We start from the raw sequence: 115,343 nt of genomic DNA, 5'->3' as shown, positions 1-115,343 counted from the left end.
AAGGTCGGCGATGTTATTGATGCCCAGGGTTTTCTGGGCTCGGTGCGGGAAATTACCATCCTCTACACCATTGTCGACACCTTCGACAATCGCCGGATCGTGATCCCCAACGGCCAGCTTTCCAACGCCAGCCTGACCAACCTGAGCGCCTACGAAACCCGCCGCTGCGACATGAGCTTCGGCATTGGCTATGGCGATGACATCGACAAGGCCAAGGCCATCTGCAAACGCCTGATCGAAGAGGATGAGCGCGCCCTGAAAGACCCGGCGCCGCTGATTGTTGTTGGCGCCCTCGGCGAAAGCTCGGTAGACCTGACGGTACGCGCCTGGACCAAGGGCGCCGATCTGTGGCCGTTCTACTGGGATATGCAGGAGCGGGTGAAAAAGGCCTTCGACGCCGAGGGCATTTCGATACCTTTCCCGCAACGGGACGTGCACATGTACAAGGCTGATTAAACGGAACCGTTTCACATGGAAACATCCGGTAACTCGCAAAGTGCGTATCCTGAACTAAGCTGACGACAAGGCGGGGTAAAAACCCCGCCTGCCATCGGGGCCCGGCCCGGGAAAGGCGGATGGCTCCACAACACTGTCGATGCTGTCAGGAGGTTGTGAACATGCCGGCAAAGCAGCTGAAAACATTTCTGGATGAGGCAGGTGTGGACTACATGTGCCTCTCTCACCCCCCAGCCTTCACCGCCCAGGAACTTGCCCATCACGTCAAGATCGCCGGAGATCGGGTAGTCAAAACCGTCATTATCGAACTCGATGGCAAAATGGCCATGCTGGTGATGCCGGCCACCTGGCGTATTCGCTGGGACAGACTGAGCAAGATTCTGGACACCGATTTTGTCGACCTGGCCGACGAACAGGCCTTTCAGGATCGCTTCCCCGATTGCGAAGTGGGCGCCATGCCGCCGTTTGGCAACCTCTTTGGCATGAGCGTTTACTGCGCCGAGGCTTTAACCGAGCAACCGGAACTGGCCTTTGCCGCCGGCAGCCACAGCGAATCCATTCACATGAACACCCGGGACTTCCTGAGCCTGGTACAACCCATGGTTATCAACCAGGGCTTCACCCGTCCGGGCGCCCGCAAACCGGCCTGGCTGGTCCGCAACCCCCGCCGCTCCGGCAATCGGGAGGAGACACCGGCTACCTCCATGGCCGGCTACTGATCCACCCGGGATTGACCCCGGTCGCTTGTCTGCAGCACGGCATCGCGTAAACTGAGGCCAGCAGACAGGAACCGGATATGACACAGACCTTTGACACCATCATCGTAGGCGCCGGCATGGTCGGCGCCGCACTTGCGACCGGGCTGGGCCAGCAGGGCATCCGCGTGGCCCTGATCGACCAGGCTTCCCCCGCCCCCTATCAGCCAGACAGCCACCCGGATATCCGGGTATCTGCCCTCAGTGCCGGCAGCGAGCGCTATCTGGCCAGCCTGGGTGCCTGGCCACGAATACTGGCCATGCGCGCTACCCCATATTGCCGCCTGGCGGTCTGGGACGAGACACCAAATCCGCTCAAACGACTGGTGCCCCGAAGCCTCACTGAGGTGGAATTCGACGCCAACAGCCTGGGCGCGCCGCATCTTGGCCATATCGTTGAGAACAGCATTACCCAACTGGCTCTGTGGAAAACCGCCGAAACGGAAACTGACGTCACCCTGATCACAGGCCACAGCGTTCGGGACCTGGTCCAGAGCGCAGAGTACGCCACGGTGACCCTGGATGATGGCAGCCAGTTGCAGGCCCAGCTGGTGGTCGGCGCCGATGGCGCTATGTCCCGGGTGCGGGAGTTAGCGGGTATCGGTGTTACCCGGGATCAGTACGAACAGCAGGCCCTGGTGATCTCGGTGCGCTATCGGGGCAATGTGGAAGACATTACCTGGCAGGGCTTTTACCCCAGCGGCCCCAGGGCCTTCCTGCCCCTGCACAGCGCTGGCGAGCAGCACCCTGGAGAGAGCTGGGCCTCCCTCGTGTGGTACGACCACCCGGCCCGACTGGACGAACTCAAGGCCATGGACGAACAGCAACTGATGGCTGAGATCCAGCAGCATTTCCCCGAACGACTACCGGAACTGACCCACATTGACGCCAGGGCCAGCTTTCCCATCGCCCGCCAGCATGCCAAGCACTATTACCAGAACCGGGTGGTCCTGGCAGGCGACGCCGCCCACACCATCAATCCGCTGGCGGGCCAGGGCGTCAATCTGGGCTTCCAGGACGCCCAGTGCCTGCAGGGCGTGCTGAAAGAAGCCCGGCGCGGGGGCGAAGACCTGGCCAGTACGCACTGGCTCAAACTCTATGAACATCGCCGCCGGCCCGCCAACCAGCGGATGATGCTGACCATGGATCTGTTCTACCACCTGTTCAGCAATGCCATTCCGCCGGTGCACCTGGCCCGCAATCTCGGGCTTGGCGCGGCCCGGGTACTGCCGTTCGCACGCAATCGCGTCGCTCGCTACGCCATGGGCCTGGATGAACAGTTGCCCGCGCCGATTCAACAAATCGTTAATCGCCTGCCCGGCCTGGGTGGCCTATAGTGGCGTACGCGCATTTACTCGACACAAGGAGCCGTTATGTCTGAAACCATATTCACCAAGATCATCAACCGGGAAATTCCCGCCGACATCGTGTACGAAGACGACATCAGCCTGGCCTTCAAGGACATCAATCCACAGGCCCCGGTGCATCTGCTGATCATTCCGAAGAAAGCCATTGCCACCATCAATGACATTGAGGAAGACGACCGTGAGCTGGTCGGCCATCTTTACTGGGTGGCGGCAAAGCTGGCCAAAGACATGGGCTTTGCCGACGATGGCTACCGGGTAGTGATGAACTGCGGTGAGAATTCCGGCCAGACCGTGTTCCACATTCATCTGCATCTGCTCGCCGGCAAACCCCTGGGCTGGCCGCCGTACACCGACAAGATGAAACAGGCCTAAGCATCCTTCTCACAGACTTGTCGCACAGAATGACAAAGGGCAGCACTGAGGCTGCCCTTTTTGATTACTGCACGGCCGACCGCTTCAATCGTCGGCTCCAACGCTGTTTAGCATAGCGGCGCAGGTTGGAGACATTATCGGTCTCATCCATGATCTCCGTACCCAGCAGGGTTTCCAGAATATCCTCCAGAGTCACCACCCCGAGCCAGGTTCCCAGCTCGTCGTACACCACCGCAATGTGCTGGCGCTCCCGCAGCATTTCCGAAAACAGGAACTCGATGTTGGTGTTGGCCTTTACCTGTTTGATCTGGCGCAGCCGGCTTTGCAGGTCGTCATCGTCGCTCATGCTGATCAGGTCTGCCCGATGCACGTACCCCAGGGTCTCCCCGTCTTCATCAATCATCGGGTAGCGTGAAAACGGCGACTTCATCACCTTTTCCCGGAATTCCGGCACGGTGGTGTCCGGATCGATAAATTTGCACACCGTACGGGGGGTCATGACGGAACTGACCTTGATCTCGTGGAAACGAAGTACGTTGTGGATAATCCGGCGCTCTTCCTCATCCAGAGCCTGCTGATCACGGCCGATCTCTACCAGCGCACTGATTTCGGCGCGAATATCGGTATCGCCGTCACCCGGGGCAATCCTGCGCGTAACCTGCTTCGACAGCCAGACAAAAGGTAGCAGGGCTTTCATCATGAATCCCAGCACCGCCGGCAGCGAAGGGGCGATCACACGCCAGTACTTGGCGCCGATGGTTTTCGGGATAATTTCCGAAAAGATCAGGATCGCCAGGGTCATCGCCGCTGATGCCGCACCCAGCCAGACCTCACCGAAGACAACCGCCACCTGGGCTCCAACGCCGGTAGCGCCGGCCGTATGGGCAATGGTATTGAGGGTCAGGATCGCGGAAAGCGGATCGTCGATTTCATCCTTGAGCCGGCGCAAGCGTGCAAACAGTTGCGGCCGATCATTTTTCAGGGACGCAATGTAACTGGGCGTGATAGACAGCAGGGCTGCTTCGAGAATAGAACAGAGAAATGAAAAGCCGATGGAGATAATCGCGAATGCGACAAGGAGAATCATAGGGCCTCAGAAATGGATTTGTCCCCGCCATGATAGCGCAACTGCTGGCCGGAACAAGGGGGAAACTGCCACCAATGGCAGCAGTTTCACAAGGTTACGGGTCAGCGGCTGACCACCCGCTCCGCTTCCTCCATCGGGGTATGGCGAACGTCTTCGCCCTTGACCATGAAGATCACGTTCTCGGCAATGTTACAGGCATGATCCCCCACTCTTTCCAGGGCACGAAGCACCCACATCACCGACATACAGCGGGAGATATTCCGGGTATCTTCCATCATGAAGGTCAGCAGGGTACGGGCCGCAGCCTGGTACTCTTCATCCACCCGTTTATCTTCTTTCATGATCCGCAGTGCCTGTTCGGAATCCAGCCGGGCAAAGGCATCTAGTGCATCATGCAGCATGGTCAGCACGTGGGTACTGATGTGGCGAATTTCCACATATCCCCTCGGCGCCTGACCTTCTTCCGTCAGCTTGATCGCCATTTTGGCAATCTTCTTGGCTTCGTCACCGACCCGTTCCAGGTCAGCCACCATCTTGATCACTGAAATCACCAGGCGCAGGTCCCGTGCCGTAGGCTGACGACGGGCGATGATCAGGGTCGCCTCTTCGTCCAGATCCACTTCCATCTTGTCGACTTTCTTGTCGTTGGCCCGCACTTCCTCGGCCAGATGGCCGTCACCGTCTACCAGGGCCTGCACCGCCCGTTCAACCTGGGTCTCCACCATTCCACCCATCTTGAGGAACTGGGTCTTCAGCTCCATCAGTTCATCATTGAACTTGTGGGAAATGTGATCCCCGTATACGTCGTCCTTTTTATTAGGCATAGTGTCTGTCTCCGTTATCCCCGAACATGCGTCAGCCGAAACGGCCGGTAATGTATGACTCCGTCAGCTCATGTTCCGGAGAGGTGAATACTTTGTCGGTTTCGTTCACTTCCACCAGGTGGCCAAGGTGGAAGTAGGCGGTGCGATGGGACACCCGGGCCGCCTGCTGCATCGAGTGGGTCACAATGACAATGGTATAGCTCTCGGACAGCTCCGCAATCAGCTCCTCCACCTTGGCCGTGGCAATCGGGTCGAGTGCGGAACAGGGCTCGTCCATCAACACCACCTCCGGGCTCACGGCAATCGCGCGGGCAATACACAGCCGCTGCTGCTGGCCACCGGACATCCCGGTGGCGGTGGCATCCAGACGGTCTTTCACTTCGTTCCAGAGCCCCGCCTTGCGCAGGCTGTTCTCTACAATGTCATCCAGATCGGACTTGCGATTGGCCAGGCCATGGATGCGTGGGCCATACGCCACGTTATCGTAGATCGACTTGGGAAACGGGTTCGGCTTCTGGAACACCATACCCACTCGGGCACGCAACTCCACCACATCCCGCTTGGAATCGTAGATGTCCTGCTCGTCCAGCTGCAGCGAGCCCCTGACCCGACAGATGTCGATGCTGTCGTTCATGCGGTTCAGGCAACGCAGGAAGGTGGACTTGCCACAGCCCGACGGCCCGATAAACGCAATCACCTCGTTACGGGCAATATCCAGGCTGATGTTCTTGATGGCCCGGTCTTCACCGTAGAAGACCTCGACGTTGCGCAACTTGAACTTGGGATCGTCGGCAAACGGCGTTCCGACCGTTTTACCCTCTTCAATCACTGTCTCTGCCGGTCGTTCGTCCTGCACCGGAATGGCCTTCTCTTCGGGCACATCAGCCTCACTGGTTACCGTTGTATTCAGGGTATTCATAAAACTCCTCCTCACCACCGGCGCTCAAGACGCTTACGAAGCCAGATGGCCAATGCATTCATTCCAATCAGGAAAGTCAGCAGCACCATGATGGCTGCAGACGCTCGTTCGATAAAGGCAAGCTCCGGGCTGCCGGCCCACAGGAACACCTGTACAGGCAATACCGTGGCGGAATCGAAGAAACCATCGGGCACATCCACGATAAAGGCCACCATGCCAATCAACAGCAAGGGTGCAGTTTCTCCCAGGGCCTGGGCCATGCCGATGATGGAACCGGTCAGCATGCCAGGCATGGCCAGCGGCAGCACATGGTGCAGCACCACCTGCATCTTGGAGGCACCGATGCCCTCGGCCGCCTCACGGATGGAAGGCGGCACACTCTTGATCGCCGCACGGCTGGAAATAATGATAGTGGGCAGGGTCATCAGGGTCAGTACCAGACCACCCACCACTGGCACCGAACGCGGCATGCCGAACAGGTTGATGAACACGGCCAGACCCAGCAGGCCGAAGATGATTGAGGGTACCGCCGCCAGGTTGTTGATGTTGACCTCAATGAAGTCGGTCAGTTTGTTCTGGGGCGCAAACTCCTCCAGATAGATGGCCGCAGCCACCCCGATCGGGAACGACAGCGCCAGAGTCACAACCATGGTCAGCAACGAGCCAACAATCGCCCCGAGAATGCCGGCACGGGACGGATCCCGGGAGTCGCCACGGCTGAAGAACACATCGTTGAAACCGGTATCCACCACGCCGCGCTCATACAGTGCATCCACCCAGCCGCGCTGCTTTTCATTCAGCTTGATGGAGTAGCTCTCATCCCCTGCATGTTTGACGTACACATCCACATCGGTATGGGACAGGAAAGTCATGGTCTGGGTGGTGTTGAGCAACTCGGGGTTTTCCCGGAGCGCATCCCGCAACTGATTCGAGGCATAGGGGTTGATCAGATCCCGGACGTCGTCCCTGTCCGACTCCCCGGCCTCCGGGATTTCTTTCATCAAGGCGCGGATCAAGGGCTCGACAAAGTCGGCCATTTTCATCTGGCGCTCATCGGACGCGTCGTCCAGGTACATGGCCTCACCGTCGATATCCACCTCCAGGGTTATGGTGGTTTTGATAAAGGCGGTGTGGCCCTTGCCAATAATATCGGCAAACAGGATCACCAGGGCTGACAGGGCAATAGCGATGGCAGCGATACCATAGGCACGGAAGCGGCGCTCCTTGCGGTAACGGCGCTTGAGTGACTGGCGGACAATTTCCGCCTGTGAACGTTGATCAGTCATACTGTTCCCGATATTTGCGGACAATTTTCAGAGCAATAACGTTAAGCAGGAGCGTGGCCAGGAACAGCATCGCGCCCAGGGCGAAGGCGGCCAGTGTTTTGGCACTGTCAAACTCCTGGTCACCGGTCAGCAGGGTCACAATCTGCACGGTTACGGTGGTCACCGATTCCAGCGGGTTGGCGGTCAGGTTTGCCGCCAGGCCCGCGGCCATCACCACAATCATGGTCTCGCCAATGGCCCGGGATACCGCCAGCAGTATCCCTCCCATGATCCCGGGCAGCGCCGCAGGGAAGATAACCTTTTTCATGGTCTCGGACTGGGTGGCGCCCAGTGCCAGTGAACCGTCCCTGAGCGTTTGCGGCACGGCGTTGATCACGTCGTCAGACAGGGAAGACACGAAAGGAATAATCATGATGCCCATCACCCCACCGGCTGCCAGAGCACTTTGGGAAGATGCATTGATACCGAGAGAAGCCGCGAAATCACTGATAAACGGCGCCACCGTCAAAGCAGCGAAAAAGCCGTAAACCACGGTCGGAATACCCGCCAGCATTTCCAGCAGCGGCTTGAAAATACCCCGTACCCGCTTGCTGGCGTACTCAGAAAGATAGATGGCCGACAATAGCCCTACCGGTACCGCAACAACCATGGCAATTGCAGAGATCAGCAGCGTGCCTGTGAACAGGGGCACCATTCCGAAGGCGCCTTCGGCCGCCACCTGATCGGCCCGCAACGCCGTCTGAGGGCTCCATTGGGTGCCGAAGAAAAATTCAAAGAAGGAAATCTTCTGGAAAAAACGGAAGGTTTCAAAAGCCACCGAAAAGACAATGCCAACCGTGGTCAGGATCGCCAGCGCAGCACAGGCAAAAAAGATCCACTTCAGGGTGATCTCAACCTGGCTCCGGGCGTTCAGCTTCGGGCTGATCCGGATCCAGCCCAGAAAACCGGCCAGCACCGCAACGGCCACCACCAGCACCGACATGTAGAGCCGACTTTGTGCACGCAACGCCTGCAGCCGTTCGGCCGCCTCGACAATCGGAGCCTCGACAAATCCCGGAGGCAGGGCACCACTGGCCACATTGCTGATTTTACTCAGCATCAGACTGGCTTGCCCTGCGCCTTCCGGTACCAGATCCGGTGGCAGGGAGCCGATCACCAGCAACTGAATGACTTTACCCTGAAATGCCGCCCACAATGCCAGCACAATCAATGCCGGAATGCCACACCAGAGCGCAGCACGGGCACCGTAATAGAACGGCAGGGATTTGAGATGCCGGATACCACCCATGGGCATGGCCAATGAGCGGGAGCGGGCATATCCAAGACCATAAGCCACCACCACGAAAGCGATGACCAATAGCATGAGGTTAGCCGGTTGCATGAAAATTCCTGTTTGACACGTTTAGCAGGTCACAAGTTTAAAGCGTTAAAAATCAATTCGCACTCTGAACTATCTTACGTGCGAAAGGGTGCGGCCCTTCAGAGCCGCACCCTTTCGCTCACTACTCGCGGTAGTCCGCGCTTACATCAGCTCGTCTTTGGTCAGGTTAGGCATCTTTTCAGCCTTCTCCTGCAGATCCATCAGCGCATCGCGCGGCGGAACGATCAGACCAACGCTTTTCAGGTAGCCATTCGGGCCCATGGCGCCCATGCCGGTGAACTCCTGAGCGTATTCCTGGATACCGGGAACCACGCCCACGTGGGCTTTCTTCACGTAGAAGAACAGTGAACGGGCAACCGGGTAGTCATCGGCAGCGATCGCTTCGGCAGTCGGAACCTTGCCGTTCAGAGTAGCGGCCTGCAGACGATCAGCATTCTCTTCCAGGAAGCTGTAACCGAAGACGCCGTACATGCCGGTATCACCAATCAGTTTCTGGACGATCAGGTTGTCATTCTCACCCGCTTCGATGAAAGCGCCGTCTTCGCGAATGCTCTGACACACACCTTCCATGTCATCTTCACTCATGTTGGCAACCGCAGGCAGGTCTTCACAGCCGCCCTGCAGAGCCAGCTCGTTGAAGGAGTCACGGGTACCGGAAGTCGGAGGCGGCCCCATCACACGGATCGGCTTGTTCGGCAGGCTGGAATCGATGTCGCTCCAGTTCTTGTACGGGTTGGCGATCAGCTCATTCTCGTTTTTCGGGTTGGGTACTTCTTTACCCAGCGCCAGGAACAGCTGCTCCAGGGTTACTTCAAGATTTTCGGCTTCTTTGGAGCTGGCGATCACGATGCCGTCAGAGCCAATGCGGAACTCGGTGATGTCCTTCACGCCGTTGCTCTGGCACAGATCAAACTCGGACGGCTTCATACGACGGGAAGCGTTGGTGATGTCCGGGTGCTGGGTGCCTACGCCCTGACAGAACAGCTTCAGGCCGCCACCGGAGCCAGTGGATTCCAGCTTGGGTGTCGGGAAATCGGTGTTGGCACCAAAACGCTCGGCTACCACAGTAGCGAACGGATACACGGTGGAAGAGCCCACGATGCTGATGGTGTCACGGGCCATGGCCGGTGCAGACAGGGCGGCAACAGAGCCGGCCAGCGCAACGGTTGCAAGTGCTTTGTTCAGTTTCATCACGTCGAGTCTCCATTATTTACTTTGGACGTTGTGTCGGATCTGCTTTACCGATGACTGCATCCTAGGGGCACTCTGTGACAACTTTGTTACAGCTTTTGAAATATAGCTGTCATTGTTCAAATTTTCTTGCAGCCCCGCGCCAGCCCGTTACCATGCACAGAAAACAACTCACAAGCTGTACAGGCGATCCTGATGACTGCGTACGATGATGACAAACCGGCCCCCCGGGGCGAGATGATGCTGCAGGTGGTGCCACTGCCGTCAGACACCAATGCCAACGGCGATGTCTTCGCCGGCTGGCTGGTCAAACAGATGGATATTGCGGCAGCGACCATGGCCGGTCGCATTTCCCAGGGCCGTAATGCCACCGTCGCGATGGACAGAATGGAGTTTCTGTCACCCTTGCGTGTGGGCTCCCAGGTGGGCTGCTACTGTGAATTGGTGGACATCGGCCGCAGCTCCATGAAAATCAACGTGGAAGTCTGGACACTGGACCGCGCCTCCAAGACACCCCGCAAGGTGACTGAAGGTCTGTTTGTGTACGTGGCGATTGATGAGCATGGGCGCATCCGGGAAGTCCCGGAGCAGAATCACTAAGCCCGCGCCATCAGGTGCTGAACCAGCGCCTGGTACTTCGGGGCCAGTTCTGAAGCACGCCAGGCTTGTGGCGGGTTAAGCTCGGGAGGTTGCTTTAACAGCAGCGCCAGCCGTTCAGCGGCCGCCAGGGCTTCGCCGCCGGGATCGGATTCCAGGCTCCGGTATCGGCAGTCTGCCGGCACATATTCCCGGTACGCCAGGCGGTCCGGTGCCAGCGGCAAGCATCCGGATGCCATCGCCTCCAGCATCGCCAGGCCCTGAAAATCGTGCAGGGCGGTCGACACCACGATATCGGCACTGCGCAACAGCTGGTCGTAATCTTGCCGGTGCTCCAGAAAGCCCCAGTGTTCAATGCGGCGGGCAAATTGCTGGTAAATCCGGTCAAAGGCTTGCGGGCGGCTGCGAAAACCTTCACCCACCACACTGATGCGATAGTCCAGCTTGCGCTGCTCCAGCTGTTCCAGCAGGCCGAACAACCGGTCGGGCCCCTTGTCGTATTCCCAGCGATGATTCCATAACAGATGCGGCCGTTCCCGGTTCACGGACCGTGGCTGCTCGATAAACAACCGGTCTTCAATCGGCACCGGCAGCACCGAAGACCTTTCCCTGAGTTTTTCCATCACACCGTCGGGCACCGCATCCGGCATCTTGTTCAGAAAGTCTTCGACGCCCTGCAGAAAGCTGTCCCGGTTCCAGGCACTGTTAAAGACCACTGCATCGGCGGCCAGAGCACTGTAGAGATTGACCATTTGCGGCTCTACCCGGCCCCGCTGCTGATCACTGACCGGAAAGGCGAACTGGTTTTCATGCATATAAAGCAGGCACGGCGTGTTTGCCAGCGAGGGGTGCAACCCGCGCAAGGTGGCCAGGTCAACCATGGAGGTGGCAATGACCAGGTCCCAGGATTCTTCCAGGCGGGGCTGATCCAGCCAGCTCACCGGATTACCTCGAATCCGCCACTGGAAGAATCTGGGCGGAAGTGCCAGCGTCTGCCAGTGATAACCGGGCAGCATGGTAACCAATTGCTCGCGCCAGCGCCGATGACTGGCGGCATCATAAGCGGACAATAAAAGAATGCGTTGGGTCATAGCGATCCATAACTGGAGGATGAAGGCGTCGGCAAGTGTATCAGGCCTGGGGCTTTCCTCGGCTCAGGGACCACAGGCCGAACACCGGCCCTGGCAACAACAGCAACGCCACCCAGACACCCCAGACGCTCCAGAACCCGCTGGTGAGCCATATTGCCGGCAGCGTCAGGCCAAAGCCGACCGCGTTCATGACCGCCAGGGATGAGCCAACAGTTTCTTTCGGGGCCGTTGCTGCGGCCAGCGCGGAAAATTGCGGGGAATCGGCCACCACAGCGACGCCCCAAACCAGCAGTAACGCCATCAACAACGCCGGTGGCAGCCCGTTCATCCAGGGATAGAGCAGGCACAATGCCCCGGACACCATCAACGCCCGCTGGGCAACCCACTCACTGCCCCGAGTCCGACTGATCCGGCCGCCGCCAATACATCCAGCCGCACCCATACCGATCACCGCAAACGACAACCAGGGGATCAAGGCATCACCCTGCCCCAGCCGTTGTAGCTCCCGCCCGATCAACAGCGGCACCAGCGTCCAGAAGGCGTAAAGCTCCCACATGTGGCCAAAATAACCACCGGCCACGGCCCGGAACCGGGGCATACGCAAAGCCGCCAGTCCCTGACTGAGCGGGAGCCGGCCGCTGGCTTTGGGCAGGTGTGGCCCATCGCCCAGAAGGAACACCAACAGCCCGCCCAGCAGTGCCAGGCATGAGGATGCAAACAGCGGCCACTCCCAGGGCAAACCGAGTGTTGCCCCTCGCATCAGATGTGGCAGCGCGGTGCCCAGGGTCAGCATTCCCACCAGCCAGGCCAGAGCCGCACCGGCGTACTTGGGTGTCCAGGCAATCACCAGTTTCATACCCAGGGGGTAGATGCCGGCCAGGCACAGGCCGGTAGCGAACCGGAGCAGGCTGTCCAGCGGGAACACCCCGGCCACCGCTACAAAGCCGGCGTTCGCCAGTGCGCCCAGCAGGCTCGAAATAAGGAAGATGCGGCTCGCGCCGAAGCGATCCGCCAGGCCGGTCACCGCCAGAGCAAGCGTACCGGCAATAAAGCCCGCCTGAACAGACAGCGTAAGGCGGCCCAGATCCGATTCCGCTAACCCGAGTTCGGCGGACAGGGATAGCCAGACCCCGTTGATACTGAACCAGAGGGAGGTGCCGAACAATTGTGCGAGCACAATGACTGGCAAAGGATAACGTTGCAGTAGGCTGGTCATATTATTGTCTTTGTGGTTACCGGAAAGCCAAGCCTAGCTCGAAACCCGACTGAGACCCCATGCGACTTTGGTGCCCGGTCACGGTTTGGTTAAACGATCCAGCCGCAGGCGCTCCCGGTCATCAAACAGCCGCCGGCCTCCCCAACTGACCGCCATCACCGCGCCAAACCCCGTGCCGACGGTAATAATCAGCATAACCAATATCTGGTACTTAACGGCGACCGCGGGCGGGCTGCCCGCCAGTATCTGACCGGTCATCATGCCGGGCAGGCTGACAATGCCGGCTGCTGCCATGGCGTTAATGGAGGGCATCATGCCACTGCGCATGGCTTCCCGACGGATGTCTTCCAGTGCCTGTTGCCAGGTCTGGCCCAGCATCAGCCGGTTCTCGATTACCGCCCGCTGGCGCCAGACCGAATCATTCAGACGATCTAGGGCCAGGCTGACCCCGGTCATGGTGTTGCCCAGCATCATACCCAGCAAAGGAATCGCGTACTGTGGGGTATACCAGGGCTCCGGACCAATCACCACCGCCAGTGCCAGCACGGTCACGGTAAACGACGACACGAACATCGCGCCGGTGCCGATGCCGAACGCCCACCCGCCTTTCAGGCGCCGGCCCTGGCGCGCCACCACTTCCCGGCCAGCCACCAGCAGCATGACCGCCGCCAGAAGCGCAATCCAGTAGAAGGCGGAAGAGGCAAACAGGGCTTCCAGTACCAGGCCAATCAATGCCAGCTGAATAACCGTTCGTATGGCCGCCACCAACAGGCTGCGGGTGATGCCCAGCCGCCCCAGGTAGGCTGTCGCTGCCAACGCCAGCACCAGCAAAGCCGCCAGGCCCAGTTTCCACCAGGCCAGGTCAATCACTTCCATGGACAGACTCCAGTGCGGTTCCACGAATCCGGTAGTGAGCGTTGGCTACCCGATGAATCTGTGCAGAATCATGGGCGACCCACAGGGTGGCAATCTGCCGCTGTTCAATCTCCTGCAACAGCCAGCGTTCGATCGCCTCTGTCGATTCGTTATCCAGATTGGCGGTCGGTTCATCCAGCAGCAGCGCGTCTGGTTCCTGAACCAGGGCCCGCCACAACGCGAGTCTTTGCCGCTCACCGGAGGACAACCGGCTGACCGACCAGTCCATAACCTCGGCAGTGAAACCCAGAGCGGCAGGCAAACGCTCACAAGCCCCCTCAGGAAAGTGTGCGCTTACCTCATCAAACCACCACTGGCTTTCCGCCGGAACCATTACCACCTGGCGCCGCCACTGGTGTGCCGGCACACTCTGTTGGTCGAGGTTATCCAGCGAAATCCGGCCGCGATGGGGTTCCAGATCGGCCACCGCGCGCAGCAGCCGGCTCTTGCCACTGCCAGAGGGGCCCGACAGGCACACCACCTGCCCGCGGGGAACAGTTAGCGATACCTCATTCAGCACGCCAATGCTGACACCTTGAAGCAACAACCCTGTCAAAGCAGGCTCACCAAGGCAGTTTCTCACCGTTGCTATGCCAGAACGACCCGGTATTCTCCAGGGTCAGATTGGCAATGCGCTCGGCCAGCCCCCTGGCAGACTCTTCCGGCGTGATCAGCCCGCCAAAGTTCACCATGCGCGTTTTCACATAGCCCGGATGCAACTGCGCCACGGCAATACCTTTAGGCTTGAGATCGACCGCCAGGGATTTGCCGAAAGCATTCAGCGCCGCCTTGGACGCCCGGTAGCCATACCGGCCGCCGGAATCGTTATCGGCAATGGAACCCATGCGGCTCGTGATGTTGGCAATCTTGCTGCCCTGCCCCATAAACGGCACCAGGGCCTCTGCCACCCGCAGCGGGGCGTAGGCGTTGATTTCCATCTGGGCACGGATGGAATCGAAGTCGATACTACCCAGCTGCTCATCCTGCAGCAGCCCGGCATTGTTGATCAGCAGGCTGATACGCTTGCCGGCCAGACCGGATTTCAGCTTATCGATGCCGGCATCGGTGGTGACATCCACGCCGTCGATCACCTGGGCCGCCACACTGGCCAGTTCGTCCGATGACTGCCGGCACACGCCAATCACTTCGCAGCCTTCAGCGGCATAGTGCCGGGCCAGTTCCAGACCAATACCACGATTGGCACCGGTAATGACCACCACATTGGAATCAGACATAGCCTTTTTCTCCTATTGGTTTCTCCGCTCGTTCCGGCAACCATACTGACAACGCTGCCGCTGTGGCTACCAGGGCAGCGGAAATCCACAAACAGGCTTCCAGCCCGTAGGCCTGGTACACCCAGCCAGAGAGAATAGTGCCCAGCAGCCGGCCGGCGGCGTTGGACATGTAATAGAAACCCACATCCAGCGATACGCCATCGCCCCGGGCATAGCTGACAATCAGGTAGCTGTGCAGCGAGGAGTTGATGGCAAACAGTACCCCGAACAGCAGCAAACCACCAATCACCACCACCTGTGCCGACCAGCCGGCCATCAAAGCCCCGGCAATCGCCGCCGGAACCAGCGCCAGCACCGCCGCCCAGAGCACGGCACCAGACTTACCATTGGCGTGGCCGGTGATTCTGGGCGCAATGGTCTGGATAAAACCGTAACCGATAATCCAGCTGGCCATAAAGCCACCCACCTGCCAGTGATCCCAGCCAAACACCGTGGCCATGTACACCGGCAACGCCACTACAAACCACACGTCCCGGGCGCCGAACAGGAACATTCGGGCCGCCGACAACACGTTGATGGCCCGGCTTTTGGACAGAATCTCACTGAACTTCGGCTTGGCTTTGCTCTTACCCAGATCCTGCCCCAGCAGGAACAGGCTGGCCAGCCACACCAGGCCCAGCGCCACTGCCATGAGGATTACCGCACCGGTAAAACCAGAGGCCATGAGCAGCACGCCGCCCAGAAAGAAACCCACTCCCTTCAGGGTGTTCTTGGAGCCGGTGAGAATCGCCACCCACTTGTACAGGGTGCCCTGCTGCTCATCCGGCACCAGTAACTTGATGCCGCTCTTGGCGGACATCTTGTTCAGATCCTTGGCAATGCCAGACAACGCCTGCGCCGCCATCACCCAGGGCACCGTGAGCATGGCCGCCGGCACCGCCAGCATGGCCAGCGCCACAATCTGCAGAAACAGCCCGATGTTCATGGTGCGGTTCAGGCCCATACGGGCGCCGAGATAGCCGCCCACCAGGTTGGTCACCACCCCGAAAAACTCGTAGAAGATGAACAACAGGGCGATTTCCAGCGGCGAGTAGCCCAGCTTGTGGAAGTGCAGCACCACCAGCATTCGCAGCGCGCCATCGGTCAGGGTGAAAGCCCAGTAGTTGCCGGTAATCACCAGGTACTGGCGGATGGCAGCGCTCATATCAGGCCAGCCCTACCTTGCGGACCAGTTCTGCGGTGCGGTTGGCGTAGCCCCATTCGTTGTCGTACCAGGCATAGATTTTCACGTGGGTGCCGTTGACCACCAGGGTGGACAGGGCATCGACAATGGAAGAACGGGGGTCGGTTTTGTAGTCGATGGATACGAGTGGGCGCTCTTCGTAGCCCAGGATGTCCTTCAGTTCGCCCTCGGCGGCCTCTTTCAACAGCTGGTTGACCGTATCCCGGTCGGTCGGCGTCTCCACTTCAAACACACAGTCGGTCAGCGACGCGTTGATCAGCGGAATCCGCACCGCGTGGCCATCCAGCCTGCCTTTCAGCTCCGGGAAGATTTCGATAATCGCGGTGGCGGAACCGGTACTGGTGGGAATCAGCGAACTGCCACAGGCCCGGGCCCGGCGCAGGTCCTTGTGGGGCGCATCGATGATGGTCTGGGTGTTGGTCAGGCTGTGGATCGTGGTCAGGGAACCGTGTTTGATGCCCAGTTTCTCGTGGACGACCTTCACTACCGGCGCCAGGCAGTTCGTGGTGCAGGAGGCCGCCGTGATGATGCGGTCATTGGCCGGCTCGAAGATGTGTTCGTTCACGCCCATGACAATGTTCTTCGCGCCCGGCTCTTTCACCGGGGCGGTCACCACCACCCGCTTCACACCCTGATCCAGATAGCCCTGCAGCACGGCAACTTTCTTGTTCACGCCACTGGCCTCGATCACCAGGTCACAGCCGGACCAGTCGGTCTCGGCAATGGCTTTGTTGTGGGTCACGCGGATGCGCTGGCCGTCAATCACCATGTCATCGCCATCGGCGGTGGCTTCGTGGCCCCAGGTGCCGTGCACACTGTCAAAATTCAAAAGGTGCGCCAGCGTATTGGTGTCTGCGCCCGGGTCATTAATGGCGACAAATTCCAGCTCCGGCCAGCCCCAGGCCGCCCGCAGAGCCAAACGGCCAATGCGACCAAATCCGTTAATACCTACCTTGATCTTACTCATGGTGTTCTCCTTGCGAGTTTCGCAATCCTTGTAAATTCGTGATCAGGGGCACTGCACTGCCGGGCGGTCTGCCATGGCCTGCAACCTCGCCAGGGGCTGCCCGATCAGTGCCGCATTGTTCCGGGCGGTTTCCTCCAGAACCCGCACTACCCAGTCTGGCAGATGCGGATGAAGGTAATAATAGACCCATTGGCCCCGGCGCTCTGTTTCCAGCAGGCCGGCATCCCGAAGTGAGGCCAGGTGCCGGCTGACTTTTGGCTGGGAGACTTCAAACGCCTCAGTCAGCTCGCACACGCACAGCTTGCCCTGATCCTTGATCAGCAGCAGGGCCGCCAGGCGCAGGTCGTCGGCCATGGCCTTGAACACAGCCACCGGGTTGTAGTCCGCCGGTTTCAGGCTAGTCTCTTTCTGATGCACCAGGGTGAACAGGCCGATACGCTCCCTGATCTCTTTCAGCGTCAAGGCAAAGGTGGCGTGCCGGTTGGCCTCGGCCGGGTCCGGAAAGTCCCAGGCAATCTGCTGGGCACCGGACGATACATTGGCGCACTCCCGGGCAGCCTTTTCACACAGGGTGATCACGTAATCCCAGTACTGGCCCTGCAACTCAGACAGCGACTTGCTGTAAAGCCCGGCCACCGGAATACCGGCTTCCTGCAGCACCTGTAATGCCAACGGGTGCGGTTCGGCAGGTTCGGTACCGGCGCTGGCCACCTCGAACCGGTCTCCCGCCATGTGCCGGAGCAAGGCTTCTGCCATCAGTGACCGGGCGCTGTTGGCGGTGCAGACAAACAGGACTCTTCTTCTCATGCGAGATTCCGTATATTCGAATTGCCATATATTCAGTTTTTGCGATAATAGCCGTCAACTGTGACAGAGTAAAGACAGCAAACTGGCCCCATGATGAACTTCGACGACCTACCGAACATTGACACCAACCTGATCCAAACACCCACCAATGCGGACCTGTTCGCCGCAACACATTCAAGCCACCGCCCGCGGATTCTGCTGCTGTACGGCTCCCTGCGCGAGCGCTCTTTCAGCCGCCTGGCGGTGGAAGAAGCCGCCCGCCTGCTGGAAGCGATGGGTGCGGAAACCCGCGTCTTTAATCCGAGGGGACTGCCCCTGGCCGATGCCGAAGATGCCAGCCACCCCAAGGTTCAGGAGCTGCGGGAACTGGTGCAGTGGAGCGAAGGCATGGTGTGGTGCTCCCCGGAGCGGCACGGCGCCATGACCGGCATCATGAAAACCCAGATCGACTGGATACCGCTGTCCATGGGCGCCGTTCGGCCGACCCAGGGCAAAACCCTGGCGGTGATGCAGGTGTGCGGCGGCTCCCAGTCATTCAACGCAGTCAACCAGTTGCGGGTGCTGGGCCGCTGGATGCGCATGGTGACCATCCCGAACCAGTCGTCCGTACCCAAGGCGTTCATGGAATTTGACGACAACGACCGGATGAAGCCTTCGGCCTACTACGACCGTATCGTGGATGTCATGGAGGAGCTGGTAAAGTTCACCCTGCTGGTGCGGGACCGCAGCGATTACCTGACCGACCGCTATTCCGAACGCAAGGAAAGCGCCGAAGAACTGTCGAAGCGTGTGAACCAACGCTCCATTTAAGGATGTGCAATGAGCAGTAACAGCGATGTGAACCCGGCTGAAGCCACCGAAGGCGGAATGGACCTGTTCGGGCGTTACCTTTCGGTGTGGGTGGCACTGGCTATTGTGGCCGGTGTAGCCCTCGGGCAGCTCGCCCCCTCAATCCCCGAGACCCTGTCCCGCTTCGAATACGCCCAGGTATCCATCCCCATCGCCATCCTGATCTGGGCGATGATTTTCCCGATGATGGCGCAGATTGATTTCAGCGCCGTGGTCGGGGTGCGCAAGGAGCCGAAAGGCCTCGCCATCACCACCATCGTGAACTGGCTGATCAAGCCCTTCACCATGTTCGCCATTGCCTGGTTCTTCCTGATGGTGGTATTCGAGCCATGGATCGCTCCGCAACTGGCCAGCGAATACCTGGCCGGCGCCATTCTGCTGGGCGCCGCCCCCTGCACGGCGATGGTGTTTGTCTGGAGCTATCTGACCAAAGGCGATGCCGCCTATACCCTTGTGCAGGTATCCCTGAACGACATCATCATGCTGTTCGCCTTCGCCCCGATTGTGGTGTTCCTGCTGGGCATTTCCGACATCCAGGTGCCCTGGGATACGGTGATCCTGTCGGTGGTGCTGTACATCGTCATTCCACTCACGGCTGGCTACCTGACCCGCCGCACCCTTATCGCGCGCCACGGCGAGCAGTGGTACGACGACGTGTTCATGAAGCGCCTCGGCCCGGTGACCCCGGCGGCGCTGATCGTCACCCTGGTGTTGCTGTTCGCCTTTCAGGGTGAAGTCATTCTGCAAAATCCGTTGCATATACTGCTGATTGCGGTGCCGCTGATTATCCAGACGGTGTTTATCTTCCTGCTCGCTTACGGCTGGGCCAGGCTGTGGAAGGTGCGCCATTGCATCGCCGCACCCGGTGCCATGATCGGTGCCAGCAACTTCTTTGAACTGGCGGTGGCCGCCGCCATCGCCCTGTTCGGCCTGCAATCCGGTGCGGCGCTGGCCACGGTGGTGGGCGTGCTGGTGGAAGTGCCGTTGATGCTGATGCTGGTGCGCATAGCCAATAACACCCGGGACAAGTTCCCGGCCTGATCACAGAGACTTTCAGGAGCAACCATGCCCTCCGGTTCGACAACAGGACGAATTCGCGAAATCTTCCTGGCCTTCCTGGCCCTGGGCCTGACCTCCTTTGGTGGCCCGGCAGCGCACCTGGGTTATTTCCGGAACGAATTTGTCGCCCGGCGTCGCTGGCTGTCCGAACAGGACTACGCCGACCTGGTCGCCCTGTGCCAGTTCCTGCCCGGGCCTGCCAGCAGTCAGGTAGGCTTTGCCATTGGCCTGCAGCGTGGTGGCGGCTGGGGTGCTGCTGCCGCCTGGACCGCATTCACCCTGCCCTCGGCCATCATCCTGGTGGCCTTTGCCCTGAGCGCCAGCCTGCTCGACGGCGCGGTCAGTCAGGGCATTATCCACGGCTTGAAAGTGGCAGCGGTAGCCGTGGTGGCCCACGCCGTGCTGGGTATGGCGCGCACCCTGTGCCCGGATCAGCAACGGGCCGGCATCGCGCTGGCAGCGGTTCTGCTGGTGGTGTTTGTGGGCGGCACAGCCGGGCAGGTTTCTGCGATTCTGGTCGGCGCCCTTGCGGGCCTGGTGCTGTGCCGTTCTGCCAACGACGGCGCCGCCGGACATTCCGGCATCTCAGTGTCGGCGGGAACCGGCCGGCTGACGGCTGTTTTGTATGTCTTCCTGCTGGCCGGCCTGCCCCTGCTGGCGTGGCTCGCGCCCTCGGCCCTGCTGGATATGCTTGATGGCTTCTACCGCGCCGGGGCCCTGGTCTTCGGCGGCGGTCACGTGATGCTGCCGCTGCTGGAAGCGGAAGTGGTACAGACCGGCCGGGTAACCGCCGATGAATTCCTCGCCGGCTACGGCGCCGCCCAGGCCATCCCCGGCCCGCTGTTCACCTTTGCCGCCTATCTGGGTGCCGTGATGGGGCCCTCTGCACCAATTATCTGGGCCGCGCTGGCCCTGCTGGCCATTTTCCTGCCCGGCATGCTGATCCTGATGGCGGTACTGCCACACTGGAACAACTTCCGTCGCTGGCACCGGGCCCAGGCCCTGATGCGCGGCGCCAACGCGGCTGTGGTGGGCATTCTCGGTGCCGCGCTGTACCAGCCGGTCTTCGCCAGCGCCATCGTCGGACCCGGCGAGTTTGCCCTTGGCCTGACGGGGTTTATGCTGCTAAGCGTATGGAAACTCCCGGCCTGGGGCGTGGTGATCGTGATGGCCGCCGGCGGCGTGCTGCTGGGAGCGTAACCTGCTGCGCCTGTTCAGCCGGCAGCCACCCTGCTAATATCGCGCTCGTTTTCTGAGCGCGCCAAACCCGTTAACCAGCACCACCGACCGGAATTAAAAGAATGGATGTTTACCAGGCCCTTTTCCTTGGCCTCCTCCAGGGACTGACCGAATTCCTGCCCATCTCCAGCTCCGCCCACCTGATTCTGACACCGGCTTTCTTTGGCTGGGAAGATCAGGGCGTGGGCTTTGACCTGTCGGTGCATGTGGGCACGCTGCTGGCCGTGGTGCTTTACTTCCGCCGGGATGTCTTTGGCGTTGCCCGGGACGGCCTGATCTCCATCCACCAGCGCAAAATCGTCGGCCAGGGCGCCCTGGCCTGGTACCTGGTCATCGGCACCATTCCCGCTGGCCTCGCTGGCCTGGCCCTGCTCGACATGATCGACAACGAACTGCGCGGCGCCTCGGTGATCTTCTTCACCACCCTGGTGTTTGGCATTCTGCTTGGCATTGCCGACTGGCTGCCGAAACGCCAGCGCACCATGGATACCCTGAACTGGAAAGACGCCGTCGTCGTCGGCATCGCCCAGGCCATGGCCCTGGTCCCCGGCACCTCCCGCTCCGGCGTCACCATCACCGCCGGCCTGTTCCTGGGCATGACCCGGGAAACCGCCTCGCGGTTTTCGTTCCTGCTGGCGATTCCGATTATCGTGCTGGCATCTGCGGTGAAGCTGCTGGAAGTGGCCTCATCCGATGTGATAGTAGACTGGAATGGCTTCCTGATTGGCGGCGTAACCTCGTTCCTGATGGCCATCACCGCCATCCACTTCTTCCTGAAGTGGCTCAACAAAGTGGGCATGTGGCCGTATGTTCTCTACCGGATTATTCTGGCCGGGGTAATTTACGCGGTTCTGATGTAAGGCGCTTATTCGGGAGTTTCGTTCTTCGGGTGCCGGCCTCGACCTTGGGGGGGGTGGCAGGCATCAGGAAGGGCTTTCCAAAAAGCGCTCGCGATTTCTGGCCTTGGAGGTAGGCTGGTATCGGGGTGGGCCTTCCAAAAACCGCTCCTTACGGCACATCCCTGTGGCGCTTCTGCTCCGCCATCCATGGCTCCGCACATTTTTGGAAGGCCCACCCCGATACCTGCCCCAAACCTCTCAGCTGGCTTTCAAAGAGATCCCTTAGCCTTGTATATGTAGCGCCTGTAAGCCGCTTGGGATTTCAGAAACGCCGAAGCATTGCGGTGGGACGGTCTTTCCAAAAATTTGTGGAGCCATGGATGGCGGAACACAAGCGCCCATGGACGGCTAGAGCGCTTTTTGGAAAGACCGTCCCACCGCCATGCCACCACCGAGACAAGAAGGCTAGGGGTAAAAAAGCACCGAGGTCTAACAGGCCTCCAAAGGCGCATAAGCCAACACCAGCCACTTGGCACCTTCGTCGAAGTTTACCTGCACGCGGGTGTGGTGCCCGGTGCCCTCGGAGTTCATTACGATACCCTCGCCAAACTTGGGATGACGCACCCGCTGTCCCAGACTGAAACCCGATTGCTGCGCCGAATCCTGGCTGAACATGCTTTCATTGGGACGAGACACCATCGCCGGCCGGGTCACCGTATTGCGTAACCGTACTTCCTGCAGGCAGTCACCCGGAATCTCCCGAACGAAGCGGGACAGCGCGTGGAATTTTTCCTGCCCGTACAAACGGCGGGATTCGGCGTAAGTGAGCACCAGCTTTTTCATGGCCCGGGTAATGCCGACATAGGCCAGCCGCCGCTCTTCCTCCATGCGCCCTGGCTCTTCCAGCGACATGCTGTGGGGAAACAAACCTTCCTCCACACCCGCCAGGAACACCAGCGGGAACTCCAGGCCCTTGGCCGAGTGCAAAGTCATTAACTGGACGCTGTCTTCATGGGCGTCGGCCTGGGCTTCACCGGCATCCAGGGCCGCCTGGGCGATGAATTCCGCCAATGGGTCGACACCGTCTTCCACCTCGAAATCCGACAACGCATTCACCAGTTCTTCCAGGTTCTCCACCCGGGCCTGGCCCTTCTCGCCCTTTTCGCTGGCGTGGTAGTCCTTCAGGCCACTGGCTTCGATGGCCTGTTTCATCAGGCCCTGTAAGGAAGCCTCGCCAACCATTTCAGACAGGCCGTTGATGATTGCCATAAACGACTGCAGCCCGGTTTTCGCCCGGCCTTTCACCTGCCCTGCTGCCAGCAGGCGCTCGGCCGACTCCCACAGGGAAATACCCTGCTCGGTGGCGTATTCCCGCAGTTCCGCCAGGCTTTTGGCACCGATGCCCCGGGTGGGAATATTCACCACCCGCTCAAAGGCGGCGTCGTCCCGGTGGTATTGCACCAGGCGCAGGTAAGCCAGGGCGTTGCGGATTTCCTGGCGGTCGTAGAACCGCAGGCCGCCATACACCCGGTAGGGAATGCCCTGGCGCATCAGGGCTTCTTCCAGCACCCGGGACTGGGCGTTGGAACGGTACAGGATGGCGGATTCGCTGCGCAGGTTGCCATCGTTGACCCAGGCGGTGATGGAGTCGGCGATGTAGTTGGCTTCGTCCTGTTCGTTAAAGGCCGCGTACAGACTGATCGGTTCGCCTTCGGGGCCGTCGGTCCACAGCTCTTTACCGAGGCGACCCTGGTTGTTGGCGATCACCGCGTTGGCTGCTTTCAGGATCATCTGGGTGGAGCGGTAGTTTTGCTCCAGCCGCACCAGGCGGGCGTTAGGGAAATCCCGCTGGTACTGCTGGATGTTTTCGATCTTGGCACCACGCCAGCCGTAGATGGACTGGTCGTCGTCACCCACCACGGTGAGCGGCACGCGGTTGCTGGCCAGCACCTGCAGCCAGGCGTATTGGATGGTGTTGGTGTCCTGGAACTCGTCCACCAGGATGTGCTGGAAGCGCTGCTGGTAGTGGCTCAGCAACTCCGGCCGGTGCAGCCAGAGCTCGTGGGAGCGCAGCAGCAGTTCGCCAAAGTCCACCAGGCCACCCTGCTGGCAGAGTTTTTCGTACTGGCGGTAGATTTTCAGCATGGTGCTGGTGAAGTGGTCACCGGGGTTTTCCTGGATATGGTCCGCCCGCAAGCCTTCGTCTTTCTGGCTGTTGATAAACCACTGGGCCTGTTTGGGCGGCCACTGGCTTTCATCAATCTGGAACTCGCGCATCACCCGCTTGACCATGCGCAGCTGGTCGTCGCTGTCGAGTACCTGGAAGTTCTCCGGCAGGCCGGCGTCTTTCCAGTGCGAGCGCAGCAGGCGGTGGGCGATGCCGTGGAAGGTGCCGAACCACAGTCCCCGGGAGGGGATGTTCATCATTTCTTCGATGCGGTAGCGCATTTCCTTGGCGGCTTTGTTGGTAAAGGTCACCGCCAGGATGCCGGTGGGCGGCACCCGGTCCACCGTCATCAACCAGGCAATCCGGTGCACCAGCACCCGCGTTTTGCCACTGCCGGCACCGGCCAGCACCAGCAGATGGTCGTTCTGGGCGGTAACCGCTTCACGCTGGGCGTCGTTCAGGGAATCGATAATATGAGAGACATCCATGGAGCAAGGCTTCACTACTGGTTAAATTTACAGGGCATTATATCAGCACAACGCAAAGACTTCCTTTCTGCCACCCGCCCGACTACCGGAAAAATTTGAGGCATTTAACATCCACCTTGGTTCAGATCTCCTGCCGCCAGCCGATACATGCCTTAACACACTGACACATGAATTCTGTGTCATACGTTCAAAAAACGACTTAGAATCGCCCCCGACTAAAGTCTTAGGCCGGGCGGACAAGGACTACAACATGCTTTCATCACTGAAGATTTCTCACAAACTGGCATTGCTGGTCATCGTTGCCATTATTGCCTTTGTGGTCAGCCAGGCCTTCTCCATTGTCACCGAGCGCAATAACTCCGAACGCCTCAGCGAAGTTCGCGACCAGCTCTACCCCTCCCTGGAACTGTCCACGATCAACCGCGGTTTGCTGCAACTGATTGAAAACTAGATCAACACTGCCGTCACCACCGGTGATGATCAACAGATTGCCGCCACCAGGGAACAGCTGGCAGAAATATCCGCCAATCTGGACCGCATCGCCACCCTGAACCCGGCTCTGCGTGATCAGGTGAAGGCCCTGAAATCCGAGCTGAACGGTTACTACAACACCGCCACCCGAATCGCCACCGCAATCATAGAAGGTACTGCGGATTTCAATCGCATCGGCCAGGAAGCCTCCGCCAACGCCGAGCGGCTGGCCGGCCTGCGCTCTGACCTGGACGAGATGCGCAACGCCATGGGAAGCCGCCTGACCCAGGCCATCGACGACACCACCGCTGCCAGCAGTGAAGCCGCCACCGTATCCGTGACGATTGTTGTGATCGCCTTGGTCGTCCTGATTGCGCTGAGCCTGATCATTGGCCGGTCGGTATCCGGCAGCCTGCAACAAATCATTACTTCCCTACGGGACATGGCTTCCGGTGAGGGTGATCTGACCTCCCGCATTGACTACACCGGCAAGGATGAACTTCGGGATCTGGTGGACCAGTTCAACCGATTTGTTGAAAAACTGCACAAGTCCTTTGCCACCATCCAGCAGGATATTGGCGAGCTGAACGGCGTCGCCTCACATCTGGGTAGCACCAGCCGCACCAATCTTGAACGCATCAGCCAGCAGGCCCAGGCCATCTCCTCCACCCGCAATTCCGTGGAAGAGCTGGTCAAGAGCGTTGAGGAAGTGGCGGGCTTTGCCTCCAGCGCCTCCGACCAGACCCAGGACGCATCCAAGTTTGCGACCACCGGGCAACAGAAGGTCGAGGACAACATACAGACCATCCAGCGACTGATGGCAGAAATCGAGAACACTGCCAGCCTGGTCAACCAGTTTGACGAGTTCTCCGTGAAAGTGGGCGGTCTGCTGGAAACCATCCAGACTGTCGCCGAACAAACCAATCTGCTGGCTCTGAACGCTGCCATTGAAGCCGCTCGTGCCGGCGAACACGGCCGCGGTTTTGCCGTGGTCGCCGATGAGGTTCGTGGCCTGGCGGTGCGCACCCACAAGGCCACGGAAGAAATCCAGCAGGTGATTTCCGAGTTGTCGAAAGCCTCCGGCGCCGCCGTGCATTCCATGCAAGGCAGCGTAGACATGGCCAGGCAGGGCGTGGATGCGACCACCGAGTCTGGCGAGGTCCTGCGCAAGATTCTCGAGAATGTTCAGCAGATCAGCGAACTGAACGAGCAGATTGCCGCGGCCACCTATGAACAAAGCACCACCTTCAGCGAAGTCACTGGCCATATGGGCGACATGCATCGCAACGCCGAGGCCGTGATGGAAAGCACCGATGAGCTGGATACGGTCAGTCGCAAGATCCAGGACGTCAGTAATGGCTTGCAGAGCGTGGCCGGGCAGTTCCGCGTTTAAGTAAAACCCGAGAAAAAGGAAACTCCTGATGAAAAAACTGTTTACTGCAGCGCCTCTGGCGCTCGCCATTGCCGCGCCCCCGGCTCTGGCACAGAGTACCGAGGACACCCTCGAGCGCATGCAGCAGCAGCTGAATGCCATGCAACAACAGCTGAACTCCGCGAAAGACACCGGCATTCGCTTCAACGGCTTTTTCAGCACCGGTTTCGCCCGGGCCAGCAACGATGCCGGTTACGCCGGAATCACCGACGAATCCGAAGTGGCGGATCTGAGCCTGTTCGCCCTGCAAGGCACCTTTGACGTCACACAGAAGAGCCAGATTGTGATGCAACTGGTCGGCCGGGGCGAAGATGACTGGGAACCCCAGGTGGAGTGGGCCTATCTGAGCCACCGCCCCACCAACAACCTGCAGATTCGGGCCGGCAAGATGCGGATTCCGTTCTTCATGTACTCCGACTCCCTGGAAGTCGGCTACGCCCAGCCGTGGGCACGCCCGCCCCAGAGCGTGTATGGCCCGATTGCCGTGACCAGCTATGTTGGTGCGGATGCCAGCTACAACCTGAACTTCGACAACTCCTCGCTGACCGCAACCGGCTTCACCGGCTTTACCGATGAAGATGGCAACTCCGGCGACGTACAGCTGCGCAACATCGCAGGCATGAACCTGACCTGGACCGACTACGTGTGGACCCTGCGTGGTGTGGCGGCGACCGCCGAGGCGGATATTGATGCGACCCGGCTTGCGGCACAGGCAGCAGCCGCTGGAGTAGTGGTCGACACCACACTCGCAGACGGAGACAGAGGTAATTTCTTTGGTCTGGGAGCGAGCTACGACGATGGTAGCTGGCAGATCATCGGCGAAGTGACCCGAGTCGAAGTTGACGGTCAATTTGCGGACACAGACTCAGCCTACCTGTCTGTGGGCCATCGATTTGGTGCTTGGACGCCTTACATCGCTACTGGCTGGACTGAGAGTAAAGACGACAATGAGCGCACTGGGCTGTTCATCAACGAACCAGCCCGACGCGTGGTTGTTCCCGAGTCCATCCTGAACTATCAACGCAACGAATACAGTATCGGTACGCGTTGGGACATCACGCCGGGCGTTGCTATCAAGGCTGACGTTACCCACGTTACCGGGTTACAAAAAGGGTTCGGCAACCTGAACACCCAACACATGCTGACCAGTGACACAGACAGCACCAACGTCTACACCCTCAAAATCGACTCGGCATTCTAAGGAGGCCCCATGAAAAAGCTTAGCCTGTTGTTTGCGGCCAGCTTGCTGGCAAGCCCCCTGGCCCTGGCTGAAGTCGTGGTGATCGGCAACCCGTCTGGCCCGGACAGCATCAGCGCCAACGAAGTACGGGATCTGTATCTGAACCGCAGCAAAGCCCTGCCGAATGGCCAGAGCGCGAAGCCGTTTGAACTCCCGGAAGGCAACGCCACCCGTGCCGAGTTCCACGACAAGGTGACCGGCCGTAACGATGCCCAACTGAAGGCCTTCTGGTCCCAACAGGTGTTCACCGGTCGTGGTCAACCTCCGGCGGAAGCCGGCAGTGCTTCGGGCATGAAGGCCCAGGTCGCCTCCACACCAGGCGCCATCGGCTACATCGATTCCGCGGATGTGGACGACAGTGTCAAGGTTATCCTGACGCCCTGATCTCTGCCGTGCAGAACGCAAATAGGCGAGCCGAAGCTCGCCTTTTTGCTGTTTGAAGACCGGCTGCCTAGAAACCTCTCGGCACAGTCTGGGCCTCCACAAATTCAAACAGCCCTTCCAGACCACCTTCCCGGCCAATACCCGAGGCTTTCATACCGCCAAATGGCGCCTCCGGCGTTGGTCCGGTACCGGTATTCCAGCCCACATGGCCAAACCTCAAACCGGCGGCTACCCGCTGGGCACGCTCGGCATCGGCGGTGAACACGTACGAGGCCAGACCAAACTCGGTATCGTTACCGGCTTCGATGACTTCTTCCTCGGTCCGGAACAGCGCCATGGGCACCAGCGGGCCGAAGGTTTCTTCCTGGTAACAGCGCATCTCCCGGTCCACGCCCTGCACCACCGTGGGCGGGAAGAACAGGCCATCACCCAGTTCCGCTGGCTGTTTGCCGGCCACCAGGCTGGCGCCCTTATCCAGGGCGTCCTGCAGGTGTCGTTTGACCTTATCAAAGCCTTGCTTGTTGATCAGCGGGCCAATGTCGATGCCATCGTTCATACCATCGCCCACGGTCATCTTGTTCACACGTTCCGCCAGCTTCTGACCAAAGGCATCCGCCACCTTCTCATGCACAAAGATACGGTTCGCGCAGACACAGGTCTGGCCGCCACCGCGGAACTTGTTGGCAATCAGGTTATCGGCGGCGGCCTCCAGGTCGGCATCGTCAAAGACGATGAACGGGGCATTGCCCCCCAACTCCAGTGCCAGCTTCTTCACCTGCTCGGCGGTGTCGACAATCAGTTTGCGGCCCACTTCTGTGGAGCCGGTGAAGCTGAGCATGGGTACGTCTTTGTGCTCACACAGCACCTTGCCGATCACGCTGGCCTTACCCATTACCAGGTTGACCATGCCATCCGGCAGGTCGAGTTTATCCATCACGCTGAAGAACGCGATCATGGTCAGCGGGGTTTCGCTGGCTGGCTTGATGACAGAAGGACAACCCGCTGCCAGGGCCGCCGAAAGCTTCTTGGCGATCATACCAATGGGGAAATTCCAGGGCACGATCAGGCCAGTCACGCCCACGGGCCGGTAGTGAACCGTCCAGGTGCAGTCCTTGGGCTTCTCCGGAATCGTGTGGGAATCAAGAGCGCTGATGTGCTTGGCACAGTAATCGAAGAAACCGGCGGCGTAATCCACCTCGCCCTGGGCTTCCTTCCAGGGCTTGCCATGCTCCATACACAGGATGCGGCCAATCTCTTCGCGGTTTTCTTTCAGGCCGTCACGAATATCCTCCAGCCACTTGCGGCGGGTTTCAATCGGCCAGGGATTGGTGAGCCGGAGCGCTGATTGTCCAGCCTCCACCGCTGCCACAACATCTTCCTCCGGCATCGACGGAACCTTGGCAATCACCGAGCCGGTGGCCGGGTTGTAAACGTCGAACGTGGCACCGCCGGCAGAGTCTTTCCAGCGCCCGCCAATGTAGCCTGTGAGGTTTTCCAGTAGTGGTGACTCGATCATCTCGGCTCCTCTTGCATGACTGGTGACGCCCCGGACCGGGGCGGAGTTCAAAAGCAACGCGTGCCTTTCATAGTGGATCCTGAGTGGCGGCCTGTAAAGTCAGGGGGAGATTTCCTGGCCGTCATTTTTGACCCGGGCGGGTGACTGCCTATACTCGAAGGAGAGTTTTTACAGGCTCTCCCTGACACCCCAAGGAGACGGATTCATGAAAGCATTTTTTCATCCGACGCAGGACCTGCACATCCCGAAAACCTATTTCACCCGTGGCCAGATGCGCCAGCCTCAGGAGGTGCCTGATCGCACCGGCCAGATGCTCGAAGGCCTGAAAGCCATGGGCATCCCGGTACTGCAGCCGGCCGACCAGGGCGCCGGCCCGATCTCCAAGGTGCACGACCTGGGTTACCTGCGATTCCTCGAATCCGCCCACCGGCGCTGGATGGAAATGGAAGACTGGGGCGACGAGGTAATGTCGAATATTTTCGTACGTTCCCCCAACGCCATGCGGGGCGTCCTGGCCGAAGCCGCCTGTTACCTGGCAGACGGCAGCTGCCCCATTGGCGAAAATACCTGGAAGGCGGCCTACTGGTCGGCCCAGACCGCCTTGGGTGCCGCCGACGCGCTGATCGCCGGAGAGCGCAACGCCTACGCTGTGTGCAGGCCACCAGGGCATCACGCCCGCAAGGATGCCGCCGGTGGATTCTGCTACCTGAACAACGCCGCCATCGCGGCCGAGCACTTGAAGAGCCGGTTCCCGCGAACGGTCATCCTGGACACCGACATGCATCATGGCCAGGGCATTCAGGAGATCTTCTACGACCGCAGCGACGTGCTGTACATCTCCATCCACGGCGACCCCACCAACTTTTATCCGGTGGTCAGCGGCTTCGAGGACGAACGTGGGGAAGGCGAAGGCTATGGCTACAACATCAACCTGCCCATGCCCCACGGCTCCAGCGAGGAGGATTTCTTCGCCAAACTGGATGAAGCCGTGGCCGCCATTCGCCTGTACCAGCCGGATGTGCTGATCCTGACCCTGGGTTTCGATATCTACAAGAACGACCCGCAGGCGAAAGTATCGGTGACTTCCGAAGGCTTCTGTCGGCTGAGCACGCACCTTCGTCAGCTGGGTTTACCCACGCTGGTGGTGCAGGAAGGCGGGTATGATCTGGACGCCCTCAGCGAGAACGTCCAGCAGTTTTTCAAGGGGTTGGAGGGCTGATCAGACCGCCGGGGCATACACCTTGATATTGCCATGCCCCTCAGCCTTCAGGTGGCCGGCGTGCATGCGGCTCATGGTGCCCCGGTCGCAGTACAGCAGGTACTGGCGGTTGCCCGGCAGTTCCGCCACCTGCTGATTCAGCTCGTAGAAAGGAATCTTGAGCACATCGTTGTTGGTCAGGGTCAGTGGCGAGCGCTCTTCTTCCGACGGGTGGCGAACGTCGATAATCACGTCGTCTACCGACGGCGTCTGGATCAACTCCACCTCTTCCGGCGTCTGGGTGCTGTCCAGGAGCTGGCTGACTATGGTGTCGGTACGGTTAGCGATGGCATCGGCCAGGGCGGCCGGGTCCATGTTCGCCTCTTCTTCCTCCACCCGATGCAGCCTGGCGCGAGTGACCGGCTTGCTGGAAATCACGCCGCAATACTCCGGCATGTTGCGGGCAAACGGCTCGGTACCGATGTCCTTGGCAATTCGGATGATTTCCTGCTTGTCCATGGCAATCAGCGGGCGCAGCACAACCTCGTCACTGGCACGGTCCACCACATTCAGGTTGGTCAGGGTCTGGCTGGAGACCTGAGCCACCGCATCGCCCATGACCAGCCCCGAGGCGTTGTAATCCCGGGCGATCTCAGCAGCGGCCTTGAGCATCATCCGTTTGAGCACCACGCCCCAGTGGCGATGGTTGACCGAGCGCATGATCTCGGCGACCACACCCTCAAACGGCACAGAAATAAACTTGACGTTGTGGGACGAACCATAACGCTCCCACAGGTAGTGAGCCACCTGGCGCACGCCCACTTCATGGGCCGCACCGCCCAGATTAAAGAACAGATAATGACTGCGAATACCACGGCGCATCATCAGGTAGGCAGCCACCGACGAGTCGTAGCCGCCGGAAATCAGCGTCATCACCGTTTCTACCGTCCCCAGCGGATAACCGCCAAGACCCTCGTGGCGACGATGGGCAATATGGTAGCTGTCGTCCTTTACCTCAATACGAACTTCCAAATCCGGTGATTTCAGATCTACGCCTTTGGCGTCGGAGCCCTGCAACAACGCCGCGCCCACTGAACGCTCCAGGTCAATGGAACGGAAATCATGATCGCCATGGCGGCGGGCGCGAACGGCAAACGTCTTGCCTTTCAGGCGTTCGGCGTAGGCCTGCACCGCCTTTTCGCCGACGTCTTCAAGATCGACAAAGGGAAACACCCCGATCTCCTGGATGGTCGAGATGCCGGGAATGCGCACCAGCTCATCAATCACCGGGCCGGCAAGGCTGCGGCCATCGGGCACATCCACATCCACCCGGTCCCAGCTGCCATCCACACGGATCTCCGGATCCAGCCGGGCCAGTAATTTACGGATATTCTGCCGCAACTGGCGCATCTGCTGCTGGCGAACGGGTTTACTCTTGATAGCCACTTCCGGGGCGGGACGAATCAGCAATTTCATAAAAAAAGACTTTGATCGGAATAACGTCGGGTGGCGTAAAAGCCGGAAAGGCCTTAGTGTACCCTTTCGCCAGACTGGCTCAAAATCCGTCATTGCCGAAACCATCAGGAGCTTCACCACCGATGACTGAAACCACCATGAATGCCCTGGTCTCCCCCGAGGGCAGCCTCGAGATTCTTTCCAATTACGAGGTAAGCCGGCTCAAGGACAAGAGCGAGGGTGGTCTGTATCGCCTGTTCCGCCAGTGTGCACTGGCCGTGCTCAATACCGGCGTCGAAACCGACGATTGTAAGGAGTTGATGGAAGCCCACGCCGATTTCGATGTGCGGCTGGTACCCCAGCCCCGGGGGCTGAAACTGGAGCTGATCAACGCACCCGGCCACGCCTTTGTGGACGGCGAAATGCTGCGCGCCATCCGGGAACATCTGTTTTCCGTGTTGCGCGATATCGTCTACAGCCACTCCCTGCCCAACAGCGTGGCTGGCTTCCGCAAGGACAACCCGGAAGACCTCACCAACCTGGTGTTCCACATCCTGCGCAACGCCCGGGTACTGGAAGCAGGCCGCCAGCCAGACCTGGTGGTGTGCTGGGGTGGCCATTCCATCAGCCACGATGAATACCAGTACAGCAAGGATGTTGGTCATCAGCTTGGGCTGCGCGGCCTGAGTATCTGTACCGGCTGCGGCCCGGGTGCCATGAAAGGCCCGATGAAAGGTGCCACCATCGGCCACGCCAAGCAACGGGTGAAGAACGGCCGTTACATCGGTATTACCGAGCCGGGCATTATCGGTGCCGAAGCCCCCAACCCGATTGTGAACGAACTGGTGATCATGCCGGATATCGAGAAGCGTCTTGAGGCCTTTGTCCGCTGCGGCCATGGCGTGATTGTGTTCCCGGGTGGCGTCGGTACCGCGGAGGAGATTCTGTACCTGCTCGGCATTCTGCTACACCCGGACAACGTCGACCTGCCATACCCGGTGGTATTTACCGGTCGCCAGGAAAATGCGGAATACTTTGAAATGATCGACAAGTTTATCCGCAACGCCCTGGGCGATGAGGCCGCCAGCAAATACGAGATCATCATCGATGATCCGATACGGGTCGCCCAGACCATGAAGCAGGGCATGAAAGACGTGGAGACTTTCCGCCGCGCCATGCAGGATGCCTACTACTTCAACTGGATGCTGAAAATCGACCCGGTATTCCAGCTACCGTTCGAGCCGAACCATGACAACATGCGGGCTCTGGAACTGCATCGCGATCAGCCGGTTCACCTGATTGCGGCGAACCTGCGCAAAGCGTTCAGCGGGATTGTGGCAGGTAACGTAAAGGAAAGCGGCATCCGGCAGGTGCAGGAGAAAGGGCCGTTTGAAATCGCCGGCGACCCCACTCTGATCAAGCCTCTGGAGGCCATGCTGGAGCAGTTCGTAGCGCAAAACCGGATGAAACTACCCGGTTCGTCGGCCTACCGGCCCAGCTATCGGATTGTCAGTGGTGCGGCCTGAGCCGCAGCACTGACAAACACAACGCTTTACTTGCCGCCGTCGGCCGGCAAGCTGGCGTAGTAAGCAGCCAGGTTGGCAATGTCAGCATCGCTCAGGGCTGTCGCCTGGCCCTGCATCACCGGAGCCTGACCACCTTTGCGGTCGCCATTCTTGTAGGCCTTAAGAGAAGCTACAAGGTACTGCTCTTTCTGGCCAGCCAGGTTCGGGTAGATGGGCACCTGGGAGATACCGTTCTGGCCGTGGCACGCAGCACAAACGGCGGCCTTGGCCTTGCCAGCCTCGATGTCACCAGCGGCCATGGAAGCGACCGGTACCATCGCGCCAGCTGCGAACAGGCCCGCTACTGCAAGATGCTTCAGATTCATTGTGTTCACCCTCTCATCGTTTTAACGTTCACATTCCGGCATAAGAACCGGTCAGTAACTCAGGTTTCACTTATAGCACACCCGCCCGTGAGCTCAAATGTGATAGATCAAGGACTTTCGTGCGACCATAGTCCTCTTTTACGCCTGAGCATTGTGAACGACAGTACGAACAAACCACAAATACCCAATCAGAGATACCACCGGAGAACCAAGCCATGCCAGTTGAGGTACAGGAGCTCCCCTGCCGGGAAGGACACATCGGCCTGCTCACCCTGAACGAGCCGGGCACACTCAATGCCCTGACCGAGGAGATGGTCCACCAGGCGCAGCAAGCGCTGGCGCAATGGGCGGAGGATTCCCGTATCTGCCTGGTGGTTCTGCAGGGGGCGGGAGACCGGGCGTTCTGTGCCGGAGGCAATATCCGGGCCCTGTACCCGGCACTGACAGGCGATGGCGACAAAGCCGCGCCCGCGCGGTTCTTTGCGGCGGAATACCGTCTCGACTTTACCCTGCACCGGTTCCCCAAGCCGGTGGTGGGCATGGCCGGCGGCATTGTCATGGGCGGGGGCCTGGGCTTGCTGGCAGCCTGCCGCTACCGGTTAATCTACCCGAATGTCTCCATGGCAATGCCCGAGATCAGCATCGGTCTGTTTCCCGATGTGGGCGCGAGCTGGTTCCTGAACCGTCTCCCGGGCCGGCTCGGATTGTTTATGGGTCTGACTGGCGCTCGACTGAATGTCGCCGACGCCTTGCGAGTGGGCCTGGCTGATATGGTGATCGAAGCAGACCAGAGCAGCGCCCTGCTTGAACGGCTGCAGGAGGAACGCTGGAGCGGTGAAACCGCCGCCGACGACAACCGCCTGTTCCGCCTGCTGAACCAGCTGGAAGCGCTGGATTACCGCACGCTGGCTCCGGGGCACCTGGAACAGCACGAACAGACCATCGCACGCTTGAGTGCAGGCGATGAGCTACCGGCCATCGTTGAAAAACTGGGGAATTCGGAGAGTACCGACCCCTGGTGGCAGGCGTGCATCCATACCCTGAAGACCGGCTGCCCGGTCACCGCCTGGCTGATCTGGCACCAGATACAGAAAGGCCAGCAGATGTCGTTGAAAGATGTATTCCGTATGGAACTGGCCATGGCCGAAGAATGCACCCGGAGACCCGATCTGGCCGAGGGCATTCGCGCCCTGCTGGTCGACAAGGACCGCTCCCCAGAGTGGTCTTACCCCTCGGTTGCCGAAGTGCCGCAAGAGGTGGTTGAACGGCATTTCCAGCCAGTGTGGGACGACACGACCGACCCAATGATGCTGGACAGCCTCTGAATCAGCGGGCGGCGCCCGCCTGCACCAGCAGCATTTCAAGATCCTGATTGTTGCTGGCGCGGGCGAGATCCAGAGCGGTGGTGCCATCCGCCCGGCGATAGTGCACATCGGCACCGGCCGCCAGCAGCATTTCGGCGGTCAGAAGATCACCGCTGGCCACCACTTTCATCAACAGGGATTCGCCACCCTGGCTGACGTTCACGTTGGCGCCCGCCGCCAGCAAGGCCCGGACCACCGCAAGATGACCATTTTCAGCAGCCTGGATAACCGCGGTATTGCCGTCGGCACTGCGTGCATTCACCTCTGCGCCCGCAGCCAGTAACAACCGGACAATGCGGCGGTTACCGTTGGTGGCAGCCACCATAAGCGGAGTTTGCTCCGCTCCGGCCTGGGCATCCGGCCTTACCCCCCTGGACAGCAGCTCAAGTACCGCCCGATCCTCATTGGCGCGCACCGCAGCCATCAGTTCCTCCGGGCCGGCACCGGCCTCTCCGGTTTCAGGTGCTGACCCGGTTGTACTGCATCCGGCCAGCAGCGTCAGTGCCAGGAAAAATACCAGGTGGAAATAGCTGCTCGCGTCCCTGCCCATGTCGGAAGTCTCTTGTTTGCGTTTTGCAGCTATTCTGCTCAGCCAGTCACCGGAATTAAATCGAACCGGTCACAACTCCGTCTCGTTTTGCAGAAGTTCTCGAGCCAGCAACCGCAGCCGCGCCTCTGCATCGCGCTGGCCCCGGCATAGGCCGGCCTCCTGCAACTGCACCCAGGACCAGCCCTGCAATACCGCACGACACCAGAGCTTTGCCTCCGGATGGCTTTGAATTCGCTGAGCCATACCCTTGCAGGCAGAGAGCTCCTGCAAAACCGGCAAGGTTAGTTCAAAGCCGCGAAAGCCATACGCGAAGTTAGTCAGATCCCGGCGATCATCGTCATCCAGCCACGCCGATGATGGCAGGGCGTCGCAGATGGCCAGCAATAGTTCATGGTCCAGTTGGTACCAATGGCGGGACACCAGATGTTGCCGGTGTCGGGCGAACCGGCTGCTCAGCTGTTGCTGAAGTTGCTGCCCCGGCTCAGAGGTGCCCATCAGCATTTGCAGGGGAAACTCTCCGGTGGACGCCTCCTGGCTCAGACCCATACGCACGATGCGCAGGCCACATCGGTGCCAGAACGCCAACAAACCCGGTTCGCCGCCAAAGCTGGTACCCAATGCATCCATTCCATCCTGAACACAGGCCTCATGGGCAGCCGCCACCAACCGTTGGCCGACCCCAAGCCTGCGTGCCGATTCCGCCACCGCTACGCGGACCACTCGAAGGGTTTTCAGGGTAGCAGCGGCGGGGGCGCCGCCATGATTGGCCAGTGACTGGGCCAGCATATGGCCCCTGAGCCGCCGTTTTCCAGCGACCACCTCTTCAGCCAGATCAGGAGCCAGGCCACCTTCAGTGGATGCCCAGAGCAAGCCAATGGTCCGCCCCTCTACGCTGGCCCGCCAGGTCATCGCGGCGGGGTCATCCAGCCATTGCCGAAGATCGGCGGGCGTGGTCCGGTAATGGGCATTGACCAGCAGACCAAAGGCCTCCGCCAGGGTCTGTTCGCTGGTCGCGGCAGGTTGCCAGCGTTCAATGCGCACGTCGCCGGCGACGAACGGTTGCGGCTCCGGCGCGTCTGCCGATAACAGATACAGCTGGAAAACCAGTCGCTCCAGCGGGTCACCCTGCGCCCAGCGAATGGGCTCGCGAACGCTGACGGCGCGCCAGTTCGGAGTTTCCTGTTCCAGAATCTGTCGAAAGCGCAAGGCAAAGCCCCGGCCGGTACCTTCATAGCCATGCACCGTACTGGCAAACACCACTCTCGGCCAGCCCAGCAACACGGCTTTCAACCACTGGGCCGGTAAACCCGCCGCTTCATCAACCAAGACCACTTCCGCCTCCGGCCGCTGCGACAGCAACTCCTGTGGCGGCAGAAAGCAAAGTTCATGACCGGACCGGGTGGTCAGATGGGTCGGCGTATCCAGTGCCAGAGCATCACCCAGTGCCTGCCGGGCGTGAGCGAACAGGGTAGCCACGTTATCAGCCGAAGGTGCCGTTACCAGCACCCGTTTCCGGCCGGTTTCGAGCAAGCGGGCAGCAGCCATGCCAAGGGCCGACGATTTGCCTCGGCCGCGATCGGCAGTAATCACCAGCGGCCGTCGGCGGCGGCCCTGGCCAGCGCGCACCACGTCCGCAACCAGCGTCTGCTGCTCGGCCGTCTGCCCGGGTTGAAAGTCCGCCCTGCCCGGCTCCGGCCGATTAAGAACAGGCACAGTGCCATTGTCCGCCGCAAGGCGAATGACATCGGGATCTTCCGCAAGTACCGTTGCCAACCGGGCGGCGAAGGGATGGCCGCTGGCCCGGTCCAGTCCGGTTCGTCTATAGTCCGGGTCATCAAAATCCGACCACTGCGCCAACGGCGGCATCAGCCAGAACAGCAACCCACCCGCCCGCAAGGTGCCGGACAGTGCCGCAAAGGCGTCTGGAGACGTTCCCTCCCAGCCATCCCAGACCAGAACTGGCAACTCCTGCCCCAGTACGCGCCGGTAATCTTTGACACGGATATGGCCAAGCCCGGCCATGATCGCATCCTGTTCACGACCGACCCATAGCCCCTGCGCGGCCGACAATTCCGGCAAGAGCCCGGCTACCCGGGCGATCGCAGCCTGCCGATCACCCTCAACCAATACCAGCCGGCGATGGCCGCGAGCTGCCAGGATTTGCTGGAACGCGCGCCAGCCTGAGGCGATTGTCTCGGTTTTATCATTCACGTCAATTCAGACCTGCTGGCCATAAGAAGGTATTTGCGCCTGAGCTATGCCGGGATTATGCGGCAGCGCTATCCGCACTACCAGTTGGCCAGTACAATAGCGACTATGCCGAGCGAAACCCAAGCCCCCGACCACCTGTCCTTACCGGATTACCTGACCGACGAGCAGCGCGCCATCATCACCTCCGGCTACGAGCACGCGGTGATAACCGCCGTCGCGGGCAGTGGCAAAACCTCCACGCTGGCCTGGCGCATCCGCTACCTGCTGGCCCAGGGCCACGATCCGGACCGGATGCTGGTGCTGATGTTCAACCGCAGCGCCAAGGTGGACTTTGAGCGCAAGTTACAGTCCGTCTGCAGTCAGAGCGGGCTGGCTCTGCCGGAAATCCGCACCTACCACGCCATGGGCCTTCGGCTGTATCGTCGGTTCGTCCGCGAAGGCTATCTGCCGGGCTTTTCGGAAAAGATCCTGACCGAACAGGAGATCGGCTTCCAGGCCTGGCTGCTGACCCGGCGGCTGGCACCGGAGGAACTGGCCGATGAAATCCGCCGCAACAAGAAGGATTTTGTCGAAACCGCCACCGGCTTTATCGACCGCGTCAAAACCGGGCTGGCACCCGCGGAGGTGGTATTCGAGGAGCTGGGCTACTCCGACAAACACCGCTACCTGATCGACCTGTTCCATTCCTTCGAGCAGTGGCGTAAAAGCGAAAGCCGTATCAGCTACGCCGACATGCTGTATGAGCCGGTGATGGCCATCCATCAGAACCCGCCATTGCAGCGCCTGGTGGGTAACAAAATGGATCTGATCCTGGTGGACGAGTACCAGGACACCAACGAGATCCAGCACCTGCTTCTGCGTTATGTGGCCGGTGACCGCGCCCGGGTAACCGTGGTCGGCGACCCGGACCAGACTATCTACGAATTCCGTGGTGCCCGGCCCGAGTTCATTCTGCGCAAGTTCAGTGATGAGTTTGAAAGCCCGCTTGAGCAGACCCTCAGCTACACCTTCCGTTACGGCCACCGGGTGGCACTGCTGGCCAACCATCTGATCTGCCACAACACCGGCCGCCGGGATGTGATGTGCCATTCCCACCCGGGCACCCCCGACACCGAAATCCATCTGCATCAGGCCGAAAACGATGGCAACCAGGTGCTTTCTATCCTGCAGGGACTCGCGCCGGAACAACAGAGCCAGAGCGCCATCCTGTTCCGGGTCTGGAGCCAGAGCGTGCCGATTGAACTGAAACTGCTGGCACGCCAGATCCCCTACCGGATCGACGCCGGTAAGGGCGCGCTGTTCAGCCGCGAGGTTCAGGCGGTGCAGGCCTTGCTGCTGGTGGTTACCCGTCGGCTCGACAAGCTCGCAGAAAATGACCGACTGGACATTGCCCGCCAGATTCTGAGGTTCCCCCATGTGGGCCTGAAAGAACCGGAACTGGAAAACCTGGCCCGGTTCCTGGCGGCGTTCGACACCGGCTGGCACGAACGGCTGCTCAGTCTGGATTTCGACGCCCTGGCGCCCATGGCGGCCAGAAAGCTGAAAAAACTCGGTGAAGTCCTGCAGCAACTCGACCGCTATCAGGGGCCGGTAGCTGGCCTGATCACAGTCTATGCCGAGCACATGGATCTCTATGAGGGTATTCGCAGTCTCGCACTGACCCATGACAGTGCCGAGGAGCGGATTGATACCATTCAGGGTTTTCGCGACTACCTGAAAAGCCTGGAAGTCAATGCCGACGGAGCCCTGGACCACCTGAGCCTGCTGAAACAACAGGCCAGCGAACATCGGGACGAGGGTGTCCTGCTGTCCACCATCCACCGAACCAAGGGACTGGAATGGCCCGTGGTAATCATTCCCGGCCTGCAGGAGAAATATCTGCCCTACAGCCCTCGTCCCCAGGACGATGCCCGGGCCCTGCTGGAAAGCGAGCGCAGGCTGCTTTACGTGGGCATGACCCGCACCCGCCACCATCTGCACCTGATTACCCGGCCCACCCCGGCCAGCCCGCATCTGTCGGGCGACCAAGGTCCCAGTCGATTTGTTTCCGAACTGTGCTTTGGATTAGCTCAGGAACTCGGCTCCGCGCTGGATACCGGTACTGCCCCGACAGACCAGCCCCTGAGGCTGGACCACCCGTTAACCCCCGTGAGTCTGCGATACGCTGAACGCGAGGGCGTTCAGCTGGAAAGCGAAGGAACAGTGAGCCAAAACACGGCGGAACCAGTGTGGCATCAGCAGCGTCTGACCCATGCCATCTTTGGCACAGGTGAGGTTATCTCAGAAGATGAAAGCTCGTTCGAGGTCCGGTTTGGCAATGGCGACACCCTGAATTTCAGTAAAAAAAGCGCGCACCTGTATTTCACGCCAGCGGGTGATTGATCTGTCGCCTGTGAAGGCTGCGTACAAATGCGAAGACGTCGAGAGATGCCAAATTTTGTGTTTTATGGCTTACTGGCCTAGATTTTCAGTAACGTGGTGTTTTACCGGAGTTTATCCGTCTTCAACGGAGACAGCTTCAGGACATAATAATCAGACAGGAGGTTCTGCATGAAACTCATGCGCCCGGTCGCTCTGGCCGCCCTTGCAACATCCCTTACGACGCCAGCCCTGGCGGAACGCCAGGAAACCATCTACATCAACCCGTTTGCCGGCTTCCAGCTCTTCGACGATAAACGGGACCTGAGTGAAACCGGCACCTTCGGTGTAGGTGTTGAGTACCGTTTCCGCCCTCACTGGTCAGTTGAAGCCGTGTACTCACGGGCCGATGCCGACCGCAAATATGTGGCTGGCGAATCCGATTTCGACGAAGTCCGGGTAGACGGCACCTATTACTTCGCCGGCCCGGAAGCTGCCTGGAACCCTTACGTTTCTCTTGGTGCAGGCCATGCCGACTTCGGGCTGGGAGACTCCATTTCCTACCGCTCGGCAGGTACTGATCACGATGAAACCCGTGTCAATGTGGGTACCGGCTTCCGCTACAACGTCAGTGATGGCATCTCCATTCGTGGCGATCTGCGGGAATTCCATGGCATTGATGAAAGCACCTTCGACACCATGGTCTCGCTCGGCTTGAGCTGGGCCTTTACCCGCACGGTTTCTGCCCCGGCCCCGAAAGCCCCGGCCGATGCCGACAACGACGGCGTGCCCGATAATCGCGACCAGTGCCCGGGCACACCGGCCGGGGCCAGCGTCGACAGCCGCGGCTGCGAGCTGGACAGCGACAATGACGGCGTGGCGGACAGCCGCGACCAGTGTCCCAACACCCCAGCCGGGGCCGAGGTTAACAGTCGCGGCTGTGAGCTCGACAGCGACAACGATGGTGTGGTGAACAGCCAGGATCAATGCCCGGACACCACCGCGGGCGCCACGGTGGATGAAACCGGCTGTGAGGGCATTACTGAAACGGTGGAAACCATTGAACTGCGGGTTCAGTTCCCCACCAACAGCTCTGTTATCGACAACGCCTATGACAACGAAATTCGTCGCGTCGCCGATTTCATGGAGGAATACCCGGAAACCACCGTTGAGATCGCTGGCCATACCGACAGCGCCGGTGAAGCGGGCTATAACCAGTTTCTGTCCCAGCGCCGGGCAGAAGCGGTTGCCGGTCGACTGACCGGGCCTCTGGGTGTCGATCCGGACCGTGTCAGCGCGGTGGGCTATGGTGAAGCCGAGCCTGTTGCCACCAATGATACGCCGGCTGGCCGTGCCCAGAACCGTCGTGTTGAGGCACGCATCCAGGTTCGCCGTTAAGGCAATCCGGGCAACCTCGGTAAGGCGCCTTCGGGCGCCTTTCTTTTTGATTCCGCAGTCAGAAAGCGCTCAGGCTTTCAACCGCCCTCACGTTCCGCATCCAGTAGCAGGTTTCTTGGCGTCAGCTGACGATCACAGAAGGTGCCCAGTCGAACCCGGTAACCCTGTTCTTCCAGAAACACGGCGTAGTCCAGGACCAGCCAGAGCTCCAGGGGCCGCCGGAAAAGATGGCGCAGCAGTTCATGCCGGCGCACCTGACGATATCGTGCCTCACCGCGTGCCAGCCACTCTGCCCAGTCAACATCGGCGGGCAGAGTCAGTTGTTTCTTTGCCGCCGCCCAGCGACAGAAGTCCTCGAAACGGCCATTATTGAGCCCGGCCGGGTGCGACGGCACCGGCAGGTAGTGCCCGTTACCGGTCAGCTCCCGTTGCAGCGCATCGAACCCCAGGCGCCAGGTACTGATGCGTGTGGTTTGCTCGCGCACCCGCTCCGGTGCCGTGACCGTCTCCTGAACCGCCAGCCTCAGATCGTTGCGGTCTACCGACAAACACTCGCCATACTCCCGGGTTTGCCGGGCCTGAAGCTGATACCGCTCATCCCCGGTCAGGTGGTAGCAGCAAGGTGAGAGACTGAGCCGGGGCAAACGCGCCTGGGCACCGGATTGCATCAGCCGGCGGTGCAGATCACCACAGGCGTGCAGCGCCACCCCATGGTGGCACTCAGGCAGTTTAAGCCCATCGACCATCACATCCTGATGAGACAAGCGAACCGGGTCGCCATAGTGCTCGGCCAGGCGGTTGCCATCGGTCACCAGTTCCGGATTCCATTCAAATCCGGTTACTTCCATCGCCCCCCGCCGGGCCAGGGTCCGGCCCAGGTGACCCTTGCCACAACACCAGTCCAGTACCGGATAGCCCAAGGGTGAAATTGCAGCGGCGAATGCGCCGGCCTGCTGTCGTTTTCGGCCAGGCATATCAACGGCGGCCACCTCCGCCAGTTCCGCCTGCCGGCCCTCGGCCTCGGTCGCCAGACGGGGTAAATCAAGCAGATCCCGGTACCGGGCCAGCGCCGGGACATGCCCGGCTAACAACGAGGACAGTTCCGGGAGCCGCTCCTCCCAGTCCTGACAGTCCTCCTCAGGAAGCGCCTCCAGCCAGCGCGCCAGGTCCGGATGCGCGTCGCGCCAGGCGGGGGCAGGTTCCATGAACGGGATGGGGCGCCAGAGTGGCTCCAGTTCCCGCAGCCAGTCATTCAAAGACTGCCAGCGCTGGTAAAAACAACCCGAGGCTTGGTGTAAACTCGCCGCCGGAGGTAATGTCATGAAACTGGCCTTTGTACTGGTTGAACCGAAAGTCCCGGAAAATGTCGGCGCCGCTGCGCGGGCCCTGTGCACCATGGGTTTTTCCGAGCTATGGCTGGTCAATTCCGACCTGCATACGCGGCCCGAAGCCCACTGGCTGGCCCATGGCAGTGACCACATTCTGGATAATGCGCGCATTTTCCCCGATCTGGCCGCGGTTAGAAACTCCGCGGATTTGCTGATGGGCACCTCAGCCAAGCCCCGTCATCATCGGCAGGACTGGCATGAACCCGGCGCACTGCGCTCGGTACTGGCCAATAAAGGCGGCTCGGTGGCGACGGCGGCGCTGGTGTTTGGTCGTGAGGACCGGGGTCTGGCCAATGAAGAACTGGCCCTGTGCGATCTGCTTACCGGCTTTCCGATGGCGGTCAGCTATCCGTCCCTGAATCTGTCCCAGGCGGTCATGCTGTATGCCTGGGAGCTGTCCGGACTGGCGCGCCAGAGTAACAGCACGCCCGAGGTCGCCTCGGATGCCAGCCTCGGCGCCTTGCGACAACGCCTGGAAACACTGTTACCGGCGCTGGAGGCACCGGCCGACAGCAAGCTGTCGCAGTGGGTATTCCAGCGCCTGCCCATGCTTTCCGAACGGGACGTCGGCTTTGCTCACACCCTGTGCGGCAACCTCGAGCGCAAACTCTGAGCCTACTCCTGAAACCTCCCGGGCCGGAACGCATCCAGCGACACGGCCGGTTCTTCACCGTCGATGACCTGGGCAATCACCGAGGCGCTGCCCGCCGACAGGGTCCAGCCGAAGGTGCCATGGCCGGTATTCAGAAACAGGTTCCGGCGGGGTCCGCGACCAATAATGGCCGGGCCATCCGGAGTCATGGGGCGGAAACCGGTCCAGGTTTCGGCAGCCTCAAGATCCGCGCAGCCGGGAAAGCGTGAACGCACGGATTTCTTGATGGTGGCGATGCGCGCCTCGGGAATGTCACGATTGAAGTCCGCCAATTCGACAAAGCCCGTGGCCCGGAGCCGGTTACCCAACCGGGTAGACACCACCTTCAGGTTATCGTCGTGGATCGTGCTGGCCGGGGCCTTGTCCGGATCACTCAGGGGTACCGTCAGGCTGTAACCCTTGACCGGATAGATCGGCAGCTCCAGCCCCAGAGGCCGAACCAGCTGCGGTGACCAGCATCCGGCACAAACCACCACCGCATCGGCTTCCAGGGTGGCTAACTCGCCGCCGCGGGCTCGATACTCGATCCCGTTCACCTTCTCGTCATCAAACAACAGCCGCTCAACCTCGACACCATAATGGAAGGTTACCCCTTGCTGTTCACACACCTGCGCCAGTGCCCGGGAGAACAGGTGACAGTCGCCAGTGCCGTCTGTGTCATAGCTGATGGCTCCATAGAGGGGCCCGTCTCCGGTCATACCCGGCTCTGTGGCTCGCACCTGCTCGGGCGTGAGCAGCTGCGAGGCGATGCCCAGCTCATTCAGCAGGTCGTGGATCTCACGATAACCGTCCATGGCCTCAGGGCTGCTGGCCAGGTGCAGAAGGCCCTTGTGGTCGCCATCAAAGTTCAGGTCATGCTCCTGTTCCAGAGCCAGAAATCGCTCCCGACTGTGGACACCCAGGCGCAGCATGGCCCGTTTGTTGAGGCCAAACAGACCCGGGCTCCAGGCGTAGCGCAGGGTGGCAAACATAAACTTGATGGCATCCACCGAAGGCGGCACTCGCAGCTTGAGTGGGCCGTCGGTTTTAAACAGCCAGGGCAGTGCCTTGAAGACCATGGAGGGATCAGCCCAAGGGTAAACCACGCCGTAAGACCGCTGGGCGGCGTTGCCTTTGCTGGTCTCGTTACCGGCAAGGTCGTGTCGCTCCAGCAGGGTTACCTGATGCCCCCGGCGAATCAGTTCCCTGGCGGTAGTAACACCGACCACACCACCCCCTACCACTGCGATGTGCATATTGCCTCCATTAGCTGACGCCATTCGCTGCCAGCAGCTGACGATAGTCTTCCAGTACATCCGGATGCTCCGCCGGGTAGTCCGGCGCAAGCTGTTTCAGCACCCCGGCCAGCAAGGCCGCCACAATCGCCCGGGCCTGGGGTTTGCGGTCCCCGGGCACAATGAACCAGGGCGCTTCCTCGGTGTGGGTCTGCGCCAGGGCTTCCTCGGCGAAGGCCTGATAACGGGCGCGCTGCTTCCAGCCCTCGATGTCGGAGCGGTCAAACTTCCAGCGCTTCCTGGGCTTGTCCAGGCGTTTGAGCAATCGCTGTTTATGTTCATCCTCGGAGAGGTTGAGCCAGATTTTTACGACACAGGTGCCTTCGCTGACCAGGTGACGCTCAAAATTCCGTATGGCCTCGAACCGGGCCGGCCAGTGATAGGTGCCGGCATCTCGCACGGGCCATACTCGCTCGCCGATGACGGCCTCGTGATGACTGCGGTTGAAGGCCACCATCTGGCCATAGGCGGGGAGATAGGGTGTCACCCGCCAGAGAAAATCATGAGCGGCTTCCGATGCATTGGGTCGCCCGAATGACCAGGCGTGAAAGCCGGCCGGATCAGCGTAGGTGGCCAGCGTCCGGATCAGGCTGTCCTTGCCGCTGGTGTCCGGGCCATGGATGACGACCAGCAATGCCTGCTTACGATTGGCCCACAACCGCCGCTGGTACTCTCCGATCTCCTCCAGACTGGCTTCAAGCGCAGGCAACTTGTCGTCGCCCTCATACAGCGACGGATAACCTTCGAGAGCCGGTTGATCAGGATTCAAGAACCAGGAACGGGCAAATGCCGTATATTTCATCAAGGAAACTCCCTATCGCCCCGTTGCAGGTCAATAATCGTACAAAGTGATACACTTACGTGATCAGATTCTCAGAATAGCATCCATACACCGACCCTGATGGAGTCTAGTACCCTGGCATGAGCAAGAAACGTCGGGAGATTCCCGTATTTGATCATCCGATCATCGAGACCCACTGCCATCTGGACTACCTGAAAGACCGGCCGTTGTCCGATACTCTGGAGCAAAGCCAGCGGGTCAACATCGAAAAGGTGATCACCATTGCGGTGTCGCCAGATAACCTCGCCGCCGTGCGCGAACTGGCGGGTTCCGCTGACTGGGTGTTTGGCACCCAGGGCATTCATCCCCATGAAGCGGAAACCTATACTGATGAGGTGGAAGCGGAAATCCGCCAGCATGCCACCGACGACAAGATCGTGGCCGTGGGCGAGATCGGGCTGGATTATTTCTACGACAATGCCGATCGCTCCGTGCAACGAGAGGTGTTTCGCCGGCAGCTTCAGATTGCCTGCGACAGCGACCGTCCGGTGGTGATTCACAGCCGCGACGCCGACGACGATACCATAGCTATTCTGAAAGAGTTCGAGCATTCTCTTGAGCGCCGGGGGGTTATTCACAGCTTCACCTCCGGGCCCGGGCTGGCACGATACGCCATCGACCAGGGCTGGTGCCTGGGCTTCAACGGCATCACCACTTTCAATAAGGCCGAGAACGTGCGCGATATCGTACGCATGACGCCCATCGAACAGATCCTGCTGGAAACCGATGCCCCGTTCCTGACACCCGTACCCTATCGCGGCCGCGAAAACGCACCGTTTTACCTGCCGTTCGTGGCCGAGAAAATTGCCGACGTTAAGGAGTTGCCGATGGATCAGGTATTAAGTCAGACCTATCAAAACAGCCTGAGAACGTTTTTCCCCCATCAATGATCAAGCGCATTCCTGTCTCCGCCCTGAAGGTCGGCATGTACATCACCGACCTGAACAACGACTGGATCCCCCATAACACACAGCGCAAGCAAGGGGTGATCAAGCGGGAAGAGACCATTGAAAAAATCCGCAAGATGGGCGTGCAATACATCTACATTGATGTCAGCCGGGGCGCCGACTGCCAGGATTCCGAGCCGGCGGCGCATGTGGATCAGCGCAATGAAACGGCCCTGCAGAACGCCGGAGCCCTGAAGCCGGGATACACCCCGAAGGCCCCTCTGGCGGAAGAAATAGTTATTGCTCAACAGGTGCACAGCCAGGCCCAAAGCCTGGTGGGCAGCTTCATGACCAACGTCAAGATTGGTGGTGCAATTGATGTGGCCCCGATCCACCAGCTCGCAGACGAGCTGCAAAATTCAGTACTACGCAATGCCAATGCCCTGAGCTGCCTGGGACGGATCCGCGAGAAAGACAATTACCTGTTGGAACACTCAGTCAACCTGAGCGTATTGATGTCACTGTTCGGACATTACCGAAACCTCTCTCAGGATGTTCTGCACCAGACCATCGTAGGTGCTTTGTTGCACGACATCGGAAAAATTCTTACGCCCGATGAGGTTCTGCACAAACCTGGCCGACTGACGGCGGAAGAATTCGAGGTCATGAAGCTGCACGCCCGCCATTCCCGTGACATTCTTGCCAGCACCGAAGGCATCGGCGAGATCACCGTGATAACCGCCGCCCAACATCATGAGAAACTGGACGGCAGCGGCTATCCGGAGGGTCTCAAAGGCGACGAAATCACCGAGTACGGACGCATGGTTGCCATCACGGATGTTTACGATGCCATCACTGCTGACCGGGTTTACCACAAAGGCCTGACGCCGACTCAAGGGCTGAAGAAACTGCTGGAATGGTCCGGGGATCACCTGGATCCGACGCTGGTGAAACAGTTTATCCGTTGCGTTGGGCTGTACCCGATAGGTTCATTGGTCTTGCTTGAAAGCGGCAAGCTGGGCGTGGTCATCGAAACGAATGAATCTGACCAGAGACTGCCCGTGGTGCGCGTTATGTACAACACGAAGTTCCGAATGCCTGTAACCGTGCATACCATTGATCTGTCTCGCCCCGGCAACCAGGACCGGATCGTTCGGGCGGTCGATCCAGACGACTACAAACTCGATATCCGAAAGTTTCTGGTCTGACACTCTGAAAGCTGCCCGGGCTCTGCTAGGCTTGTGTTAACGCCCCATCCATAAAAAAGATAATCCATCATGCTGTCATCGGTTTTCCAGGTTCTGGGCGGTCTGGCCCTGTTTCTCCTGGCCATGGAGATGATGACCAATGGTCTGAAAAACGCCGCCGGCCATCATCTCCGCCATATGTTGGGGCACTGGACCAGAACGCCTCTGCGGGCACTATTCGCCGGCTTTGTTATTACCGGTATCGTGCAGCATTCCGGGGCGGTAACCGTGGCAACCATTGGGTTTGTGAATGCCGGCCTGATGACTCTGGCCCAGTCCCTGGGCGTTGTTTTCGGTTCCAACATCGGTACCACCATGACCGGCTGGCTGGTCAGCCTGATTGGCTTCGGCTTCAAGATCGAAGCCATGGCGCTGCCACTGCTGGCCGCCGGGGTGGGCTTCAAACTGGTCAGCCGCAACCCGAGAAACCAGTTTCTGGGGGAAGCTCTGGCAGGCTTTGCCTTGTTTTTCCTGGGGTTGTCGATTCTCAAAACCGCGCTCGAATCCTCGGCTCTCGGCTTCCAGAACGGCCACCTGATCAACGCCGATTATGGCCTGCCGGCCTTCATGCTGATTGGCCTGCTGGCCACGGTTCTTACCCAGTCCTCCAGCGCCGCCCTGGCCATCGTACTCACCGCTGCAGCTGGCGGCCTGATCCCGCTCGACAATGCCGCCGCGGCCGTGATTGGGGCCAATCTGGGCTCAACGTCGACTGCCGCGCTGTCGGCCCTGAAAGCCACGGCAAACGCCCGCCGGCTGGCCACCGGGCATATCCTGTTCAACCTGGTCACCGGCGTCATCGCCCTGCTGGTGCTGCCGGCCATGCTCTGGCTGGTGAATACCCTGACCAACCTGTTGGACCTGGAAGCCAACCCGGCGGTTTCGCTGGCCTTATTCCATACGCTGTTCAACGTTCTGGGTGCCGCCATCATGCTGCCCTTCACCCAACCGTTCGCCCGTTTTCTCGGCCGGCTGTTTCGCAGCAAGGAAGAGGACAACGCCGAACCCCGCTATCTCGATGACACTCTGGTGACGACACCGGAACTGGCCATCGGCGCCGTGGATCAGGAAATGAAGCGGTTGATTGGTCACAGCCGGGGTTTGCTGCGGGTATGCCTGGACCGGGAAAGCCTGGAGGAATCCGATGTGCGCCCGAAGGCCGATGCCGTGCGCAACCTGAACCTGGCCATTACCGACTACATCGGGCGCCTGAGAGCCGAGAAAATGCATCCGTCGGTGGTGGATGCCCTGACGCTGAGCATTCGCACCTGCCGTTACCTGGCGGAAGCCACCGAGCTGACCCTGCATCTGGTTCGACTCCGGGCGCTGGCCCGGCGCAGGGATTTCGAGACGCTGGAGTCGGTTTTCAACCGCTATTTCGAGGTTATTCGGGCGCTGGTGGCCTCAGAAACGCCCGTACCGGAGCAGCTACAGGAAGCCGAAACCGTCTACCATCAGCTGAAAGCAGCCACCCTGCAGAAGATGATCCGGCGGGAATTCAGTTCCAGCCTGGGGGCCGAGGTTCTGGATGAGCTCAGCGCCGTGCGCCGGCTCACCGATCAGTGGAGCAAGGCGCTGTATTGGCAGGACGGCGTGGGGCTACTCAACCAAAGCCATGATCAGGCATCGGCATCCTGAAAACAGTAATAGCGGTTCTTGCCTTCACGCTTGGCCCGATACATGGCCTGGTCAGCCTGGCGAAGCAGCTGATCTCCGTCTATTTCCTCGCCTTGAGGGTACAGGGTGTAACCCATACTCGCAGACACTTCAACGCTGTGATTGGCCACCCACACCGGTTCGGCAATGACCGTTAGCAAACGCGAGAGCAATATATCCAGGGTAACCGCGTCCGGGACATTGACGATGATGGCGGCGAACTCGTCGCCGCCCAATCGTGCCAGACTGTCCTCCTCCCGGAGGGTCGCACGCATGCGCCGGGCCACTTCCACCAGCAAGCCATCACCGGCATCGTGACCAAAGGCATCATTCACCGGTTTGAACTGGTCCAGATCGATGTAGACAACCGCCAACCGGTAATTCTGCCGACGGGCCTGGGCCATGGACTGGTGCAGACGATCCGAGAACAGTACCCGGTTCGGTAAATTGGTCAGGGCGTCGTAGTGGGCCATGATCCGGAGCTGCTTCTCGATCTCTTTCTGCCTTGTGATGTCACTGAAGACACCCACAAAATGGGACAGTTCGCCCTGCTCGTCCAGCACACTGCTCAGACTCAGGTTCAAGACAATGGCCTGGCCGTCCTGATGCCGGGCTGCAAACTCTCCGCTCCACACTCCATGCCTGCTGGCGGCCACCAGTATGGCACTGCCTTCATCTACCGGCATGGGCGGTAGGCTGCCAATAGCAGACTTGTGATCCCGCCCGGTGATCTGGGTGTAGGCCTCGTTGATGTCCATCACCACGCCGTGGGCATCGGTGATAAAAATCGCTTCCCGGGCATTCTTGAACACCCTTAACGCCAACCGCTGCTGTTCCTCGGCCTGCTTTCTGCGCGTGATGTCATGCCAGGAACAGAGTACCGAAGGGATGTCGCTGCCGTGTTCATAAACCGGGGCCAGGGTCATGGCCACCCACACCCGTTCCCCGTTCGAACGCACAAACAGCCATTCCGTCTGGGACACCTCTCCAGCCGTCACCCGGGTAAAGAGCGCCTCGGATTTCTGTGACGACGGAGCTCCATCCGGCTGGCTATGGGGAGAGAAAGCCGCCAGGGACTTGCCCAACAAAGAAGCTTCGGAGGTATAGCCAACCAGATCCACGGCCGCCCGGTTGCAGTCCACCAGTTCACCATTGCGGATCATCAGCATCGGCTGGGGCCAGCTGGCAATCAGTGTGCGCAGCCTGCGCTCTTCAGAGGCCAGCTGCTTTTTCTTGCGGCCGAGCCAGAGACTGGTGATTACCAGCAGTACAAACAGCACAGCAACGGTAATCACCCAGTTACGGTATTGGTGGAGTATGTCGACCCAGGTTACCCTCGGCACCTGATCGTACGGCGGCATCCGCAGGCTTCGGCTCAGCATTTCGACCGACTGGTAATCTGCAGGCGGCGAAAACCCGGCCAGACCCGCCGCCTGCGCCGCCGCATGCTCTGGCTCCAGAGCAAACAGGGCGGAAGCAACCCGGCGTACCGTCCTGCTGTCGACATGGGGCAGAGAAACCAGAGGCCACTCCGGGTACAGCCGGGTGGACAGAACAAACGGATAGCCTCGCAGCTGCTGCGGATTGATGATTTTCAGCTCATCTGCAAGGCTCGGGTTCTCGTTCAGCAGTTCTTCATAGATGCCGGTTCGGATGAATCCGACATCGGTATCGCCCGTCAGCACCGAGCGGATCACCCGGTCGTGATTACCCAGAAACACCATCCGGTTATGGCGCCGAACATCCACGTCCACGCTGGCCAACTCCAGCGCCTGGGCCTGATAGCCACCCAGATAGGTCAGCCCTGGCGTGGCAATACTCTTTTTCTCCAGATCCTGCAGGCGGTTGATATCGTCCCGTTCAACACGGGTAATAATCACGCCACCAATACTGCCCGTGGTTTCACCCCGCCAGCTGCGGCGCAGGGTTGCGAGGGCTCCGGTCAGACTGCGTTCACTGCGAATCACCAGAAAGTGGCTGGGATTGGTGAGGAAGAAGTCGATCTGGTTGGCCGCCAAGGCACGGTTCATGTCATCCTGATTGAAAACCTTCAGGTTCACTGCCATGCCGGTTTCCAGGGTCAGGTAGTCGGCCAGCGGCTGATAGCGTTCGTTGATCACATTGTCAGGCCGGTAGGCAAAAACGCCGAGCGTGACCGAGTCGCTGGCTGCCAACTGCGCCGGCACGTTGACAGCAACCACCAACAGCGAAACCAGGCAGCGGTAAAGCATCCCCTTCATCATGGCAGGCTCCGAGGCAGGAAAGCCGGATCGGTCAGATGCTCATAGTGCAGGGGCGCATCTATCAGCCCCTCACGAGCCATAATACTCGCCAGCATCTTTGCCACCACTTCCAGCCGGCCATTGTGGGTGAGATAGCGGTGGTTGGCAGACAGTTCCGGCAACATCACCGTCGCCAGAGACTGACGCACCATCTCCGGAGATACCTGCTGGCGCGTAGCAACACGATAGACCGCATCGTGCGTGTTGCGCACCAGATGTTGCAGGCCCAGAAAATGACCTTTTACCAGATCCCTTACCGCGCCTGGCTGCCGACTGACCGCTGCATCAGTGACCACCAGAAGATCGAAGATGGTTTCCGGCAGCTGGCTGCTGTCGAACAGACGCACCGCGCCTTCGGCCGCCAGCCGGGAGGCCTCCGGTTCGTAGCTGATGGAAGCGTCGATATCACCACGCTGCCAGGCCCCGATGTGTTCGTGGACCGGTAAATCCACCACCGATATGTTGTTACTGGTCAAGCCGGCGCGCTCAAGCACAGAAAACAACATGATGCCGGACACGCCGCCGAGCTCCACCGCGACCCGTCGGCCCCGCAAACCCGAAAGGCTGGTAATTGCAGGCCGCACCAGAAGCACATCCGCGCCCACGGAAACATTAGTGACGGCAACGGCCTTTACGGGCACCCCGGCGACAAGAACCCTGAGGGTTTCATCCAGAGTCAGGGCTGCGGCGTCCAGATTGCCGGAGACCAGTCCGCTGATGGAATCACTGGCCGCCTGGCCTTTCACCAACTGCACTGTCTCCGGCAGCCAGCCGAATTCTTCTGCCAGGTACAGGGGTTCGTAACCAATCCAGGGATGAATACCGGTTCTCAGAGGATCTCGCCGGGAGCAACCACTCATTCCCGCAGCAACAGCGGCAGCTATTGTCAGGTGCAGAAAGTGACGGCGGTGCATCCAGAAGCTCCGGGACAGAGGTGGGTATTCTTTGCATACTAATCCGTAGCCACTATAACCGTAAATCTGACCAAAGCATTGCACCGGGTCAAATTGAGCAAAATCAAGCTATCCCAGCGACAGAAAGACTCCCATCAGCACCGGCGAAAGGAAAGACAGCAGAAAGCCGGAAGCGATGGCCACCGGCACGCAGGCCAGGCCACCACTACTGCGAATTACCGGCAGTGTGAAATCCATGGCGGTGGCTCCGCCGTAGCCGATGGCCATGGCTGGCCGGGTATGGATTACCAACGGTATCAGGGCGAGGGCAATAATTTCCCGCAGCACATCGTTCAGGAAAGCGACGCCGCCCCAGGCGGGTCCCAGGGCATCGCCAATGACAATGCCTGAAAGTGAATACCAGCCAAACCCGGAGGCCAGGGCCAAAGACTGATGCCAGGGGATATCCAGTACCGGCACCAGAGCCAGCCCCGCCACCAGGGAGCTAACCACCAGAGCCAGTGCAATCCCCAGCCCCTGGCGGTTCATCAGCAGTTTGCGCAATGACAGGCCGGCATTGCGTAACTGAAGCCCTATAAGGAACAGCAACAACATCAGCGCCCAGGTGGCCACGTCGTCCACCATCGGCAGTTCCGGGAACAGGAAATACCCGAGCAGAGCACCGACAAGCACGGACAAAAGCGGTTTGAGGCCTGCCAGAAACAAGCGGCCATAACCGGGCCTGGAACCGGTTTCAGCCGCCTCCGTGTGCATGGGCTGCCAACGGTGAAACAGCCACAGGCCCGCCATGTTCGCCACCAGCAGGACCAGCACCAGCCCCGCTACCTGGGCAGCCATGGTACCCAGTTGGCCCAATAGCCCTTCCATCTGTCCCAGCCCCAATCCCAACAGGGCCAGGATGAAATACACCAGGCCCTCCACCGAATAGTGAATCACGGTCATCAACTGACGATTGGAGAGGGCAATGGCAAAGCCCAGAAATAACGGGGCCAGGATCAGGAGCGCACCGGTCAGCATGAAAACCTCGGACGAAGACAGGGATAAAGAGCAGAACAGCTAGGGATAAAAACGGTGCAGTTCAGTGAAGACACTCACCAGAACGGTCCTGTACCAGCACCCAGGGGGCAATGACGACTGCCCAGAGTTCCGCATTGCGGTCGTACCAGGCGCGCGCGAGGTCCGGTGCCACCTCGCCCACCTGCCCACCGGACATCCAGTGCTCAAACTGCGCCTTGTTGTCCGCCGCCAACTGGGCCGCCACATTCAGCAGGTCCAGCTCTGGCGCCACTCGCACCACCTGGCCCCGGGCATAATAGGTTTGCAGCTCATGCCAGTGAATGCGGGAGGTCTCCAGGTTGAGTTTGGCCTTGATTTCTTCCGGCGACTGGGGGGATGACATGACAACCTCGGTGATCAGTTCATTTGCGGGGCGCCAGCCTACCCTAAAACCGACGACGACGCATCCGGTTCAACGCTCCGGGTTGTCGGCCACCAGACGCCGGATATCATCGGCCAGAGTCATGGGATCAAAGGGTTTCGGAATGACACCAATGGCGCCCAGCAACCGGTATTCCTCAATTTCCGAGGGCTGTAAACGAGCGGTCATAAAGATAACCGGAATATTCAGCCCCTCCGGGCGCTGCTGCAAGGCTTTCAGAGTCTGAGGCCCATCCATACCCGGCATCATCACATCCAGTAAAACCAGATCCGGTCCAAATTCCTCAATGCGCGATAAGGCTTCCTGACCAGAGGCACACAGGCAGACGTCGAAGCCGCCCACATCCACCAGTGCCAGCTCAGCCACACTGCGAATGTCCTCATCATCTTCAACGTAAAGCACGCGATCAACTTGTTGGCTCACGAGGGCTTTAACTCCTCTGATTGTGTCTCATCCAGGCCCAGCCGTCGCAGTAAACGCTGGCATTCTTCGCCGGCTTTCGCCCCCGCCGCTTCCAGAGAGGCCGCCCGCATCAGCAGCCGGTCTTCACGGGTACAGTCAGAACCAAGCGAATGCACTGCCCCAATCAATTCCCTCAAACCAAGTGGCAGATGCCAGTGAATTTTCAGTCGGTTTCCAAACGGTGCGGACCATTCCCGAAACAGGGCTTCAAACGCGGCCTCCTCGACCTCGCCACCCAGCGCCACGTATTCATCCAGCACTTTGACCAGGGCCATCTCACCAAGGCGACTGAGCAAGCCAGCCTGCTGGAACAGCATCGGCTGCTTTTTGAGTCTCAGCGCCAGAGCCTGGGCGGATTTTGCGACACTGAGCGCCTGGCCATAATAGACGTCAGCCCGGGCGCGCAACGGCGGATGCTGGATATTCCGCGAGACATCCAGAGACAATGCCAGCGCCTGGTTTAACGCCATCGCAACCCCGATCGAACTGATCGCGTCCCGGACTGTATCCAGAGGTTCACCCGTACGGCGAAAGGAGGTGCTGTTGGCCACATCCAGCAGGCGCAGCGTCAGCGCTGGGTGATCCCGCCACCGTTCTGCAAGTTGCGAAGCAGAAAGCTCTTCCTGACGCCGGTATAAATCCAGAATCTCAGCAGCATCCAGATCGGACGGCAACTGCGTGATGTTCTCCAGAGCATCAGCCAGATAACTCGAGACCGCGGGCAACCGGGCGGGTGTGTCAGAAAGAAGCTCCGTGAGTCTTTGATGCAGGACACGAACGTCCAGAGGCTTGGTGATATAGCCATTGATGCCGTAATGGGCGGCCTTCAATACGGAGTCCCGATCGGCCCGGGCCGAGACGATCACAACGGGCATGGTCGCTTTAGCTGAACGAACCCTGCGAACCAGTTCCAGCCCCGAACCATCCGGCAGGTTCCAGTCCGCAATAATCAGATCGAAATCGTCATCGTCAACAAACCGGAAGGCCTCGGACAGCCGGCTCGCCACCGTCACCCGCATGCCTGGACGGAGTCCCGCCACTACGGTCTCCAGCAGTTCCGAGAAGAGATCATCGTCTTCAAGCACCAATGCTTTCAAGGCATTCTCCGCAACATGATTGACCTACGCGTTATCGGTATACAACGTAACGCCATTGCGGCCGTTTCGTTTCCGCTCATAGAGTGCCTTGTCAGCCGCCTCGATGATTTGATCACCGGCAGAAAAATCATTGATTTTTGCGACCCCCGCGCTGAACGTCACGTGGAACACGTCGTCTTCACTGGAAAACTCCAGTTCAGAAAAGCTCTCAAGAATACCGGACATCAGTCGCAGGGCTGCTGACGGCTCACAATGCGGCAGTACCACAAGAAATTCTTCACCACCGTAGCGACCGATGGCATCGGATTCCCTCAGCCGGTTGCGCAAAAGATTGGCCAGAGTCCGGATGACGACATCACCCTGTGCATGCCCCCAGGTGTCATTCACCTGCTTGAAATGATCAATGTCCAGCAGTACCGCAACAGAGCTGTAATCGCCCCGGGTGCAACGCTGACGCTCCCTTTCCACTTCCTGTTTGATTACCGAGTGCTTCAGCAGTCGCGTCAGACTATCGCGGTTCATCAGCTCAGACAGCTGCCGAGCCCGATGACAGCGCATCTGGACGGCCCGGATGAGGTAATCATCGGAAATCGGTTTGACCAGGAACTCATCGGCACCGCCGGACAGCGCCCGAAGCTGGCGCTCCGGATCATCTTCGGAAGACAAATAAACAATCGGCAGGCTCAACCAGCGAGCATGGAAGCGGATCATCCGAGCCAGAACTACGCCAGAATGCGCGCCTAGCTCAATATCCATCAGCAACAGCTCAGGCTCGAACGCATAAAGTTCTGACAGCAGCGTCAAAGGGTCCGATACGGCATGGGCCTCAATACCGGCAGAATTGAGCACCAGGCAATAGTGCTCGGCCAGTTCCCGGTCGTCGTCGACGATCATCACGCGGCCCTTGGTGCCGGCGGCCAGTTCCTGAACCAGGGTTTCCAGCCGCTCCACCAGCTCGGGCAAATCCACCGGCGCCGACATGAACGCACGTGCCCCGTGCTGGGCAACATGATAGCGACGATCGAAGTTTTCGGCCTGTCCGATGCAAACAACCGGCACCGGTGGCTGATAGGCGCCGCGGGGATGGGCCTCCAACCAACGAGCCACACTTTCAATACTGGCATCGCTGCAGAGCACGGCTGCGGCATTACCAGGATCAGTACCTGAGGCCTTCACCACGCCTTCCCGGCTCTCTATCGTCTCGACAGAAAACCCGTATTTCTGCAATTCATCCGGCAAGGACTCCAGTTGATCCGTGGCGTCAAGAACCACGATCAGCCGAACCTGCATGCCATGGGAGACCAGCTCTTCATCGGCTTGCGCCGACCGCTCCCGCTCCGTGGACAACGGGTTATCCAGGTCGGCGATGCCAATCAGGAGTTCGAGCTGGTCGGCGACGTTTTCATCAACGGGAAGAAAATCGAACTGGGCGTCGGATCCCTTCGCCAACGCTTTCTGCTCCCGCTTGAGACGTTTTTCGAGATCTCGTGCAAATTCTCCAAGGGAGGGGAAACCAAACGTGCCTGCAGATCCCGCCAACTTATGAAGTCTCTGACGACAGTCATTAAGTGCCAGTTCATCAACATGACCTTTCCTAACCTGGTCAGCAAAGCCTGAAAGGTACGCCAACTCGCCCCTCAATCGCTCGATAAAACGCAGTTTCAAAACGTTCAGGCGATCACTGATGTAATCTTGCTGCTGGTTATCCAAAAAAACTCCCCGAATCCTGGTTTTTCCGACTCTGGAAATACTCTAAGCTCTATGTAACCACGTTTTTCCGCTCTCGACCACGCCACTAAGGATTACCGTTGAGATCCCCATCGTTAGGTATACGCGTTACCCTGATTACGATCTCCAGCAGTATTGCGACCATGGCAGCCGTGTTGTTTTTTGCCTACAACGGGCTGGTAAGGGATTTCGAGAACGTTCTGACCCAAAGGCAGCTGCTGGAAACCGACTCGGCTGCGCGCATCGTGGACCAACAACTTCAGATTCGCCTGGAGGCCCTGAAGGCCTTCTCGGCTTTTCTCACAGACGGCGACAACCTGCGCCCTCTGCCTGAGTTGAAAGAGCTTCTCGGGCGCCAACCCAGTCTTGAACGCTATTTCGAAGGCGGTCTGCTCATTTTTGATGACAAGGGTGTCGCCATTGCAGAGAACCGTTTTGTGCCCAGACGAATCGGCACCAACTACTCAGACCGCCCGCATTTCCGGGAAGCCCTGACCAGCCGACAAGCGGTGATCAGCCGCCCCATTATCGGCCGTACCACCGGATTGCCGCTGTTGTCTTTTCTGGCTCCCATTGTCAGTGACGACGGCGATCTGCTGGGCTTGGCGGGCGGCAGCATCAACCTGGCTGAATCCGGCATCATTCCCGACTCCTTGAGTGAAAAAAGCAACGCCATCTTCAAGGTGCTCGATACCGGGCATTTCACTCAGGTGGATTCGCTGACCCCCGGCGCTCCGATGCCTGAGCTACCCCCACCCGGCGAGAACCTGATTATCGACGCAGCGCTGTCTGGCGTCACATCGGGTGTCGTGACCGACAAATCCGGTAAACGCTGGATTTATGCGACCCGTCATCTGGAGCGTGTCGGCTGGTTGTTTCTGCGCGCAGAGCCCTATGAAGGCGTGACCGGCCCGGCCAGGGCCTCATTTGAAAACTTTCTGCTGCTCAGCGTACTGGCTGCACTGATTCTGGCCACCGCAGCCTGGCTACTCGGGCGCACTGCCACCCGGCCCCTGGAACACATGTCCACGCGGATAAGGGCCATGGTGGATGGCGCATCGGATACCCGCCACTTGAAGCCCAAGGGGCCACCGGAAACCCGCAATCTCGCGCTGGCCTTCAACCGGCTGATGGAGGAACGGGAAGCTCTGGACCAGATGAAAGACCAGTTTGTGGCCACCGTGAGTCATGAATTGAGAACGCCTCTGACCTCAATCAACGGCTCTTTGAAACTGCTGGACCGGGAGGCGGCCGGCGAGCTTCCGGAAAAGGCCCGGAAAATGGTGCAAGTAGCGCTGCGCAACGGCGAACAACTGCAGCTGCTGATTTCAGATCTGCTGGATTTCAATAAAGCCATCGCCGGAAAAATGATGTTGCAGATTGGCACAATCCAGGTCAGTGAAGCCCTGGAGCAGGCCATTGAAGGCAATCGCTCAATGGCCACCCATTATGGTGTCTCTTTGAGCGCAGTCCCGGCCCCTGAACCGTTGGTGGTCCGAGCCGACCCCCAGCGACTGCGACAGATACTGGACAACTTTATCAGCAACGCCATCAAGTTCTCACCTACTGGTGCCGCCGTTCAGCTGTCCGCCCGAGCGGTTAATCAGAACACCATCCGATTCATCGTTTCGGACCACGGCCCGGGGGTGGATGAGCAGTTTATCCCACATCTGTTCGAGCGGTTTGCACAAGCCAACCCATCCTCAAAACAGGCACAGTCCGGCACTGGCCTGGGGCTGGCCATTTGCCGTGAGCTGGCCCATCTGATGCACGGCCAGGTGGGCTACTATTACCAGCAAGGGGCCCATTTCTGGCTCGACATCCCCCGCCAGGAGACCTCAAGGGAGCCTGATCATGAAGTCACCTGAGTACCCACCCGAAGAACCACAACGGCTCTCCGCCCTGGAGGCGACAAAGCTGCTCGACACTCCCCCGGAGGAGCGCTTCGATCGGGTAACAAGGCTTGCCGCCGAGGCGTTCGATGTGCCGATTGCGTTGGTGTCACTGGTCGACCGGGAACGCCAGTGGTTCAAGTCCTGCTATGGCCTGGGAGTCCGGGAAACCGGTCGTGACATTTCGTTCTGCGGCCATGCCATCCTGAAATCCGAGGCTTTCGTGGTTTCCGACGCACTGGCCGATGAGCGGTTCTCCGACAACCCCCTGGTCACAGGAGAACCCCATATCCGTTTCTATGCGGGCGCGCCGCTGGAAGACCGCTCGGGCTTTCGCATTGGCACCCTATGCATTATCGACAAAAAACCTCGAGGCTTTTCGAACCGGGACGAGAAAACACTCAGAGACCTGGCCGATATCATCGAACGCGAACTCCAGTTTCAGGAGCTGGGCAACTACTACAGTGAGCGCACCCGGGCACTGAATGCACTGAACGAAATCGTTCTGGAAGTGAAAGGCAACCTTGATACCGCCATTCCGCTAGCGCTCAACAAGGCCAACCATTTCCTGGGGACAGAAACGGCCATTGTCAGCGAAATCAATGGTGGCGCCTACACCGTACTCTGGCACCATGCGCGCCGAAACAAGGCGCTTGAGAACGGACTCACCTTGCCCGTTGAGCAAACCTACTGCTCCATTCTTCTCGAGCGGGGTGACGTGCTCGCCATCAACCACATGGGGCGCTCGCGATTTCAGGACCACCCCTGCTACGCCGAGTTTGGTCTGGAAAGCTACCTGGCCGCGCCAATCTGGATAGATGACACACTGTTCGGAACCCTGAACTTTTCATCCTCCATACCGCGCAAACCACCGTTTACCGAAACGGAAAAGATGTTTGTAAACCTGCTGGCCCGCTGGGTCGCCGACGCCATTCACCAGTCCCGGCAGGCCGAGACCCTGGAAAAACTCGTCAGCAACGCCCCGGGAATGCTCTACCAGTACCGCCTCTGGCCAGACGGTCACAGCACTTTTCCCTACACCAGCCAAGGTATCCAGCAGATCTACAACATCAGCGCCGAAGCTGCGGCAAACGATGCCGGCCCAGTCTTCGGCGTCATCCACCCTGAAGACCTTCCACAGGTTGCTGAGAGCATTCAAGAGTCCGCAGACAACTTGAGCCGTTGGCACCAGCGTTATCGAATTCAGTGGCAAGGCCAGAACTGGCACTGGGTCGAGGGGCAGGCCAACCCCGAAAAACTGCCGGATGGCAGCATTCTCTGGCACGGCTATATCGTAGACATCAACGAGCGATACGAAGCCGAACAGATGAAGAACCAGTTCATCTCCACCGTCAGCCACGAACTGCGCACTCCCCTCACTTCGATTTCCGGGTCCCTGGGGCTGATTTTGGGTGGTATTACGGGGAACATCGACGAAAAAAGCCGGCACATGCTCTCCATCGCAAAGCGCAACGCCGACCATCTGAAACTGCTGATAGACGACCTCCTGGACATCGAAAAACTGATTGCGGGCAATATGCCCATGGCGCCTGAGGAGCAAGGCATTGGAACGTGCGTGACCGCCGCCATTGAAGAAATCCAGCCCTTTGCCAAACAGCGTCAGGTGCGCATCACACTGCGGGACGGCTCGCCGGGGCTCACGGCGCTGTTTGACAGCATTCGGCTGAAACAGGCTATCACCAACCTGTTGTCAAACGCCGTCAAGTTCTCACATGAGCGCAGCGAAGTCCTCGTCGATATTGAATCGTCAGAATCGACGGTGCGCATCTTGGTGAAAGACCAGGGGATCGGCGTACCTGAGAGCTTCCGATCCAGGATCTTTCAGAAGTTCGCGCAGGCAGATGGCTCTGTTACCCGCGGACAAGGCGGGACCGGCCTTGGACTGGCAATCACCAGAGAAATCATGACGAAGATGGGTGGCAGTGTCGGGTTCAACTCGGCCGAGCGGCAGGGTTCCACCTTTTGGCTGGAGTTACCCTTAACATGAGCTTGCGTTGACATGAGCACACAAAAACAAGAACAAGCTTTTTTCGGCCTGGTCTGGCTTGCTCGATTGACGGTTTGCCTGCTGACGGTCGGGCTCGCGCTGGCGATCGACTCAACCGCAACGGAACGACACCGGGCTGATGTGCGGGCGAACTGGCAAGAGAAGGTAGATGATCTGGGGCTGCGTCTGCGCGCCACCATTCTGCAAAACACACAGACAGTATGGGGTCTCGCCGCAAACGTTGCGGTCCAACCCGACATCGGCGAAGAGCGATTTCAGCGGCTGGCTTCCGTCATCTTCAAACTGGCACCAGAACTGCTGAATATCGGTTTGGCCCCCGGATTTGTCATAAAACACATCTACCCTCTGGATGGAAATGAGGCTGCCCTCGGGCTCGACCTTCAGGCTCAGAGTTTGTCAAGAGATCAAATGGCCCTGCTACTGGAAAGCCGGCGAGCAGTCTTCAGCGGCCCTATTAATCTGGTACAGGGAGGCCAGGGCCTGGCCGCGCGTATTCCCATTTTCGAGAACGACACGGGACGGGTTTGGGGGGTTATCTCCGCCATTCTGGATCTGAATCGACTTTACACCGCGATTGGGCTGGACAGCCTCCCTCCCGAGGTGGTCTTTGCGCTCTCAACGACAGGCTCCGGCAACATAGATGAAGGCTTGTTTTTCGGTGAGCCCGATGCAGCCTGGCAAGCGCCCGTGTCAACAACCATGGCCATGCCGGGATTTTCCTGGAAGCTCTACGCTCAGCCAGCGGATGGATGGCCGGATCATCCGGACTCTCCGTGGCTGCTGCGTAGTCTGCTCGGGCTGGTCACTCTGATCATCATTGCCGGCACACTCTGGATAACGACACTCATCCTCCGTGATCGCCAGATGCAACTCCGATTCTGGGGCCTGTTTGAACTCGCCCCGTTCGGCATCGCCCTCTATGACGCGATCTCAGGGGAGTTGCTACAGGCCAACCCGGGCTTCACCCGAATACTGGACTCGAAAGCCAAGAACATCGGGTATTTCGACGATGTGCGCAGCCTTTCCGGCGATCAACAACGCAGCGAACCTTCAATATCCAACCGCCTGGCAAGCCAGGTTCGCTTCACCGGAGTTGAAGGCTTCTTCCCAATGGCAGATGGGACTCTCCAGCCGCTCATGCTCCACGGTTTGCGCCTGGACCTCCAGGGAAAAGAGTCCGTTATCTGGATCATCGTCGAGGACATTTCCCAACGAAAAGAGGCGGAACGATTAAAGAACGAGTTTATCTCGACCGTCAGTCATGAACTCAGAACCCCCCTCACCTCCATTTCCGGGGCGCTGTCGCTGTTAACGACCAATGCTGGCGGAGAGCTTTCAGGAAAAGCACAACAATTGCTGAAGATCGCCCAAAGAAACAGCGATCAGCTGGGTTTTCTGATCAATGACCTGCTGGACATCGAGAAACTGATTGCGGGCAAGATGGATTTCAATGTGGTCGAATTTCCTGTGTCTGAGGCGATCACCGAAAGTCTGGAAAACATCCAGAACTATGCCACCGAAAAAAACATCACTCTCAACGCTCAAGAACTTTCAGCATCCACGGTTAAGGCGGACAAACAAAGGTTGGCACAGGCACTCAACAACATCCTGTCAAACGCGATCAAGTTCTCACCGGTCAACGGCCAGATTCGTATCTGGACAAAACCGCATGGCCAAGGGCTTCGAATCTACGTGCAGGACGAGGGACCTGGTATCGCTCCGGAATTCAGAGAGCGCATGTTCCAGAAGTTCTCCCAGGCCGACAGTTCGGATCGACGCAGCAAGGGTGGCACTGGCCTTGGCCTGGCCATCACCAAAGAGCTGATGGCCAGGATGGAGGGCGACGTCGACTTCACGTCAGAAGCTGGCCAGGGAGCCACCTTCTGGCTGGAAGTCCCGGCCGCCTAGGCGTTTTTCAGCATCTCCCGCACCACGTAATGCAGGATACCACCATGCTGGAAATACACTGCCTCGTTGGCAGTATCAATCCGTGACTTCAGCTCGCAGGTTTCGGTAGAGCCATCCTTGTATTTCACCGTCATGGTCAGGGTCTGGCCCGGCTTGATCTCGCCAGACAGTCCCTGAATGCTGATCGTTTCCTCCCCGGTGAGTTTCAGGCTCTTGCGATCAGTCCCCTCCGGGAATTGCAGCGGCATCACCCCCATGCCGATCAGGTTGGAACGGTGAATACGCTCATAGGATTCCGCCACCACGGCTTTCACGCCCAGCAGGCGAGTACCCTTGGCGGCCCAGTCGCGGCTGGAGCCGGTGCCGTATTCCTTGCCGGCAATCACCACCAGTGGCGTGCCTTGCTCCTGGTACTTCATGGCGGCATCGTAGATGGCCATTTGTTCCCCGGTGGGCACAAATTTGGTGAAGCCGCCTTCCACGCCGTCGAGCATTTCATTGCGTATGCGCACGTTGGCAAAGGTGCCGCGCATCATCACCTCGTGGTTGCCCCGGCGGGAGCCGTAGGAGTTGAAGTCTTTTGGTTTTACACCATGTTCCTGCAGGTATTTGCCCGCCGGTGTATCCGGCTTGAAGGAGCCGGCCGGCGAAATATGGTCGGTGGTCACCGAGTCTCCCAACAGGGCCAGGATGTTGGCATCCGTTATGTCATCGATGGCCTCGGGCTGCTCACCCATGCCTTCGAAGAAGGGCGGATGCTGGATGTAGGTGGATTTGTCACTCCACTCATACACCTTGCTTTCCGGCACCTTGATGGATTTCCAGATGTCGTCGCCCTCGAAGACCTCGCCGTATTCCTTGCGGAACATGTCGGTCTTGACCTTCTCGACCGCTTCCGCGATCTCGGCCTGGCTTGGCCACAGGTCTTTCAGGTACACCGGGTTGCCATCCTGGTCTGCGCCCAGAGGATCCTTGGTAAGGTCCACCCGTACGTTGCCAGCCAAAGCATAGGCAACGACCAGTGGGGGCGAGGCCAGCCAGTTGGTTTTCACCAGCGGATGCACCCGGCCCTCGAAATTGCGGTTACCGGACAACACCGAGGCCACGGTGAGATCCCCATCAGTAATGGCTTTCTCGACTTCATCCGGCAGCGGGCCGGAGTTACCGATACAGGTGGTGCAGCCATAACCCACCAGGTTGAAACCCAGTTGGTTCATGTCATCCTGAAGGCCGGCCACTTTGAGGTAGTCGGTCACCACCTTGGAGCCCGGCGCCAGTGAGGTTTTGACCCAGGGTTTGGTTTTCAGACCCTTGGCCACGGCCTTTTTGGCAATCAGGCCAGCCGCCATCATCACGCTGGGGTTGGATGTATTGGTACAGGAGGTAATCGCCGCAATCACCACCGCGCCTGGGTCCAGCCGGGTAGATTCACCATTCATGTGAAGTGGCTGACTGGCGGGGTGTTCGAAATAGGCGCTCTGAGCACCGACCGCTGTACCACCCCCTTCCGATTCCAGCTTGGCCTCACGGCTTTCTGCCGGGCCTTCCGACGTTTCCATCAGCAACTCAAACGACGCTTTCATGTTGGTGAGGGCGACCCGGTCCTGGGGCCGCTTCGGGCCGGCAAGGCTGGCTTCCACTTCACCCATGTCCAGCTCCAGGGTGTCGGTGTATACCGGCTCATGACCGGGTTCCCGCCACAATCCCTGGGCTTTGGCGTAGTTTTCAACCAGTTCCAGCAGTGCTTCATCCCGCCCGGTCAGGCGCATGTAGTTGATGGTTTGTTCATCCACCGGGAAGAAACCACAGGTAGCACCGTATTCCGGCGCCATATTGGCAATGGTGGCACGGTCGGCCACTGGCATGTCTTTCAGGCCGTCCCCATAGAACTCCACAAACTTGCCCACCACGCCTTTCTTGCGCAGCATTTCCGTGACGGTCAGCACCAGGTCGGTCGCCGTGATGCCCTCCCTCAGCTTGCCGGTGATCTTGAAACCGATCACCTCCGGAATCAGCATGGAGACCGGCTGGCCAAGCATGGCGGCTTCCGCTTCGATACCGCCCACGCCCCAGCCGAGTATGCCCAGACCGTTGATCATGGTGGTGTGGGAATCGGTGCCCACCAGCGTGTCCGGGTAGGCGATGGTTTTACCGTCCACCTCCTTCTGCCACACCGTTTTACCCAGATATTCCAGATTCACCTGATGGCAGATGCCGGTGCCCGGCGGCACCACCCGGAAGTTGTCAAAGGCCTGCTGGCCCCAGCGCAGGAATTCGTAACGTTCCTGGTTACGCTCCATCTCGATGGCGACGTTTTCCTTGAAGGCAGACGGGTTACCATACTTGTCCACCATGACCGAGTGGTCGATGACCAGATCCACGGGCGATAACGGGTTGATCAGGGCGGGATCTTTACCCGCGTTCTTCACGGCCTCGCGCATGGCGGCAAGGTCCACTACCCCGGGCACCCCGGTGAAATCCTGCATCAGAACCCGGGCCGGACGGAACTGGATTTCGGTATCCGAGCCCCGGTCTTTCAACCATTGCACCATGGCATCAATGTGGGAGCGGTCGACCGTGGTGTCATCTTCGTTGCGCAGCAGGTTCTCCATCAGCACTTTCAGGGAGAACGGCAGGCGGCTGAGATCGCCCAGGGTGTTTGCTGCCTTGGGCAGGCTGTAGTAGTGGTAGGTCTTGCCACCCGCGCTCAGGGTGGAGAGGGTATTCAGGCTGTCTTTACTCAGGGATGAACTCGACATGTGATGCCTCCTCTTCGGAAATCTCCTTTAACTATTGCATCGAATGGCGAGAGTTCAACTGCAGTCCCGTGAATGTTCCGCATTACCCCGGTGAATACTGTCAGTATCATCCGTAACCTGGCGTATACAAGTTAAACAAAAAGACGATACTTGAGCCATTCCCGTACTGATACCGTATACACCTTAGCTTTCCCCGACTTTTACAGGAATCTCGCTTGCTGGCGCTTGATCATTTCTTTGTTCTGAATCCCGAGGCTGACAAACTGGTGTCGGGCCAATACGACTATGGCCTGGTGATGTTGTCGTTGCTGATCGCTGTGGGCGCTTCCTACCTGGGGCTAACCCTGGCTGCCGCTGCGCGCCGCAGCAACACCCTCTACATGCAGCGCCTCCATCTGCTCAGTGGTTCAGCCGCTTTGGGCTTTGGCATCTGGTCCATGCATTTTATTGGCATGCTGGCCTTTGAAATGCCCACCCATGTGCACTATCACCCCTGGATTACCGCGCTTTCCGCCGCTCCGAGCCTGTTTGCCTCCTGGGTCGCGCTCAGCCTCCTGGCCCGGCACGACCTGACCGGGCAGCGACTGATCGGTGGTGGCGTGGTGGTCGGGGCCGGCATCGGTGCCATGCACTATCTGGGCATGGCCGCTATGGAGATCGGGCCGGCACTTCGCTACGACCCAACGTTATTCGCACTGTCGATTGTGGTGGCGGTGATGCTAGGCACCCTGGCGCTGTGGATCAGCTTCGGACTGCGCCACAGAACGCGCCTGCGCGGGTACAAGCGCCGTTTACTCGCCGGTACCGTGATGGGGCTGGCCATCGCCGGCATGCATTACACTGCGATGGAAGCCGCCCGGTTTATCGGCCAGCCCGCCCCGGATTTTCTGCCCGGGAGCAACAGCCACACCATTCTGGCACTGACCATTGCATTCGTAACGGTAACGCTCAGCCTGCTCGCCTCCGGGGTCAACGCGGTAGCCCGTTATCGCGACCTGATGAGGCGCAGTCAGGAAACCGCCAGCGAACTGCGCACCATTGTCGATGCCGCCGTAGATGGCATTATCAAAATTTCCGATCGGGGCATTGTGCTCTCCTTTAACGAATCGGCAGAACGCATTTTCGGTTACCGAGCCGATGAAGTCGTGGGCAAGAATATCAACATGCTGATGCCCAACCCTCATCGGGACGCCCACGACGGCTATCTGAAAAACTACCTGCGTACCGGGAAACGCAAAATCATCGGTTCCGGCCGGGAAGTCTGGGCTTTGCATAAAGACGGCCACCAGATTCCGGTTCGGCTAGGCATTGGGGAATCCCGGCTGGGTGGCATCAGCACTTTCGTAGGCTTCATCACTGACATTTCCGAACGCCATCGAATGGAAACCGATCTGCGCCGGGCGAAAGAGGAAGCTGAGCAGGCTGCCGCCGCCAAAAGTGCGTTTCTGGCCAACATGAGCCATGAAATCCGCACCCCGATGAACGCCATTATCGGCTTCACCGACCTGGTACTGAACACACCGCTGGATGAAACTCAAGCACGGCATCTTGGCGTGGTGAAAACCTCGGCCCGGTCTCTGCTTAACCTGCTCAACGATATTCTGGACACCGCCAAACTGGACAGCGGTCATACCGAACTCGAACTGCAAGATTTCAACCTGCGCCGCCTCTGTGACCAGGTGATTGCCACCCAATCCCTGAATGCCGCGCGCAAAGGGCTGTATCTGACACTGGATTACCAGGCCGGAGAATACTATCAGGGCGATCCCTTGCGCATTCAGCAAGTGGTGCTGAATCTGTTAAGCAATGCCGTAAAATTCACCCAGACAGGCGGCGTCACCCTGCAGGTGCGGGAACCGGCTGCGCGCAAGGTCGTTATCCGGGTTGAGGATACCGGCATTGGCATTTCTGCCGATCGCATCGACAGGATTTTCGAACCGTTTACCCAGGCCGATTCCAGCATGACCCGTCGCTTTGGTGGCACTGGCCTGGGCACGACCATTGCCCGACAACTGGTGGAACTGATGGGTGGCACCATCAGCGTGACCAGCAGCTCGGGCGAGGGCTCGGTTTTCCAGGTAGAACTGCCCCTACCTACCGGCCTGGCCGTGGACGAGGATACGCTGGCAGACCAGGAAATCGCGCTGCCACCCTTGCGCATTCTGGTTGCCGATGATGTGCCACAAAACCTGGAACTGCTGAGAACTTTGCTGCTTCACCGCAAACATGACGTCACCACGGCCGCCAACGGCCAAGAAGCGGTCGACCTCTACCGTAACCAGGCCTTCGATCTGATTCTGATGGACGTGCAGATGCCCGGCATGAATGGTCACGAAGCCACCCGGGCCATTCGGCAACAAGAGGCCGCCGCCCAACGCCGCTACACACCCGTGATCGCCCTGACCGCCAGCGTGCTGGAAGACGACCGCAGGCAGGCCCTGGAGGCGGGCATGGACGGCTTCGCCATCAAACCACTCAATCTGCCGGAACTCACCGGCGAAATGGCCCGGGTGCTGGGTATTGAGACCACCGAAACCAGCAACGCCGGCCATCGCGACGATGACAGCGTGCTGGATGCCACCACAGTCAAGCAGCTCTGGCCGGATGCCCGAAAACACCAACAGGCAGCCAAACGCCTGTTGCAGGCACCCGAGAACCAGCCCCGCGCCATCCGTCTCAGCTCCGACAACCCGGCGGCAGACGCCCACCGGGTTCGCGGCATTGCCGGTAATCTGGGGTTCCGACAGCTGGCGGCAACCCTCGCCAATCTGGAAACCCGGCTGAAATCGGAAAAACCGGTGCCGGAGGCCCTGTGGCAGGAGCTCCAGAACGATTTTGATCGGGCACGCCAGTGGCTGACCGAACAAGCAGCAGACTCTGAAACGCGCGCCGCAAGCTGGACTGAACCGGATGCCATAGACTCAAAAACGCTGGCACAAGTGATCGAACGCCTGAGCCAGGGCGAGATTCCGGAGCGTGCTATCGAACAACTGAAGCCAGGACTGCCCACGGAGATCGCCGATGCTATGAACGAGGCTCTCGATGACTTCGAACCGGAAAAAGCTGCCGAACTTTTGATGACCTTTCGCAACACCATGGAGGCCTCGCAATGCTGACAGACACCAAGACCCTGTTGCTGGTGGACGACGAGCCCGCCAACCTTCAGGTACTGCGTAACATACTTTCCGACCAATACCGGTTACTGTTCGCCAAAGATGGCGAGCGGGCGCTGGAACTGGCACGCAGCGAGAAACCGGATCTTGTTCTACTGGATGTGATGATGCCGGGCCTGTGCGGTTACGAGGTGTGCAAAACCCTGAAAGCAGACCCGGATATCCACACTATTCCGGTTATCTTCGTTACTGCATTGTCGGACGCAGATGACGAGGCCCAGGGCTTTGAACTGGGCGCGGTGGACTATATAACCAAACCCGTGAATGCGGCGATAGTCCGGGCCAGGGTGAAAAACCATCTGTCGCTGGTGCGTATGGACGAGCTGATAGAGACCCGGCTGGCCGTTGTTCAGCGGCTTGGGCGAGCGGCAGAATACAAGGACAACGAAACCGGCCTGCACGTTATCCGCATGAGCCATTTCTCGCAGTTGATTGCACTGGAGGCGGGGCTCGGCGAAGCCTGGTCTGACACCCTGCTCAATGCCGCCCCGATGCACGATATCGGCAAAATCGGCATTCCGGACGCCATTCTCCAGAAACCTGGCAAGCTGGAGCCGGATGAGTGGGTCATCATGCAACGCCACGCGGAAATCGGGGCGGAGATCATCGGTGAAGACGGCTCAGATCTGCTCAACATGGCGCGGGAAGTGGCCATGAATCACCACGAGAAATGGGACGGCAGCGGCTACCCGAAAGGCCTGAAAGGAACCGCCATTCCCATCTCTGCCCGGATCGTGGCCCTGGCCGATGTCTTCGACGCTCTCACCAGCGAGCGCCCTTACAAGAAAGCATGGCCGATAGAACAGGCAACGGATTTGATTCGCGAGCAAAGCGGCAAGCATTTCGACCCGGAACTGGTCGGAGCCTTCTTCCGCTGCCTGCCGGCGATACTTGAGGTGCGCCAGCGTTGGCAGGAATCCTGATCGCGTCACAGGCGAGCGCGGCCATGTCCGCCTCTCAACTGTGAACACAGCGGGTGCGGCTCGGGTCGAGTTCTGTCATGATTGGCGGCTGATTTCTGACGGATCAGGAACTGTCTCACGTGAAGCACGATTGTCATTACCATCCGGGCGACCCTGCCAAGTGGCATTGTGGCGAATGCCAGATGCACTACTGCAGCCGTTGTATGCCGGATGCCGATACCCGCCAGCGTCGGGGGCTTTGTCCCCGCTGCAGTAAAGCCATGCGTTATCTGGGCGCAGCCACCGAAGTGGTGCCCTTCTGGCAGCGGGTCGGGGCCTTTTTCCGTTACCCCTTCCACACCGATCCGCTGATTGTCATCGCCATCTGCACTCTGGTTCCTGTGGTGGCGCCGGCCAACTTTATTGGACTGATCATCTGGCTGGCGCTGGCGCTGGCGCTGTTCAAGTACACCTATGCGGTGATCAATCACACCGCTGAAGGCCATCTGAAACCGCCAGCGGTGTCGGTGGCGTTTACCGGCAGCGGTTTTGACATTGTGGTGCTGCAACTGCTGGTGTTTGTGCTGATGGGTGGCCTGGTAGGCGCCGCCGCCATGCTGGGCGGGCCGATACTGATGATGCTTGCGGTGGCGTTTGTAGTGCTGGCACTACCGGCCAGCATCATGGTACTGGCCATGGAGCGCTCGGTCGGCGCAGCTGTAAACCCCATGAACCTGGCGGTGCTGATCTCGCGCATCGGCACGCCCTACTTCCTACTTTACGGATACCTGATTCTGCTCACCCTGGCTTCCGGCGCGGCGCAGGATTTTGCCGTGAACCATTTCCCCATGTGGGTGGCCCAACCCCTGGCCGGTTTCCTGAACAGCACCTTTACCCTGATCCTGTTTCACATGCTGGGTTACCTGCTGTTCCAGTATCAGGAAGAACTCGGCTTTGCCTCAGACCTTCAGGACGAGATTTCGGAAACCGACCAACACCAGCGGGATCGCAGCAGCCGGTTTGATGCCGATCTGGATATGAACCTGAAAGACGGCAACTACGACCGTGTGCAGAGCATGCTCAAGGAAGCCCTCAAACGGGACCGGACCAACCCTACCCGCATCGGCCAGCTCTACCAGTTGCTGACCGCCCGCAATAATGCCGAAGAGCTGTACCGCTACCACCCCAGGATTATGGCCTGGCTGGCCCAACGGCATGATGGAGACGGGTTGAATCAACTGTTACAGACGCTGCAGATGGTGGAGCCGAAATTCCAGCTGGACGACCCGGAACTGGCGGTGCAATGCGCCGGCACCCTGTACCATCGGGGCCACCATAAAGCGGCTATCCGTTTGCTGCAGGATTTCCACAAACGCTTCCCGGACAGCGATCAGCTGGCACCGGCCTATCTGATTGTGGCCCAGGCCCTCGCCAATGGCCTGCAGCAGTGGGAAAAAGCCAGTGCGTTCCTGTCGTTCATCAAGAAGCGCTGCGTGAACCATCCGGCCCACGAGCACATTGATGTCTGGCTGGAACAAGCGGCGAACCAGCAACCGTTGAAAGGTCCGAAAGCAAGCTTTCAGGTTTCAGACTGAGGGCGTGCCTGCCACGCCTCAGCCGTGCAGCTGCAACAGCTGCCGGTAATGGCGCGCTTTCGGCTCCATTTGCAGTTTCTCGAACTCCGCCACCAGAAGCCGGCAGGCTTCGTTCACCATGTCCGGTTCGGCTTTGGCTCGCATGCGCTCAAACGCCTTCTCCGCGGCTTTGAAATCATGGCGTTTCAGGCTGGCGAACAGCACACGATTGTGCGCCTCCGGTGCCAACGGATGATAGGCCTCGCCCTTGCTCAGATACTCCTGCCAGACATCCACCATCTGTTCCGGCTGCCGCCGGGCGATGGCATCGGCCATCATTTCTTCGGCACGCATCCGGTAGCTGTCCAGGTCCGGCCTTAATTTAGCCAGTTGATACAGGTGCTCGAGCAGCACGGGCCGTTCCGGATAACGCTCCCGCAACGCCTCGAACTGGCGCCGGGCCAGGTCGAACTCCATGCGGCCAAGGCTGGCCATGGCCTGGCCGTAGGCCTTGGTGAACTGTTCGTCCTGTTCTTCCTGCTCCGGCTCAAAGAACTCTTCTTTCACCTGCAGCCAGCTCTGGCCCAGCAACCACACCAGCCCGGCACCGGCCGCCAGGCCACCGGCGTGGGCCATGTAGGCAATACCGGTGGCACCGGCAAACCAGTAGTCATAGATTTCCTTGCCCAGCCAGACCGGCAGCATGGCGATAGCGGGCGCCCGGAAATAGTTGAAGTAAACGCCCAGGAAGTAGAAGAAGCGGATGCGCTGCAGCCCGTATATGGCGACGTACATGCCCATCAACCCGGAAATGGAGCCGGATGCGCCCACCAGCGGTACCTGACTGCCCATGGAAAAGGCGGTAAAAACCAGTCCGGACAGAGCACCACACACCAGATAAGCCACCAGAAAGCGCCCCGGGCCCAGCGCTTTTTCCACGGTAAAACCCAGCAGGAACAGGAACAGCAGGTTACCGATGATATGGCCCCAGCCGCCGTGCAGGAACTGGTAGGTAATGAGCGTGTACAGCGAGAGCTCTGCCGGCACCAGTCCCAACTGATAGGCACTCATCCGGCTGATCCACTGTTGCTCAATCGCCGAGCGCTGCTCCAGCCAAAGGTTGCGCTGGGCCGGGGCCCAGATCAGGTCCCGGTTCTGCTGCAGATACTGGTAAAACTCACGATCCAGCAGCAGCGTCACCGCCTGCCAGAGTTCCTCCTCATTTTCCTGAAGCTGCTGGAACTCCTGCAACTCCAGAACCCGTTGCTGGTTGCCTTCGAACTGGATTTCCCGCTGCAGGTAGTCCTCATAGGCGGGGGCCTCCAGGGCCAGCAGATCGCTCTCCAGATAGTCTTCCAGTGCGGCTTCGAACTTGCGGTCGTCTCCGCCCTGGTAGAACAGAAACACCAGCAAACAGGCCATGATCAGGCCCAGGGTTACCCAGGGCGGGCGTTTCCAGTTAACGGCATTCTCGGCAGGAATAATCAGCATGGGCGGTCACAATTCATCATAATCTGTCCCTGAAAAGCTGCTTTTTACCACAGCGGGGCCTTCTTTTCCCGGTGTAATCACACAGTCACACAAATGCCATTCAATCGGTAGCTATAGAACCCGGGTGGCTATCGACCATTCGCCAATTGCCGTTATGGCCTCTGACATCAATAGTGAAGGGGACATAACAAAAAACGCCGGGCACTCGACTCGAGGAAGCAGCAAATGACCGTACTCGTTCTGGACAACCCCGATATGCTGGCCAAGGCCGCCCTGGCCTTCGCCGGCGCCAACGGGCAACTGTCGGCCGACGCCGACCGTCCCCACCGTACCCGATTCCACTACGGTTTCAACAAACACACCCTGGATGCCCAGGATATCGACATGCTCAAGCGGCACGCGGCTTATATCAAAGGGCACCCCGGCATGCGGGTCCGGATTCACGGCCACGCCGACAATTTTGGCTCTGCCGAATACAACCGTTTTCTGGCCCGGCTCAGGGCCAATGCTGTGGCCCGGCTACTGATTCAGGAAGGCGTGTCGCAATCGGCCATCCTGCTTGCCACCTGGGGCTCCGATCGCCCGCTGACCCGGCCGGAAGATCACGCTGCCAACCGGCGGGTGGAACTGGAATACCTGAGCCTGGATATCGCCCAGGCACTGTAATCGCCAGAAACACAAACGGGGCCTCGCGGCCCCGTTCTTCAATGGCTGGACACCTTCTCAGCCATAAACCTGCCAGACGTTCCAGAACAGCAGCAAGGCCGCAACCAGAATCGCCAGCCAGGTCAGCAGGATACCGATCATGCGCGCCTTGTGTGGCCCGCCCTTGCCATTGATCATGCCCCAGGCGTGGAGAATGCGGCCCACCACCAGCGCCATTCCGGTCCAGTAAATCAGCGAACTGGAAACGCCATTGAGCTCGGCAATGGCGAGCATGATCAACCCCAGCGGTGCGTATTCCACAAGATTGGCGTGGGCGCGCACGGCAGCCTCGAATTCCGGGTCATCATTAACCCCAAGGCCCTTGCGGTATTTCAACCGGTACTTGACCACCTGAGCCGACAACACCAGCAACAACAGGCCGGTGACAGCCGCGAAAACAGCAGTGACAGGTACGATCATGTCAGCCCTTCTTGATCTTGTTGACGATGGCCAGCAGCAATACGGCGCCTACCGTTGCGGTCACCAGGCGGCCAATGGCGCCGTGGGCCGACAGCTGCAACAGGCCAAACAGGAAGCCGCCGATAAACGAGCCGACAATCCCGATACCAATGTTGGCCAGCACGCCAAAGCCCTTGCCCTTCATGATCAGTCCGGCCAGCCAGCCGGCCAGACCACCAATGATCAGAAACCAGATCAGGTTCATTGTGTCACTCCCCAGATGTCCAGAATCAGCGTCAGTTTCGTCCGAAAGACTGCCCTGTTTTCACTGGCTGTTCAAGCAGTTCCGTGGGTAAGTGCGAGGTCAGTAATGGCCTCTTCCATTTGCTGGCGACAACGGTGCATCAGTTCAGGAATGTCTGAACTGGTCATGCCCTGTGTTTCGACGGGTGGCAGGATCCGCAAAGGGACAGGCTCCCGTCGTCCGGTCCAGCCTCTGGATTTGCCATGGTATTCGCCGGCACACACCATGGTGATGGGCGCACCAGCGGCAACGGCCATATGAAACGCACCTTTCTTGAAGCTACCCAGGCCACGGCCACGACTGCGGGTTCCCTCCGGAAACACCCAGATGCTCTTGCGCTCCCGGTTGATGGCGTCGCTGGTAGCTTGCATGGTGGCCACCGCTTTGGTGGAACGGCCACGATTCAGGATGATATTGCCTCCCAGCCAGAATACCTGCCCGAAGAATGGCACCCACACCAGTGAAGATTTACCAACCGCCACACCACGAGGCGGTAGCAAATCACCCATCACAAACAGGTCATCGTTCTGCTGGTGATTGGCGATAATCACGGTCGGCCGATCCTTGGGCATGTTTTCAGCGCCATAGAGGGGACGTTTCATACCCAGGATACATCGGCCGATTCTGGCCACGACCCAGCCCAGAATGCGGTTATTGTCGGGGTTAAAAGGGCGTAAGAGGTAGAGCACCATCATGACCAGGCATACGACAGGAACACTGAGCCAGGCCAGGATTTTTCGAACTAGTGACATTCTGTTTGATCCGATCCACTGCATTTTGGCGCACAAGTGTACGCCAACATCACAGAGCGGCAACAGTATCAGTTTGTTCCATACCGTAAGCCGGCTTTGCCTCCACCACATAACGCAAGGGTCCGGAGGCGTCCAGGCTGTCAAACGGGTAACAGGTGATCATTACCAGAGTACCCTGGGCCAGCGACCGGGTATCCAGAGACTCCCGGGAACTGTCCACCACCCGGGTGGCCGTCACCTGATAACGTCGCCACTGCCGATCCATGCCCTGCAGCCTGACCGCATCGCCCGGCTCCAGGTGCTGCAGATGGCGAAAGTGGGTGTCGCGGTGGCCAGCAAGCACCACCGGCGCACCGGGACCTTCACTGCCTGGCACTCGCCCGGGACCAAAGGCCAGACTTTCACCATGCACGCCCTCCAGCACGATCATGGACACACCCTGTGCCGGTATATCCAGCTTCGCCACTGGCCAGGTATCGGCCCAGGGCCAGGGCCGAGCCTCGCTCTGCCGAGCCTGGCTTTCGGCCCAGGCCAGCTCCAGCATTTCCTGGGCCACCAGTGCCTTGAAGGGAATCCACAAACCAAAAACCAGCAGGGTGGCGGAACAACCCACCAGCAATAACAACGCCCGGTTCATAGTGTCTGCCTCCGGCTGAGCATGACAATGGCCAGCGAGAACATCAGCCCTACCAGCCCCAGGGCGGTCAGCAACGGGCCGAAGGTGGCAGTTTGCGGGTAACGCAGCATTCCGGGCTGGCTGCCGGCCGGCAGCAAGGTGGGCACGGCCTCCTGATTGAGGGATTCTGCCTCTGGCCGAGATACGCGCTCCTCAATGGCAACGAAACTGGTGAACGGCGACATCACACCATGGCTCAGCGATAGCTCGACGATGGCCGCCTCATCAGGCTCAGTGCCCGCCAGGCGTGCGCTGTCCAAAACCGCATCAATGCGCCCCCGGGCCCACTGTCGGTCCAGGCCCTTGCCCGGCGCAGCACTGGCAAGATCCAGGCTGGTACGCCACGGCCGGCCGCCGGGCAAACGGCCGGAGACCGTCACTTCCCCTTCAGCCGGTGCGCCACGAATCACCTGCACCAGAGGCTGACCATGGAACAGATCCCCCGGCTTGGCCGGGACCGGGTGTGCAACAGTACCGGGCCATTGCACCTCGACATCCGTCATCACCGGCGCTTCCATGGCGGCAAACAGTTTGCCCAGGGCTTTATCCACTTCCGCTGCGCTGTGTACCGCGGTGTACTGGCCCCGGCCCCAGCGCGCGGCTTCCCGGAGAAAATGCATATTTGGAGCAGAACCGATGGCGACGGTAAACAGCCGGCGGTTTCCAAGCCCGGTGCGGATCTGATCGAACAGGGCCGACTCATTGCCGACGGCGCCGTCGGTCATGAACACCATCTGCTGTACATGGCCAGTGGATTCCGAGCTGTCCATACCCATCGCCAGTGACAGCGCACCCGCCATTTCGGTACCGCCATCGGCGTCCAGATCCTGCACATAACGACGCGCCCGTGCCAGATAGTGGCCATTGGCGGGCACCGGTTGCGGATAAAGGGCATGGGCCTGGCTGTTGAACTGGATAACATTGAACCGGTCTCCGGGGCGCAGAGTATCGAGCCCGCGCAACAAGGCCGAGCGGGCCTGCCGGATGGACTCCCCGGCCATGGAGCCGGAGGTGTCGATAACAAACAGCAGCTCCCGGCGAAGAACCTGGCCGGTGGTCGCCGGGGGCATGACCATGGCCATCAGAAAATCCTCGCCTCGCCATTGCTGATGGAACAACGCCGCCGTCGGCGCCTGGCTGCCGGCGGGCCGCCAGCGCACGATCACATCCCGGTCCATCAATATCGGCCCGTGTTCCGGCGCCACTTTTGCGCGGCTACCCTCCAGCTCTACCTGCAAGGGATGGCTGGGGCTGGTCACCTCATCTACTGGTAACCCGGCTTCGATCTCCAAGGCAATGGTCGCGCGGTGACTGCCGGCGTTTACATCGTCAGGAAGCACCGTAAACGGACTGATTTCATCGGCGTCGGCAACTTGCGTGGTGGGTAATGACCAGCCGGATTGCCATGCACTGGCGGGCGCAGAAACAGGTGCGCCAGGCATGTATCGGGGTGTAAGCGTGGTAGGCAAACGCAACTCGAACTCGCCATGGCGATAGCTTACCGGTTGCTGATACTGCACTTCCACCGTCACCTCCTCGCCCGGTGCGATGTTGGCAATCCGGCTGGTGAACAGGTTCGGCCGGTTCTGCTCCACGGTCGCTGCTTTCTGGCCAGCCTGCTTTGCCTTTTCATAGTTCTGGCGAGCCTGGGCCCGGGGCTGTAGCTGGCCCACAATCCGCCGCTCGCCAACGGTCATGGTGAGGCCATAGACACTGGCCTGCTCCGGTAACGGGAATACAAACAGGCCTTCCTGCCAGACATCGCTGGTGTTGCGAAAGGTCCGGGTCAGGTGCGTCTGCGCCAGCAAGCCGGTCACCTGTACTTCAAACCGGCTGTCCAGAACCAGTGCCGGTTCCTGCCACGCACTGTTGCGCTCAACCAGATACAGCTGCCCGGGCTGCTCGGATTCCATGGCGCGGGCCTCGGCATACAACGGATGCACAAACAACATCAGCACCATAGCCAGCCAGAGGCTGATGCCCTCGGCGCAGCGGATCATGTTTCGTCTGGCGCGGGTCGACAGCAACGGTTTTAAGGAGGGATGGTGACATTCCGGCCGAACGACCGGGTTAGCAAGCAGCGATAGCAGCATCATTGGATTTTCCTTGTCTTGATGGTGATGCCACTATTTCAGCTCAGCCACGGGGCAACCCGATGGCAGAAACAGGCAGGCCGACGATGAAAAATGATGAATTATGGCAATGGCTTCTACATCGCTTGTGTGCCATGGTCAGCGTGATTTAATGGCACTGCGATTTCGTCGACAAGGCAGACTGAACCGACCATGAAGAAGCACATCGTCCTGATTGAGGATGAAGCCGGCATCCGCGACAACTATCGCGCGGCCTTCGAACGCCGGGGTTACCGGGTATCCACCTATGGCGACCGGCCAGCGGCCTGGCAGGTGCTGCGCCAGAGCCTGCCAGATCTGGCCATTATCGATGTCGGGCTGGGCGAGGAAGCCGAGGGGGGCTTTACCTTGTGTCAGGATCTGCGCAGCCTGTCCGCCACCCTGCCGATTATTTTCCTGACCGCACGCGACAGCGATATCGACTCTGTGCACGGCCTGAGACTGGGCGCCGACGATTACGTCACTAAAGACATGAGCCTGGAGCATCTGTTGGCGCGCATCACCGCCCTGCTTCGGCGCGCGGAAGCCTGGGCCGAAGCGCTGCAGAAACCCGATGACATCCTCACGCGGGGCAAGCTGACCCTGAATGTGGACCGGATGACGGTGGCCTGGCAGGGCCAGCCTGTGGACCTGACCGTGACCGAATTCTGGATGTTGCATGCCCTGGTTCAGCACCCGGGCCATGTGCGCAGCCGCGAGCAGCTGATGGAAGCCGCCAGCACCGTGCTCGATGACAATACCGTGACGTCCCACATCAAGCGTATCCGCCGCAAGTTCAGCCAGCTCGATGACCAGTTCGACGGCATTCAGACCGCCTATGGCATGGGCTACCGCTGGAATGCCCGTGAGGTCTGAGTCTTGAGCCTGAAACGGCAGTTGCTGCTGGCCAGTTTGCTGATGCTGCTGATTCCCTGGGCAGGGCTACGCTTTGTGCTGGAACTGGACAGTGCCCTGCGCCAACAGGCCCTGCAGCAGCTTCAGGCCCAGGGCGCCCGTCTGGCAGACGTGGCCGGCGACCGGCTGCTGGATACCCCGGTCGTCGCCGACCAGGCCGCCATCTACGCAAGCAGCACCGACCAGGCCATCACCATTGACGGCTATGGCCATGAGTGGCCCGGATTCGACGAGGGCGATCAGCCTGCCCCCTGGCAAACCGCCGGCACAACATCCCCAATACGCTGGCAGGCCAGTCACGATGATCAGTTCCTGTATTTGCTGATCCAGCGGCTGGATCAGGGCCTGGCGTTCTATAATCCGGCCCGGCCTGACCAGGCCCATGAACACTTTGAATTATGGCTCCAGGCGCCGGCGCGAGAACTGGGCGCTCGCAACCAGGACCAACGTTGGTTTATCCGGGCGGTGGCCCCCGGTGACGTGCCGGTGTATCGGGCTGAGCCAGCACAAGCCAGAGATCACCGATTACAGGCCAGCTGGCAGGACAAAGGCGCAAGCTGGGAACTGGAACTGAAACTCCCCTTGCCATCGCCCGGCAGCCGGCTGGGATTTCAGGCCACCCGGGAAGGCCAGCCAGACAGCAACGCGGGGACAGCACTGGCACCACCGCCGCTGCTGGTGCAACAGGACAGCCGTCTGGAGCACCTGCTGAAGAGCCAGATCAGCCTCGGGCAGCAGGCCACGGTACTGGAACCGGGAGCCTGGATACTGGCCCACAGTCGGGTCGCTGCGCCAGCCCCAGCCTCAGTGTTTGATGACTTGTCCCCCGGGCAGATTCTGGAACAAATCAGCCTCAATGCACTGAGCGGGCTGATTCGCCTGTATCAGCCGGAACCGATGCACTTGTCAAAGGAAAACAACCGGCTGGAGATGACCAGGCTGCCCGACAACGGCCTGGTTCGGCACGACGATGGCTCGGTCTGGCTGGCCACCCGGCATGAGCTGTTCGGCGGCCGTACCCTGTTACTGGAGCAGTCTCTGGATCAGTTACTGACCCTGTCCGGGTCGACCCTGGGGAGCGTTCTGGCCCGGAGCCTGTTGATCATTCTGGCATTGATGCTGGTGTTACTGGGTTATGCCAGCTGGCTTTCCTGGCGCATCACCCGGCTGCAGGCGCTGGTTGAGGCCAGTGTCGACGACGATGGCCGCATTCTGGCCGCCATTCCCTCACCCCGGAGCCGGGACGAACTCGGGCAACTGCAACAGCACTTTGCCCAGATGGTGGCCCGTCTGCAGAGCTACAACCAGTATCTGGAAAGCTTTTCCAGACGCCTCTCCCACGAGCTGAAAACCCCGGTCGCGGTGGTGCGCTCCTCCCTTGAGAACCTGGCCCAGGGAGTCGCCGAGAAAGATCGGGAACAATACCTTGAGCGCGCAGCCACCGCCACCGAGCGCCTGCGACATATCCTGCACAGCATGAGCGAAGCCGCCCGGCTGGAGCAAAGCTTTGAGGACACCGAAAAAGAGCCGTTTGATCTGGCCCGGGTGCTGGCCGAAGCCACCTCCGCGTACCAGCAGCTGGATACCCGGCACCGTATCGTTTATTCGGGCCCGGCCTCTGATTGTGTGATGAACGGCTCACCGGAAATGCTGGTACAGATGCTCGACAAGCTGGTGGACAACGCCCGGGACTTCACGCCAGAAGGCGGCGGCATTGATGTTTGCCTGCACACTCGCGATAGCCATTATCTGATCGAGGTGTTCAACGAAGGCTCCCGGCTGCCGGACCATGACGGCGTCGATATTTTCGGTGCGTTCGTCTCGCAACGCAGCGGCGCTCACGACGGGCACCTTGGCCAGGGTTTGCTGATCGTGCGACTGATTGCCGACTACCATGGTGGCCGGGTAGAGGCCAGAAACCAGCACCAGAGTGGCATTGACGGGGTCTGTTTCCGGGTTATCATCCCCGCTACCGAGGCCAAAGCAAGGACATCACCGTGAGTGCCGACACCAACAGCCTGGATTTTCACCCGCTCCGGGCGGATCTGTATCAGGAACTTCATTCCCGACCGTTCCAGATCATTCCGCCCCATGCCCGGGTCACCCAGATTGCGGTGATCACCACACCGGAACAGCGAACCCGGCAGTTTGAACATCTCCAGAAACTGCACCGGCTGCTGGGCGAACCCTGGCCGGAGCAAGAGGTAAGCTGCTACGAACAGAGCTTCGGCAAGCTTCGCATCCGGCGTGAAGTGCACATGGAGTTTACCTCCTACACCTTCATCAATCTGGCCGATTCAGACGCGGATCCGTTTGCCGAAACCGGCCTGAGCCTGTTGCCGGACGGCTGGCTGGCGCAGCTGGAGGGTACCGTGGTGGGGGCCTTTCACGTTGAGGTGCGCGCCTCCTCAGAGGACGCACGCAGCGAGCTGGCCTTTATGCGCAAACATTTTGAAGGTATGCGCCTGGTGGGTAGCAGCCCGCAGGAAGGGGCAGCCCGGGTACTCGGCTCATTCCAGTTGCACAGCGACAATTTCGGGCGGTTCATGGTGCTGAACCACCATATGTCCAACAGCCAGCTTGGTCGACTGGTTCAGCGTTTGATGGAAATCGAGACCTATCGCCTGATGTCGTTGCTGGCCTTACCCGTGGCCCGGGAAATCACCCCTTCCCTGAACGACATGGACCAGCAGCTTGCCCGCATTACCCAGTCTCTGGCGGACAACGAGAGCCTGGATGAACAGCAGATTCTGGCCGAACTGACCAACATCGCAGCCCGAATCGAAGCCTACCGTGCCCATACCACCTTCCGGTTCTCGGCGACCCGGGCCTATCACCGGCTGGTGCTGACCCGGCTGGAGGAACTACGGGAAGACGAAGTCTCCGGCCACCTGACCATCACTGAATTCATGACCCGGCGCCTGACCCCGGCGGTAAAAACCTGCGAAGCCGTCAACGAACGCCTGGAAGATCTGTCACGCCGGGTCGACCGGGCCTCTGAAATGATGCGCACCCGGGTTGAGCTGGCCATCCAGAGCCAGAACCAGCAACTGCTCAGTTCCATGGACCGCCGTTCCCGCATCCAGCTGATGATGCAGCATACCGTGGAAGGCTTCTCTGTGGTGGCCATCTCCTATTACCTGATTGGCCTGTTGAAACTTGGGCTGGACGCCCTGAAGGGTACCGGGCTACCGATCAACGAATCACTGGTGACAGCCCTGGCCATACCGGTAGTGATGGTGCTGGTGTTCATCGGCATCCGCATCATCCACCATCGTTTCATCCGCATGGCACGCCGGCAGTAGCGGTTCAGCAGAAGCGCGGATCCCCGGCGAACTGGCGATAGAACTGCTGGGCAGTGCGGCCATTGCGCACGCCCTTGCCGGTGGCAAAGCGCACCGCCTCCAGGTGCAGAGCTTCACGGTCCTGTACCTGGGGAAACAGCAGATCCACCGCCTGCAGATAGACATCCTGCGAAAACGGGTAGAACGACAACTGAAGACCGAACCTGTCGGCCAGCGACACCTGCTCCTCAATAGCCTCGGCCGGATGCAGTTCGCCATCCCGGACTTCGCTTTTGAGGTTGTCGCTCATGAATTCCGGCATCAAGTGGCGCCGATTAGACGTGGCATACACCCGCACATTCTCCGGCGGCAGCTCCAGTGAGCCTTCCAGCACGCTTTTCAGTGCCTTGTACCCGGATTCCCCCACATCGAACGACAGGTCATCGCAATAGATCACAAACCGGAACGGCAGATCGCAGATGTCGTCGACAATTTCAGGCAGATTGACCAGGTCGTCCTTGTCCACCTCGATCATGCGCAAGCCCTGATCGCAATAGCGGTTCAGAAGGGCCTTGATCAGCGAAGATTTGCCCGTCCCCCGCGATCCCCAGAGCAGCGCATTATTGGAGGGCTCACCCGCCAGAAAACGTTCGGTGTTCCTTGCCAACGCCTGCTTCTGGTGGTCGATGCCGGTCAGCGCCGGCCACTGCACCGGGTCCAGCCGGCGAATGGCCCGCAAGCCTGAACGATGCCTCCGCCAGACGGCGGCTGGTGTGTGTTGCCAATCAAACGCCTGTTCTGCCATGGGCTGCGGTTCCTCGTTGAAGATTTCACAAAGTCTGTATGAATTCTGGCCAGCTATGGCTGTCAGAGGTTACGATTTGCAACTACACTGTAGCGGTAAGCAACATAGAAGGTTCATTTTGACATTCCCCACGTTTTCAACGCTACAGCGCCCGATCTTAGTCGTCTCCCGGCTATCTTTCATGGCTCTGCTATTGTCGTTGGTTGTTGCCGGGCTCGCCCGGGCAGAGTCCCCTGAGGACAGGCCTCCGGTGATTACCATCGGCGTAGTCGCCGATAACGAACCATACAGTTTTTTCGAGGGACGCACCCCAACGGGATTTTCCATTGACGTCCTGCGAGAAGTCGCTCGTAACGCCAACCTGACCTTCGATTTCCGGGCCGGCAGCTGGCCAGACATTTACGCGGCATTCCTGCGGGGCGATCTGGACGCCATTGATGGTATTTCCTGGCGCCCGGAGCGGGCTGAAAAGATCCTGTTTACCGAACCCTACCATTTTCGCGAAGTCTACCTGATGCGCGACAGCGCTCGTTACCTGCCACCAATCCAGAATCTGAAGGACCTGGCAAGCCTGGAGATCGGGGTGGTGGAGAACATATACTACCTGGATCGGCTGCAGGAAGAAGACCTCACCATACAGACCTACGACACCCTGCCCAGCCTGGTGCGCGCCCTGGCTTTTGGCTGGGTGGATGTGGCCGTTGGCCCACGACTGACTATGGAGTACCTGGCTAACCGGGCCGGCTTCCGATTTCTGGAAATGGTCGGCCCTGCACCCTTGAACCAGTTATCACGGGAGGACTTTCGAATTGGCGTCAGAGTTGGCGATCAGGCTCTGCTCGACCGATTGCAGGCAGGGCTAAGTGCCATTCCGGCAAGCTACCTGAGCAACCTGCGTGAGCGCTGGCAGGAATTCGGTGGCGTTTCCACAGAACGGTCCGCCAAGCTACCGTTAAGTTCGGAACAACTGCAGTTCCTGGCCACCCTCGGACCGGTTCGGGTCGGTTTCATGGATGATTATGCCCCCTTCAGCTTTACTGACGGTGGCCGAACCCTGGGCCTGAGCGTGGACGTTATGAACCGTCTGGCCGATCTCACCGGCCTGCAGATTATTCCGGTACGCGGCCAGTGGGACGAGCTGATTCCAATGCTGCAGAACGGCGACATCGACATCATGGCAAACATGTCCTATCGCCCGGAACGGGAAGCCTTTGCTCGATTCACCGAGCCTTATCACACTATCCCCAATGTCATATTTACCCGCAGTGACGGCTTGGACTACGCCCGGCTGGAAGACCTGAGAAACTACCGCCTGGCCATCGGTGCCGGCATCTATTACGAAGAAGCCGTCAAAGAGATTCTGGGCACAAAAAATCTGCTCACCTTCAGCACCCAGGAGCCTATGTTCCAAGCGTTGGCCAAGGGCGACGTGGATGTGGTGATCAATGCCCTGCATTCGGGCAATTACTGGATACATGAACTTGGCATCAGCGGCGTACGTATTGCCGGCGAACTGGTACTTCCCGGTTTCACCGGAGAGGACCTGCGCTTCGGCATCCGGCCGACCCTGTCGCCCCTGGCAGATATCCTGAACCAGGCTCTGGCGTCCATCTCACCCACCGAACAGAGAACCATCGAAACCCGCTGGCTCGGCGCCACGGCCCGCCGGGCAGATCAACCGAGTGGCCGAATTGAGTGGAACGAAACGGAATCCGACTGGCTGCGACAGCATAATCGCAGAGTCCGTATTTGTGTCGATCCGGACTGGAGCCCACTGGAAGCCGTCGAGAATGGCCAGCATGTTGGACTCTCAGCCCAGGTACTGGAGCTGTTCCGGGAACGGGGTGACCTCAATTTCCAACTGGTGCCAACCGACAGCCGGCGGGAATCCATTGACGCCGCCCGCGACCGCCGCTGTGACATGTTCCCTCTGGCTATGGAAACCCCGGAACGCACCAGCTATATGAGCTTCACCACACCCTACCTTGAAGTGCCTAATGTCATCATGGGGCGTATTGAGGCACCGTTTATAGAACGGCTGAGTGATATGGGAGACAGGCCCGTTGGCGTGGTCGACGGCTACGCGTTTGCCGAGCTCCTCAAGCAACGTTACCCCTCGCTGCAGCTCGTTCCGGTTGGCTCCGAGCAAGAAGGGTTACGGCAGCTGCAAAACGGCAAACTGGCCGGCTACATCACCACGCTGGCGACCGCCAGTTATTACATGCAGTCACTCGGCCTGGCTGACCTGAAAGTGATCGGCCGGGTTCCTGCCGACTGGTCTCTGGCCATTGCTACTCGAAATGACGAGCCTATACTGCACAACATCATGCAGCGGCTGGTTTCCAGCCTCACTCGCGAGGAGAGGGAAAACCTGGAGAGTACCTGGCGTAATCTCCGGATTGAGGAACGGGTTGATTACACCCGTTTCTGGCAGATTCTGATTGCCGGCCTTGTGATAACGGCTCTGCTGGTGTACTGGAATCGCAAGCTCGGCCGCCTGAACCGGGAGCTGGCCGAGGCCAACGAAGCATTATCACGGCTGAGCGTAACCGACAATCTCACTCAACTGGGTAATCGCAGCTATTTCGACCGCGAGTTTCCCCGCAGCTTCCAGTGGTGCCAGCGCCATAAAACCGGATTCGCGGTTGCCATGGTAGATGCCGACCACTTCAAGAAAATCAACGACACCTGGGGCCATGAAGCCGGTGACCAGTGCCTTCAGGCACTGGCTGATGTGATGCGGGAGCACTTCCGCCGGGAAACCGACCGGTTGTCGCGTTTTGGTGGTGAGGAATTCATAATTTTCACCAGTTACGAAGACGCATCCGATATCATGGACCGACTGGAACGTTTCCGGACAGCGGTTGCCAACCGGCAGTGCGATACCTGCCAGGGTAGCCCGATCGAACTGACGGTCAGTATTGGCCTCGCCTATGGCGTGCCCGAGCCGACCGGCTCACCGTCAGAGTATCTGAGGCAGGCCGATCAGGCGCTCTACGCCGCCAAGGGCAATGGTCGAAACCGCCTGGAAGCAAGACAGACCGGACGCAAGACATAAGGAACAGGAGCAGAACATGGCACGTATCTATAACGACAATTCCCTTTCCATCGGCAACACACCGCTGGTGAAGCTGAACCGGGTAAACGATGGCGCAACGATCTGGGCCAAGATCGAAGGCCGGAACCCGGCCTACTCGGTCAAATGCCGGATTGGTTCCGCCATGATCTGGGATGCCGAAAAACGCGGTACCCTGAAACCCGGCATGACTATTGTCGAGCCCACCAGTGGTAACACTGGCATTGCCCTGGCCTATGTTGCCGCTGCCCGCGGTTACAAGCTGATTCTTACCATGCCGGCCTCCATGAGCCTGGAGCGGCGTAAGGTTCTCAAGGCCCTGGGAGCCGAACTGGTACTCACCGAACCCGCCAAGGGTATGCCGGGCGCCATCGCCAAGGCCGAGGAGATTTTTGCCTCCGACCCGGACAACCACTTCCTGCCGCAGCAATTCCAGAATCCCGCTAACCCGAAGATTCACGAGGACACCACCGGCCCGGAAATCTGGGACGATACCGACGGTGAAGTGGATATCTTTGTTGCCGGCGTTGGTACCGGCGGCACGCTGACCGGCGTATCCCGATACATCAAGCAAACCCGGGGCAAAAGTATTACCACCGTGGCGGTGGAGCCAGCGGATTCACCGGTCATTGCCCAGACACTGCGGGGCGACGAGATCAAACCCTCCCCGCACAAGATTCAGGGTCTCGGTGCCGGCTTTGTACCCAAGAACCTAGACCAAGACCTGGTCGATCAGGTAGAGGCCGTGTCCAACGAGGACGCCATGGCCATGGCCCATCGCCTGATGCGGGAAGAGGGCATTCTGTGCGGTATTTCCTGCGGGGCTGCGGTGGTGGCCGCGATTCGGGTCAGCAAACAGCCGGAACACCAGGGCAAAAACATTGTGGTGGTATTGCCCGATTCGGCCGAGCGTTACCTCTCGTCGGCCCTGTTTGCCGATACCTTTGGCGAGCTTGAGAATCAGCAGTAATTCTCACCGTGCCTGAAAACAAAAAAGCGCAGCCTCTAAGGGCTGCGCTTTTTTTAACGACGCCAGTGTCAGAACTGGAATTTCAGACCAACCCGACCGGTATCGAAATCCGGACCGTCGTTGGTTACCTGGCCGTTGAAGTCGTCTTCATCGATGTCCACATTGTAGCGGTTGTACTCAGCAAACGCCGTCAGCTGTTCGGTTACCCGGAAGTCGACACCGGCACCGACAAACGGATTCACCTCATCGTAGGTTTCGTCCTCATCGAAGGCTTCAACATCAAACGCGGAAGCAAACGCACCGGCCTTGCCATAAACGCCAAAGCTGTCGGTCAGTGGCAGGCGACCGATGGCACTCAGGCCCGCGCCTTTAAGCTTACCTTCCACGTCATCATCGCCGAAATTGCCAAAATCGATGTATTCGGCTTCAAGGGCAAAGAATTCGTTGAACTGATAGCCCAGAGCCGCGCCAAGCAGATCGTTCTCGTCCTCGAATTCGCCACCGTGGGCCTTGTATCCCCCGTAACTACCACTGATGTACGGTCCTGACTTGTCGCGGCTGACATTATCCTGAGCCCAGACAGCAGGGGCAGTGAAGACGGCAGCAGTCAGAACAGTTGCACACGCAAATCCAGCTTTGTAGCTCATAACGCGTTTTCCTCTGTGGTTGGGTTTTCCATTCGTCGAAACGATCAATCGGAAATCCTGTTTCCCGATTGCGTAAAACCAGCCTACAGAAGAATTCAGGGGTACCGGGTTAAAACCGGACTAAGATTTATTCACATTCCTGTCATCTCGTTCCCGCAGATAACCGTCGGTAATCCGCGTCACGGCCGCTCCCGCCATCGCCACACTGCCATAACTCAGCCGGGAAATGCCGTGGTGCCATACCCGAACCACTCTCGCCCCGGGCCGGGTAACCGGCACAGTTTCCAGTATCCGAAAGCTTTCTTCGGCCACCGACAAATGAACCCGCTGCAGCTTCACCGCGCTGTGTTGCATCCCGTGAGCGAGAAGATCTACCAGAGCCGCCAGCTCCTGACCGTTACGATAAATCGGCCGGCCAGTGTTGAAACGCAGTTTCAGGGCGCTGGCATCGCCAAGCTGTTCCGCCAGGTAGCTCCCATAGTGGTAACCCGGTCGCGAGGGAAAATCCCATACCGACTCCAGTTCCATGAGGCCGTGGATCGACAGGCACAGGGTACGGCCGGGCACCTCGGGTTCCGGTTTCTCTACCTGCAGCTCTGTATCTCCGGCAAATACGGACATAGGAACGGCAAGACCATTGCCACGATGCTCCAGCCAGTCGCCAAGAAAACCACTGGCGATGGCCGCTACCTGTTGCTGGATTCGCCCGGTTGAGACCTGAGGTGCCATCATCATTCTCCTGTTGATAACTCCAGTGTACGCCTGCCAGGGACAATGGCTATGGCGATAATCGGGCCAGAATACGGCTCACGGGCGAATGGCTGCCAACGCTTCGGCTCAAGGAAGTTTAATCTGCCGGCAAGGGCGACAGAGAGGGAATCCTGATACGCTTTCGAACCGTATTTGTCGTTTAACCGGGAAAATACAAGGAAGCATCCAATGCGATCTGCTGTTCTCTTACTCACTCTGACAAGCCTGATTTTCTCCGCGCTTCCGGCATCGGCCGAAAGCACAGAAGAGGCCACACCGGAACCCGAGGTTATGGGGTTCGTGGAATGGGTGGTAATGGGCGAAACCGGCATACGCCTGAAAGCCCGTCTCGACACCGGTGCCAAGACCTCCTCACTGCATGCGGTCAATGTTGAACCGTTCGAGAAGGACAATGAAGAGTGGGTCCGGTTCCAACTTCCACTGGGCGACCACAAAGACCAGCCCAGTGAAGGGGATATTGATCACGAAGAAGTGATTCTCGAATTCGAACGGCCGGTATACCGGACCGTTCTGATCAAGCGCAAGGGCGCGCCGTCACAACGCCGATACGTGATAAAAATGGACTTCTGTATTGGCGGCAAAACCCATGAAACCCAGTTTTCACTGACGGATCGGGGCAAGTTCTCTTATCCGGTGCTGCTGGGCCGTCGCTTCATGCGCGATGACAACATCCTGATCGACTCAGGCCGCAGCTTTATCGTTGAAAACGAGTGTGAATACAGCACCCTCGAGGAACTCGCCGAGAGTAAGAAGGCGCTGGCAGGCTGAACTATTCGATACTCTCCGGTTCGTCATTACGAATTCTTAGAAAGCTGGCGAACCGGGGTAAGCCTGTAGCCGTGAGGCCGCGATAGCGGAACGTAACCCGGGCGCCAATAGCAGGCGGATTGTGCCGCTCCTCATCGGTGAACCCGGTACCAAGCCGGAACCGGCGGCCACTCTCCAGCTCCACCTCCAGTGCCCCCAATAATCCCTCATACTTGCCCTGACCGGGAAGATGAGCAACCACCCTGGCTTCCGCATCCTGATGGCTTTTCACCTTGAGCAGGTCATCTGAACGGCCCGCCTGATACCAACTTTTCCGGCGTTTCAGCATCAGTCCTTCACCACCGGCTGCTACCGTTTGCTGAAGCCGGGCCATCAGCTCCTCGTGGCTGGCAATCACCCGCTGCTCCACCAGCACCAGATAACGGGAATCCGCCGCTGCCAAGAGTTTCTGCAACCGTCTATAGCGCTGCTCGAAAGGCACATCCGCCTCGGGCAAGTCAAAGACATGGAAGCGCACCTGACGCCATTCTTGGTCTACTGGCTGAACTTTGCGGACTACGCCAGACAGTTCCGCAAAACGGCCACGACCGCTCCAGAGTTCGCCATCCAGGGGGTGAGCGGGAAACTGACGGGTAAACCAGGCCGGTGCGCTATACCTGTACCCGCCCCGAGACCAGAGCGTCTCGCCATCCCAGAATGCCCGGACACCGTCCAGCTTTTCACTGACCCAGTAGTCTTCCAGGTTGACCCCGGGATGGTAGACATTGGCGAGCGGAAGAGCCGGCGGCCGGGCACTGGCATGCCCAAACGCTGAAAGGAAGATTGATACAACAATAAAACTGAATGCCAGAGGCATCGCCCTGACACGGGTGGTATTGCAGAGTGGCATAGTCCTTTGCCCTGTTACGTCCCTGTTTACAGAATTCCGATATTGCGGCCCTTAAGCCGTTACATACTTCAGCAGCTCTACCACCTGTTCCGGCGTTTGAGCCCATGCCATGGCGGCGGCGTCCACTTCCTTGAGCGGATGCACAATGTCTTCGTCATGCAGGGTAATGTATGGCGTACCCATCGCCGCACAATAACCGGCGTCGAAGGCCGCGTTCCACTGCTTGTACTTGTCACCAAAGCGGATCACCGCCAGATCACACTGCTCAAGCAGGGTTTTGGTGCGGATGGCGTTTACCTTGGACGACTGGTGGTCACGCCAGAAATTGTTTTCCGGCTTGCCCAGGAAGTCACCTGCGGCATCACTGGATTCGTGATCGGTATTGGCAAACGTGAACTCTACCGGCAGGCCGGCCGCCTCGGCACCCGCAGCAATCTGCTCGCGCCAGTCGGTGTGGATTTCGCCAGAAAGGTATACGGTCCAGATCATGTTGGGCTCCTTACGCCAGTTTAAAGCCGGCCAGTCTAACCTACGGGCCGGTTTTAATGTAGGCGCCTGGACGACCACCGCACCCGGGTGTACTCAAGCCAGTGACATTACTGTCGGCCACATGCAGACTTTTCCTACAAAAATATGACCCATCTTCCTACACACTATTTCTGCCATTCCGGTACATTCGGCCGCCCCAAGAACCCATCTGGAGTATCGAATGGACGCCCCGGCAATCTCACGGACAGAGAAACTGCTCTCTGCTGTTCTGAATAATCTGAAAAAATATCTGTTGGCCATCGCAAGCTCGCTGTTCGCGGTCTTCCTGGCCATGTCTTCCTTTTTTACCACAGAGCTGGGCTACACCTATGTGGTTCAGGACACCCTGTTTGGCACCATCCGCGTGTTCACCGAGCCCGGCCTGCACTTCAAGGTGCCGTTCTTCTCAAACGTTTATACCTACAACCAGGCCATGACCCTGAGTTTCGGTAACCAGGAGAGCGGTGAAAAGATCAAATCCACCCGCCAGCTGGGCGAAGTGGAAGTGCAGTTCGCTGACACCTACACCGCCCGGATTCCGGCCACTTTCCGGTTCCGACTGTCAGCAGATCCCGAAAAGATTGTGGCTATGCATCGTGAGTTCCGCAGCTACGACAACCTGATCGATTCCCTGCTGATCAAGAACGCCAAAAACGTGACCGTAGTGACCGCTACCCAGTACACCGGCGAAGAGTTCTTCCAGGGTGGTCTGAACAAGTTCAAGGTTCAACTGGAAGACCAGTTGCAGAATGGCCTTTACGAAACCGAGCGACAGCAGGTGGAAGTGGAGCAGACCGACCTGGCTGCCGTATCTTCAACCAATGACGACGGCGACCGGCTGGAGCGGAAAGTGCAGCTGGTCTGGAAGAACATCATCCTGCAGGACAGCGCCGGCCAAGCCAAGCGCATTGCCAACCCGCTGGATGCTTATGGGATTCAGGTACGCCAGGTGACCATTGGTCGTCCGCTGCCCGAGAAGCGACTGGATGAGCTGCTGGTGAAAAAGAAGGACCTGGTCGCCAAGCGGATTACCGCGATCCAGGCCCAGGAAACCGCCCGCGCCGAAGCCAAAACCGCGCAGCTGGAAAAAGAGATCGAGAAGGCCCGGGCCATCCAGGACGCCCAGCGCAGCAAAGAACTGGCCATTATTTCCAAGCAGAAAGAAGTGGAAATGGAGCGCCAGCAGGCGGAACTGGAGACCGTCCGCAAAGAGAAAGAAAAGGCCGTAGCCGTGCTGGAGAAACAGAAGCAGCTGGAAATCTCGGTTGCTGAGAGAGACATCCAGAAAGCCAATGCCGAAGCCGCCACCTACGCTGCAAAAGCCATTCGTGAGCAAGGCCTGGCGGAAGCCGAAGTCGCCAAGGCACACCTGCTGGCCAAACAGGCCGCCCGGGATATCTATATGGCCGAAATCCAGCGCGATATCGCCCAGGTAATGTACCCGGCCCTGAAGGACGTAACCATCGACATGCCGGACTACTATGTCGGAGCCGACGCAGGCGCCAGCCCGGTCAGTAGCCTGGAAGTGTTTACCAGCCTCGGGGCCATGGAGCAGTTGCGCCGGGCGAACATTCCAACTGCCCCCAGATAATCTGCAGACGGCTGAGACCAGAACCATTGGCTGCCTCTTTGGGACACCCTTGCCGACTCCACAGCCAAGTGTTGGCAAGGGTTCTGACGACAAGCGTCGATTTTGATAAGCTTCCCCCTTATCAAACAAGGATGCATTGATTCCCAAGGAAACGGAGATTCCTGAATGAAGCTTGTCAGAGCGTTATGCCTGCTATCGCTCATGCTCTCCTGGAGCCCTCTGGCTACCAGCCAAGCCCCCTACCTCATGGCAAAGAACGGCCAGATTGATGACCTGAAGCTCTGGGTGCGGCTTCAAGGCAATCATGTTGATCCAGAGCATACTCGCTGGGCCGTCTTTGCCAACACCGCAGCAGAGCGCGGACATATAGAAACTCTGAAGTATATTCGCGATCTCGGGGTCGATCTTGGCCAGTTCAATAACCTGAACAACCTCGGAGAAAGCACACTTCACTCAGCCTCATCATCCAATCAGGTTAACGTTGTTCGTTGGCTACTGGCATCAGGTATCGATCCAAACCTTCAAAAGACGGTCAACCATTCAACCGCTCTTCATAAGGCCGCTCGGTATGGTGCTTCAGAAACTGTCACCATCCTGTTGGAAGCAGGAGCCGACCCGCTTATCAACTCGCGATCCGGTACCGCATTTGAATTGGCTGATAACGTCCATATCCTGCACACTCTGATGACCCACTGGCAAAAACAAGGGGATGGCATGCCGCCGCCTGGGATTTCTCCAGCGGCCTGGTGGTCATTCATCGGTCAGCCTGACCGGGTCCCGAATGACCTCCTGAGACAGGACCTCCATCAGACCAACTGTAATGCCCTGCATTGGGCAGCTGCATCGGGCCACTTACCCACACTGAGAAAACTGCTCCAACTAGCCCCCCGGGCGACTCTAACGAGCCATTGCTTTCAGAAATGGACCCCGCTGAAAATCGCCATTCTGTTCAACCAATCGGAGGCCGTTGGCGAGCTCCTGAATCACTGGCAGTCCGTCGACGTGCAAGATGTCAGACTTGCCGTAAAGTATGGTTCCGCGAAGATCGCAAGAGTGCTTTATGACTCCTTGCAGGAAGAGAAAGAGGATCTGGCGATTTATCCCCGAGACGGCAATGCTGTCTTGATCAATTATGATCCTGAGGATCTTGCCTATCTGGTCAAACAGCGAGTGATCAGTCCTGCCTGGTTGCTACAACAGATAGGTAACCACGGCAACCAGATGATCGAGCTTATTCCACTGGTGGTATCACAGGGAGTTCCTATCACTCAGGTTCTGCGCACGGGTCTGCAACTGGACAACACCTACCTCGTGGAGTGGGCTGTAAAACAGAACCCGCCATTGCAGCAGATCGACAGCAGTGTGTCATCCCCGTTTATGGTTGCAGCAGAAGCTGGAAACACCCTCCTTGCCAAACAATTATGGCACCCGGATGCCATATTGGGCGACGACAATTACTACGAACGGCTGGATTACTTCGCAGCAGCGGGATGGACAGAGAAGGTTCTGTCGTTTACTCATCGACGCGCAGACCTGCTGTCCTATGCCCTTATGGAAGCTGTTCGCTATGACAATGTTGATTTAATGATGGACCTTGTGAAAGCGGGCGCCAGAGCTCCACGCCGCCGGTGCAGTTCTGCTTTTCACGTGGCAACCCAGCAGAACTCATTACCGGCTGTTGCCTTGCTCGCCAAAACCCACGCCGATAACAAAGAGTGCCTGTCAGACGCTCTGCTCAGTGTTGTTGAAAGTGGCAGAGTAGATCTCCTGAGCCCGTTGCTGGAGTTCGGAGCCAACCCTAATGGTAAAGGGGATGGTTATTACAATGCCGTCGTTAGAGCGGTGCGGGATGAAAAACTCGTTGTTCTCATGGCCCTTCTGCAAGCCGGCGCCGATCCCGCCGTCGTTGATGAACCCGAGGGCACGATTCTCGAGCTTGCGCAAAAAGCTCTGGATAATTTGCCCGATTCTATACCTGCAGTCTCTGAGCCTGAGACTGAGCCTTCGTCTTTGTTAACGGCCTTAAAAAATAACGATCTTGAAACACTGCACGAGTTGATCCTGCAAGGGGCCAGTCTTACCCAAACCAACGATCAAGGCGAAACTCCCGCCCACATTGCGATACGGGCAGGGCAATTTGAAGCCGCATCCTTACTGCTGAACTACAAGGTGCTGCACAAAGCAGATAAACGAGGCCGAACCCCTTTTCATCTCATTGGCGCCTACGGCTCGCCTGAACTGGCAGCCCGAGCCATAGAGCTGAGCAAGGGCGTTCACCCGGACGACAAAGCCGGAAAATTCCCTCTGGATTACGCTGCTCGCATAAACGAGCCTGTCGCGCTGCTTCTCGCCAAAGCCGATGCCCGCCATGCCGACAACCTTGCAACTCTCGCTGCAATTTACGGCCAGGAAAGGCTGATGAGCTACCTGAGCAGAGAGTTTGCAGCGTTGGATTCCGGGCACTATGAAGAAAAGCCCGAAGCCGCCTATTTTATGGTCGCCCTCGCACAACAAAACCGTGATTGGTACGAGATGCTTCTGGATCAGTCCCTTGACCCAAACGATACCTTTGCCGGGGAGCCTTTGCTATCCATGGCCGCAAGGTACAACAACCTCCCAGCGTTTGAGTCACTGCTCCAGAAGGGTGCAGTGTTTCGGCCGAGCCTGTTTATGCGTAAGTACAGCGCGACCTACCAATTTGCACTGCTGTCCCAGAAGCCGGAACTGGCTGAAACGCTGCTCAATTCCATGGATTCAGGTAAAAGAGCCGAGTTCCTTATCGCCAGCCTGGAGCCTCTTTCGCAGGCTATGCCTGAAGAGCAGCTGGTTTCATGGCTCAAACAGCAAGGACGCGCGGCTCTGGAAGAACCCTTGGCAGATGTGTTGAACCCGCTCATTCGTTCGGGAAAAAACCTGTCTTTGATCAACGCGTTGGTTCGCAGCGGCGCGGATCTTGGCGACAAAGATTATTCCGGCTCATCACCGGTTCAGGAGGCAACAGAGGTTCTTGGGGAAGACATCGAGTGGGGGCACCGTATCGCTCTTGTCCGCCTGCTCCAGCAAGCCCAACAAAACAGGCAGACTTCCCCGCTTCTGGACCGCCTGCGCCGACTGTTCACGAATACCGACGAACCCACACCCCCTGTCTGGAGATACCTTCAGGAAGGTTACAGCGTGTTGGCAACTGTTGATCGAGAAAAGCTCCCCGAAGAGGACCCCGTTAGCAGACTGACACTTCTGGATGCAGCGGTCCTCCAGAACGACACTGAGGCTATTGAATCCCTGCTGAAAAACGGTGCCACAGTGACACCACAAACTCTCCATATCGCGGCACACACTGGCAAGGTTGAGGCACTTCGGGCCCTCCATCCCGCGATATACGACCTTAATGCCCGGGATTTCAGAGGGAATACCCCTCTCATGACCGCCGTCAAAGCCGACCGGGAAGACATGGTGGAAGCCATGCTCTCAATGGGAGCAAGGCCAAATGTCTACAACCAGGACTATCGATTCCCGCTAAAACTCGCTGTGTTCAATAAATCAGAATCTGTGGTTAAACAGCTACTGAACCACGGCGCCCACCCCGATGGGTTCAGCGAGCAGATGTCATCCAACGCGTTGCGCGACGCGGTTGTTAGTGGAGATCTTGAGATAGTCAAAATGCTTGTCAACGCGGGAGCGAGTGAAGACCCGCTCTTCGGCGCACCTCCCTACAGCGTACTCCCGGCTGCATACAAATTCGCCCCCAAAGATATTGTTCTCTATCTGGAGGATACCTTTGAGCACACGACGGAACAGCAGCAGAGTGAACTCGATCTGGCCTGGGAGCATGGTAGTGAATGGGCGAGAGGGCACTTATTGCAGCGTGGGGTTGCGTTCTAGCCTGCTGGGAAAACTCGAGACCGCTTTCCCGTGGCATCGGCAGACTGGTAAAAACCTTTTTCGGCCTTGGGAATCTGGTGGTTGGTAAACCGCAGGGCCGATTGGTATCTGTGGCATTCCGGCGTTATGACACCCTGCGGCACAAGAAGCTGGCCCTCTGGCTGTATACGTCAGTTTCGGGTCAGCCCGGTATCAACCAAGCATGACAACCAGTAAGAACAAAAAGGCCATGAAGCCAACGCAGATACCTATCACGGCACCTGGGCTATCAAGATCTTTACCCGACGCAGACTTCCTCCGGGGCTTGAAGGGTATGACTGTCATCGAAACAGTAATCGACATGAGGGATGGCCCCTTGCTTGGCGGCAACTTTTTCGCTCCCCGCTCTACCCAATGAGCGAAGCTAAAGGGGGCGTGCCGAGAAAACTGTCGGCACGGTCCAGCCCGGTTCTATTCAGTTCCTTGGCCTGATTACTTTGTTCAGGGACGACACCAGAGTGACAAGCATAGGAGCCGTAATAACTCGGCCAGGTGGAACCCGCGAGTTTGCTGCGGCCTTTGAATCCAGCCTCAAAGACATTAACCCCATCCAGGGGTGCGTGTGGGCTCATATCCATATGATTCTTCTTGCTCAAAATGGTGTTCAGGCTCGGAAACGACCTTTTCCTCGCTTCTGTTGTTGCTTCTCCTCACGACCCGCTTGCCATTCAGAGACTGGCCCCATCTGGGTAAACTTCAGGCCACGTTCATAAGCGCGTGCGAGTTGTTGATTCAGGTTCTGCAGTGCCTCAGACGGTTTGGCCCATTGCTCTTTTGGCAAAGGCGCGGACCAGGCTTTCAGCTCCTCGGGCAGGCTCTTCAGGGCCAGGGTGTTGATGCGGCGTTCGGTGATGATATGGGCCAGGTATCGCTGGAAGAACCAGTCGCCCACTTTCTTGCCCAGCCAGGGCAACAAGGACATCTCTTTGCAGGCTTGTCTGCACTTGGCTTTGTAGTGGGCCAGGGTTTCGTCCTCTTTCGGATCCGGGCAAGCCTCGGGACCGTTTTCCATAAACTGGCGAATACACTCCCATTGGGCCAGGCCGGAGGTTTCATGACCGACGTTGATGCTGGCAGCAGCCAGGGCCGATTCCGGGTCGTCTGGTTTCGGAATCGCCAGGGTGAGAACCGTGTGGGTAGCCATCAGGCTGGGGCCGATGTCCTGGCGGGTTTCGATGTAGGCGACCAGTTTCTCCCACGGGTAAATTTCGTAGACGATTTTGGGGTCGTGTTTTTTCTTCAGGCGGAGGGCGAAGAAGAAATAGGTGCCGATCAGGAGAGTCTCCACGCCTAAAATACTCAGCCCCCAAGTTACCAACATGCTCCGATATTCATCAGACGCGTTTTCCTGAGTTACAGCAGAAAATAGAAAACCGATGGTGAGAATTACCACAATGTACGCGATCAAGACCGTATTTATACTCCAAAAAAGCGGCTTGTAGACTTCTCGTCCGGTCAAACGTGGTATGGCAACCTCCCGGCGTTGTCGGTTCAGTCTAACGGGCGGCGATTCTTTTACTGCCTTAATGCCCAGGAAATGCACGTACAGCCCCCAGGGCAAAGAAATAAGAAGGTTTCCTACAAGCATGAGCAATGGTGCCTCCCAAGCCCAGTCGCTATGCTGGTTTTGCCCTACTAGGAACATAAAACCGAAACCCATAAAGCCGATCGAAAGTATGCCCAAACTCAGAAACATCAACGCAAACTCGGCGCTAAACAAAAGGTTTCCACCTTGCAAGTCCAGCCACCCTTCAGTTCTTCGCCTAATCCAAGCGTTGACGTCCACCGCCCGCTCCCCCGTATCTACCGGCTCGGGACTCAGAGCCAGTAAGCGGCCGTCCTTGGTTGTGCGGCGCACACCGACTTCCCAGGTGGATTCAGCCGATGGATGAGATGACGAAGTATCGTTGGTGTTGTTCAGATTGGTCATTCCATTAACCGTATATTATTTGGTCTTTTGCATTTAGTAACGAGACCAAACTGTCGACCTCACCCCACAGGCATTGAGAGAAGCACATGCTTTCAAGCATCTCCAAGATTGGTCGGGAGGGCTTCCTGCTCGCTCAGGACGCATAACTCAGCTTTTCCGCCATCAGGTCTGGCCTGCGCGTTGTATCGATGATGGAGACATCGGTAAACATGTCGTCCACTTTCTGCTTGAAGGTTTTATCATCCATATCCCGCCAGTAACGCGCCGGACGGCCCGTTGCCTGATCATGCTTTGCGGTGGTCGGGTCAAGGTGTCGATACTGCTCCAGCATGGGCAGTTCCGGCAGCGGCCTGGTGATATCCATGTAATTCTGGATGAAATCCCAGTAGGCGTAACACATGGTGGGACTGCCATGGGCGCCGAGAAGATCGCCAACGGTAACGTCCAGCTTGCTGTATCGGTGAGAGAGCACCAGATCAAACAAACTACCGAAACGGTCCACCCTCGCACAGCACCAGGCATCGAACTCGTAGAAAGGTTTTTCAACCACTACCGGAGGCTTTCTGGGAAGAAAAGGAAACTTTTTCGGGTATTGCCAGACCTTGATCATGCCGGTGCGACGGTTGAATTCCCATTCGGGGCCTCGGCCATTCCGGAAAAGCCACTTCGGGAAGAAGCGGAAGGCGAGATCTGCGATCAAAATGAGAATCCAGCCGCCTCCAAGAAAAATCAAATAGGGCAAGGCTTCATTTAGAGAATATTCCAACCAACTCTTTTCTCTCTCCTCGAAAAGAGTCATCAAGAGCAACATGAAAAAGGCTAATGGCGAAACAACATAAGACCAAAATTTACCGATAACACTCATTATGTCAAAGAATCGGCCCTGGAAAGCTAATGGTGCGTGCCGAAAGCACCCATGACTGTTTTCAACCTGAAGGTCATAGTCCTCAACACGATCCGTTCGCTTTTCTAGCCTCCGTAGCTTCTTGGGTGGATCGTCGGACAAAAAGCCAGGGGGCATAACGTCTCTGGTATTCCCCCAAGGCAACCGCAAACTGGCGGAACGATCCAGCCCCGTTCGATTCAGCTCTTTGGTCTGATTACTTTGGTCAGGAATTGCATCAGATTGATATGCACATGGTCCATAGTAAGGGTCAAAATTGCCTTCGCGGCGACACTTATTCGGCATATTCGTGAACTCTTTGACTGTACCAAAATGGCTAATTGTCACGCGCAAAATTGGGTCTACTATACTTTTCGTCCCCTGTATCAAAAACGAGAGCGTATGGTTGCGGACAGGCGTCTACTCAAAGACACCACCAGAGAAAGGCAGGTCGAATACATAAAAACGTACCCGACGCCATTCTCCATCAAACCGGTTGCTCCTGAAGAAACGCAATCAAGCTGTTCTTGGCGCCCTTTTCAATAAAAGACCACGGCAGTTTCAGTGTCTTTTCTTTACCATCCGCCAGATAATCGATGGCAAGGTACTTCTTGTTCGACTGATCCAACCGCACAATATCTCGATAGCGGATCAAATGCAGCGAAGAGATCGGCGCCAGCTTCACTTCCATATAGTCATTGAAACAGGTCACCGCCGAGCGAGACGAATTCCAGATACCCACACCAATCACGACCAACACAAATCCCAGAGGGTACGCCGGCATTTGACGGATGGTCAGAATAGCCACCATCAAAAAAATGGCGACGCCAATACCACCATACAACTGGGCATTGACTGTGGATTTGGCAACTTTATAAGATTTTTGGACTTCCATGATTACTGCATCTCCTGAAAAAACACTTTACGGCGAGCGTCGTCCAACGCCTGCCGCGCTCCCAGCATTCCGATAACACCAATCGGAAAAAACACCACACACCCAGCGATGTACAGGCCACTACCAACCTTCAAGCTGGCGACATAACTCACCAGTATGCCGGCCGCGTTAAACAGCAGGCCCAGTATCATCACAGCCACCAGAATATCCGGATAGCCTTCGGACAGCAGTGTAAGAAACAGCAGCAGGTGGATGACGACTGATATCCATATCTTTGCATTACTCACTTCAAACTCCTTGTGATAACGATAAGCAACACTTATTGCTGCTCGTTAGCTCCTTGTAACTTGGTCGCTAAAACTCCTTGGCTCTTGACCTTGAACGCTTGTTTAAGCCGAGCCTTCGCTTCCTGGTTGGCCAAAATGTAGGGCAAGGGCCCCAAGGTAAGTAAAAACAGGACAGAATGAAGCACCTTCGCTGGAAATGGCAGTACAGGGAAACTTGACTTAACTCTCCTTTTGAGAAGCCATAATCCATCTTGCAATGGGTCACCCTGCTGATATGTCTTTCCCCAAGGGATAATATCCGAGCTGTTATTAATTTCACGGTTCATGAACATCGAAATAGTTTTCCATACACACAAACCATCAAACATATTGTTAACGCCAAATTCTGCTGTTAAATGGTTCGGATCAGTCAGCGAAACGAACTCGAGTTTACTGTCGGATACACTGAATATGGTCCCAACAAGATAACCAAATTGACTACTCACCCGCACCGCAATACTCGCCCACGAGGCTCCTTCCAGTCTGGGCACATGGGCTTTTATCGAATATATAAATGAGGCTTCTCGATCGACGAAAAGCATAGGTTCGAACCTGAACCTGAATCGTTCGCGTATAAGAAAACCCGAAACCAACACTCCCCAAAGAACTGGAAGCAAAGTAAGAAAAGTCTCAAAAAAACTTGAAGTGAAGAAATACCTGCTTTCAAATGCATCCATAACGAATGCTGCAACAAAAATCCCCAAAACAGTCGAAAATATACCCGCTACACCTATAACAAGCATATACGTATCAGCAGAGTTCCAATTACTGCACAGAACCATCGTGTCCCCCCTGATTGCGCGAACTAATCCTCCACCGTTAATAGGAGGGACGGTAAAAGTTGCACACGTTGCAGGTGCCTCATACCAAGTTTCAATCGCGTTCTGCCTGGCCTGCAAGCCAGGCACGCGCAACACGCTGGCACGTTCCTCCCGAAAGAGATCAAATTCATTACCGGAACCAACCAAAACAGCAATATTCTTATAGAAAACAATATCAAGGCTTTGTGGCTTGGTCTCAAGCAACCATCTACGAGCCATTCCTGGAACAAAAAATTCGAAACCATTCAGCTTGTTAACTACACTTGCCGCAGAGTTACTAAATCGCCAGTCCTTTTCTGCAATCTCAGGATTAGCAACCCGATAGACTTGATAACCAACATCCTCGCTATCAAAAGGCTCTTTACTTACTGCACCATTTATTGACTCCCGCCAAAGAACCCTGGCCAATGAACGGCGCTTTTCTTCGTTTATTCGACAAACCGGTTCGTTATTTGACTTGAATGCTTCAGCCGCGGAATTTTGATACCTCCGGTTCAGCCTCCAAACCAATTGCCGGTATATCGCTCGTGCTGCTCCGAAAAAAACAAATATGGGCACAAAGACAGCAAGCAATTTGTAGATAGCATTCATGGTAAAAATTCTTCAGCTAACTGAGGTTTGGACGTTGTACTGATTCAACTGCACATAAACTAGATCTATCCCAGCACAAGAACGAGCACCAACAGGAAAGCCATAATCCCAAGACAGATGCCAATCACCGCACCGGGATCATCCGGATCTTTTTCAGTTGCAGGCATAACCCTGGACTGATCCCACAGAAACGCCTTCAAATCGGAAATGAGTTGCGTGTTAGAGGTTCGAATACCTGTGTACCACTCGTCAGGGAACTCGATGGCCGTCTGCGGCACCACAATGGGCCCGCACATCGAGCCAAAATGAACGGCTCCATTCAACAGCAGACTGTCTCGGCGCAGTGTTCCCCTTGGCAGCTCTGCCGCTGACACTTGCAGGTCTTCCAGTGCTTCAACCACATAACCTTCGGGTAGCTCACCATGCACCAGCACAGGCAACGGTTGTTCGCCGCAAGGCATAGAAGCCAGTGCCGGGAACCGGGTATCGTCCAGGGGAGGATGAAAGATCCGGTCCAGATTATCCGGGCGAAAAGGCCTTAGCCCCGCAAACTGCCCGGGAATCAGCGACACTCGCGAACCAGGCTCTCGCCCCTTCCAGAATAACGTCCAGGCGATGGCCCGAACTATTTTCAAACGCAGAGATTCCGGAACTTCATGACGTCCGGGCGATTCTGGCAACCAGACCTCGTCCGAATAGTCCGTCACTGCCAAGCCATCGCCGCCCAGCCACAGGCACCACTCTGGGTGATCATCAAACACAATGCAGAATTTACGGCCCTCGACTCTATCCAGCTCGTCATCTCCGGGCTCTTCCAGTTCGGCGAAAACCTGACCTTTGCTAACGTCCAGATGAAGCCGGCGTGCATCGGGCATGATCTCATTGTTTATCGCCCGCTCAAGTTCACGAAATGAGTCCAGTAACGCCTCATCCAGCAATGATGGGTGAGGAACATAGGTGTCCTCAACAAGGTGATCCGCTTCCCTAACTGCATCCTTGGTTACAGCCTCAAAGTTATAGACCGGCGACGCCCAGGTGCCAAAGAGCATCGCCTCCTTGGCCCTTAACTGGCTGAGCTTGCGTGAAGAGAGGATTGAGCCTTCGTTCTCTGCGAACGCAAAAGATTTGCTGTCATCATAAACAAAGAACTCACGGGTCCGCTGAAGGCCGGCCCCACCCTCAATATCACTGACTTTCCAGATCTGGGCACTTACGTTAGCCGAGGTGCCGCTCTTATTCAGTGCAGGGGAGGCATAAACCTTCGCTTGATAAAGTCTCTCTTGCCCATCATCCAGCGTCACCAAGGCTTTCATCCCCAACAGTTCCATGAGTGAACTGTCCATGATGATCTTGGCATCAAACCAGTTCAGCCAGGCTCCCAGCATGTGGGCGTTTCTGGCCAACTCCCGTAACGGTACGGCCCTGACGAAAACATCGGCGTCTTCCCCCAAGACAAGGCGCTCCAGGAGGGCTTCTTGCACTTCATTTGCATCCGGGCTTGCCAAAAAACTGTGGTGATCATCAACACTGTACAGCATTGGTAATTCGAGCCCCGGGTGTTCTCTAATGAACACGGTGTGAAACAGCACGTCACCCCATTCCCGAATGAGCTTCAGGTGGTTACCACTATTGAGTGCTTCCATAAACTCAGTGGCGGCCGGCACAGGCACATCTTCCTTGATCATGATAGGCAACATCCTTTTCTTGCCTTGTTTACGATTTAGCTCTGGGCTCCATCCTGGGTGAGCAATCTGTCCTGCAAGTCACGGATCACTCTCAGCACCCGACTCATTTCCTGCTGGGTTTTCAGATCAAGATCCAGCTTGCCATCCATGGTTTTCACCAGCGGCACAATGGATTCTTCAAAGATCCGGGCGAAGGCCATCAGCGCGTCGCCCACCTGGGGCGGGCTGTCCAGGTTGACGGTGACAGCGGGATTCAGCTGTACCGATTGCAGGCCTTCGGTGAGGCCGGTTTCGAGGGAACGGGACAGCTGGCTCAGAGCTTTATCCAGATCGGGTTCCGGGTGTTTTCCGCTGTCCAGTCCGGCAACAAGCTGTTGCCCCAGTTGCTGCAAATGTTCCGAGATCAGGCCCAGCTGGCGAACCACTTTCACCCCGGTTTCCTCGTCGCCACCGGCTTGCTGACGGCGGCGGTATTCCTCACAGATGGTCTGCCAGCGTGCCGCTTCTTCGTCATTCATGGTGCCGCGCATCTGCTTGAGCTTGAGCAGGTTTTCTTCGGCGCCGTAGGTCAGCAGCTGAGCCTCGCCCTGGTAGTGGTCATCAATCAGGGCTTCCAGCTCTTGGTCACTCATCACCGGCGACAGCTTCTCCGCCAGTTTGTTCATGTTCCGGTAGCTGCCCTGCAGCTTGAAGGTGGGCTCGGTACGGTATGCTTCTGCCTGGGCGCTGGAGGCAATGTAAGCCTGATTGACCCGCAACACGGTTTCCCGCACCCGGATCATTTTCTTCAGCAGGGCAACGATTTCATCGCGCTCGGCGGCACTGTAGTCGTGTTCAAAGTCCGAATCCGCCACCGTTTTGCCTTCGGCCAGATCGGCGAACCGGTAAAAGTCCGCCATGCCCCGGGTGGCCAGCGGTGCCAGCACCCGGTTGGAGCTCAGGCTGTTCTCGATGTAGGACAGCGCAAAGGCATGCTCCATGCCGGAGAGCACGTCACCCAGGTTGTAGATGTCGGCCCGGTTGGCGAGCATGTCGGGGACCTTGAAGACTTCGCCGCTCTCGGTGTAGGGGTTACCCGCCATCACCACACAGAAACGTTTGCCACGCATGTCGTAGGTGCGGGTCTTGCCGCGCCACACCCCTTCAATGCGGCGCGTGCCGTCACACAGGGAGATAAACTTCTGCAGGAACTCGGGGTGAGTGTGCTGGATATCGTCCAGATACAACATCACGTTGTTACCCATTTCCAACGCCAGGTTAAGCTTGATCAGCTCTGCTTCGGCGGTGGAATGCGGTGCCTTTTCGGGATCCAGCGACATCACGTCGTGGCCCAAGCTCGGGCAGTTGATCTTCATGAAGATCAGACCCAGGCGGTTGGCCACGTATTCCATCAGCGTGGTTTTACCGTAGCCCGGCGGCGAGATCATCATCAGCAGCCCGGACTGGTCGGTGCGGCGGTCTTCACCCGCCGTGCCCATCTGCTTGGCCAGGTTATCGCCAATGATCGGCAGGTAACTCTCGCTGATCAGCTTGTTACGCACGAACGACGACAGCGGGCGGGGCCGGAACTCGTCCAGCCGTAACTGGCCACGCCATTTCTCCAGTACCTGCTGCCGCACCTCCTGCAACTGCTGCCAACCAGGAATGATCTCCTGCTGGTGATATCGCAGACGCTCGTCAAATTCATCCAGTTGCAGGCTGAGCGTGCGCTCTTCAATGCGAGGGTGTTGGCCCAGCAGACCCTCAATCTGGAACGCCAGTTCCACACTGCGGACCGAGGTTTTCACCGTTTCGCCCACGTTCAGCACGACCACGGCCTCCGGAAGATAGTGCAGCAGATGCTGCTGATCCGTCTTGGCCATCCAGGCTTTCAACCAGTGGCTGGTGATGCTCCAGCGAGCAGCCGGCTGATCGGCCACGACCTCCAGTGCCTGCTGATACTGGGCAAACTGGTTATCCCGTTTCAGTGCCTCGACAAAGCCAGTCGCCAGATCCCCGGCATAGCGAGTGATATCGAAGCCTTCGGATTCTTCCGCCAGCTGCCGCACCAGGTACTGGGCTGCGGAATGCACCAGGCTGCGGCCATCGCTGCCCGGCCCGGCCAGGCTCAATTGCTGTTCTTCCACAAAGTTTGCGAGCTGCGGTTCCAGTTCCTGTTGCAGGGATTCCAGCAGCTCATCGGACTGCATCATGCGGCTGAGGATGCCGGCAGACAGGCACCGGGAACGCAGTTGCTGGCCCGCGCTCTGTTGCTGGCTCAACCCTGCCCAGAACAGCATGGCCAGTGCCCGCGCCCTGGGGCTGAAACGGAGCAACCCGGCGTTCTGAATCGCCGGCCACAGCGTACTGACTATCAGCGCTGCGTCGTGATCATGGATGCCTTTTTCGTAGCCCTCCCGGTATCGGGGCGAAGCGAACTTGCGGATGTAACCGGTCAGTTCATCCAGATCCGCGACGTTAACCGGCAGGTCTCCGGCCTTGCGGAACTCATCGATTACCAGTGCCGACAGATACTCCGCCCGGTACACCCGGTCGGATTCCGAAGGCTGGCTCATGTTCCAGTAGCCCCGGAGGCGGTCCAGCTCGGGCTCCTCCAGGCGCTCGTAATACTGGGTTCCGGTCAGGTGCAGCAGGACATGATCGTCCCGGGGAATCAGAGTCAGATCCAGCTCCCGCTGGTTAACGCTGAACTTGTGCTTGCCCAGACGGATAACGGCACCGCCATCCTCAAAGATATCGGCCTTGTCCCGAACGCTGCGCAGGGCCGTGTCCTGAGCCGCTTTAAGCTGGCCCAGGCAATCATCCGCCTCCATGGCGGCACCCAGCTCCCGCAACTCACCGGCCATACTGCGCAACCGGCTAACCATGGCATCAGAGGCGAAGAAGGCATGCAGCTCTTCAGGGCTGCTGAAACGTTCGGTACGGCGGCCCAGGTTCTTGAGAATACGGGCAGCGGCATCGGTGAGCGTGGTTACCCGGCGCTGTTGCTGATCCTGGAGCTGCTGGCGCCGTGCCTCGATGCTCTCATGGGCGTTCTCACGCTGCTCCAGAATAGCCGCCAGGAACTCGTCATATTCGCCAAACTGGCTTTCCAGCTCCTGCAGCTGATCCAGCATACGGGTCATCAGACCATCGCATTCGCGCACATCCGACAGCGCGCTGACGCCGTTCGCCAGGCTCTGCTCAAACAGCCGGATACGAGCCGCAAACTGGGCCCGGGCTTCCGCACTGCCCTGCTCTTTCAGCCGGATTTCCGCTTCGGAACGCTGCTGGTTGATGGTGGCGTAGATGCCGGAGATATTATCGGTGATCGCCGTTTCCAGCGCGGCATCGTCACCGCCCATCGACGCCAGCATGCCCTGGATCATGTCCAGGCCTTCGGTCAGTTCCCGATAGCGATCGACAATCTTCTTCAGGGCATCCCGGCTGTCGGCCTCGGCCAGCGCAGTCTGCAACTCGGTCAGGGTCTGGCGGTAGCCATCCAGCGCCTCCGGCGACGCCAGGAAACGGAAGGTGCGCTCGGTCAGCCGGCCCTCGGCCTCGGCCAGCTCCTCTTCAAGACTGTCGATACGGGCTTTGTCGGCATAGCGCCGATCATTGAGAGTTCGCACCCGGCCGCGATGATCGCGCAAACGTGCCAGGTAACTGACAAACTGATCCGGTGCTTTCCAGCTATCCGGTTTCAGGTCCCGCATCAACGCGCCCTGGTCCTGAGCGACCTCGGTAATGGCAGCTTCGGTCTGGGCGCGAATACTCTGGACTTTCTCATACTCATCCAGCACCAGCTCTGCGGTGCCTCGGATGGTGCTGAGCTGTTGATTTAACCCGGCAAACAAGGCTTCTTCCTGGCGCGCTGACAGCCAGAAAAACTGGTCCAGAATACGGTCCACGGTGCGAATCAGGTTGGTGAAATGCCGCTCACTGGCGCTGGCGCCCTCCACCAGGGTAACCACCGTATTCAGCTCGGCAATTCCCCGCACCAGCTCGGGATTGCCAATGCGCGCCAGCTCGGAATCGTTGGCGACGTTCGCCGCAGCGTGGAAACTTTCAGAAGTGAACGGCGTTTCCCACACCTGCAACGGGTGCACCAGCGTAGGTTCCTTGTCGGCATTGAAAATCACCAGATGCCCGTTTTCGAACAGGGCGTAGCCGTGGCCAATCAGGGGCACATCCGCCTGTTTGCGAATCAGGTTGTAGCGGAACAGGATCACCTGACCAGTGCGCTGTTCGAAGAAGACATACAGCATGTCTTCACCGTTGGGGGCCCGCAAGGTACGCTTTAGCCGGAAATCCCCGTCAGGAATCTGGAAGGTTTTCAGCTCGCCTGTACTCAGGTAGTAACCCGACGGAAAAATCAGGCCGTGATTGTCCGGCAACGACGCGACGGAACCGGCCATGGCGTCAACGCGCTCGATCTTGCGCTCGGTGCGATTGAACAGGTAATAGCGCCAGTGTTCTTCGTTAAACGGCAGAATCCGTACCAGCAGAATCTCGCCCAGATCGGCAAAATCGAAGCTGGCGTCGTCCAGTGACTGGGAATCGGACTCCACCGGGTCCGAGTAGATGCCTTCGCCGGTGGAGGTGTTGTTCTCCACCTTGAAAGTAATGTTGCCCCGCAGGTTATCCACAAACAGGGTGTCGGCGATGTTCAGGTGCGGAGAGCGGCCCTGAACCTGGCTGTCGCGGCCCACGGTTTTCCAGGGAAAACTGAAACGTTCCGGGAAAGACAGATCGCGCTCGCCGCGATTATCAATGTAGCGGCTGACCTCACCATCGGGCTTCAGCTCCCAGCGAAACACCCGAAGATCATCGAGTTTGTCACCGATGCGAAACGCCATCAGCAACATGCCTTTGAGAATCACCAGTTGCGACAGCGTGGCGGTGTTGTAGTACTGCTGGAGTTCCCGGAAGTCGGTGGCGAAGCGTTCATCCTTGAGAAACGAGCCCTCAATGGCCGCTTCGGTCATCTCGAAGCCGCTGTCGCCGTCGTTCAGGTGGTACAGCCGGAACACGTCCTCAATCACCAGCGTCTTGCGCAAGCCCAGCTGTAGATTGAAACCGAACAACAGCTTGTCGCCCAGACGCACCACATCCCGGGCGATGGCGTTGTTTTCGGTTCGCACCCGGGCCCGGCCCAGCACGTTCATGCCGGCACTGCCAAAGATCTCTTCGCGGGCCTGGTTCAGCCCGGACACCTGCTCACGCAGTTGCCCGCCATGCTCTTTCAGCCTGCGCTTGATGGTTTCAAAGGCTGAACCTTCCTGAACAATGCTTTCGAGCTCGGTGCGATCCGTCGACATACCAAATCATCCTGAACCAAAGAGGGGAATGCGGTTAGGGGAAAGCACTCCCGGCACCTTGGATCCGGTACCGGGAGCCATCGGCCTTATCAGGCCGTCTCGGAACTGCGGTTAGGCTTTTCACCTGCCACCCGGCCGGCAATGTTCGAGAGCGCCGCCTGCAGCGAGGGGGACTTGTCCAGCACGCCCTGAACACTCTTGCCGTAGCCAAGGCCCTGGGCAAACTTCTCGAAAATGCCGCCGTCGCCGCCGATCATTTCGAACTTGGCGTCTTTCAGGGCAGCAGCCATAACCCGGCCATTTTCCAGCATGCCGGCCTTCTGGGCGTCGATCTGGGCCATCACTTCCTTCTCATGAACTTCCAGGTTCATGCGGAACTCTTCAAAGTGACGGGATTCCTCAGACATGCCATCGTAGGCCTTGAGTTTCTCAACCAGACCAGCCGCTTCGGCCTTGGCCATGGCTTCGCGGGCTTCGGCTTTGGCGTGGCCCATGCGCTGCTCACCTTCGGCTTCGGCCAGAACCATAGCCTTACGGGCATCGGCCTTGGCAACACCCAGTTTCTCTTCACCCATGGCTTCGGTTTCCAGACGCTGCTCAAGCACCCGAACCTCGGCCATGCCGGCTTCTTCATCGGCCTTGGCGGTAACCGATTTGACCTCGGCGCGGGCCAGACCATCAGCCCGGATAGCAGACGCCTGAGCTTCCTTGACCTGCGCTTCGGCAAGGCCATCGGCAGCCGCCATGGCCTGGCGACCACGGGCCAGTTTCTCATCAGCCACCGATTTCTTCTCGGCCGCGTCCATTTCCGCCTGGGCGGTAACCCGAACCTGCTCGGCTTCCAGCTTGGAGCGCTCAAATGCCGCTTCCGCCGCTTTCACATCTTTCAGCTTCAGCTCCTCGGCTTCGGCTTCGGCCGCCACCACTTTCTTCACCTTCAGGCGGTCGGCTTCAGAACGGTTGCGAACATCCTTGATGTTCTCTTCCTCTTCCGCCACGTTGCGCTCAACGGCAATACGCTGGCTGGTGATATCGGCAATTTCCTTGCGTTCTTCTTCCAGCGCCTTTTCCATGCCAATGCGCTCGATTTCCACCGCCCGCTCACGGTTAACATCCTCGAGCTCCCGGGCCTGGCGAATACGCACTTCTTCAATCTGCACCGCACGCTCTCGGGCTTTCATGGCCATTTCGATCTGGCGTTGCTTGTTTTCGTCCGCAATCGCCAGCTCTTCATCCGTCTTGATGCGAGCGGCTTCGGCACGGGCCCGCTCCTGCTCACGCACCTGCTCGGTTTCCGAGGTTTCCCGGGCCTGCAGGGTTTCAATTTCGCGGCGCTGGCGCGCTTCGGCTTCGGCCTGGCTGCGTTCCAGTTCCAGCGAGGCTTCCCGGGCCGAGACGTTCTTACGCTGGATTTCCAGCTCCTGGTCCCGCTCCAGACGGTTGGTTTCCACATTGTGGAGGGCGGTGATTTCGGTAATCCGCTTGATGCCCTCGGAATCCAGGATGTTGTTCGGGTCCAGCGAGGTCTTCGGCGTTTGCTCCAGGTAGTCGATGGCCACGTCTTCCAGCACGTAACCGTTCAGGTCTTCACCGATGGTCTCGACGATGGAATCGCGGAAGCGCTGACGCTCCTCAAACAGCTGCATGAACTCGAGTTTCTTACCAACGGTCTTCAGCGCTTCACTGAACTTGGCATTGAACAGCTCGTTCACGGCATCGCGGTCTGAGGCACGGCCCACACCCACCGATTTCGCCACCCGCAGCACGTCTTCCTGGGTTTCATTCACCCGCAGATAGAAGGCAACGGTAATGTCAGCCCGCAGGTTGTCCTTACAGATCAGCCCTTCCTTGCCGGTACGGTTAAGCTCCAGGGTAATGACCGAGATTTTCATGGTCTCGGCGCGGTGGATAACCGGCAGCACCATGGCCCCGGTGAAATACACCTTGGGTGTGGGCGACAGGTCGTTCACGATCAGGGCCTGGCCCTGGTCCACCTTGCGGTAAAACGCCTTGAACAGGGCCAGTATGCCCAGTATCAGCAGAACCAGGACCCCGACGGTCATGATTGCTGGCATCATCCAAGATAAGTCCATTTAGTCATTCTCCTGCGCTGATTGAAGGAAGTAGGTGCGGGGATTAACCGGCCGATTCGCCGGCAAGGAATTCAGCTTCCGGAACCACCCACCAGGCGTTCTTGTCCGGAATATGCTCGATCAGCACCGCGCGCTCGCGATGCGCCAAAGGCGTATGACTACGAACCTGCAGTACCAGGTGGGCACCATCCAGGATCGCTTCAGCCCGGCCTTTGGTTTCCGTAACCGTTGCTGAGGTCACGACACAGGCGGTACCGATAATACGTTTCTGAAGCGGGGGTAAATACGCCCGCCGGAACAGTGGCCGCAGTGGGCGGATAACAACCGCGGTCACCAGAACACTCATCACCAGAGCGCCGGCGATGATCGCCAGCCCGAACAGTGCATGCAGGAAACCATCAGGCACCAGTGCACCGAGCAACAGCTCCGCAAAATAGCTCGCCAACCAGGCAATCAGGAACAACAGAGTAAGCACGAGTGGCAGCGGGACACCCTGGAGCCCCAGGGTCACCATCAGGCCGGAGAAGTCGCCGGAGGCATCAATATCGCCATCGGCTTCGATATCGCCCAGACCCACAAGGGAAATCAGCCAGTAAACGATGGCCACGCACAGCAATACGGAAAAAATGACCGTGGGGAAGGAGAAGGCAATTGCAAAGAATGTATCCATACGCGACCAGACATCCGTTCTGGTAAATCCACTGGGCGACAGTCCGTGTCAGACTGACGAGTTGTTTATAACGTAAACAAACTATTTCTTGCAAATGTTTAATTGCGAGGTATAGACTCGGATTATTGACATAAAATGTCAAGCGACAGGACAAGGTTCGTCCGGATCGGCCGAACCGATTCAACGCCACAGGAAGGAGCTATTCGTGGATACCCAATCTCTCACCCTGGCCCTGGGTGACGCCACCCATGCTGGCCGAACCTTCGATGTCATGCCCATTGCCGGCGAAGAACCGGTGCTGCAGGTGATCGTGTCCGGCGCCGAAGAAACACCGGTGTATATTACCGTAACCGACACCCAGATTCTGTGCCTTGCGTACCTTTTCGACGAACAGGAACTGGCCCCGGAACGTCTGAACGAGCTGCATGAAAACATGTTGCGCATCAGTGTTCCCATGCCCTTAAGCTCTCTTGGCAAAACCGGCCAGCACTATGTGGTCTATGGCGCACTGAGCCCCGCCTCCGGCATCAGCGAAATCATGCAGGAACTGGTAACCCTCGCCGAGAATGCCATCGACCTGTTACAGACTTTTGAAGACTACCTGGCTTGAGTGAGGGCTGAGACATGAGAACCGTACTTAAAAAAATCCTGACCGCCATGCGCGGGGGTGTGAACGAACTGGGTGAAGCCGTTGTCGACGGCCAGGGCAACCGGATTCTGGAACAGGAACTGCGCGATTCCGAGCATGAGCTGAAACAGGCCAAGCAGGAGCTGGCGTCGCTGATGGCCGAAGCGGCCTCCCTGGCCCGACAGATCCGTACCGAGCAGGACAGCGCCACCAAGCGTGAAGACGATGCCCGCAAAGCCATCGCGGCTGGCCAGGAAGACCTGGCCCGGGAAGTGGCCGAGCGAATTGTTGGCCATGAGCGCCGCGCTTCGGAGCTGACCCAAACCCGGGAATTGCTGCAACAGCGCATTGTGGGCCTGAAAGAGCGAGTTCAGAAAGCCGAGAAACAGCTGGCCGACTACCGCCGGGAACTGCAAGTGGTGAAGACCAACGAGCGGGTGCTACGCACCACCGCGCAGATTGACACCAACATCAACAGCCAGCAGTCCTCCCTGAGCACCGCGAAAGAGACATTGGAACGGATTCGCGAGCGTCAGGCCCGGGAAGAAGACCGCCAGACCGCCAGCGCCACCCTGGAAAAAGAGCTGACCGGCGCAGATCTGGACGAAAAACTGAAAGCCGCCGGCATTGACGGCGAACAGGATGCCGTCAACGATGTGTTGGCACGCCTCAAGGGCGGCAACGCAAACCCGTAAACCCTGAGCGCCCCGAGTTCGGGGCGCTCACTCAAGCACCTCCAAGGCGCTCTCACAGGCAACCCCATGGCGAAGAAACAGGACTGGTCCCGAGAAGAACAGGCCGTTCAGGCGGTACAGATGGCCTTCGACCTGTCCAACGATATCCAGCGCGCGTTTCGCGTGTCGGCGGCTATGCAGGATATGACGACCGCCGACATGGTGCGCAAAGTGCTCCACCTGCCCTACCGTAAAGGCCGTGCCCGCCCGCGGCTGACGGTAACCCTCAAAGACGAGGATTTCGAACTGCTGGCACGCAAGTACGAACTGGATCCGCAGGATCGTGCCGCTATTCGCCAGCGCGTGGCGGAGGAGTTGCAGGGGTTTGCCAGGCAGTATCTGACTGCCTCGGATCAGTAATCGCCAGGCGCTTCAGAAACCGCTTTACCAGGAAAAGGACGTCATGCCCAGAAACCGCTATCGACAGTGCCCGGCCTGCAATACCGCAAGCCTGGACTCTTCCAGCCATCCCTCCATATTCGACTGCCGCCTGTGCCACGGGCTATGGTTTGAAGATGGCGCATTAAATCAGGCGATTGCCGAGCATCATGACGGCGTAGACCAGTACGATCACGAGCAGCACCTCGGCCCCGCGCTTCGCACCAGCGACCGGCTTTGCCGGCGGTGTCGCGTGCCCATGACCCACTACCAATTGCTGGCTCACTACACCACGGAAATTGACTGCTGCCCCGGCTGTGACGGCGTCTGGCTCGACAAACACGAAGTCGATCAGGTAATGCAATCGCCGCAACTGAAGCAGGCTCTTAAAGACCTGAACCAGAAGGTGAGCTGGAAATCCTGGCTGTTCCAGTTCCTGACCGCCATGCCGGTGGAATACAACGTTAAGCCCCACCGCACCCCCTGGGTTACCCGAACCCTGGTGTTCCTATGCGCCCTGGTGTTTGGCGTTGGCGCGCTGTCCCCTGAGGCAAATGAGTGGATCTTCGTAAACCTGGGACTGAACTCCGACACCCAGAGCCCGTCACACTTTGTGTTTCAGTTACTGAGCTATCAGTTTGTGCACGGTGGCCTGATGCACCTGGTCGGGAACATGTACTTTCTGTGGATCATCGGCGACAACCTGGAAGATGCGCTGGGGCATGGTGCCTTCCTGGCACTCTACCTGTTTGCCGGCATTATGGCGGCCCTTGCGGAACTGCTGTTGTTCGATGCAAGCCAGGGCCCCCTGCTGCTGGTCGGGGCCAGTGGCTCCATCGCTGCCCTGTTCGGTCTCTACCTGATGTGGTTCCGGCACGCCAGTCTTACCTTCATGATCATTGTTTACCAGAAGAAACTCGCACCTCACTGGTACTTCCTGATCTGGAGCCTGATAAACCTGTTCGGGATGTTCACCGCCCAGGGCGGCGTGGCGTGGGCCGCGCATCTGGGCGGCTTTGGTTTGGGGTTACTGCTTGGCTACCTGTTGCGGGATTATGTGCTGCGGAAAAATCCGCTGATTGCGATGCTGAATCAGCCGGAGGCTGCGATTAACCGGTAGCCTTGCCGGTTAATCGCAATAGGTACCTACTCGCCGCAGGTTTCTTTAACCTTGGCTCGGAAACGGTCCCGAATCTGCTGGTTTTCTTCCTCTGACACGTACTCCCGCTCACCCTTCTCATTGATATCGTAGAAGGTCGAAACACTCTCCAGGTGCTTGAGACGGGCCTGGAGATTCCGGCATAGCTCCTCCTGCTTTTCGGCCTGTTGCCGGGCTTTCGCTTCTTTGGCCTGACGCTCCTCCCGCTCCTGCTGTTGCTGTTCCAGGAACTCCGTCATTTTCTGCTGCCGGTCACGGGCTGTGGCATCAGCCTGGGCCGGCGCTGCATTGACGCGCACTTCCTTGGAACTGGCCTTCGCCGGGGGGCGATCGCCGAAATGGGTCTGACCGTTGGCATCTGTCCACTGGTAGACGGCAGCGTGAGAAAACGAACCAAGGGATAGCAGAAATAAAGAGATGAGAAGCCTGCGAGCCATAACTGAATTCCTTTTCGAATAATGCTTTGGACAACTTTCGAAGGAGTAGTCTACCCGATGATGGGTTTGGGAACTTTGACCGGGTAGTCACAAGAGCCGTCCTACCCTGGTTGGCCATGGAAGCCCCCGATTCACAAGTCAGGACGCATAACTCAGCTTTTCCGCCATCAGGTCTGGCCTGCGTGTGGTATCGATGATGGAGACATCGGTAAACATGTCGTCCACTTTCTGCTTGAAGGTTTTGTCATCCATATCCCGCCAGTAACGCGACGGACGGCCCGCCGCCTGG

General features: G+C 58.6%; 93 protein-coding genes (1 of these 93 running past the window's edge). 41 read left to right on the top strand and 52 right to left on the bottom strand.

Annotation, left to right across the window (positions count from 1 at the left end; genetic code table 11):
* The 4 genes from JIF53_RS13680 to JIF53_RS13665 form a co-directional block, all read left to right on the top strand.
* Window positions 1-456, top strand: the 3' portion of a protein-coding gene (locus tag JIF53_RS13680) for a mechanosensitive ion channel family protein (protein WP_011787027.1). Its footprint begins 378 nt before the window's first position; only the last 456 of its 834 coding nucleotides appear in the window; the start codon falls outside the window, past its left edge; it ends in the stop codon at window positions 454-456.
* A gap of 161 nt (window positions 457-617) precedes the next feature.
* Complete coding sequence (locus tag JIF53_RS13675) at window positions 618-1,175, top strand: aminoacyl-tRNA deacylase (protein WP_014422884.1); 558 nt, start codon at window positions 618-620, stop codon at window positions 1,173-1,175.
* A gap of 77 nt (window positions 1,176-1,252) precedes the next feature.
* Complete coding sequence (locus tag JIF53_RS13670) at window positions 1,253-2,548, top strand: FAD-dependent monooxygenase (protein WP_199452879.1); 1,296 nt, start codon at window positions 1,253-1,255, stop codon at window positions 2,546-2,548.
* A gap of 36 nt (window positions 2,549-2,584) precedes the next feature.
* Entirely contained in the window at window positions 2,585-2,950 is a 366-nt protein-coding gene (locus tag JIF53_RS13665; protein WP_113879123.1) for a histidine triad nucleotide-binding protein, read from the top strand.
* 64 nt (window positions 2,951-3,014) lie between these two features.
* On the opposite strand, the gene JIF53_RS13660 is transcribed toward JIF53_RS13665, so the two are convergent.
* From JIF53_RS13660 to JIF53_RS13635, 6 genes are all read right to left on the bottom strand, one after another.
* The gene (locus tag JIF53_RS13660) at window positions 3,015-4,037 is read right to left on the bottom strand and encodes a CNNM domain-containing protein (protein ID WP_011787031.1); all 1,023 of its coding nucleotides are present in this window, start codon (window positions 4,035-4,037) and stop codon (window positions 3,015-3,017) included.
* A 101-nt stretch (window positions 4,038-4,138) separates the two neighbouring features.
* The gene (phoU, locus tag JIF53_RS13655; protein WP_199452877.1) at window positions 4,139-4,861 is read right to left on the bottom strand and encodes a phosphate signaling complex protein PhoU; all 723 of its coding nucleotides are present in this window, start codon (window positions 4,859-4,861) and stop codon (window positions 4,139-4,141) included.
* A 31-nt stretch (window positions 4,862-4,892) separates the two neighbouring features.
* Window positions 4,893-5,780, bottom strand: a complete 888-nt coding sequence (pstB, locus tag JIF53_RS13650; protein WP_023009471.1) for a phosphate ABC transporter ATP-binding protein PstB — start codon at window positions 5,778-5,780, stop codon at window positions 4,893-4,895.
* A gap of 11 nt (window positions 5,781-5,791) precedes the next feature.
* Window positions 5,792-7,066: a phosphate ABC transporter permease PstA gene (pstA, locus tag JIF53_RS13645; protein WP_199452875.1), complete on the bottom strand. Its 1,275-nt coding sequence runs from the start codon at window positions 7,064-7,066 to the stop codon at window positions 5,792-5,794.
* Window positions 7,059-8,447 (bottom strand): phosphate ABC transporter permease subunit PstC, encoded by a 1,389-nt coding sequence (gene pstC, locus JIF53_RS13640; protein ID WP_199452873.1) that lies wholly within the window; start codon window positions 8,445-8,447, stop codon window positions 7,059-7,061. The genes pstA and pstC overlap by 8 nt, the downstream gene beginning before the upstream one ends.
* Before the next feature lie 141 nt (window positions 8,448-8,588).
* Window positions 8,589-9,641 carry a substrate-binding domain-containing protein gene (locus JIF53_RS13635; RefSeq protein ID WP_014422886.1) on the bottom strand — a complete coding sequence of 351 codons (1,053 nt, stop codon included), beginning with the start codon at window positions 9,639-9,641 and terminating at the stop codon, window positions 8,589-8,591.
* 192 nt (window positions 9,642-9,833) lie between these two features.
* On the opposite strand from JIF53_RS13635, the gene JIF53_RS13630 reads away from it, so the two are divergent.
* Complete coding sequence (locus JIF53_RS13630) at window positions 9,834-10,238, top strand: acyl-CoA thioesterase (protein WP_011787037.1); 405 nt, start codon at window positions 9,834-9,836, stop codon at window positions 10,236-10,238.
* Here the strand turns inward: JIF53_RS13630 and JIF53_RS13625 are convergent.
* From JIF53_RS13625 to JIF53_RS13590, 8 genes are all read right to left on the bottom strand, one after another.
* Entirely contained in the window at window positions 10,235-11,326 is a 1,092-nt protein-coding gene (locus JIF53_RS13625; RefSeq protein WP_199452871.1) for a tRNA-queuosine alpha-mannosyltransferase domain-containing protein, read from the bottom strand. The two genes, JIF53_RS13630 and JIF53_RS13625, sit on opposite strands and share 4 nt — an antisense overlap.
* 40 nt (window positions 11,327-11,366) lie before the next feature.
* Complete coding sequence (locus JIF53_RS13620) at window positions 11,367-12,542, bottom strand: MFS transporter (RefSeq protein ID WP_199452869.1); 1,176 nt, start codon at window positions 12,540-12,542, stop codon at window positions 11,367-11,369.
* 78 nt (window positions 12,543-12,620) lie between these two features.
* On the bottom strand, window positions 12,621-13,418 hold the full coding sequence (locus JIF53_RS13615) for an ABC transporter permease (RefSeq protein WP_011787040.1): 798 nt from the start codon (window positions 13,416-13,418) through the stop codon (window positions 12,621-12,623).
* Complete coding sequence (locus JIF53_RS13610) at window positions 13,405-14,013, bottom strand: ABC transporter ATP-binding protein (RefSeq protein WP_199452867.1); 609 nt, start codon at window positions 14,011-14,013, stop codon at window positions 13,405-13,407. The genes JIF53_RS13615 and JIF53_RS13610 overlap by 14 nt, the downstream gene beginning before the upstream one ends.
* 7 nt (window positions 14,014-14,020) lie before the next feature.
* A complete protein-coding gene (locus JIF53_RS13605; protein ID WP_199452865.1) occupies window positions 14,021-14,692 on the bottom strand; it encodes an SDR family oxidoreductase in 672 nt (223 codons plus the stop codon).
* Complete coding sequence (gene arsJ, locus JIF53_RS13600) at window positions 14,685-15,896, bottom strand: organoarsenical effux MFS transporter ArsJ (protein WP_199452863.1); 1,212 nt, start codon at window positions 15,894-15,896, stop codon at window positions 14,685-14,687. The genes JIF53_RS13605 and arsJ overlap by 8 nt, the downstream gene beginning before the upstream one ends.
* A gap of 1 nt (window position 15,897) precedes the next feature.
* Complete coding sequence (locus tag JIF53_RS13595) at window positions 15,898-16,902, bottom strand: ArsJ-associated glyceraldehyde-3-phosphate dehydrogenase (RefSeq protein WP_199452861.1); 1,005 nt, start codon at window positions 16,900-16,902, stop codon at window positions 15,898-15,900.
* 42 nt (window positions 16,903-16,944) lie between these two features.
* Window positions 16,945-17,709 carry a metalloregulator ArsR/SmtB family transcription factor gene (locus tag JIF53_RS13590; RefSeq protein ID WP_199452859.1) on the bottom strand — a complete coding sequence of 255 codons (765 nt, stop codon included), beginning with the start codon at window positions 17,707-17,709 and terminating at the stop codon, window positions 16,945-16,947.
* Between the two features lie 93 nt (window positions 17,710-17,802).
* On the opposite strand from JIF53_RS13590, the gene arsH reads away from it, so the two are divergent.
* The 4 genes from arsH (at window position 17,803) to JIF53_RS13570 (ending at window position 21,716) form a co-directional block, all read left to right on the top strand.
* Entirely contained in the window at window positions 17,803-18,519 is a 717-nt protein-coding gene (gene arsH, locus JIF53_RS13585; protein ID WP_199453000.1) for an arsenical resistance protein ArsH, read from the top strand.
* 9 nt (window positions 18,520-18,528) lie between these two features.
* Window positions 18,529-19,599, top strand: coding sequence for an ACR3 family arsenite efflux transporter (gene arsB, locus JIF53_RS13580; RefSeq protein WP_199452857.1), 1,071 nt, complete (start codon window positions 18,529-18,531; stop codon window positions 19,597-19,599).
* 24 nt (window positions 19,600-19,623) lie between these two features.
* Window positions 19,624-20,817, top strand: a complete 1,194-nt coding sequence (gene chrA / locus JIF53_RS13575) for a chromate efflux transporter (protein WP_199452855.1) — start codon at window positions 19,624-19,626, stop codon at window positions 20,815-20,817.
* 101 nt (window positions 20,818-20,918) lie between these two features.
* The gene (locus JIF53_RS13570; RefSeq protein ID WP_199452853.1) at window positions 20,919-21,716 is read left to right on the top strand and encodes an undecaprenyl-diphosphate phosphatase; all 798 of its coding nucleotides are present in this window, start codon (window positions 20,919-20,921) and stop codon (window positions 21,714-21,716) included.
* Window positions 21,717-22,184: 468 nt separating this feature from the next.
* On the opposite strand, the gene uvrD is transcribed toward JIF53_RS13570, so the two are convergent.
* Window positions 22,185-24,350 carry a DNA helicase II gene (gene uvrD / locus JIF53_RS13565; protein WP_199452851.1) on the bottom strand — a complete coding sequence of 722 codons (2,166 nt, stop codon included), beginning with the start codon at window positions 24,348-24,350 and terminating at the stop codon, window positions 22,185-22,187.
* Between the two features lie 250 nt (window positions 24,351-24,600).
* On the opposite strand from uvrD, the gene JIF53_RS19485 reads away from it, so the two are divergent.
* The 4 genes from JIF53_RS19485 to JIF53_RS13550 all read left to right on the top strand — a co-directional run bounded on the left by JIF53_RS19485 (window position 24,601) and on the right by JIF53_RS13550 (window position 27,877).
* Window positions 24,601-24,801 carry a hypothetical protein gene (locus JIF53_RS19485; protein WP_228285570.1) on the top strand — a complete coding sequence of 67 codons (201 nt, stop codon included), beginning with the start codon at window positions 24,601-24,603 and terminating at the stop codon, window positions 24,799-24,801.
* Between the two features lie 120 nt (window positions 24,802-24,921).
* Window positions 24,922-26,214, top strand: coding sequence for a methyl-accepting chemotaxis protein (locus JIF53_RS13560; RefSeq protein WP_323127181.1), 1,293 nt, complete (start codon window positions 24,922-24,924; stop codon window positions 26,212-26,214).
* A 28-nt stretch (window positions 26,215-26,242) separates the two neighbouring features.
* Window positions 26,243-27,454, top strand: a complete 1,212-nt coding sequence (locus JIF53_RS13555) for a hypothetical protein (protein ID WP_199452849.1) — start codon at window positions 26,243-26,245, stop codon at window positions 27,452-27,454.
* 9 nt (window positions 27,455-27,463) lie between these two features.
* Window positions 27,464-27,877 (top strand): substrate-binding domain-containing protein, encoded by a 414-nt coding sequence (locus JIF53_RS13550; protein ID WP_011787053.1) that lies wholly within the window; start codon window positions 27,464-27,466, stop codon window positions 27,875-27,877.
* Between the two features lie 67 nt (window positions 27,878-27,944).
* Here the strand turns inward: JIF53_RS13550 and JIF53_RS13545 are convergent, their stop codons facing one another.
* Entirely contained in the window at window positions 27,945-29,393 is a 1,449-nt protein-coding gene (locus tag JIF53_RS13545; RefSeq protein ID WP_199452847.1) for an NAD-dependent succinate-semialdehyde dehydrogenase, read from the bottom strand.
* A gap of 205 nt (window positions 29,394-29,598) precedes the next feature.
* Here JIF53_RS13545 and JIF53_RS13540 point away from each other — a divergent pair, with 205 nt between their 5' ends.
* Window positions 29,599-30,612 carry a histone deacetylase family protein gene (locus tag JIF53_RS13540; RefSeq protein WP_199452845.1) on the top strand — a complete coding sequence of 338 codons (1,014 nt, stop codon included), beginning with the start codon at window positions 29,599-29,601 and terminating at the stop codon, window positions 30,610-30,612.
* On the opposite strand, the gene thiI is transcribed toward JIF53_RS13540, so the two are convergent.
* Window positions 30,613-32,067: a tRNA uracil 4-sulfurtransferase ThiI gene (gene thiI / locus JIF53_RS13535; protein WP_199452843.1), complete on the bottom strand. Its 1,455-nt coding sequence runs from the start codon at window positions 32,065-32,067 to the stop codon at window positions 30,613-30,615. It abuts the gene before it with no gap.
* A gap of 122 nt (window positions 32,068-32,189) precedes the next feature.
* Here thiI and ppnN point away from each other — a divergent pair, with 122 nt between their 5' ends.
* Window positions 32,190-33,572, top strand: a complete 1,383-nt coding sequence (gene ppnN / locus JIF53_RS13530) for a nucleotide 5'-monophosphate nucleosidase PpnN (RefSeq protein WP_113879106.1) — start codon at window positions 32,190-32,192, stop codon at window positions 33,570-33,572.
* Between the two features lie 26 nt (window positions 33,573-33,598).
* Here ppnN and JIF53_RS13525 read toward each other — a convergent pair whose 3' ends face one another.
* Window positions 33,599-33,937 carry a c-type cytochrome gene (locus JIF53_RS13525; RefSeq protein WP_113879105.1) on the bottom strand — a complete coding sequence of 113 codons (339 nt, stop codon included), beginning with the start codon at window positions 33,935-33,937 and terminating at the stop codon, window positions 33,599-33,601.
* A 215-nt stretch (window positions 33,938-34,152) separates the two neighbouring features.
* Between JIF53_RS13525 and JIF53_RS13520 the strand changes: the two genes are divergently transcribed.
* Window positions 34,153-35,262 carry an enoyl-CoA hydratase/isomerase family protein gene (locus tag JIF53_RS13520; RefSeq protein WP_113879104.1) on the top strand — a complete coding sequence of 370 codons (1,110 nt, stop codon included), beginning with the start codon at window positions 34,153-34,155 and terminating at the stop codon, window positions 35,260-35,262.
* A 1-nt stretch (window position 35,263) separates the two neighbouring features.
* Here JIF53_RS13520 and JIF53_RS13515 read toward each other — a convergent pair whose 3' ends face one another.
* Together JIF53_RS13515 and JIF53_RS13510 are read right to left on the bottom strand one after the other, a co-directional pair.
* Window positions 35,264-35,851 carry an ankyrin repeat domain-containing protein gene (locus JIF53_RS13515; protein ID WP_113879103.1) on the bottom strand — a complete coding sequence of 196 codons (588 nt, stop codon included), beginning with the start codon at window positions 35,849-35,851 and terminating at the stop codon, window positions 35,264-35,266.
* 69 nt (window positions 35,852-35,920) lie between these two features.
* Window positions 35,921-38,062, bottom strand: a complete 2,142-nt coding sequence (locus JIF53_RS13510) for a tRNA(Met) cytidine acetyltransferase TmcA (RefSeq protein WP_113879102.1) — start codon at window positions 38,060-38,062, stop codon at window positions 35,921-35,923.
* A 57-nt stretch (window positions 38,063-38,119) separates the two neighbouring features.
* Here JIF53_RS13510 and JIF53_RS13505 point away from each other — a divergent pair, with 57 nt between their 5' ends.
* Together JIF53_RS13505 and JIF53_RS13500 are read left to right on the top strand one after the other, a co-directional pair.
* Window positions 38,120-40,444 carry an ATP-dependent helicase gene (locus JIF53_RS13505; protein ID WP_011787062.1) on the top strand — a complete coding sequence of 775 codons (2,325 nt, stop codon included), beginning with the start codon at window positions 38,120-38,122 and terminating at the stop codon, window positions 40,442-40,444.
* A 168-nt stretch (window positions 40,445-40,612) separates the two neighbouring features.
* Window positions 40,613-41,818 (top strand): OmpA family protein, encoded by a 1,206-nt coding sequence (locus JIF53_RS13500; RefSeq protein WP_011787063.1) that lies wholly within the window; start codon window positions 40,613-40,615, stop codon window positions 41,816-41,818.
* Between the two features lie 77 nt (window positions 41,819-41,895).
* On the opposite strand, the gene JIF53_RS13495 is transcribed toward JIF53_RS13500, so the two are convergent.
* Entirely contained in the window at window positions 41,896-43,140 is a 1,245-nt protein-coding gene (locus JIF53_RS13495; protein WP_011787064.1) for a methyltransferase, read from the bottom strand.
* On the opposite strand from JIF53_RS13495, the gene JIF53_RS13490 reads away from it, so the two are divergent.
* Window positions 43,139-43,819: a tRNA/rRNA methyltransferase gene (locus JIF53_RS13490; protein WP_011787065.1), complete on the top strand. Its 681-nt coding sequence runs from the start codon at window positions 43,139-43,141 to the stop codon at window positions 43,817-43,819. The two genes, JIF53_RS13495 and JIF53_RS13490, sit on opposite strands and share 2 nt — an antisense overlap.
* 2 nt (window positions 43,820-43,821) lie before the next feature.
* Here JIF53_RS13490 and JIF53_RS13485 read toward each other — a convergent pair whose 3' ends face one another.
* Window positions 43,822-45,093, bottom strand: a complete 1,272-nt coding sequence (locus JIF53_RS13485) for a D-amino acid dehydrogenase (RefSeq protein ID WP_011787066.1) — start codon at window positions 45,091-45,093, stop codon at window positions 43,822-43,824.
* A 10-nt stretch (window positions 45,094-45,103) separates the two neighbouring features.
* Window positions 45,104-45,934 (bottom strand): polyphosphate kinase 2 family protein, encoded by an 831-nt coding sequence (locus tag JIF53_RS13480; RefSeq protein ID WP_022993236.1) that lies wholly within the window; start codon window positions 45,932-45,934, stop codon window positions 45,104-45,106.
* 119 nt (window positions 45,935-46,053) lie between these two features.
* On the opposite strand from JIF53_RS13480, the gene JIF53_RS13475 reads away from it, so the two are divergent.
* The 3 genes from JIF53_RS13475 to JIF53_RS13465 all read left to right on the top strand — a co-directional run bounded on the left by JIF53_RS13475 (window position 46,054) and on the right by JIF53_RS13465 (window position 49,745).
* Window positions 46,054-46,863: a TatD family hydrolase gene (locus JIF53_RS13475; RefSeq protein WP_022993237.1), complete on the top strand. Its 810-nt coding sequence runs from the start codon at window positions 46,054-46,056 to the stop codon at window positions 46,861-46,863.
* Window positions 46,860-48,068: an HD-GYP domain-containing protein gene (locus JIF53_RS13470; RefSeq protein ID WP_113879098.1), complete on the top strand. Its 1,209-nt coding sequence runs from the start codon at window positions 46,860-46,862 to the stop codon at window positions 48,066-48,068. The genes JIF53_RS13475 and JIF53_RS13470 overlap by 4 nt, the downstream gene beginning before the upstream one ends.
* A gap of 69 nt (window positions 48,069-48,137) precedes the next feature.
* The gene (locus tag JIF53_RS13465) at window positions 48,138-49,745 is read left to right on the top strand and encodes a Na/Pi cotransporter family protein (RefSeq protein ID WP_022993239.1); all 1,608 of its coding nucleotides are present in this window, start codon (window positions 48,138-48,140) and stop codon (window positions 49,743-49,745) included.
* Here JIF53_RS13465 and JIF53_RS13460 read toward each other — a convergent pair.
* The 7 genes from JIF53_RS13460 to JIF53_RS13430 all read right to left on the bottom strand — a co-directional run bounded on the left by JIF53_RS13460 (window position 49,727) and on the right by JIF53_RS13430 (window position 57,666).
* On the bottom strand, window positions 49,727-52,006 hold the full coding sequence (locus JIF53_RS13460; RefSeq protein WP_153740279.1) for a diguanylate cyclase domain-containing protein: 2,280 nt from the start codon (window positions 52,004-52,006) through the stop codon (window positions 49,727-49,729). The two genes, JIF53_RS13465 and JIF53_RS13460, sit on opposite strands and share 19 nt — an antisense overlap.
* On the bottom strand, window positions 52,003-52,959 hold the full coding sequence (locus tag JIF53_RS13455; RefSeq protein WP_153740280.1) for an ABC transporter substrate-binding protein: 957 nt from the start codon (window positions 52,957-52,959) through the stop codon (window positions 52,003-52,005). The genes JIF53_RS13460 and JIF53_RS13455 overlap by 4 nt, the downstream gene beginning before the upstream one ends.
* A 108-nt stretch (window positions 52,960-53,067) precedes the next feature.
* Window positions 53,068-53,976 (bottom strand): lysine exporter LysO family protein, encoded by a 909-nt coding sequence (locus JIF53_RS13450; protein WP_153740281.1) that lies wholly within the window; start codon window positions 53,974-53,976, stop codon window positions 53,068-53,070.
* A 61-nt stretch (window positions 53,977-54,037) separates the two neighbouring features.
* A complete protein-coding gene (locus tag JIF53_RS13445) occupies window positions 54,038-54,358 on the bottom strand; it encodes a DUF2288 domain-containing protein (protein WP_153740282.1) in 321 nt (106 codons plus the stop codon).
* Between the two features lie 69 nt (window positions 54,359-54,427).
* Window positions 54,428-54,820: a response regulator gene (locus JIF53_RS13440; RefSeq protein WP_023009447.1), complete on the bottom strand. Its 393-nt coding sequence runs from the start codon at window positions 54,818-54,820 to the stop codon at window positions 54,428-54,430.
* Entirely contained in the window at window positions 54,817-55,956 is a 1,140-nt protein-coding gene (locus JIF53_RS13435; RefSeq protein ID WP_153740283.1) for a response regulator, read from the bottom strand. Before JIF53_RS13435 ends, JIF53_RS13440 begins: the two co-directional genes overlap by 4 nt.
* 24 nt (window positions 55,957-55,980) lie before the next feature.
* On the bottom strand, window positions 55,981-57,666 hold the full coding sequence (locus JIF53_RS13430; RefSeq protein WP_153740284.1) for a diguanylate cyclase: 1,686 nt from the start codon (window positions 57,664-57,666) through the stop codon (window positions 55,981-55,983).
* Window positions 57,667-57,764: 98 nt separating this feature from the next.
* Between JIF53_RS13430 and JIF53_RS13425 the strand changes: the two genes are divergently transcribed.
* Genes JIF53_RS13425 through JIF53_RS13415 form a run of 3 tightly spaced genes read left to right on the top strand, consistent with a single transcriptional unit; the run spans window position 57,765 to window position 63,513 of the window.
* A complete protein-coding gene (locus tag JIF53_RS13425) occupies window positions 57,765-59,552 on the top strand; it encodes an ATP-binding protein (RefSeq protein WP_153740285.1) in 1,788 nt (595 codons plus the stop codon).
* Entirely contained in the window at window positions 59,539-61,584 is a 2,046-nt protein-coding gene (locus tag JIF53_RS13420) for a GAF domain-containing protein (RefSeq protein ID WP_199452841.1), read from the top strand. Before JIF53_RS13425 ends, JIF53_RS13420 begins: the two co-directional genes overlap by 14 nt.
* A 12-nt stretch (window positions 61,585-61,596) precedes the next feature.
* Window positions 61,597-63,513, top strand: a complete 1,917-nt coding sequence (locus JIF53_RS13415) for an ATP-binding protein (RefSeq protein WP_199452839.1) — start codon at window positions 61,597-61,599, stop codon at window positions 63,511-63,513.
* Here the strand turns inward: JIF53_RS13415 and acnA are convergent.
* Entirely contained in the window at window positions 63,510-66,272 is a 2,763-nt protein-coding gene (gene acnA, locus JIF53_RS13410; RefSeq protein WP_199452837.1) for an aconitate hydratase AcnA, read from the bottom strand. The genes JIF53_RS13415 and acnA overlap by 4 nt on opposite strands.
* A 215-nt stretch (window positions 66,273-66,487) precedes the next feature.
* Between acnA and JIF53_RS13405 the strand changes: the two genes are divergently transcribed.
* The 3 genes from JIF53_RS13405 (at window position 66,488) to JIF53_RS13395 (ending at window position 71,942) form a co-directional block, all read left to right on the top strand.
* A complete protein-coding gene (locus JIF53_RS13405; RefSeq protein WP_199452836.1) occupies window positions 66,488-69,388 on the top strand; it encodes an MHYT domain-containing protein in 2,901 nt (966 codons plus the stop codon).
* Window positions 69,382-70,368, top strand: a complete 987-nt coding sequence (locus tag JIF53_RS13400) for a response regulator (protein WP_199452834.1) — start codon at window positions 69,382-69,384, stop codon at window positions 70,366-70,368. The genes JIF53_RS13405 and JIF53_RS13400 overlap by 7 nt, the downstream gene beginning before the upstream one ends.
* Window positions 70,369-70,487: 119 nt before the next feature.
* A complete protein-coding gene (locus JIF53_RS13395) occupies window positions 70,488-71,942 on the top strand; it encodes a hypothetical protein (protein ID WP_199452832.1) in 1,455 nt (484 codons plus the stop codon).
* A gap of 18 nt (window positions 71,943-71,960) precedes the next feature.
* Here JIF53_RS13395 and JIF53_RS13390 read toward each other — a convergent pair whose 3' ends face one another.
* The gene (locus JIF53_RS13390; protein WP_199452830.1) at window positions 71,961-73,412 is read right to left on the bottom strand and encodes a rhomboid family intramembrane serine protease; all 1,452 of its coding nucleotides are present in this window, start codon (window positions 73,410-73,412) and stop codon (window positions 71,961-71,963) included.
* 225 nt (window positions 73,413-73,637) lie between these two features.
* Here JIF53_RS13390 and JIF53_RS13385 point away from each other — a divergent pair, with 225 nt between their 5' ends.
* Window positions 73,638-74,078, top strand: a complete 441-nt coding sequence (locus tag JIF53_RS13385) for an OmpA family protein (RefSeq protein ID WP_199452828.1) — start codon at window positions 73,638-73,640, stop codon at window positions 74,076-74,078.
* A 57-nt stretch (window positions 74,079-74,135) separates the two neighbouring features.
* Here JIF53_RS13385 and JIF53_RS13380 read toward each other — a convergent pair whose 3' ends face one another.
* The 5 genes from JIF53_RS13380 to JIF53_RS13360 form a co-directional block, all read right to left on the bottom strand.
* On the bottom strand, window positions 74,136-74,537 hold the full coding sequence (locus JIF53_RS13380; protein ID WP_199452826.1) for an MAPEG family protein: 402 nt from the start codon (window positions 74,535-74,537) through the stop codon (window positions 74,136-74,138).
* Window position 74,538: 1 nt separating this feature from the next.
* The gene (locus JIF53_RS13375) at window positions 74,539-74,781 is read right to left on the bottom strand and encodes a GlsB/YeaQ/YmgE family stress response membrane protein (protein ID WP_011787088.1); all 243 of its coding nucleotides are present in this window, start codon (window positions 74,779-74,781) and stop codon (window positions 74,539-74,541) included.
* Window positions 74,782-74,852: 71 nt separating this feature from the next.
* Window positions 74,853-75,572, bottom strand: a complete 720-nt coding sequence (locus tag JIF53_RS13370) for a lysophospholipid acyltransferase family protein (RefSeq protein ID WP_199452824.1) — start codon at window positions 75,570-75,572, stop codon at window positions 74,853-74,855.
* Window positions 75,573-75,621: 49 nt separating this feature from the next.
* Window positions 75,622-76,209: a class GN sortase gene (locus JIF53_RS13365; protein ID WP_199452821.1), complete on the bottom strand. Its 588-nt coding sequence runs from the start codon at window positions 76,207-76,209 to the stop codon at window positions 75,622-75,624.
* A complete protein-coding gene (locus JIF53_RS13360; RefSeq protein ID WP_199452819.1) occupies window positions 76,206-78,344 on the bottom strand; it encodes a marine proteobacterial sortase target protein in 2,139 nt (712 codons plus the stop codon). The genes JIF53_RS13365 and JIF53_RS13360 overlap by 4 nt, the downstream gene beginning before the upstream one ends.
* Before the next feature lie 189 nt (window positions 78,345-78,533).
* On the opposite strand from JIF53_RS13360, the gene pdsR reads away from it, so the two are divergent.
* Genes pdsR through JIF53_RS13345 form a run of 3 tightly spaced genes read left to right on the top strand, consistent with a single transcriptional unit; the run spans window position 78,534 to window position 82,579 of the window.
* Window positions 78,534-79,235 carry a proteobacterial dedicated sortase system response regulator gene (gene pdsR / locus JIF53_RS13355; RefSeq protein WP_011787092.1) on the top strand — a complete coding sequence of 234 codons (702 nt, stop codon included), beginning with the start codon at window positions 78,534-78,536 and terminating at the stop codon, window positions 79,233-79,235.
* 3 nt (window positions 79,236-79,238) lie between these two features.
* Window positions 79,239-81,275 (top strand): proteobacterial dedicated sortase system histidine kinase, encoded by a 2,037-nt coding sequence (pdsS, locus tag JIF53_RS13350; protein WP_199452817.1) that lies wholly within the window; start codon window positions 79,239-79,241, stop codon window positions 81,273-81,275.
* Window positions 81,272-82,579, top strand: a complete 1,308-nt coding sequence (locus JIF53_RS13345) for a DUF3422 family protein (RefSeq protein WP_199452815.1) — start codon at window positions 81,272-81,274, stop codon at window positions 82,577-82,579. The genes pdsS and JIF53_RS13345 overlap by 4 nt, the downstream gene beginning before the upstream one ends.
* 4 nt (window positions 82,580-82,583) lie before the next feature.
* Here JIF53_RS13345 and JIF53_RS13340 read toward each other — a convergent pair whose 3' ends face one another.
* A complete protein-coding gene (locus JIF53_RS13340) occupies window positions 82,584-83,363 on the bottom strand; it encodes an ATP-binding protein (RefSeq protein WP_014422938.1) in 780 nt (259 codons plus the stop codon).
* Window positions 83,364-83,544: 181 nt separating this feature from the next.
* Here JIF53_RS13340 and JIF53_RS13335 point away from each other — a divergent pair, with 181 nt between their 5' ends.
* Both JIF53_RS13335 and cysK read left to right on the top strand, forming a co-directional pair.
* Window positions 83,545-86,421: a transporter substrate-binding domain-containing protein gene (locus JIF53_RS13335; RefSeq protein ID WP_206769605.1), complete on the top strand. Its 2,877-nt coding sequence runs from the start codon at window positions 83,545-83,547 to the stop codon at window positions 86,419-86,421.
* Between the two features lie 16 nt (window positions 86,422-86,437).
* On the top strand, window positions 86,438-87,409 hold the full coding sequence (gene cysK / locus JIF53_RS13330; RefSeq protein WP_199452813.1) for a cysteine synthase A: 972 nt from the start codon (window positions 86,438-86,440) through the stop codon (window positions 87,407-87,409).
* Between the two features lie 68 nt (window positions 87,410-87,477).
* Here the strand turns inward: cysK and JIF53_RS13325 are convergent, their stop codons facing one another.
* On the bottom strand, window positions 87,478-88,056 hold the full coding sequence (locus tag JIF53_RS13325; protein WP_199452812.1) for a porin family protein: 579 nt from the start codon (window positions 88,054-88,056) through the stop codon (window positions 87,478-87,480).
* Between the two features lie 120 nt (window positions 88,057-88,176).
* Window positions 88,177-88,791 carry a hypothetical protein gene (locus JIF53_RS19480; protein WP_228285569.1) on the bottom strand — a complete coding sequence of 205 codons (615 nt, stop codon included), beginning with the start codon at window positions 88,789-88,791 and terminating at the stop codon, window positions 88,177-88,179.
* 204 nt (window positions 88,792-88,995) lie between these two features.
* Between JIF53_RS19480 and JIF53_RS13315 the strand changes: the two genes are divergently transcribed.
* The gene (locus JIF53_RS13315; protein WP_011787101.1) at window positions 88,996-89,595 is read left to right on the top strand and encodes an ATP-dependent zinc protease; all 600 of its coding nucleotides are present in this window, start codon (window positions 88,996-88,998) and stop codon (window positions 89,593-89,595) included.
* Window position 89,596: 1 nt separating this feature from the next.
* Here the strand turns inward: JIF53_RS13315 and JIF53_RS13310 are convergent, their stop codons facing one another.
* Window positions 89,597-90,484 carry a DNA ligase gene (locus JIF53_RS13310; RefSeq protein ID WP_199452810.1) on the bottom strand — a complete coding sequence of 296 codons (888 nt, stop codon included), beginning with the start codon at window positions 90,482-90,484 and terminating at the stop codon, window positions 89,597-89,599.
* A 51-nt stretch (window positions 90,485-90,535) separates the two neighbouring features.
* The gene (locus JIF53_RS13305; protein ID WP_199452808.1) at window positions 90,536-90,973 is read right to left on the bottom strand and encodes a YtoQ family protein; all 438 of its coding nucleotides are present in this window, start codon (window positions 90,971-90,973) and stop codon (window positions 90,536-90,538) included.
* A 220-nt stretch (window positions 90,974-91,193) separates the two neighbouring features.
* On the opposite strand from JIF53_RS13305, the gene JIF53_RS13300 reads away from it, so the two are divergent.
* Together JIF53_RS13300 and JIF53_RS13295 are read left to right on the top strand one after the other, a co-directional pair.
* Window positions 91,194-92,603 carry an SPFH domain-containing protein gene (locus JIF53_RS13300; RefSeq protein ID WP_199452806.1) on the top strand — a complete coding sequence of 470 codons (1,410 nt, stop codon included), beginning with the start codon at window positions 91,194-91,196 and terminating at the stop codon, window positions 92,601-92,603.
* A 165-nt stretch (window positions 92,604-92,768) separates the two neighbouring features.
* Window positions 92,769-96,485, top strand: coding sequence for an ankyrin repeat domain-containing protein (locus JIF53_RS13295; protein ID WP_199452804.1), 3,717 nt, complete (start codon window positions 92,769-92,771; stop codon window positions 96,483-96,485).
* Window positions 96,486-97,128: 643 nt separating this feature from the next.
* Here the strand turns inward: JIF53_RS13295 and JIF53_RS13290 are convergent.
* From JIF53_RS13290 to JIF53_RS13250, 9 genes are all read right to left on the bottom strand, one after another.
* Entirely contained in the window at window positions 97,129-98,454 is a 1,326-nt protein-coding gene (locus JIF53_RS13290) for a hypothetical protein (RefSeq protein ID WP_199452802.1), read from the bottom strand.
* A 133-nt stretch (window positions 98,455-98,587) separates the two neighbouring features.
* Window positions 98,588-99,154, bottom strand: coding sequence for a hypothetical protein (locus JIF53_RS19475; protein ID WP_228285568.1), 567 nt, complete (start codon window positions 99,152-99,154; stop codon window positions 98,588-98,590).
* A gap of 670 nt (window positions 99,155-99,824) precedes the next feature.
* The gene (locus tag JIF53_RS13280) at window positions 99,825-100,232 is read right to left on the bottom strand and encodes a hypothetical protein (protein ID WP_199452798.1); all 408 of its coding nucleotides are present in this window, start codon (window positions 100,230-100,232) and stop codon (window positions 99,825-99,827) included.
* A 2-nt stretch (window positions 100,233-100,234) separates the two neighbouring features.
* A complete protein-coding gene (locus JIF53_RS13275) occupies window positions 100,235-100,519 on the bottom strand; it encodes a hypothetical protein (RefSeq protein ID WP_199452796.1) in 285 nt (94 codons plus the stop codon).
* Between the two features lie 32 nt (window positions 100,520-100,551).
* Complete coding sequence (locus JIF53_RS13270; protein WP_199452794.1) at window positions 100,552-101,970, bottom strand: hypothetical protein; 1,419 nt, start codon at window positions 101,968-101,970, stop codon at window positions 100,552-100,554.
* Between the two features lie 65 nt (window positions 101,971-102,035).
* The gene (locus tag JIF53_RS13265; protein ID WP_199452792.1) at window positions 102,036-103,655 is read right to left on the bottom strand and encodes a hypothetical protein; all 1,620 of its coding nucleotides are present in this window, start codon (window positions 103,653-103,655) and stop codon (window positions 102,036-102,038) included.
* Window positions 103,656-103,690: 35 nt separating this feature from the next.
* Window positions 103,691-108,955: a DNA repair ATPase gene (locus JIF53_RS13260; RefSeq protein WP_199452790.1), complete on the bottom strand. Its 5,265-nt coding sequence runs from the start codon at window positions 108,953-108,955 to the stop codon at window positions 103,691-103,693.
* Between the two features lie 89 nt (window positions 108,956-109,044).
* Window positions 109,045-111,048, bottom strand: coding sequence for a flotillin family protein (locus JIF53_RS13255; protein WP_014422948.1), 2,004 nt, complete (start codon window positions 111,046-111,048; stop codon window positions 109,045-109,047).
* A gap of 43 nt (window positions 111,049-111,091) precedes the next feature.
* Entirely contained in the window at window positions 111,092-111,718 is a 627-nt protein-coding gene (locus tag JIF53_RS13250) for a hypothetical protein (RefSeq protein ID WP_199452788.1), read from the bottom strand.
* A 205-nt stretch (window positions 111,719-111,923) separates the two neighbouring features.
* Between JIF53_RS13250 and JIF53_RS13245 the strand changes: the two genes are divergently transcribed.
* The 4 genes from JIF53_RS13245 (at window position 111,924) to JIF53_RS13230 (ending at window position 114,578) form a co-directional block, all read left to right on the top strand.
* Window positions 111,924-112,328, top strand: a complete 405-nt coding sequence (locus JIF53_RS13245) for a YjfI family protein (protein WP_199452786.1) — start codon at window positions 111,924-111,926, stop codon at window positions 112,326-112,328.
* 14 nt (window positions 112,329-112,342) lie between these two features.
* Window positions 112,343-113,041, top strand: coding sequence for a PspA/IM30 family protein (locus JIF53_RS13240; protein ID WP_199452784.1), 699 nt, complete (start codon window positions 112,343-112,345; stop codon window positions 113,039-113,041).
* 66 nt (window positions 113,042-113,107) lie between these two features.
* Entirely contained in the window at window positions 113,108-113,440 is a 333-nt protein-coding gene (locus JIF53_RS13235) for a hypothetical protein (protein ID WP_011787111.1), read from the top strand.
* 43 nt (window positions 113,441-113,483) lie between these two features.
* Window positions 113,484-114,578 (top strand): rhomboid family intramembrane serine protease, encoded by a 1,095-nt coding sequence (locus JIF53_RS13230; protein WP_199452782.1) that lies wholly within the window; start codon window positions 113,484-113,486, stop codon window positions 114,576-114,578.
* Window positions 114,579-114,604: 26 nt separating this feature from the next.
* Here the strand turns inward: JIF53_RS13230 and JIF53_RS13225 are convergent, their stop codons facing one another.
* Window positions 114,605-115,054, bottom strand: a complete 450-nt coding sequence (locus JIF53_RS13225; protein WP_199452780.1) for a DUF4124 domain-containing protein — start codon at window positions 115,052-115,054, stop codon at window positions 114,605-114,607.
* Window positions 115,055-115,343: the final 289 nt, after the last annotated feature.

This window comes from Marinobacter sp. bablab_jr008 (genome assembly GCF_016464145.1).
Lineage (GTDB): Bacteria > Pseudomonadota > Gammaproteobacteria > Pseudomonadales > Oleiphilaceae > Marinobacter > Marinobacter nauticus.
Note: the sequence above shows the minus strand (reverse complement) of the source record. Positions and strands in the feature narration are given on the sequence as shown.

Excerpts from the sequence above, each read along its gene's own strand:
- pstA (WP_199452875.1), bottom strand. The coding sequence starts at position 7,066 with ATGACTGATCAACGTTCACAGGCGGAAATTGTCCGCCAGTCACTCAAG.
- JIF53_RS13300 (WP_199452806.1), top strand. The coding sequence starts at position 91,194 with ATGGACGCCCCGGCAATCTCACGGACAGAGAAACTGCTCTCTGCTGTT.
- JIF53_RS13520 (WP_113879104.1), top strand. The coding sequence starts at position 34,153 with ATGCCAGTTGAGGTACAGGAGCTCCCCTGCCGGGAAGGACACATCGGC.
- JIF53_RS13500 (WP_011787063.1), top strand. The coding sequence starts at position 40,613 with ATGAAACTCATGCGCCCGGTCGCTCTGGCCGCCCTTGCAACATCCCTT.
- cysK (WP_199452813.1), top strand. The coding sequence starts at position 86,438 with ATGGCACGTATCTATAACGACAATTCCCTTTCCATCGGCAACACACCG.
- JIF53_RS13265 (WP_199452792.1), bottom strand. The coding sequence starts at position 103,655 with ATGATCAAGGAAGATGTGCCTGTGCCGGCCGCCACTGAGTTTATGGAA.
- JIF53_RS13315 (WP_011787101.1), top strand. The coding sequence starts at position 88,996 with ATGCGATCTGCTGTTCTCTTACTCACTCTGACAAGCCTGATTTTCTCC.
- JIF53_RS13475 (WP_022993237.1), top strand. The coding sequence starts at position 46,054 with ATGAGCAAGAAACGTCGGGAGATTCCCGTATTTGATCATCCGATCATC.
- JIF53_RS13450 (WP_153740281.1), bottom strand. The coding sequence starts at position 53,976 with ATGCTGACCGGTGCGCTCCTGATCCTGGCCCCGTTATTTCTGGGCTTT.
- JIF53_RS13235 (WP_011787111.1), top strand. The coding sequence starts at position 113,108 with ATGGCGAAGAAACAGGACTGGTCCCGAGAAGAACAGGCCGTTCAGGCG.
- JIF53_RS13670 (WP_199452879.1), top strand. The coding sequence starts at position 1,253 with ATGACACAGACCTTTGACACCATCATCGTAGGCGCCGGCATGGTCGGC.
- JIF53_RS13595 (WP_199452861.1), bottom strand. The coding sequence starts at position 16,902 with ATGAGTAAGATCAAGGTAGGTATTAACGGATTTGGTCGCATTGGCCGT.
- arsH (WP_199453000.1), top strand. The coding sequence starts at position 17,803 with ATGAACTTCGACGACCTACCGAACATTGACACCAACCTGATCCAAACA.
- JIF53_RS13455 (WP_153740280.1), bottom strand. The coding sequence starts at position 52,959 with ATGCACCGCCGTCACTTTCTGCACCTGACAATAGCTGCCGCTGTTGCT.
- JIF53_RS13335 (WP_206769605.1), top strand. The coding sequence starts at position 83,545 with ATGGCTCTGCTATTGTCGTTGGTTGTTGCCGGGCTCGCCCGGGCAGAG.
- JIF53_RS13280 (WP_199452798.1), bottom strand. The coding sequence starts at position 100,232 with ATGGAAGTCCAAAAATCTTATAAAGTTGCCAAATCCACAGTCAATGCC.
- JIF53_RS13385 (WP_199452828.1), top strand. The coding sequence starts at position 73,638 with ATGACCGTACTCGTTCTGGACAACCCCGATATGCTGGCCAAGGCCGCC.
- JIF53_RS13270 (WP_199452794.1), bottom strand. The coding sequence starts at position 101,970 with ATGAATGCTATCTACAAATTGCTTGCTGTCTTTGTGCCCATATTTGTT.
- JIF53_RS13250 (WP_199452788.1), bottom strand. The coding sequence starts at position 111,718 with ATGGATACATTCTTTGCAATTGCCTTCTCCTTCCCCACGGTCATTTTT.
- chrA (WP_199452855.1), top strand. The coding sequence starts at position 19,624 with ATGCCCTCCGGTTCGACAACAGGACGAATTCGCGAAATCTTCCTGGCC.
- JIF53_RS13230 (WP_199452782.1), top strand. The coding sequence starts at position 113,484 with ATGCCCAGAAACCGCTATCGACAGTGCCCGGCCTGCAATACCGCAAGC.
- JIF53_RS13305 (WP_199452808.1), bottom strand. The coding sequence starts at position 90,973 with ATGATCTGGACCGTATACCTTTCTGGCGAAATCCACACCGACTGGCGC.
- uvrD (WP_199452851.1), bottom strand. The coding sequence starts at position 24,350 with ATGGATGTCTCTCATATTATCGATTCCCTGAACGACGCCCAGCGTGAA.
- JIF53_RS13465 (WP_022993239.1), top strand. The coding sequence starts at position 48,138 with ATGCTGTCATCGGTTTTCCAGGTTCTGGGCGGTCTGGCCCTGTTTCTC.
- JIF53_RS13485 (WP_011787066.1), bottom strand. The coding sequence starts at position 45,093 with ATGCACATCGCAGTGGTAGGGGGTGGTGTGGTCGGTGTTACTACCGCC.
- phoU (WP_199452877.1), bottom strand. The coding sequence starts at position 4,861 with ATGCCTAATAAAAAGGACGACGTATACGGGGATCACATTTCCCACAAG.
- JIF53_RS13295 (WP_199452804.1), top strand. The coding sequence starts at position 92,769 with ATGAAGCTTGTCAGAGCGTTATGCCTGCTATCGCTCATGCTCTCCTGG.
- JIF53_RS13260 (WP_199452790.1), bottom strand. The coding sequence starts at position 108,955 with ATGTCGACGGATCGCACCGAGCTCGAAAGCATTGTTCAGGAAGGTTCA.
- JIF53_RS13325 (WP_199452812.1), bottom strand. The coding sequence starts at position 88,056 with ATGAGCTACAAAGCTGGATTTGCGTGTGCAACTGTTCTGACTGCTGCC.
- JIF53_RS13255 (WP_014422948.1), bottom strand. The coding sequence starts at position 111,048 with ATGGACTTATCTTGGATGATGCCAGCAATCATGACCGTCGGGGTCCTG.
- JIF53_RS13380 (WP_199452826.1), bottom strand. The coding sequence starts at position 74,537 with ATGATCGTACCTGTCACTGCTGTTTTCGCGGCTGTCACCGGCCTGTTG.
- JIF53_RS13290 (WP_199452802.1), bottom strand. The coding sequence starts at position 98,454 with ATGACCAATCTGAACAACACCAACGATACTTCGTCATCTCATCCATCG.
- JIF53_RS13390 (WP_199452830.1), bottom strand. The coding sequence starts at position 73,412 with ATGCTGATTATTCCTGCCGAGAATGCCGTTAACTGGAAACGCCCGCCC.
- JIF53_RS13620 (WP_199452869.1), bottom strand. The coding sequence starts at position 12,542 with ATGACCAGCCTACTGCAACGTTATCCTTTGCCAGTCATTGTGCTCGCA.
- JIF53_RS13490 (WP_011787065.1), top strand. The coding sequence starts at position 43,139 with ATGAAACTGGCCTTTGTACTGGTTGAACCGAAAGTCCCGGAAAATGTC.
- pdsR (WP_011787092.1), top strand. The coding sequence starts at position 78,534 with ATGAAGAAGCACATCGTCCTGATTGAGGATGAAGCCGGCATCCGCGAC.
- JIF53_RS13540 (WP_199452845.1), top strand. The coding sequence starts at position 29,599 with ATGAAAGCATTTTTTCATCCGACGCAGGACCTGCACATCCCGAAAACC.
- JIF53_RS13515 (WP_113879103.1), bottom strand. The coding sequence starts at position 35,851 with ATGGGCAGGGACGCGAGCAGCTATTTCCACCTGGTATTTTTCCTGGCA.
- ppnN (WP_113879106.1), top strand. The coding sequence starts at position 32,190 with ATGACTGAAACCACCATGAATGCCCTGGTCTCCCCCGAGGGCAGCCTC.
- JIF53_RS13590 (WP_199452859.1), bottom strand. The coding sequence starts at position 17,709 with ATGAGAAGAAGAGTCCTGTTTGTCTGCACCGCCAACAGCGCCCGGTCA.
- arsB (WP_199452857.1), top strand. The coding sequence starts at position 18,529 with ATGAGCAGTAACAGCGATGTGAACCCGGCTGAAGCCACCGAAGGCGGA.
- JIF53_RS13400 (WP_199452834.1), top strand. The coding sequence starts at position 69,382 with ATGCTGACAGACACCAAGACCCTGTTGCTGGTGGACGACGAGCCCGCC.
- JIF53_RS13480 (WP_022993236.1), bottom strand. The coding sequence starts at position 45,934 with ATGAAATATACGGCATTTGCCCGTTCCTGGTTCTTGAATCCTGATCAA.
- JIF53_RS13630 (WP_011787037.1), top strand. The coding sequence starts at position 9,834 with ATGACTGCGTACGATGATGACAAACCGGCCCCCCGGGGCGAGATGATG.
- JIF53_RS13550 (WP_011787053.1), top strand. The coding sequence starts at position 27,464 with ATGAAAAAGCTTAGCCTGTTGTTTGCGGCCAGCTTGCTGGCAAGCCCC.
- JIF53_RS13375 (WP_011787088.1), bottom strand. The coding sequence starts at position 74,781 with ATGAACCTGATCTGGTTTCTGATCATTGGTGGTCTGGCCGGCTGGCTG.
- JIF53_RS13615 (WP_011787040.1), bottom strand. The coding sequence starts at position 13,418 with ATGGAAGTGATTGACCTGGCCTGGTGGAAACTGGGCCTGGCGGCTTTG.
- JIF53_RS13665 (WP_113879123.1), top strand. The coding sequence starts at position 2,585 with ATGTCTGAAACCATATTCACCAAGATCATCAACCGGGAAATTCCCGCC.
- JIF53_RS13420 (WP_199452841.1), top strand. The coding sequence starts at position 59,539 with ATGAAGTCACCTGAGTACCCACCCGAAGAACCACAACGGCTCTCCGCC.
- JIF53_RS13340 (WP_014422938.1), bottom strand. The coding sequence starts at position 83,363 with ATGGCAGAACAGGCGTTTGATTGGCAACACACACCAGCCGCCGTCTGG.
- JIF53_RS19480 (WP_228285569.1), bottom strand. The coding sequence starts at position 88,791 with ATGATGATGGCACCTCAGGTCTCAACCGGGCGAATCCAGCAACAGGTA.
- JIF53_RS13310 (WP_199452810.1), bottom strand. The coding sequence starts at position 90,484 with ATGCCACTCTGCAATACCACCCGTGTCAGGGCGATGCCTCTGGCATTC.
- JIF53_RS13525 (WP_113879105.1), bottom strand. The coding sequence starts at position 33,937 with ATGAATCTGAAGCATCTTGCAGTAGCGGGCCTGTTCGCAGCTGGCGCG.
- JIF53_RS13505 (WP_011787062.1), top strand. The coding sequence starts at position 38,120 with ATGCGGCAGCGCTATCCGCACTACCAGTTGGCCAGTACAATAGCGACT.
- JIF53_RS13460 (WP_153740279.1), bottom strand. The coding sequence starts at position 52,006 with ATGATGAAGGGGATGCTTTACCGCTGCCTGGTTTCGCTGTTGGTGGTT.
- JIF53_RS13555 (WP_199452849.1), top strand. The coding sequence starts at position 26,243 with ATGAAAAAACTGTTTACTGCAGCGCCTCTGGCGCTCGCCATTGCCGCG.
- JIF53_RS13625 (WP_199452871.1), bottom strand. The coding sequence starts at position 11,326 with ATGACCCAACGCATTCTTTTATTGTCCGCTTATGATGCCGCCAGTCAT.
- JIF53_RS13495 (WP_011787064.1), bottom strand. The coding sequence starts at position 43,140 with ATGACATTACCTCCGGCGGCGAGTTTACACCAAGCCTCGGGTTGTTTT.
- JIF53_RS13675 (WP_014422884.1), top strand. The coding sequence starts at position 618 with ATGCCGGCAAAGCAGCTGAAAACATTTCTGGATGAGGCAGGTGTGGAC.
- JIF53_RS13545 (WP_199452847.1), bottom strand. The coding sequence starts at position 29,393 with ATGATCGAGTCACCACTACTGGAAAACCTCACAGGCTACATTGGCGGG.
- JIF53_RS13470 (WP_113879098.1), top strand. The coding sequence starts at position 46,860 with ATGATCAAGCGCATTCCTGTCTCCGCCCTGAAGGTCGGCATGTACATC.
- pstB (WP_023009471.1), bottom strand. The coding sequence starts at position 5,780 with ATGAATACCCTGAATACAACGGTAACCAGTGAGGCTGATGTGCCCGAA.
- JIF53_RS13445 (WP_153740282.1), bottom strand. The coding sequence starts at position 54,358 with ATGTCATCCCCCCAGTCGCCGGAAGAAATCAAGGCCAAACTCAACCTG.
- JIF53_RS13370 (WP_199452824.1), bottom strand. The coding sequence starts at position 75,572 with ATGTCACTAGTTCGAAAAATCCTGGCCTGGCTCAGTGTTCCTGTCGTA.
- JIF53_RS13365 (WP_199452821.1), bottom strand. The coding sequence starts at position 76,209 with ATGAACCGGGCGTTGTTATTGCTGGTGGGTTGTTCCGCCACCCTGCTG.
- JIF53_RS13660 (WP_011787031.1), bottom strand. The coding sequence starts at position 4,037 with ATGATTCTCCTTGTCGCATTCGCGATTATCTCCATCGGCTTTTCATTT.
- JIF53_RS13360 (WP_199452819.1), bottom strand. The coding sequence starts at position 78,344 with ATGATGCTGCTATCGCTGCTTGCTAACCCGGTCGTTCGGCCGGAATGT.
- pstC (WP_199452873.1), bottom strand. The coding sequence starts at position 8,447 with ATGCAACCGGCTAACCTCATGCTATTGGTCATCGCTTTCGTGGTGGTG.
- arsJ (WP_199452863.1), bottom strand. The coding sequence starts at position 15,896 with ATGAGCGCTGCCATCCGCCAGTACCTGGTGATTACCGGCAACTACTGG.
- JIF53_RS13225 (WP_199452780.1), bottom strand. The coding sequence starts at position 115,054 with ATGGCTCGCAGGCTTCTCATCTCTTTATTTCTGCTATCCCTTGGTTCG.
- acnA (WP_199452837.1), bottom strand. The coding sequence starts at position 66,272 with ATGTCGAGTTCATCCCTGAGTAAAGACAGCCTGAATACCCTCTCCACC.
- thiI (WP_199452843.1), bottom strand. The coding sequence starts at position 32,067 with ATGAAATTGCTGATTCGTCCCGCCCCGGAAGTGGCTATCAAGAGTAAA.
- JIF53_RS13570 (WP_199452853.1), top strand. The coding sequence starts at position 20,919 with ATGGATGTTTACCAGGCCCTTTTCCTTGGCCTCCTCCAGGGACTGACC.
- JIF53_RS19485 (WP_228285570.1), top strand. The coding sequence starts at position 24,601 with ATGCTTTCATCACTGAAGATTTCTCACAAACTGGCATTGCTGGTCATC.
- JIF53_RS13415 (WP_199452839.1), top strand. The coding sequence starts at position 61,597 with ATGAGCACACAAAAACAAGAACAAGCTTTTTTCGGCCTGGTCTGGCTT.
- JIF53_RS13605 (WP_199452865.1), bottom strand. The coding sequence starts at position 14,692 with ATGTCTGATTCCAATGTGGTGGTCATTACCGGTGCCAATCGTGGTATT.
- JIF53_RS13240 (WP_199452784.1), top strand. The coding sequence starts at position 112,343 with ATGAGAACCGTACTTAAAAAAATCCTGACCGCCATGCGCGGGGGTGTG.